Source organism: Romboutsia sp. D33t1_170424_H2, assembly GCF_015669105.1.
GTDB lineage: Bacteria > Bacillota > Clostridia > Peptostreptococcales > Peptostreptococcaceae > Romboutsia_C > Romboutsia_C hominis.
The window spans coordinates 1-82420 of record NZ_JADOZQ010000005.1; the positions used below are offsets into that span (position 1 = coordinate 1).

Consider the following 82420-nt stretch of genomic DNA (forward strand, 5'->3'; position numbering starts at 1 on the left):
AAAATTCTACGGAAATAAAATTAATATATTATATATAATTAATACTTAGTTAATTTTTTAATTATATATAATAAAATTTTAATATATGTCTATCTTACAGAAGTATATATATCAGAAAACTCTATATCTATATTCTCTACATATTTATTATATTTAAATGCATTCTGGCTTACATAGTTTTCTTCACATAACCTTATTGGTATAACTATCTTAAACTCACTTCCTACCTTTTCTTCACTATCTACTTTTATAGTACCTCCATGTAAATCCACTAAAGATTTAACTATTGATAAACCTATTCCACTTCCTTCGCTAGGTTTTGTTATTCTATTATTTACTTGCTTAAATAGAGTAAATACCTCTTCTAATTTATCTTTTGGTATACCTATTCCACTATCTTTAATACTCATATTTAAATTTTTATCATCTATATCTAATTTTACGTATATAATTCCATTTTCTGTATTATATTTTATTGCATTAGATAGTAAGTTTAATATAATCCTATCCATTTTTTCTAAGTCAAACGCCATTATTTTTTCTTCTACATTTGTATCAAAGATTAATTTTATCCCCTCTTCTTTTGCATAGCTTTGTACAGAGTCACATATATTTTCTATAAACTCTACTATATTATAATTTTGCGGATTATATTCTAAGCAGCCTGCATTTAGCCTTGTACTGTCAATTAAATTATTTACCATTTTTAATAACCTATAGCTATTTTGTCTTATTATATTTGTATATTTTTTATATTCTTCATCATGGTTATTTCGTTTTGTAATAGCTTCCATTAACTGTATAGAACTAAATATAAGATTTAATGGTGTCTTAAATTCATGAGATAAATTAGCAAAAAATTCCATTCTAAGGCTTTCAAATTCAAGCTCTGCCTCTTTTCTATGAGATATATCTCGAGATATTCCAAGCACCCCAGATACAACTTTATTGCTATCTAACATTGGTACCTTTACTGTTTCAAAATATCTAACTCTTCCATCATCTGATATAGATGAATTATTAGATATAAGCTTACTTTTAGTTTTCATTATATTTTTTTCTTCTATCTCATATTTCTTTATTTTATCATGAGGTGTATTTATATCTTTTTCAGTTTTTCCTATGATATCTTCTTTAGTCATATTTCTATTTTCTGCAAATACTTTGTTACAATGTCTAAATACTCCATGTTTATCTTTTAAAAATATACTATCTGGAATATTATCACTAATTAAATTTAACATTTTAATAGCAGATAATTGATTATTATATGCAAAATTTTCCATAACATCTAAGCATATTCCTATAGTTCCTAATATTTCATTATTTTCATCTTTTATAAGTTTTGCAAATCCATTATAAAATTTTCCATCATAAGAGATTAGCCCATGTTTAGATTCTTTACCTTCTTTAATAAGTTTTTTTTCTCCTTTTGAGAATAATTTTGCTATTTCCTCTGGATATATCTCTTCATTTGTTTTTCCTATCATATTTTTAATCGTTGTATATTTACCTTTTGTTATTTCTTTATTTGTATATACATACCTGCCATCTCTATCTTTTAGCCATATAACTCCACCTAATCCATTCATAAGTTCTTTTATATTTTTATCTATATCAATTTTTCTTTTAAACCATATTAAATATCTATTTTCTGATATTTTTATTATCTCTATTTCATAAAATGACTTTATATCTTTTATATATATTTTTTTAATTTTGTCTTCTATATGCCTATCTATTTCTAGAAAAGCTTCTTTGTATCCTATATTGTCAATACTATAAATATTTCCTTTAATTATCTTATCCCCTATTAATTCATTAAATCTTTTATTTATATCTACTACTTTAATTTTGTTTATTTCATCCATCTCTATATATACATATGGTATAGGGATGTAAGAAATCATTTTCAAGTATTCTTCTTTATTTAACATAATTTCCTCCCCCGTTAGACATTATCCTATGATAGATTATAGTATATTTTAAATTAAAATGGTATTTTTATATTTTTTTTGTTTAAAATTTCTAAATAGTGTGTATATATAAAATATAATAATTTCAAATTATTTTAATATAAATTAGGAGGATATAATTATGATAAGAGTTTGTTCAGCATGTTCTGGAATGAGTATAGATGATTTAAGAGAGGCTTTACTAGGTAGAGAAATAGAAAATGAATGTATAGGTGAATGTGGTGCTGAGTTTACAGCATACGTAGGAGATGAACTAATAACAGCATCTTCATTTGACGATTTTGTTAATCAAGCTAAAGAAGTAAAATAGTTTACAAAACCTCTAAAAAATAAATTTCCCTTTAATAAAAAAAGCTATCTTGTTTATAGATAGCTTTTTTGTAATTTAAAATAAATTTCTAAATAACTTTTATTATTTGAAGTAGCTTTCAAATACATCTTCTTTTTCTTTATCTTCTACATTTAAATTTATATATTTTATATTTTTCATTCCGCAAACTTCTAATGTTCCTTTTATTATTACTGTTTCTATTGGGTTATTTAATTTATCTTTTAAATAGCTTGTGTTTGATTCTGATGTAGTTATAACCATACCTGATTTTATATTGCTTAAAAGTCCCTTTGTTTTATTATCTTCTTCACTAAATGCAAAGTTTTTTATAAATACCTTATCAAAAAAACCTTTTAGTATTGCAGGTACATTGTTAAACCAAACTGGAAAAACTAGAATTATCTCATCACTATTTCTTATACTTTGTTGATATTTTTTAACTAATTCATCATCAGTCTTACCTTCATTATATAACTGTTCTTCTTTTTCAGTCATTACAGGATTGAAGTTATCTTTGTACAAATCTATTATTTCATATTCTGCTCTATTTTCAATCAGCTTTTTTGATAATTTTTCTACGATTTTTTTACTAAAAGATTTTTCACTTGGACTTGCTACTATTATTGTAGTTTTCATAAAATACATCCTTCCTTTCTTTCTTATATGTATTTAGTATAAATAATATTTTTATTTAATATTCATACAATATAGATATGTATATACTAAATACATAAAAAAATAGAGTGTAAGATATTTTACACTCTATTTTTTTATAATTTATTTTATTACATTTATACATTCATTAACTATAGACTTGTCTATACCGCCTACTTGTATAAGTTTTGTAGCATTTTTTATTACTGACTTATCACTATTGTTATGAACTAGTACAACAGGATAATTTTTAGCAAGTGGAGATACTGTTAGAGCATCTACTAATGTATATCCTTTTGATATATAAAACTCATTAGTATTAGGATAGAACTTTTCTATAACTAGCTTATTAGTAGCAAATCTATCACTTCCTCCAAGTCTAGTTGCATTTGTTTTATTTACTATATTATCACTCATTGATATACTAGATCCTATAACATAAGTACTTTTGTTATTAGTGTTAAATGGTATGTCTTTTCCATTTGTTAATATTATTGGTACTCCATCACGACTTGCAATTGGAGATACACTCATAGCATCTGGTTCTCCTTTATATCCATTTACTAAAAATACTTTATCTATATTTGGATTTATTTTTTTTATTTCATCTGCAACTTTATAACTTGTTTCTTCTCTGCTATTTCCAGAAAGTCTTATAACTTCTTTTCCTTGTGATTTTAAATCACTTTCTATTTTTGGTGATATAACACTTTTTCCACCTATTAAATATACTTTATTAACTCCATTTAATCTTTCTTTTGTTTCATTTGGTATAGAATCTACTTTTGTTAAAAGTATTGGTGATTTAGTTATTCCTGATAATCCACTTGCACTAAGTCCATCTGCTAATGTTTTATCTCCATTAACAAGTATTGCACTAGTATAGTTTTGGTTATCAGATATCATAGCAGCTGTCTCATATCTATCATTACCTATTATAGTATCTAATATTACCTTATCTTTTTGATTATTTATAATATTTACATCATTTTTATTTACATATCCTTTAAATGTATAGTCATAACTTCCTGGTATAGGATTAGCTACATTAGATGGAGTTATTCTATCAGGATTTATCTCAATATTTGAGTTTCTATCATCAGATATTAAAACTACTTCACCTTTATCTGATGTATATAATCTATTTCCACTTTTATCATTTATATTTGATGACTTATTAAGCATTCCTATTTTATATCTATTATAGTCATCTCCTAAACCTCTAGATGATAATTCTACATCCATTTCATTCATATAACTTGATGCTTTTTCTGACCAATATGGATCTGATGCATATCTAACATTACATCCAATTTCTTTATTTCCAAGATTATTACCATTATATTTCCAACTATTTGGATTTAAATATTCATTTGACATCCATTCTTTTGCAAACTCATTTATACAATTTTCTATGCTTTTAAAGTAATTTGCATTATTTGGATTGCTATCCTTTGCATTTATTCCAAATATATTATTTTTTTGTTTAGCTAAAGTAGACGTTCCCTTAGCTGATTCATTCATAGCTATTCCAACCATAACTGATGCATTTACTCCATATTTATTTTGAGCTTTTATAAAATATTTTCCTGTATTTCTAAGAACACTGTCACTTGGTGTTTTAGCTTTAAAATACTCATTTATATCATTAGCATCATATGAACTTTTACTTCTACCTGGTAAATATTGATAGTAGTTATAGTATGGTTCATTAGGATTTACTGCATTGTTATGATTATTTTCTTTTGCATCGCTTATAAGTTTGTTTATATCATCATAAAAATAATTTCCATCATAGCTATAATACTTTACTTCATTTTTCATAAATGAAGGTGCTTGTCCTATTGTTCTATAAGTTCCTGTATTTCCTTGTACATTCGAACTTATATAATGACTTAGTTTTCCATTTACATTTTTGTAGTAACTTAAGTTTTGAGCTTGATTTATAGGAAGTACTACTATATTTGTACCTTTATCATCTTGCTTTTTAATCCATCCGCTAAATCCAGCAACTTCTATCTTTGCCATAGTTTCAGTTTCTTCTATAACTGGAACATCCTCTATATATCCATGATTTATATATGTGTATTCATTAGTGTCGTTTGCATTTTTATACAACTTTGCAGTATAGTTTATAGAACTTTCAGATATTCCATCTCCTAATTTTACAATACGACCTATAGAGTTTGTACTATATACTATTAAACCTTCTTTATTTATAACTGATGGTACTATATTTTCATGACTATACTCATTTTGTATATTTTTTGCTATATTTACAGCTTCATCGTAAGTATTAGCTTCTTTATAAAATATATATTTTCCATCTTGGCTAGCTAGTGCTACTTCATAGTTTGAATTTGTTTTAGTTTTTAGATATTTGAAGTTATTAAGTTCTTCTATATCTTGTTTGACTTCTGTAGGCATTTCTGACATGTAATTAGATATGCTATGTGATTTAGGCATTGGTTTTGTATATGTTTCATATTCATTAGAATTAGCATAAGAAACATTTCCCAACATTAAGCCACTTATAGCTAATGATAAATATACACTTTTCTTTAATTTCATATATTTTCCCCCTATTTTTGTATATATATACTAAATTATAACATATATGTTTTATATTCTCAAAGTAAGTTAATAGTATTATAAAATAAAACACTTAGCATAATATTATGCTAAGTGTTTTTTCTATTTACCCTTATGATTTATTTCTTTTACTTGAATTAATTCAAATTCTTTATTTTTTATATTTATATCAAAAGCTTGCCCAAATCCTTTTACTAATCTTCCACTTTTTATATTTAACTTAAATATATCAAAGTCTAAAGTTTTTAATACCATCATCATAGATGAATCATGTACTTCATCAAACTTATTATATATAGCTTCATCTGCATTTTCTAATTTAGTAGCTTCACATTCAAATGACACTCTTTTTCTTGCAAATATAGTTTTTGAATCTTTTTCATCTTCTATTATCATAACTGAACAATTTTTATCATTTGTTAAATTATAGTAATGACTTGCTGCTTTACTTAAATATAAATATATATCTTTATCTATCATAACAAATGGTGCATAACTTATTTCTGGTAATTTATTTTCATTTAATGAACTTATCATTAAGCTTTTTTGATTGTTTATTATATTTTCCATATTAATTGTCTCCTGTCTATAACTTTACGTTAAGTATTCTTTCTATTATATATACACACCCTCTAAAACCTATATATGGAGTATATGGATATATATTTACTTTATTTAAGTTTGGATTACTTACTTGTAACTTCATCTTAGCGTTACTTTTCATGTCTAAACTTGGTCCATCACCAAATAATCCTAGAAGTTGTGTATTTTTTAGATATTTCATTCTATCCAATTCACTTCCTGTAGAAACTAAATTTTCTTCACTGTCTATTTTATGTAGCACTTCTTTTCTATCTACACATAAATTTAATTCACTAAGCATATCACTTATTCCTAGTACAGTATCATAATCTCCAAATAGTGCACATTTTTTACTTTCTTTGTAGAAGAAGAACTTACGCTTTACACTAAACATGTTATTTTTAACAAAGCTTATTTCTTTATTGTATAATTCTTTGTTTAACTCATACCCTTCTATTTCATTTACTGCTTCTATAAATTCCATAGTATTTTTAAGACCATATAAACTTTTATATACATATGGTATATTGTACTTTTCTTTCATATATTTAGCAGCTTTTAATCCTTCTTTTCTAACTACTACATTAAGAGATGCTTTCGCTGCGTTTTCTATGTCTTCTATAGAAGTATCACAAGTAAACATTGTATTTAAGTCTTTATTAAATAGCTCTTTCATAATTCTTTTTAATTCATAGCTATCACTTAAGAAGTTGTATTTATCTATGTTATATCCTATAATGTTGTACTTATTTATATCTTTAGTGTTGTCTTTAGTTATTTCTTTTACTAATAATTCTAATATATTTTCAACACCTATGTTGTAGTCGTCCTTAAGCCCACCTGTAGTTATAGGTATTAATTTTGCTTTTACTTTATCTTTAAGTACTCTACATACACTTTTAATATCTGCACCTATTATAGATGATATAGATGATGCCATTACAAATATGTATTTAGGCTTTATATTTTCATCTAATTCTATTATTGCATTTTCAATTCTATCGTACTTTCCAAATGTAACATCACTTTGATCCATATGAGTTGAATATATTTTTGCTCTTTCTTCTCCATTTAAGCTTCCTATTGCCTCTATTGAATAGTGTGTTGTTCCTGCTGGACCAAATTCTATAATACATGCATTATTTATTGATGACAGTGTCCATATTGTTCCCATTCTATCATTTGCTACGGGGAAATATTTACATACCTGCATACATCATTCCTCCCATTTTGCTAGTTTCTAATTCATATAGCTTTATTAAGTCTTTCATCATATCTATAGGTAGTTCATATCCTATTTTTTGTGCATGAGAGTCTAGTGTTATTTGCATTAACCCTTTTTCTCTAAGTATTATAGGGCTTTCGTGACCTATATATACATCTGCTCCTATTGTTTCATATAAATGTCTAAGTGGTGCTATATTTGCTATTCTACTTATGTATGGGTTATATCCTTTTTTAGATATATTTTCCTTGTACTTTATATCTTGTTCATATAACTCTCTAATTTGTACAAACACTGGTATCATACCTAAATCACTTAAAAAGTCTACAGTTTCAAAAGCCATCATAGGTGTATTTCCATATATAAGTTTTTTTCCTTTTAAAATATCACTACACTTTCTAAAAAGCTCATCATATTCATTTATCTTATCTTCTAATTTATTTAATAAATCTACATTTAATAATTCTTCTAATCTCTTGTAGTTTTTATATATTGTACTTTTATCCATATGCTTATCAAAGTATATATAGTCTATATCAAACTTTTTCTTCATAGCTTTAGCCAAATCTAGTGCTATCATATCTGTTACTATATTTACTTTTGATTTTGATGCATTTTTTATAGCATCTATATCGCACTTTGATGGTATCACAGTATTAATGCTAACTCCTTCGCTTTTAAGAAGTTTCACAAGTTCTGTAGATTCAACATTTTCTTGCCTATGTCCTAGTATGTTAATTCCTTCTTTTTCTTTTGATTTTTTCATACAAGTACTTAGTGCTTTTAAGCTTCTAGACATTCCTGGTATATGAGAGTTGCACTTAAAATGTTCTGTGTTTACTACAAATATAGGTATATCAACTTCACCATCTAAGCTATACTCTATTGAAGAATAATCTTCTCCTATAAGCTCTGGTACACAAGTTGTTACTATCATTATGGCATCAGGTTCTTCTATTTCTATTATTTGTTTTATAGCTTCTTCTACCTTCTTTTGCCCACCAAATACTATATCTTTGTCTTTTAAAACTACTGAATAGACACTATCATTTCCTTTTTGTCTATGATATGCAAAGTTTTTAGTGTAGTAAGTACATTCACTAGTTCCTATTACAACTAGTGGCATATTTTTTATATAACTTGCAGTAAGGGCTACCCCAAATAATGGACAATGTGTCCCTGGGAATATTGCATGAGATAAACTTTTTATATCTTTATCTTCATTTATTTCATCTAATCTATTTAAAATATCTAAAGTATACATACTTCTCCTCTTATTATGTAAATTTTGATTTTGACTCTTTCTTATATTTATTGACTTATTTAATCATTAGCTTTAAGACACTAGTCTTTGTGCCTTTATAGTTTTTATAGGGTGTATTCTAGGTTTATTACTTTGTGGATCATTATCTATATCACACTCTATTTTATAAACTTTTTTTATAACATCCTTATTTACAACATCATTTGGTCTACCATCACTTATAATTTGACCATCTTTCATAATTATAAGCCTATCGCTATACTTACTAGCTTGGTTTAACTCATGTAGTACCATTACTATTGTTATTTTAAACTTTTCATTTATTTCTCTAACTAACTCCATAAGCTCTAGTTGATATGATATATCTAAATATGTAGTAGGCTCATCAAGAAGTAATATGTCTGGCTTTTGACATAGTGCTTGTGCAATATATGCCCTTTGTCTTTCGCCTCCAGATAATGCCCCTATTGGAGTCTTTTTATATTTACTAAGCCCTGTATTTTCTATTGCCCAATCTACTATTTCTTTGTCATTATTTGTCTTAGTTTCAAACCATTTTTTGTGAGGGATTCTTCCAAAGTAAACAAGTTCTTCAACTGTTAAATCCATAGGTGCATTGTTGTGTTGAGATAATAAGCACACCTTTTGAGCTATTAATTTTCCCTTTAAGTCTTTTATTCTTTTTCCTTCTAAAAAAACTTCTCCACTTAAAGGTTTTATCATCCTAGATAAACTCTTTAATAAAGTTGATTTTCCACATCCATTTGGACCTATTATGGATACAACTTCTCCTTTATTTATTTCTAAGTTTAAATTCTCTATTATAACTTTATCTTCATATCCAACTTTTAAATTACTAGCACTTATCATTAATAATCTCCTCTCTTTCTTAGTAAGTATAAGAAAAACGGACCTCCAACTATAGACATAATGACTCCAACTGGTATTTCTATAGCTCCACCTATGGTTCTTCCTAAAGTATCTGCAACTAATAATACTATACTCCCTAGTACCATACTAAAAGGTATAGTATATTTATGATCACTTCCCATAATCATTCTAGATATATGAGGAACAATAAGTCCAACAAAGCTTATAACTCCTACAACTGATGTTGATATAGCAGCTAAAAATACTGCTACACCTGAAATTAATAGTCTAGTTAAGTTAACATTAAATCCAAGATTTGTTGCTGCTTCATCTCCAAGTTGTAAAACATTTGCACTTCTTATAAGAAGTAGTGATACTATAAGTGCTATTATAGAATATCCAAATAACATATTAACATCTACCCAAGTTTTAGTAGCTAAGCTTCCATTTAACCAAAGCATAGCACTTTGTATCCTATCACTATACATTGTTGATAAAAATGATATAACTCCTCCTAATATAGTATTTACAGCAACCCCTGCTAATACTATTCTTCCTGGCTTTATCCCATTTTTATAAGCCATTAAAAATACTAATATACATGCTATAGCACCACCTACAAATGCAACTATAGGTAGTATATTCGTATACTTTGGAGCTAATAAAAGTATTATAATAGCAGCTACACTAGCACCTGTTGATACTCCTGTTATACCAGGGTCTGCTAGTGGATTTTTCATAACTGATTGAAGTAATATTCCTGCTACTGCTAAGTTTGCTCCAACTAATGCTGCTAGTATATTTCTTGGTAGCCTCATCTTATAGACAATAGTAGTTACTACTTTATTATCATCATTTATAAGAGCTTTAATTATTTCATTAAAACTTAAATCTACACTACCTATAGTAGAAAGCAGTACTAAAAGTACTGCTAACATTATAAAACTTATACCTATAGTTAAATATTTTTTATTTAGCTTCATACCTAGTTACCGTAAAGTACATTCCCTAAAGTTTTTATAGCTTCTTTTACTTGTAGGTTTGCAGATACGTTAAATATAGCAGGGTCTAAATCTATCACTTTTCCATTTTTATATGCATCTAACTCTTTGTATGCTGGATTTTTATCAAAAGCATCATCAAAAGCTTTTTTAGTTTCTTCTATATTTCCATGTGCAAATCTAAGTATATAATCAGGATTTTCTTTTATTATTTGCTCTAAACTAAATTGAACATAAGGTGAACTCATATCTCCCTCTAATTTATTAGTTATATTTTCTGCTCCCACAGTTTTTGCTAAATCCCCTAAATAAGAAGTTTCTGTAGCTAACATGAAGTTTTCTCCTCCACCAAATATTATTGCTACTTTTGGTGCTTTTTCACTTTTATTAGCTGTAGCTTCTTTTTCAACTTCTTTTAATTCGTTTATTACTTTAGTTGCTTCTTCTTCTTTATTTATTTTTTTTCCTAACTCTTCAATACTTTTTACAAATTCTGTATATGTTCCTGTATTAAAGTAGAAAGTATTTAAATCATACTCTTTCATACTATCTTTTACATTTTCTTTAAACATACTATCCATTACAAATACATCAGGCTCTAGTGATGCTACTATTTCTAAATCAGGATTCATTGCTTGACCTACTTCTGGTAATCCTTTAAACTTTTCTGGTATTTCCATTTTAGTTGTAGGTATTCCTATAACATTTGCATCTAATTTATCTAATACTTGTGTAGCTGAAACTGTCGCAGCTACTACGTCTAATTCCTCAACTTGAGCACCTTTAACGGCTGTATCACTTTCTTTTTCACTTTGACTGCTATTATTAGTACACCCTGTTATAAATAATGCTGATACTAAAAATACTGATGCTAATTTTCTAAATTTCATAATATTTCCTCCATTTTGTTTTAATTTTATATTTAATGTATTTATTTTTATATAGTTTTTATAAGCTAAGTTACTATTTTGCAGGCTAGTTATTCACTAACTATTTTTCTAGCCAAATCCATATATATACTTGCCATCTCGCTCTCTTTGTCTTTTTCTATAACTGTTTTTCCATCATTTTCAGATATTTGAACTATTTGATTTCTAGGTATATAGTGAAAAACATTACTATTTATCTCATTACATAAATTTTCTACTAATTTAACTTCACCATCTACATTTTTAGCATTTAATATAATACCTTTTAATGATGCATATCCTCTACTTTTAAATTGATTAACTGCTGTAGATATATTACTCGCTGCATACATAGACATCATCTCACCAGATGTTACTATATAAACATCCTTAGCGTATCCATTTCTTATTGGCATTGAAAATCCTCCACATACAACATCTCCAAGTACGTCGTATATGACTATATCTGGCTTATAAACTTCAAAAGCCTCTAATTCTTCTAACTTTTCAAAAGCTGCTATTATACCTCTACCAGCACATCCAACACCAGGAGTTGGTCCTCCAGCTTCAACACAAAGCACTCCATTATATCCTTCAAATACAATATCTTTAAGGTCTATATCGTCACCTTTTTCATTCATTACATCTAATACTGTAGGTATAAACTTTCCTTTCATTAGATTTTTAGTTGAATCTGCTTTTGGGTCACACCCTATTTGCATTACCTTATATCCTAATTGTGAAAGAGCCGCTGATAAATTCGACGTCGTCGTAGATTTACCTATGCCTCCTTTACCATATATAGCTATTTTTCTCATTGACTTTCTCCTCGTTTTAATAGATAATATTGATGATATTGATTATCATTTACTCTTTAAGTATATTATAAAAATTTTTATAGTTCTTTAATTATATTTGCTATTTTTATAAATATTTTTAGTTTAAAATATTTCAATTCTAAATTTTAAAGTTAAAATAATTTGATTATATTAACTAGTTTTAATCAAGTTTTGGAGGAGATCATGAGTAATTTAGAAAGTATATTGAAAGATTTTTATGACTGTCTAGATATTCCAATACAGTTTGTAAACGAAAAGTTTATCCCTATTTATAAAATAGGATTTTCAAAGGATATTGATTTAATATTAGAAAAAATAAACATATATAATAATTTAAAGGAAAGTACTATTTCAAGTATAAACCTTACATATTTTGAAAATATACACTTTATAGTAACCCCTTTAACAAATACTAGATTTAATGGATACTTTATAGTTGGACCATTTAAATCAAAATATATATGTAGTGAGTTAAATATTCCATTTAAGCCTTATTCTTGTATTAGCTACATATTAACTATGCTAAAAAGCATTATAAAAGATAAAATTAATAAAGATAATAAATTTAATCCATACATTAAAGATAGTATTGATTACATACATAAAAATTACGCTTCTACTAATATGGATGATATTTGCAATTATCTAAGCATAAATAAAAGCTATTTTTGTTCTATATTTAAAAAAGAAACTGGATATACTTTTACTAATTTTTTAAATAAATTTAGAATAGAAAAAAGCAAAGAGTTTTTGAAAAATAAAAATTTTACAATATTAGATGTTGCTTTATCGGTTGGATATAATAACCATAACTACTATACAACACTTTTTAAAAAACTAAATGGTATAACACCTATTGAATATAGAAATAATCTTAAAGCTAGTTAATTAATTTTATTATCTAGCTTTTTATATTATTTAAATAATCAATATTTGTATTTAAAAATAAAAAATGAGTAGCTTGAGTGCTACTCATTTAATTTAATAAAAATTTTTCTAATTCATCATATAATTCTATATCTTCCTTAACTATAGCTATAACTTCTTCATTAGCTTTTAAGAAATAAACTCCTATTACTTCTTTATCTTCTTCTAGCTGAAATTCTATGTCATCTTTATATAAGCCTTCTTTTTCTTCTTTTAATTTTTCAGATAAGCAAAGTATATTTTGGTCATATACTACCTTTTCTATAATACTAGCACTAGATACTTTTGTAGATGTTATCATATATATTGCTAATTCCGTTATGTAAAGTATTAACAATTCTTTTGTAAAATTTTCTTTTATAAATTTTCTTATCTTATTATTCTTGTCATTTATTGGATAAAGCTCAGTGAGTAATTCTTCAAACTTCATAGATAATTCTCCTTATTAAGATATTAAAGTCTTAATAATATGTATGAATATTTAAAGGATAATATACTCTTAAGTATTATTTCATTTAATACATAATTATAGATGTAATATAATTATATTATTTATTTTCTATTAAATATTTTTTTTATAAATCCTACTTTTTTTCTATTTTTTGGCTCTATTTCTTTAAATGAAATATCTTCATCATTTATTATTTTTAATGGATTTTCTATTAGTAATGTTTTAGCTCTATCTTCACCATAGTATTTACTTATATATGTGAAAACTTCTTTGATATATGGTTTTCTTCTTTCTTTATCATGTGCATCACTAGCTATAAACTGTACTAAATTGCGATCTAATAAATATTTACAAACTTCAAATGACTTAGAACCTTTTTTTAATACACTTGAACTATTGATTTGAATAAGTGCCCCTTCATTTATAGCATCTTTTAAAATACTATAATTTTTTTGTATTTCTTTATATCTTTCTACATGTGCAAGTATAGGTATATATCCCCTTATTTTAAACTCAAATATAACATCACTTAGATTTTTAGGAAAATTGCTAGGAGAAAATTCAACTAATACATATTTACTATTGTTTATACTTTTAAATTCTTTTTTATCTATATATTCTAATATATTTTCATTGTAATATATTTCATTTCCAACTAGCACATTTACATCTATATTATTTTTTATTAATTCATTATTAAAATCTGCGGCTATATCTAAAAGTTTATCTCCCACTATATAATCTTCAAACGCTGGATGATAATGTGATGTGTTTATTATAGTTTTTATACCTTCAGCTTGAGCTATTTTTGCCATTTCTAAAGCTTCTTCAAGACTCTTAGCTCCATCATCCACTCCAGGTAATATATGACAATGTATATCTATCATTTTTTACTCCCCCAATATTTACTTATATATTTTAATATATATCAAAATATTTATATAATCTACATGTTTGTATCAATATTTTAAATTGTTTTTTACATTCATTTGCAAAAAAAAGAATTTGCAAAATAAATTGCAAATCCTTACTCTTTTGATGTTTCTTTTTCATATTTAATTCTATTTTGCTTAATCCTAGTTATTTTGTTCCATTTATTTTTATATTTTTTATATCCTATAAATCCAGTTAACCTATAAAAAGAACATAATTGCCTATACCCAAAGCTCTCAACTATTGAAAATAGTATTAATTTTAATAGTGTAGTTATACTTGGTATATGTCTAAATACATAATTTTCAAGCATTACAGATGTTACAGATATTATAACACTATATAATATATATACTAGTAAAAATGTTGCTAAAAACTTTATATTTAAATATCCTGCAAAATATGAAACTATTATTATTAATAATCCAAATATATCTATTACACAAGAAAATAGCTCATATACTACAAAGTACATAAAAGAAAATATACCTACAAACCCATATTTTGGATTTAGAAATATATACTTATGGTTAAATAAACTTGTCATAAGCCCTATGTGCCATCTTCTTCTTTGTCCTTTCAGGTCTTTAAATGTCTCTGGTACTTGTGACCAGCAAATAGCATCATAAGCATACTTTATGTTATATTTTATCTTATTTTTTCTATAAAAAGAATGAAGTTTAACAACAAGGTCCATATCTTCACCAATTGTATTAGTGTCATATCCTCCAACATTTATAGCACAACTTTTCTTAAAAAGCCCAAACGCACCAGATATTATAAGATTGCCATTAAAACTATTAAACCAAACTCTAGTTGTCAAAAATACACGATAATATTCTATAGTCTGAAATATTACTAGTAACTTTTTTGGTGGCAATATTTTTTTTACTCTACCATTTTCTAAAACAACTTGATTTGCAACCTTTATATTTCCGCCTACTGCTATAGTAGTATCATCTTCCATAAATGGTGCTACTATATTAGTTAATGAATCATATTGAAGTATAGAGTCTGCATCTAATGATACAAATAGTGGATATCTAGATACATTAATTCCCATATTGAGAGCATCTGCCTTCCCACCATTTTCTTTTCTAACTAAAGTTAATTTTATATTGTTTATAAATCTTTCATATACAAACTCTTCTTTTTTACATTTTACTAATCTTCTTATTGGCCTTGCTACTCTTTTTAGTTTAAATTTGTCTATAATTACCTTAGAAGTATCATCATTTGAACCATCGTCTATTACTATTATTTCAAATTCTTTGTAGTCCAAACTAAGTAGAGATTCTATACAATCATTGACTGTTTTCTCTTCATTGTATGCTGGTACTAATATAGATATAGGAATATAATTTTCCTTATTATCTATTGCTAAAGCTTCTGAAAATCCTCTTTTTCTTTTACTCTCATTAAGCTGTAATACAGAGTATACTGTGGATATAAAAAATACAACAGCATATATAAATATATAATACATAAAGAAAATGTTAATATATCCAATAATTATCTCTAACATGAGTACACAACATCTCCTATCTCTTCTAAATATTTTTCATAAGATATTTTATCTTTTACAAACATAGCATAAAAAAGTATATCTCTTGAATATTTGTCTTCTTGTTTTATTATTCTTTCTTCTATATAGTCTTTGTCAAATCCAAGAAGAGACATGGCTGAGTTGTACCTTACATACCAATTTTTATCGGTTATTGTTTTAAGTAGTATCTCTATACTTTCTTCGCTATTATAATTTCCAAGAGTGCTTGCACACACAGTTCTATACTCCCAATCTTTACTATTTATTATATCTATTATAATTTGCTTCGCTTCTTTGTATTTAACTACTGCAAAATATTTTATTATACTTATCTTAACTTCTTTATGAGTATTTTCGCTTTTTAGCATGTTAAGTAAATCTAATTTTACATAATCTATCTTATTGTTTTTAAAGTGCTCTATTATAACCTTTTGAACTTCATAGTTAAGCTCATTAAACATTTTAATTAAATTTTTATTTAGTAGATTTTTGTTTCCACAAAACATATTAATTATATCTATAAACATTTTATTATTTACATATTTTCCATTATCTGATATATACCTTATAAAATTTATTAAATAATCTAAGTTTCCTATTTTAGATACACTCTTTAGAGCTAATGTTCTTAATTGAGTTGAATTTGTATTTAGACAATTATATAAAAAGTCTTTTATCTCTATATTAGATAATTTATATTCACCAAGCAACATAACATAATAAGATTTTATAATATCATCCTTTCTCTTACATGCCTTTATTTCATTTATTATAATATCCTCAAAGTTTTTTGTGTAAATCTTTGTGTATTTATGATTATTGTAGTCTTTATTAAATTCAAATAATGCATTATGAAAGGAGTCTTTGTATCTTCTCTTTTTAATTTTATTTCTTACATACTCAATATTTATTTTTGTTATATTTTTTTTATTTTTTATATCTTCAAGCTGTTTTAATATTTCTTTTTTAAAAGTGTTATCTAAGTCTTGAACTTTCCTTTTGTGCCTTTTGTTATACATATCATTTACTATCATATAAATAACTGAACAAGAAATTATATATGTAAAAAAGGCTAACACTATATATATTATTGTTATATTTTTCATATCTCCCCCATTTAATTAGAGATTTTTGTTAATTCTTTTTGCAATATATAATAAGATTCTTTTAATCTTTCATGATAATTTGGCATTAACCAAGTATCTAGTTTAAAGCTTTCACTTTTTAGTCTAACTTTTTTATATTCACTATTTAAAGTCATACCTATTTTAATGTCTTTTATTTTTATTGGTTTAATCTTGTATACCTCATAAAAATCATCTTGTATTTGTCTAGTTGATGGATCCATAAAATTAATAATCCCCCAAGGTATTCTTATTTCTACATAATCCTTGCCAACATAAAAGTCAGAAGCTGAGTTATAATCTAAGCTATTTGGATTACTATTTCCATAAACTAATTTACCTGTTTCATGTATTATAGCTTCTTCTTCACCATTTGATGTGTTATACATTTTAGGCCTTACCTCTATATAGATTGGTGAAAAGACATCCATATCTTTTTTGTGATTTATAAGATCTGGTCTTTTTTGATTATCTTTTTTATTAAGATAAAAATTAAATCTATTATAATATTCATGTACATAAATAGCACTATTATCTATATCATTTATATGTATTATAAAATCAACATTATCTTCAAAATTCAGCATAAACTGTGAGCTTTTTTTAACACCTGATTTAGGAGTTGTATCTAAGTCTATATAAATATCATCTTTTGATAAGTCTATATCTTTTGATAATTTTGCCATAAGATATAAATACTTTTCATCACTTTTAGCATATAAACTCATATCTTTATTTTTGCTTACAATGTCTTTTTCACTCCACTCATCTATACTATCATCTACATAACTTACACTTTTACCACTTCCTGGGTCAAATGCCATAAGACCAAAACTTTGGCTATAAGTTTGTGCATCACTCCAATAAGCTGATCGGTCTAATATTTTACTATCTGCTGTATTTGCTGAAGATCTACTCCAACTATCTTGAAATTCAAATAAAAAGCTTCCTGCACATCCTGAACTTTTTATAGCCCTATATAAGGATACTAAAGCATTTCCTTGTTCTTTTTCATCTATATATTTAATTTTATCAGAGTTCATATTAAAATCTCCACCAGTTCTAGATGATGGTATCCCATATTCCCCTATAACAACTGGTATTTTATGATTATTATTTAACTTTTTAAAATAATAATCCATCTTATCTACATATTCTTTTACTTCGTTGTAAGACGGATATATATTATAAGTTGCAAATAATCCTGTTTTTAATTTGCTTTTAGATTTTATATTTTCAGGATTAAAATAATAATTTTGATTTTTTATTCTATCATCTTTTTCTATAAAAGTATTTTTTACAGGATTTTTTTGACCGCTGACTATATTATATGAAGATGAACCTATATAACTTATAAGACTTTGCTTTTTATAACTTTCTAGTTCATAGTCTAATAAATAATCTCCCATACTAGCCATATAAGATTCAAAAGATGATGCTTTATCATTTGTATATAAATATTTGCCATTATACTTTTCTTTCTCATTCATAATTTCATTATATATTATGTCATGCTTTGCAAACTCTATGCCTAGCGTATATCCTATAACATAATCTGAAACATCAGTATTGTAAAACTGTACTATATCTGGCTTATTATAGTTGTATGGATTACCATGTACTGAATCTACTATAAGCTTTATATTTGTTATAAATCCATCGTTTAAGTTACTACTTTGTGGATTTTCTCCATCCTTTAAATATTTTTCATCAAAGTATATTCCTTGCATTAAATATATTGGACTTTCTCTATTTTTATTGAATTTATCAAGTGCATTATAAAAATTATGACTCATAAGATTAGATACTTTTATGCAATTTGCTCCCATATTGTAGATATTACTTATCCATCTTAAATAATCATCTTCTGATACTAAATTATCACTTGGAAATGTTCCTGGTTTAGCTGAGTTTAAATTAACTCCTACTATATCTAGTTTTTCCCATTTTCCATTCTTTGCTATATATATTTCCTTTTCTTTAACTTTAGTGAAATATGTATCATTTTGTCCTACTAATTGATTAGTAGCTATTGAACTTATAAGATTATATATAAGTACAAATGCTATTATACAAATAAGTAAAAATTTCTTCATATCAATCTCCTACTAACTCGCCCATTTAGATAAGCTATCTATGTTTTCATCCATCCACTTGCCTCTATTTTTTATAAAATTTTTCATTAAATTTATTTCTTCTTCATAAGAATTTGCTTTTCCTGTAGTGTCTTCTAACAAATCTTTATTATTACCTAAGAATTTATTAAATGCATCTTCTCCATTACCATATTTTTGTATTATATTCCAATACATTCCAAAAACATCAGATTGATTACTTAGTTCAAATGACCATTTATCAAAGTTCCGTTTTACTGAAGTACCTAGGTAATTCTTAGTTTTATCTATAAGATTTATAAGATATTCATCACTAAGATAGTTTTTTCTTAATTCTTTATATCTACTTACAACTTTATTAGCAAATGCTCTATCCTCCATAAGTCTATCAAACCAATACCTTTGCAACATAAAAAATCCTTCATACTCAAAAGCTCTACTATCTTTATTTACTTCGTTATTTCCAAGTGATCTATTAAAATCCCATATAGGACCTGCTTTCATTTTTTCATTATAATCCTTATACATATATGTACTAAATATACCTGCATCAGTATTTAAGAAGAACTCATTAATAATATAAAAGTCTACAAAAGAATCTACATCTATATACTTTCTATATCCATTTTTAGGGTCATTAAATTTATCTGAATATAGTATTCTTTCAAACTCACTAATATATTTGTTGATATAATTATATTTGCCTGGTGTTAAATCTTTTTTAGGATATTCAATATTTAACGCATAGTCATATAAATGAGTTTCATATCCATAATTTCCAATTACAATATTATCTTCTTTATTTCTGTCCCTACTTATTATAAAACTAGTTTCATCGGTATTATCATGAGTTTTAACTATATCAACCCTGTCTTCTCCTCGTTTTATCTTTTCTATTAATAAATACACTCCCTTGTAGTGCTTTTTTTGTATAGTACTACTTCCATCATCTATAACAAAAACTTCACAAAACCTCACATCAGGTGCATACTCCATAATATTACTACCTACAGTATATGCTATATAATTTCTCATAAGAGACTTATCAGCAAAAGGACCATTTAATACCCAATCTGAATCCTTATCCATACCTAGCATTTTTTTATCTTTTTCATTTCCTTTTTTGTTTACAAGCTTTAGACTATACTGCTTTTTAGGAAAATATTTTGTTGTATTTCCTCTTATATTAATCATTGCACTACTTTCTAAACTTGGATTATCATTTAAATAATTATTTTCTTTATCTGAATTGTAAACTTGAATATTTGAAACTGTCTTTTCTTTATTAGATATGGATTTTCCATTAGTATCTATCACTATTAAAGGAAGGTTAAAACCATAATCCCCATAAGTATTTTGATATATTTTATCATATTCTTTTGATCTATTCTCTTTGTATTTATTACTTGCTACTTCTTTAGCTTCTTTTAGATATGATGCTCCAATTAGTGATATAAAAATAAAACTAAGTGCCATAAATGCTTTAAATATATCTTTTTTCATTCATATCACCTATCCTATTGTTTCTCCATTTTGAGCAACTAAATTAACTGCACTAACACCTTCTATCTTGTATAAATTGTCTAATATATTTTTGTCATTACTATTTTTAAACTTTATTTGATAAATTATCTCTATATTATTTCCTACAGAGTTTTTAGCTCTTAGTTGACTTCCTTTAAATGAGTCAAATACACATCTCATTATTTCTTCTTCTCTTTCTCTTTCACCTCTTATAATAAGAATGTATCTTTCTTCTTTACCAATTCCACTAAAGCTAAACATAGAAAGTACTATAAATAAAAATAGCGACCCCACTATAGCTATCATATAATTTTGGCTTCCTACGCTAAGGCCTATAGCTATACACCAAAATATATATCCTGTATCTCTTGGATCTTTTATAGCTGTTCTAAAACGAACTATAGATAATGCCCCTACCATACCAAGTGATAGTGCTATATCACTACCAATTACTATCATTACCATAGTAGTAACTAGTGTTAGCATTACAAGTGATACATTAAATTTTCTATTATACATTACTCCACTAAATGTTATTTTATATGTCCAAAATATAACCATTGAAAGTATAAATGCCATACTCATCATTTCAATAGCACTAAATAGCGTTATATTTCCACTAGGTGCTGTTAAATATTTATATAATGTTTCTTTCATATTTTTCTCCCTTATTACCTAAAATATATAATTTTCATAAAACCTTCTAGAACTACAATACTTACTTAAAGACTGATTTGTAGTATCTAAATTGGATAAAGCCTGTGATATCCAACAAAATAATTCTCCATCAAATTTAACTTCAAGTAGTGCATTATAATAGTTGACTATAGGATTCATAATAATGTCATCATCAAACATATCAAAATTAAATTCATTACTTCTTATATCACTATCTAATGTAACTCTTATATTATTTTCTTCATGTATATATGCTTTTCTATTATAATCAACTAAAACTACTGGTCTATATTGCCCTATTGTCATAATATTGTATGCTGATTTTGCGGTTTCATTATTATATTTTAATAAAACACTATAATCTTTATTAATAAGTCTAATAGCATCTTCTCTACTTATTGTAACAGTTTCTTTTCTTTGACTTATATTCATTTTTCTTTTTATCTCAAGTTTAACATTCTCTGTTTTAGTATCATATATCCTAAGTCTAATCTTTTTTCTAATTTCTTCTCCATTAATCTTAGAATAATAATCACAATTATCTATGCTATCAAAATAAAGACTTCTTATTTTATATCCAAAACCATTATTATTTTTATCTTCTTTAAGAACACCTTTAAATAAATTATCTACCTTATAATAATCCACTTCACTGATTGGATATTTTAGCTCTCTTCTATTTACTATCAAATTTTCACCTCCCGATTTTTATTTTATCTCCAAATGATTTTAGATTAAATTTTTTATCCAATTAATTTTATACCTTAATTATAATATTGTAAACTAATAAAAAAGGATATATAAAAATATATCCTTAAAAACATATATATTAAACTAATTTTTCTAAAACACTATCTACAAAAGCTTTTATACCGTCTACATTTTTAATAGCATCACTTTCAGCGTTGCCCTTAGTAGCTATATAAAACTTTAACTTAGGCTCCGTACCAGATGGTCTAATAGCAAGCCAAGATCCATCTTCTAAGAAGTACTTAATTACATTAGCACTTGGAAGATTATCTATTCCTTTTAAGTAATCTTTAAAATCAATAACCTTAGAGTTGTTTATTTCATTTATATCATTTTCTCTAAAGTATGTCATTATATCCTTAATTTTTGCTATACCTTCTATACCTTTTAAAGTTAAAGATATAGTTTCTTCTTTAAAGTATCCATACTTTTCATAAAGCTTAATTAATCCTTCATATAAGCTCATATTATTAGAAGCATAATAAACTGCCATTTCTGCTATTAAAAGTGATGTAACAACAGCATCCTTGTCTCTAGCATGAGTTCCTACTAAATATCCATAGCTTTCTTCATATCCAAATAAGTATGAATTAGCCTTAGTCTCTTCAAATGACTTTATCTTTTCTCCTATAAACTTAAATCCTGTAAGTACATTTAAAACATCTATATTGTTATCTTTAGCAATGTCTGCACCAAATTCTGATGTAACTATAGTCTTTATAAGTACTGGATTTTCTTCTAATCTATTAGCTTCTTTTCTTCCTTCTATTATGTAGTTTGTAAGCATTCCACCAATTTGATTTCCTGTAAGTATTTGATAATCACCACTTACAGTCTTAACAGCAACACCAACTCTATCACAATCAGGGTCAGTAGCTATTACTAAATCTGCTCCTACTTCTTTAGCTAAATTAATACCTCTAACTAATGCTTTTTTATCTTCTGGATTAGGATACTCTATACCAGAAAAATTAGGGTCTGGATTTTCTTCTTCACTAACTACCATTACATTTTCAAATCCTATTTCTTTTAAAGCTCTTCTTATAGGAACATTTCCTGTTCCACAAAGTGGAGTGTATACTATTTTAAAGTCTTTTCCAAACTTATCTATTAAATCTTTTCTTATAACTTGAGTTTTTACAGCTTCTATAAAATCAGTATCTTCTTTTTCATCAAGCTTAATAACTAAATCTTTATTTTCATCAGTAAGTGTTGGTATAGTACTATAATCTACTATAGAGTTTATTTCATCAGTTATAGCACTTGCAATATGAGGCATAACTTGTGCTCCATCTTCCCAGTATACTTTGTATCCATTATATTCTGGTGGGTTGTGGCTAGCAGTTATAACAACACCTGCTATGGCATTTAAATTTCTAACTGCAAAAGATAATTCTGGTGTAGTTCTTAAAGAATCAAATATATAAGCTTTTATACCACAAGCTGCTAGTGTGTTTGCAGTTTCTATACAAAACTCTCTAGACATATGTCTATTGTCATGTGCTATAACAACTCCTCTATCTTTTTCACTGTTTGCATTTTTTAATATGTAATTAGCAAGTCCAAAAGTAGCTCTTCTCACTGTATATATATTAATTCTGTTACTACCAGCAGCTATAACTCCTCTAAGCCCAGCAGTACCAAATTCTAAATCAGTATAAAATCTATCTTCTATTTCTTTTTCATCATTTATGCTTAGTAATTCTTGTCTAGTTTTTTCATCAAAATATGGATTGTTTATCCACTCATTGTATTTTTCCTTGTAACTCATAAATACTCCTCCATGCGTTTGTATTTTTTATGTGATTTAGTAATATATTACATAATCGCTGAAATAATTTTATCATAAATTTATCACAAAATTTGTAAATATATATATTTTTTATGAAAAATATTAAAAAAATAAAAAAGAGAGCTTATGCCCCCTTTTTATTTAATATATTTTATGCTCTATTTAATTTCTTCATAACCATCTTCTTAAGCATCTTAACTTCTCTAACTCTAAATTTACTAACAAGTACACCATAAACAATGGCACCTACTAATACAGATATACCTGTAGCTATAACGTCTTGTACAAATCCACTACCTAATATACCACTAGATAACTTGTACACAAAGTATGTCGCAACACCCATTACAGCAGAAGCTATTAAAGATTTTACAAATGTTCTTAATATTCTATCTTGTCCATAGTAACTTATCTTTTTCTTTAGTCCTCTAAATAATAATAATATACATATTATAGAAGATAAACTAGTAGCAAGTGCTAATCCACCAAGTCCAAATACTTGCATTAAAGTAACATCAAAGAATATGTTAGCAATAACTGCTATTATACCATTTATCATAGGAGTTTTAGTATCCTTTAATGAATAGTATACCTTACCTAATATATCTCTAAGTCCATAAGCAATCATACCAACAGAATAACACATAAGAGCAATAGCTGTCATTTGAGTTGATGTTTCATCAAAAGCTCCTCTTTGAAATAATATTCTAACTATAGGAGTAGCAAGTACTATTGCCCCAACAGTTATAGGTAATATTATTAAACTTACACAGTTTACACTAGTTGATACTGCTTCTGCGAACTTTTTCTGGTCATTAGTAGTAGATAGCTTTGCAAGTGTAGGATATATAACAGAACCTATAGTAGTTATAAATAATCCTAAAACAAAGAAATTAAGCTTGTTAGCACTATTTAAAGCTGCTATAACACCATCACCTAAACTTGAAGCTAAACTTCTATCTGCCATAGCATTTACTTGGTTGACTGCAACCCCTATTAAAACTGGAAGTATTAGCCATATCATCTTTTTAAGATATTTATCTTTAAAATTAACAATAGGCTTAAATCTATATCCATGCTTTATAGCAAAAGGTACTTGGAATAAAAACTGTGAAGCCATACCAATAAGTGCACCTATTGCTAATATATCAAAGTTATCAGTAACTGCACCTATTATCATAGATATAATTATTATAATATTATTTGGAAGTTGCACCATACCTGGTATAGTGAAGTTTCCTTGTATTTGTAAGTAAGCTGTCATTATATTACTAAGACCTATAAATAAAACACCAACTATTATTATTCTTACAAAATCTACAGTTAGTGCAAGCTTATCCCCAGTAAAACTAATAGCAAATAATTTTACTATAGGCTCTGCAAATATATAACCAAATATACTTAAAATTATACTTATTATACTAACTATACATAATATATTGTTTGCAAAATTTTGAGCTCTTTTTTCTCCACCATTTTCAAGTGCTTCTTGATATAGTGGTATAAATGTAGTAGAAAGGGCTACCCCAACAGCAGCAAACACCACAACAGGTATATTCATAGCTGTTATATATACATCGCTATAAGCACTCGTTCCATAAAAATACATTAGGACTATATCTCTTGTAAATCCTAGTATCTTTGATAGCATAGTAACTACCATAAGCCAAAATGCCGATTTTGCTAAATTATTACTCATAAAATCCTCCATGAAGCTTATATTGAAAATGATATTAAATCATTTTTCATCGTCAATATTCCTAGTATATCACTAGTTTAATGATTTGAAAATAATTTTATTATATTTATACAAATATTCCAATTTAACTAATCTTTAACTTAAAAATTATTTTTATAAAAATCATAATTTATGCACTTATGTATCCCATAATAATCTAAAGTTTTAATTACTATATAGATATAAGTAAAAGAAATTGCTAAAAAAATAGATAGTAGGAAATTAAAATGGCTGTAGAGTTATATGATAGTATATGGTATCAATTTCTTTTGGAAAATAAGTTTCCTAATGAGCTTATACGTATAAAATAAAAGACTATAATAATTTATAGCTTTTTTTATTAACAAATTTTATAATTATTACTAAAACACAAAGTCCAATAATAGCCCCTGTAGAATCTACTAAAACATCTCTAATCTCGCCACTTCTACCTGGTATAAATAATTGATGAACTTCATCAGTACAGGCATATATAAAAGTAAAAAATAAAGATGTAATAAATGTCTTTTTAATATATTTATTACTTTCATATATACTCATAAACCAAAGTATAGCAAGAATTGCATATGAAAACATATGGGCACTTTTTCTAATAACAAACTGAGCAATACCATTGACCATCATAATATCTATAGCATCGCCTATTACAGGTACATTACTAAGGACGTTTATAACACCACTAGACTGAGCTGATGATATGTGAGATGGTTGATTAGACATGTAAAAGATTACACACATCCATAATATAGCTAAGATTAAAAATATTTTCTTCCTCATAACCTCCTCCAATCTATAAAATAATAGTTATATGATAGCATATAAAAAGTATACTTAAAAGATTAAAAATAAAACTAATAATACTAATAAAAAAGAGTACTTTTTCAAGTACTCTTTTTTATTAGTATTTGTCTATTTCATCCATTAGCTCTTTTACTAAATCATTGCCTTTTATTTTTCTAACTATTTCACCTTTTTTAAATAATAGCCCTTCACCTTTTCCACCAGCTATTCCAATATCAGCTTCTCTTGCTTCTCCTGGACCATTTACTGCACATCCCATTATAGCTACTGTTATATCTTTATCCATTTTGCTTATTTTTTCTTCTACTTCATTTACCACGCTTATTAAGTCTATATTACATCTTCCACATGTTGGGCAAGATACTACTTTTATCTTGTCATTTAATAAGTCTAAGCTTCTTAGTATTTCTTTTCCAACTACTACTTCTTCACATGGATCTCCTGTTAGTGATATTCTAACAGTATCTCCTATACCTTTAAGAAGTAATGCTCCTACTCCTATTGATGATTTTATAGTTCCTTTTTTAACACTTCCTGATTCTGTTATACCTATGTGAAGTGGATAGTCTACTTTTTTAGATATTAATTCATATGCTTCTAGTGTTTTGTATATATCTGATGATTTTAATGATATTACTATATTTCTAAAATCTAAGTCTTCTAGTATTTTAACATGGCCCATTGCACTTTCAACTAGAGCCTGCGCTGTTGCACTACCATATTTTTGAAGTAGTTCTTTTTCAAGTGAACCACCATTTACGCCGATTCTTATTTTTAAGTTTTTCTCTTTACATTTATTTACTACTTCTTTTACTTTTTCTATGCTACCAATATTACCTGGGTTTATTCTAACTCCATCTACTCCTTGGTCTATTGCTTCTATAGCTAATCTATGGTCAAAGTGTATATCTGCTATTACTGGTATGTTTACATTTCTCTTTATTTCACCTATGTTTTTTGCTGCAATCATATCAGGTACTGCCACTCTTACTATATCGCATCCTACTTCTTCTAATCTTTTTATTTGTGCTATTGTGGCATTTGCATCTCTTGTATCACTGTTTGTCATTGATTGTATACTTATTGGGTTATTCCCACCTATTTTTACATTTCCAACGCTTACTTCTCTACATTGTCTTCTTTTATACATGTCTTCACCTCTTTAGTATTTTATGTATTATTTAGCCATATATAGTATTAAAGAGGTGGATTATAGATTTGTATCTATCCACCCACCTCCTATTTATTATACTATTTATTTTAGAATAATCTAAGTATGTCTTTGTATGTTACAAATAGCATAAGTCCCATTAATAACATAAAGCCTGCTGTATGTATCATAGCTTCTTTGTTTGGGTCTAGTTTTTTCCCACCTCTTAGACCTTCTATTCCTAGCATTACTAATCTTCCTCCATCTAGTGCTGGTATTGGAAGTAGATTAAGCACTCCTAAGTTTAGACTTATCATTGCTCCTATGTACATAAGATTTGGTATACCCATTTTTGCTGCATCTGAAACTATTCCTATTACTCCAACTGGTCCTGCTACAGCATTTGCAGCTCCTCCAGGTACTGAATTTGTTACTAATTGTCCTAAGAATAATACCATTTGCTTAAGCATTTCATATGTTCCTTTAAATGCACTTGGTATCGCATTTAGTATGCTTTTATCTCTTTCTGCTGCTATTCCTATTACATATCTTCCTTGTTCATTTTTTTGGGGTTGTACATTAAATTCTTTAGTCTTACCATCTCTATCTACTGTTATATTTATCTTTTTACCATCTGTAGTTTGAAGTGTATTTAATATGTCTTCCCATGAATTTATTTTTTTACCATTTATGTCTAATATTTTATCATTAGCCATAAGTCCTGCCCTTTGTGCTGGACTATTTTGAGATATTTCTCCTAATACATTTGAATTAGTTGGTGTCCCTATAAACATAAATACTGGTATTAATAATATTACTGTAAATATTATGTTAAAAAATGGCCCTGCAAATAATATACTTGCCCTTTGTAGTAATGTTTTTTTACCAAAGGCATTAGGGTCATTTGTTTCTCCATCTTCTCCTTCCATACTTACATATCCACCTAATGGAAGTAATCTTATTGAATACATTGTATTGTTTTTAGTTTTACTATATATTTTAGGCCCCATACCTATTGAAAATTCATGTATTGTTACCCCTGCTTTTTTAGCAAATAGGAAATGTCCTAATTCGTGTATAAATACTATTACACCAAATAATAGTATTGCTGCTATTATAGTCAATTTACCACCTCTTTTTTATATTTAATTAAAATTATTTGTTAAGCCTATTTTATTAAGCCGCTTACATATTCTCTAGCCCATTTATCTATATCTAATATTTGTTCTAGAGTTGGCTTTTCTATGCTAGTGTGTGCTTCTAGGGTCTTTTCTATGTATTTTGGTATATCGTAAAACCCTATTTTGTCTTCTAAAAATTCACTAACTAATATTTCATTAGCACTATTTAATACAGCTGAATATGTTCCACCCATTTTTAATGTTTCATATGCTAGTTTTAAGCATGGGAATGTATCCATATCTGGATTTTCAAATGTTAATGTAGCTATTTTTGCTAAATCTAATCTTTCAAAGTCACATTCTATTCTATTTGGATATGATAGTGCATATTGTATAGGTAGTCTCATATCAGGACATCCTAGTTGTGCTATTACTGAACTATCTATAAATTGTACCATTGAATGTATTATACTTTGAGGATGTACTACTACATCTATTTTGTCATGTTCTACACCAAATAGCCATTTTGCTTCTATTACTTCAAGTCCTTTATTCATTAGTGTTGATGAGTCTATACTTATTTTTCTACCCATTGACCAGTTTGGATGTTTTAGTGCTTGATTTTTAGTTACATTTATTAATTCTTCTTTAGTTTTTCCTCTAAATGGTCCACCTGATGCTGTTAATATTATTTTTTCTATTTCTTTGTTATTTTCTCCGTTTAAACATTGGAATATTGCACTGTGCTCGCTATCTACTGGAAGTATACTTACTCCCATTTTTTTAGCTTCACTCATTACTAAATCTCCTGCACATACTAATGTTTCTTTGTTAGCTAGTGCTATATCTTTTCCAGCTTTTATTGCTTCTAGTGTAGGAACTAGTCCTATCATTCCTACTATCGCAGTTAATAATACATCTATTTCAGGAAGTGATGATATAGTTTTTAGTCCTTCCATACCACATAATACTTCTATATTTATGTCTGATGGTATCATTGATTTTAATTTTATGTAAGAACTTTCGTTGTATACTGCTACGTATTTTGGTTTAAATTCTTTTATTTGTTCTAGTAATAAGTCTACACTACTATTTGCACTTATTGCTACTACTTCAAATTTATCTTTATGTTGTCTTACTACGTCTAGTGTTTGTTTACCTATTGATCCAGTTGACCCTAGTATTGATATTTTCTTCATTTTGCTTCCCTTTCTATAATTTACTTTATTCATTATTATATTATAACACTATTTATATAATTTTTATCTAATTTGAATATATTTTCAACTATAAAAAATAAGCCTTAGTATTTAACTAAGACTTATATTATAAAAAATTCGCTTTGCTAAAATTCATTATATTATAAAGAATGATATTGCATAGTATATAAATGGTGCTACTAGTATAACACTATCAAATCTATCTAATACTCCACCATGACCTGGTATTAGTTTACCATAGTCTTTTATTCCTACGTATCTTTTTATTGAAGATGCAAATAAATCTCCAAATTGTGCTACTATACTTCCTACACTCCCAATTATAACTAATGGTAATATATTTATATTAAATATATATCCAAATACTATACAACAAATTGTGCTTCCAAGTATTCCACCTATGCTTCCTTCTATGGTTTTTTTAGGACTTACTTTTGGTATAAGCTTGTGCTTACCAAATAAATATCCACTGAAGTATGCAAATGTATCTGTTGCAAATGATATTATAAATATTAACCATACATATAAATGTCCAAATTCAAAATCTTTAAATGTTAATACTATAAAATCTAAAAATATTGCTATGTATATAATACCCATAAAAGTTATAGCTATATCTATAATGTTATTTTTACATCTTAATAAACTAATTATTGATATTAAAAATAATATAAATGCTACTGCATATGTATACTCTAATCTTAAATTAAATATATTTTTAAATGTCAAGTATATAGAAAATATATATCCTATATAATAAATTGGATGTATTTCCTTTGATTTAAAAGCTTTATAAAATTCATTAAGTGCAATAGATACTACTAAAAGTTCTGCTAAATATAGTGGTATTCCCCCAATTATAATGAATATAAATAATGGTACTAATGCTAAACCTGCAATAATTCTTGTACGCATAAATTAATCTCCTTACTTTAGGCCACCAAATCTTCTGTCTCTTTTTTGGTACTCATATATGGCTTTTTGTAGTTGTTTTTCGTTAAAGTCTGGCCAGTGAACATCTGTAAAGTAAAATTCAGAATATGCTGCTTCCCATAATAAGAAGTTACTTAATCTCTCTTCTCCACTAGTTCTTATTATAAGATCTGGATCACTTATAGACTTTGTACTTAAATAACTAGATATTGTATCTTCTGTTATTTCATCTATACTTAGTTTACCACATTTTTCATCTTTTAGTATATTTACTAAAGCATCTTTTATATCATTTCTTGCACCATAATTAAGTGCTAAGTTTAGATTAACTCCAGTATTGTACTTAGTTAATTCATATGCTCTTTCTAATTCATCTATGCATGCCTTTGGAAGTTTAGATGTATCACCTATTGTTGTTATTTTAACATTATTTTTGTGAAGTTCCCTTACTTCATTTTTTAGATATGTTGAAAGTAGGGTCATTAAAGTATCAACTTCAAGCTTTGGTCTTTTCCAATTTTCAGTTGAAAATGCATATAATGTTAAAGTTTTTACCCCTAGTCTATTACATTCTTTTAGCACTTTTCTAATAGTTTCTACACCAGCTTTATGTCCTGCTGTTCTTGGTAGAAATCTAGCCTTTGCCCATCTTCCATTTCCATCCATTATTATAGCTATATGATTAGGTACTCTGTCTAAATCTATATCATAATGCATATTGTACCTCCTAAATACGAATCTGACTCCTATTTTAAGGAGTCAGAAAAGTATGTTACTAATATTTTTACACCTTCAGAAGTCTCAGATATTTTTATGACCTTAGGAACGATTAAAGCTTCTTGATCTTTTTTACCCTTTATCTCTTCTATGGTATATTTTATGTTTTTGTCTTTAAATGTGTCTAAAACATCATTTAAGTGAAGGCCTAATAGGTTATAATATTTTTCCAATATTATACCTCCATTATATCCTTTTCTTTAGCAGCTGCAACAACATCTACTTCTTTTATGAATTTATCTGTTATCTTTTGAACTTCATCTTGTGCTTTTTTAAGTTCATCAGCAGTTAATTCTCCATCTTTTTCCATTTTCTTTAAATTATCGTTAGCATCTCTTCTTTCATTTCTAAGTCTTACTTTGAAATCTTCAGCTGTTTTATGAGCTTTTTTAGCTAACTCTTTTCTTCTTTCTTCTGTTAATGCTGGTACTGATATTCTTATAACTTCACCATCATTTGTTGGGTTAAGTCCTAAATCAGAGTTTCTTATAGCTTTTTCTATTTCAGCCATAGAAGATTTGTCCCAAGCATTTATCATTAAAGTTCTAGCTTCTGGAACAGATACTGCTGCCATTTGGTTTATTGGAGTTGGTGTTCCATAGTAGTCAACTCTTATTTTATCTAACATTTGAGCATTAGCTCTTCCTGTTCTTATTGTAGTGTATTCATATTTTAATGCTTCTATTGTCTTAGCCATTTTAGCTTCTAAGTTCTTATGTATATCTAATTTCATATTTTTCCTCCTAAATATTTTTATCTATATAAACATTATATGCTAATTTTACATTATATAAAATACTTTAGCCATAATTTTAGTTTCTATTTTACTGTTGTACCTATATTTTCTCCCATAACTGCCTTCATTATGTTTTCTGTTGATAATTCAAATACTTTTATAGGTATTTGATTATCCATACATAAAGATGTAGCAGTTGAGTCCATTACTTTTAATTCTTTTTGAAGTACATCTAAGTAAGTTAATTCATCAAATTTAACTGCATCAGCATGAACCTTTGGATCTTTATCATATACTGCATCAACATTTTTAGCAAGTAATATTACTTCAGCTTCCATTTCTGCTGCTCTAAGTGCTGCTGCTGTGTCAGTTGAGAAATATGGATTTCCAGTTCCTGCACCAAATATTACTACTCTTTCTTTTTCTAAGTGTCTAACAGCTTTTCTTCTTATATATGGTTCTGCTATTTGTCTCATTTCTATAGCAGTTTGTACTCTAGTTTGTACATCCATATTTTCTAGTGCATCTTGAAGTGCCATAGAGTTCATAACTGTAGCTAACATTCCTATGTAATCTGCAGTAGTTCTATCCATTCCTTCAGAAGTTCTTCCTCTCCAGAAGTTTCCTCCACCTACAACTACAGATACCTCTACACCTATTTCTCTTATTTTCTTTATAGCAAGTGCTATATCATTTACTATATCGTTATTTATTCCAAATCCTCTATCACCAGATAATGCTTCTCCACTAAGTTTTAGTAGTACTCTTTTGTATTTTGGCTCGATCATTAGAAAATCCTCCCTAAATTTACATTTATCTTATTTTGCTATTGTTTTTGTATTTTTTAACATTATATAAAGCTTTTAGCTTAATATAATGTCTTTTCCTTAAAAAAAGGAGAACACTTAAGTGTTCTCCTTTGGTCATTACTTAAGTTGCTTAGCAACTTCTTCTGCAAAGTTTTCTTCTTTCTTCTCTATACCTTCTCCAACTTCGAATCTAACTACGTTTCCTAAAGCTATTTCAGTTCCTAACTTCTTAGCAGTTTCAGCAACTAATTGCTTTATAGTTAAATCTCCGTTTTTAACGAAAGGTTGCTCTAATAAGCAAACTTCTTTTAATTGCTTTTCAAGTCTTCCTTTTATCATCTTCTCAACTATGTTAGCTGGCTTTCCTTCGTTTAAAGCTTGTTGAGTTAATATTTCTGTTTCATGTGCTATGTATTCTGGATCTACGTCATCTCTTGAAACGTATTTTGGGTTCATAGCAGCAGCTTGCATTGCTATATCTCTTCCCATTGCTATAACTTCTGCATCTCTGCATGGAGTTATCATTTCAACTAAAACACCTATTTTTCCTCCACCGTGGATGTATCCAGCAACTTGTCCGTTAGTAGATATCTTAGCGAATCTTCTTACGTCTAATTTTTCTCCTATTGTAGCTATTCTGTTGTTTAATACTTCAGAAAGTACACCTTCAGCATGATTTTCAGCTAATAATTGTTCAACTTCTGTGTTTTCTGTAGCTAAAGCCATTAAAGCAACATCTTTAACGAAAGTTTTGAAATCTTCGTTTTTAGCAACGAAGTCAGTTTCTGAGTTTACTTCTACTATTGAAGCAACAGTGTTATCTTCATTTATTTCTATAGCAACTAAACCTTCAGCAGCTATTCTATCAGCTTTCTTAGCAGCTTTAGATAAACCTTTTTCTCTTAGTATATCTATAGCTCTTTCCATATTTCCTTCAGCTTCTTGTAAAGCTTTTTTACAGTCCATCATTCCTGCGCCTGTAGATTCTCTTAATTCTTTAACCATTTGTGCAGTTATAGCCATTTTGAGTTCCTCCTATATACTAGTAAAGGTAAGGGTGACCCTTACCTTTTAATTTTGTAGATTAGATTTAGATTATTCTTGATCTTGTGCTTCTTCTTCTACTTCTTCTTCAGCACCTTGTCTACCTTCTATTATAGCGTTAGCCATAGCTCCAGTTATTAATTTAACTGCTCTTATAGCATCATCGTTACCAGGTATAGCGTAATCTAATTCATCTGGATCACAGTTAGTATCTACTATACCGAATACTGGGATTCCTAATCTGTGAGCTTCTTGTATAGCTATGTTTTCTTTTCTTGGGTCTACTACGAACATAGCTCCTGGTAATTCAGGCATATCTTTCATACCGTTTAAGTATTTTTCAAGCTTTTCTTTTTCAGCTCTTAATTTTATAACTTCTTTTTTAGGTAAAACGTCGAATACACCTTCGTTTTCCATTTTTTCTAATTCTCTTAATTTGTTTATTCTTGTTTGTATAGTTTTGTGGTTTGTTAACATTCCACCTAACCATCTTTCGTTAACGTAGAACATTCCACATCTTTCAGCTTCTTCTTTTATAGCATCTTGAGCTTGCTTCTTAGTTCCTACGAATAAAACTGGCTTTCCGCTTTCAGCTATTTCTTTCATAGCTTTGTAAGCTTCTTCAGCTTTCTTTACAGTTTTTTGTAAGTCTATTATATATATTCCGTTTCTTTCTGTGAATATAAATTTAGACATTTTAGGGTTCCATCTTCTTGTTTGATGTCCGAAGTGAACACCAGCTTCAAGTAATTGTTTCATTGATATTACTGACATTTTTTTCCTCCTGGTTTTTAACCTCCGGCATGATCAACTCCCAAAAAAACCTATTAGGCACCTTTTTAGGATCCCATTGCCGTGTGTGATTTTATTTTTTTACCTTTAGTAGTATATCATATCAAATTTTAAAATACAATATATTTTATGATTGATTTTATGTTTATTTTTTTCATTTGTTTTTGTTTGAAAATTTCTATTTCTTCTATTATAAATTATTCTTTATTTTTATATATTCTATACATTTTATTAGTCAGCAAATATCATCTTTATTCTATTTTTAAAGCTTACTTTATCTATATCATTATCACTTACTATATTTACACTACCTAATACTTCACCACTATCTGTAAAATATTTTATAACCCCTAATACATCTCCCTTTTTAACTGGGTATTTTATTTCTTTAAAAGTTATTTGAGATTTTAACTTTTCTTCTTTAGATAATATTGTATATAATTCTTTGTTTGTTACTAATTTAATTTCTAGTTCATCTATACCTTTTATATACTTTTTACCTATTAATTTATTTTTGTCCATTACCTTTTGGGTGCTAAAATTTTCTTTTCCATAGTTTAGCATACTAAGAGCTGCTGATAATCTTTTTTGCTTATGATTTGCACCTAGTGTTACTCCTATTAGTCTATGCTCTTTTTCATTATTGTTATCTTCTTTTACCATCATAGAAAAAGATAAACAATATCCAGCATTTCCTGTATATCCTGTTTTAATTCCATCTACATTTGGTGATGTACTCATTAATGCTGAGTTTGTGTTATTTTTGCAAAAATCTCTTTCTGGATAACTATATGTTCTCATATTAGTTATACTTACAACTTGTTTTTCATAATTATCAAACATAAACTTTCCAAGCTTTGCAATGTCTCTTGCGCTTGATATATTTTCTTTTGGTGGCTTTGTTTTATCATTAAGATCATATATAGGAAGTCCATGTGGATTTACAAAGTGAGTATTTGTCATACCTAATTCTATACACTTTTCATTCATAGACTTTACAAATTCCTCTTCACTTCCTTTTATATGTTTTGCTATTGCCACTGCTGCATCATTTCCTGATACTATCATTAGACCTTTCATAAGTTCAATTAAAGGTATTTTTTCACCTTCTTTTAAATGATAACTAGATCCTCTTACTTTAGCTATAGATTTGTCTACAGTTATAATATCATCTTTTTTAACCTTTCCTTCTTCTATAGCTTCTATAGCTAGTAAAAAGGTCATCATCTTACTTAAACTTGCTAGTGGTCTTTTAGCATCTGCTTCTTTTTCATACAATACTCTTCCAGTTAACTGGTCTATAAGTATTGATGATTTTGAAAACTTATCTACTCTATTGTTGTCATCAGAATAACTAAAAGTAGGAGTTAAAAATGCACAGATGACAATACTTACAATTAATTTTTTTACTCCTTTTTTCAATAACTTCACCTTCTTATATTGATTAATAAGTCTATATTATTTTTTTCCTATTTTGAAAATAATATATCAGTTATTATTTTACATAATAAATTTTTCAAAAAAAAGCAAACAGAAAACTAAAAATTTTCTGTTTGCTTTTTTGTAGTATTTATTTTCCTAGTATTTGAATTTCAATTGTTCTTCTTCCCCAGTTATAACATTCACTTTTACTATTCATATATATATCTATTTTATTTCCTTTTATAGCTCCACCACAATTATTTGCTATAAATGTTTTATTAAAATAAGGTATATATACTTTTGTTCCATATGGTATTACTTTAGGATCAACTGCTATTGTTCCCCATACTGGTTTTTGACCTGTTGATGTTATTCCATACCCTGTATAAGCAGTTGCTACAACATTCATTTTTTTGCTTGTTGTTCCTGTTGATGAGTTGTTATTTTGATTATTATTTGATTGGTTTTGATTTGCTTTTATATAACGAGTACTTGACCACCCTATTTTTCCATCATGTAATTTTACTTTATACCATCCATTGCTATTTTGAAGTATTGTTACTTTTTCATTTCTTACTACTTTATCAACTACCCTATATTTTGTTGATGGACCACTTCTTACATTTAATCTTGAAGTTGTTACTACTCCTAGTGTATCTGCAAATGTATTAGTCATTCCTAGTGCAAATATACATATACTAAATAGAAAACCCAATATTATCTTTTTATTTTTCATAGAAGCATTCCCCCATTTATAAAATTAATTTGTAACTATTTTGTAACTTTATATTTATATAGTAGCTAACTATTATCCATTTGTAAACTATTTTTAGGAAATTATTTACAAATAAGTTACATTTTTAGAATTTTAAAAAGGTCTACTTAATAAAAAATTTTTATTTATAATAAATTAAAAGCTACCTAAAACTTAGGTAATATTAACTATTTTATAGTTTAAAACCTATTTTAGATAGCTTTATTTTTATCTATTTAAAAGTATAAAATAATGACTTTCCATATTTATCTTTTCCATACTCTTTTATAGATTTTTGTACATCTTCTGACTTATAATAATCAACTAATTTATCTGTTATTTCTTTCATATTTTCTTCTAACCCATTTATTGTAACTATACTATATACATTTTTTAAACTTTCATCAGCATCTTTTACTAAACTTAAATCTAAATTTTCCTTAGTTGCTAAGTAAGTTCCTATATCTGTTAATGTATATGCACCCATTTCACTAGCAGTTTGTAAAGTAGCCGCCATACCTTTACCTACTTCTTTGTAGTTATCAAATGAATTTTCTTGTCCTATATTTTCCCATATAGATAACTCTTTTGTATGTGTTCCTGATTTATCTCCTCTAGATACAAAGTTTAGATTATTTTCTTTAATATATTTAAAAGCATCTTCTACGCTCATTTTACTTATCTTTTCATTATGTTTCCCATCTTTTGGACCTACTACTACAAAGTAGTTATACATTATTTCATGTCTAGAATCTCCATAACCTTCCTTTATAAACTCTTCTTCTTTAGACTTAGCATGTACAAATAATACATCTGCATCTTTTCTCTTTCCTAATTCTAAAGCTTCTCCAGTTCCCTTTGCTACAACTTTAACATCTACATTATTTTCTTTTTCAAAATCTTTTAAAGTTTCTTCTAAAAACCCTGTATCATCTAAACTTGTTGTTGTAACTAATTTTATATCTTTTGGAGTTTCACTTTCTTTTGTGTCTGTAGATGAACATGCTACCATAGATAAACTAAGTATACCTACCATTAATAATTTGGTTATTTTTTTATTCATTTTTTCTCCCCTTAATCTTTAAAATTTCATTACCCCATTAAAAAATACATCCGATTCATAAGTGTCTATATGTTTTAAGTTTTCCATAAATACTATGTAATCACTTATTTTTTTTGCTTGCATAAAATCATGTGTTACTAATATTACAGTTTTTCCTTCTTCTTTTAGTTTAAGTATCTCTTTTTCTGCCTTTTTGATAGTGTTTAAATCCATGTTAGCCATAGGTTCATCTAGCAAATTGTACTCTTTATTCATTATTAAACTTCTTATAAACTGAGCTTTTGCTATTTCTCCACCAGATAACTTTTTTACATTGGTACTTAATTTTTTATTTAAGTCAAACTTATCTATCAATTTATAAAGATAGGATTTGTCTTTTATAAATTGTTCTTTACCATATTCATATATGTAATTAAAATTATCCATTAAGCTCCCACTTAAAAATCTACTTTCTTGTGGTGTATATGATAAATATTTATATATATTTTTATTATTCATACATTCATTATCTATATATTCATCATTTATAGTTATACTTCCATCTTGAAAATTTTCTATATTGTAGATTATTTTTATTAATGTACTTTTCCCACTTCCATTGTGTCCAACTATGGAATATATCTTACCTTTTTGAAAATTTATATTGTCTACAGTTAATACGCCTTGATTTTCTATTTGTTTTTTTAGTCCATAAATACTTATCATCTTTACTCCTTATATAACCGACTGCAAGTTCTTTATAATAATTGTAGATATTGTGGATATTGTTAATAGTATAAATGCTATTACCAAAGATTCATCAAAATCCCCCATAGAAGTTGAAAGTGCTATATATGTTGTCATAACCCTAGTTGAGCCCTTTATATTTCCGCCAACTAACATAACAGCGCCAACTTCTGAAATCCCTCTACTAAAGGTAGTTATACAAACTGTTAATAGATGATACTTTATTTCCTTTAAAAATATTTTTGGTATATTTTTATCTTCTATTTGAAGTACCTTGCACGTTGTTAAAATATCTCCTCCAAATTTATTTAGTAAATCTATTATTAAACTCATAGCCATAGGTATCAAAAGCATAGTTTGTGCTATTATCATAGCTACAGGTGTAAATAATAATTTAAATTCTCCTAAAGGTCCTTGTCTTGATAACATTAAAAACACTAAAAGCCCCATTATAACTGGCGGTGTACTCATTAGTGCATTTATAAATGTTATTATATATTTTTTAAATCTAGAGTTTTTTAAGTATATAACTATACTTAATACTATTGCAATTATCATAGCTATCATAGTTGCGGTTGTTGTTACTATTAATGATAAGCTAATTATTTGAATTATATCATTTACTTCCATATTATCTAAATTGTCTTAATCAACCATTAACATAACAGAACTTGATTTTATAACACTTGTTACTTCATCTCCAACTTTAATGCCTAGATCTTCAATAGCATCTATTGTAACAACAGATGTTAACATTTGACCATTTATATCTATTGTTACTTTGGCATTTATAGCGCCCATTTTTATTTCCTTTACTATTCCTTTTAATTGGTTACGTGCACTTAGTTTCATTTTTATTTGCCCCCTCATTTGCTACTTTATTATATTCACTTTGAAAGTATATCATCTACCTTTTTTTACAACAATATAGTTTCGTTCATCTTTTTCATCGTTTTTTCTGTTTTATTATTACTTTTTTTACTACAAATTAATTTTTTATAATTTTAATTTTTATATAATTTTATTTTTGCATTTAAACATATAAAAAAGACCACTTTTTGTGGTCTTATAATATACTAAGTATTGTTATAAATACTAAACTAATCATTGATACTGCTAATAATATTTTACGTTTTTTGATTTTTTTTGGTCTTTCTATTGTTTCTTCTATATCTTCATTAATTTCCTCAGTATCTATTATATCTGCTTTTTCATACATTACATTACTTAAATCTATTAATATATCTTGTAAATATTCATATTTTTCATTTCTACTTAATAATTTTTTTATAATATTTATAAATTTATCATTGCCATTGATCGCTATATTTTGGTTCCAATTAATACCTTTATCTATGTTTTTTAGCATTTCTTCCTCATTTTTACCTTCTTCAAAAGGAAGCTTTTTAAATATAGATTCAAATAGTATTATTCCTAAGGAAAATAAATCACTATCTAAGTCAGTGAAATTTATGCATAGCTGATGTGGACATAAATATCTAAACTCTCCCCCAGCTCTTATATTTATTCCATTATTAGCTTTTGTTGTTTGGAAGTTTAATAGGCGTATATTATAATCTTTATCTACAAGTATATTAGTTGGGTTTAAATTTCCATGATACACATTATTTTCGTGAAGTATTTCTAATGCTTTTACAATCTGAGTTGCTATATTTATTATAGCTTCTAGGTGTAAATAGTTCCCATTTATCATATTTACTAAGGTTATTCCATTATAATATTCACTTACCATATAATAAAGTGTTGTAAGTTCTGTACAGTGAACACCTACATCGATGGTTTTTGATATGTACTTTGAGTGTATGTTATTTATCATAGTAGTTTCGTCTATTAAGTTAGTTATAAAATTGCTTTCCATATACTCATTATGTTCAACTACCTTTATAAGTACTTTTTTATTGTCAAATACATCTCTTGCTTTATATATTTTATTTAATTCAAGTTGCCCATCGCAGTTTAAAAGTTCATATCTATTGCCTATAAAAGTCACATATTCCCCCCCTTTCTAAATTCTGCTATTAATATTATATGTTTAATTATATCAACATTTGTATCCTTTTTCCATATGTTATATATTCATATGATTTTTTATATTATTCGGAGGAATTTTGATATTTTTTAGTGTAACTTAAATTTTCTTATTATTTATTTTCTTTTAATACAATTATTTTAATAATGTTTTTATATTTTATATATAAATATTTAATAATTATAAAATCTACTTAAGTATTTTTTTGTATACATATTTAAAATTTATTTTACTTATTTATGTACTATTTCTTACAAATTATAAAGTATTTATATAATTAATTTTACTCTTTTATAATCTTTATCTTTACTTTGTTTTATATTTAGATATTTTTAGGTATATTTTAACATAATTTATAATAATTTACTGTTGAACTGTTATAAAAGGAATTTAAAATATAAAATTTAATACTTATATATACTCTTATAAAGTGTGGTGATTTTAATAAAAAAAATACTAATTCCTATAATTACCTTTTTTAGCTTTTTTGCTTTAGGCTTTAATAACTCAACTTCTTCTAATTACAAGTCTGATATAGTTGTCAAGGGAATAACACTTAAAGTATCTCTTATTCAAACAGCTTATGAGTTATATAATGTCAATGTAAAAAATCCAAAAGAGTTTAATGAAGATTTATATAAAAGTACTTCTTACGATGCTTATAAGCATTATATATGGTTAAAAGATACTTATAATGATATGGATGATGATTTGAAAAATTCTCTTTATGATATATTTACTACAAATGATTCATGGAGCTACTCTAATGCCGTTATAGGCTTAGATGATAATTCATCTTTAGAAGATATAATTAAAACTATATTAAATGATGATTATTTAAATTTATCTCCTTCTTTTTGTAAGGAGTTTGATAATTTTTTTACATCTTTTTATGAAGATTATTTTAAGTCTTATTTTTATAAAAACAAAGCTTCCTATGAAAAAAAAGCTAATGATATAAATAATCTTTTAGCATCTAAAGAAGTAGATATTATAAATTTTATAGAAAGTTCATCAGGATTAGATATTGATAATGGTTACTCATATACATTTTACTATTCTTTAAATCCTGTTGAATCACAAGGATTTAAAAGCAATAAAAAATTAATATCAACAATACCTAAAAATACGCCTTATAAAGATATAATAAGTATTCCTCTTCATGAGTTTTCTCATATAATATTTGAATACTTTGTTAATAGTGATGAGTTTTTAGATGCTTATGAAAAATTAAAAGATGATAAAAAGCTAACTAAAATGTATGATAAAGTAGGAAAATATGCTTATAATTATAAAGACTTTTGCTCAGAAAACTTAATAGAAGGTTTTTCTAAATTCTTAAACTATAGATACTTTCAAGGGGTTTATGAAGAAAACATATATGTTTATGATTTAGATTTTTATAGATATTTAAGAAAGTTAAATTTTAATCCGCAAGCTTCATCTTTAAAAGATGTTAGTATAAATTTTTTGGAAAAGACATTAAACTTATACCCTTAAGCATCAATTATATACCCTAATTTAATCCCCTCTATATTTATAGAGGGGTTATTTTTAGCCACCATATCATTTTAATGATAATAAAACCTTACACATTGTATTTATCTCTTCTTTAGATAAATCATCAAACTTAGATAACCTTTTTACAATATCTTTTATTAACTCATTTTTATAATTTTCTTTACTATATATTACATTATCAGTATAAATAATTTTAGATTTTCCAAGGCTTTTTTTAATCAATTTACTATTTTTTTTAATCATTTCTGCTTTTCTTTTTCTTACCTCTTTTTTTATAAAGTAAGTTGATAGTGTAGATGTAACAGAACCTATAAAACCAATTCCCATTATCATAAGTATAGATGCAGTTAATTTACCTAATGTACTTATTGGATATACATCTCCATATCCAACTGTTGTAAATGTAACTATACTCCACCAAAGGGCAGCTCCTAAACTCATATTTTCAACAGATGACATTACGGTTGCACTTATTAGCACAATAATTATTGCTATACCTATAGTGTAATTAAAGTTATTAGTTTTCATAAATTCTGATAGTTCATTATTAGTACGTTTTATTATAGCAAGTAGTCTTATAACTCGAGTTATCTCTGATACTCTTGTTACCCTTCCTACTTTTAGTATATCTAAAGCTCTAAAGACTTTAAATATAGAGTAAAGAGGTATTATAGATATTAAATCTATTAAGTTTTTCTTAAAGAATTTTTTCTTATTTTTACTTTTATAAAGTCTAGTAAAATAATCTATTACAAATATTGACCAAACTATGAAATCTATAATTTGAAATACTAATCTAATTTGATAACTTAAATCTAATGTAAGTTCTAATATTAATATTATAGCTATAACTATAGATAAAATAGCCATAGCCAGATTATATGCAATATATTTTCGTCTCATATATTATTAATAGTATAAATAACTTCCATTTTCAAAGTGCCAATTTCCCTTATAGCCTTTTTCATATGCTCCTATTTCAAAATGAAGCATTGATATTCCTAAATCCACATCTTCATAGTTATGATTTTTTTCTTTTATTACTGCTTTTACTTTTTTATTTTTTAGTTCATATCCTATTTCTTTTTTATTTAAAGCACTTGGAGATTTTTTAGAAAGATTTATACCATTTAAAACCCAATCCGGTAATTCTTCATCTTTTTCTATTATAATATCAGAATTTTTTCCTTTGCTTATAGATTTTACAACTTTCTCTTTTATAGAAAGTTCTTTAGGTGAATGACCTATAGCTATTATACACACTAGCTCTTCTTTATCATTAAATTTAATATGTTTTTCACATTCTTTTTTATCATATGTTCCCCCAATCCAACATGTTGAAAGTCCCATAGCTACAGCTTGAAGTACTATCATTTCTCCATAATATCCTATTTTTTGCTTATAATTTAAATTTTTACTATTTCCAACTAAGCCTATATAAGATTTAGCACCACTTATAAGTCCATAAGATGCCTTAAATCCATTTAAGCCTTCATCTCCATTTTTTATAAATTGTATATTAAGTGAAGATTCCTTATTTATTTCATCTATCAAATTAATTAATGTTAATATATCACTATCACTTATTTCTCTATCACTAAAAGTTCTTCTAGATATTCTTTTGTCTACAGCCTCTATCCAAGCTTTTCTAATTTCCATATAATATCTCCTTTCTATACAGACTTATTATATAGTTTGTATATTTTTTTCTTTTATATTTATGTCCTCAAAAAAGTCTTTATTATCACCTTTATGAAGTATTTTATCGCAAGTCATATTTATACCTATAGATCCTATTGGTGCAGTTATAAGTATACTTAAAATAGCAATAGCTTGCATAATATCACCACCTGCAACTCCCATTTCTAAAGGTATAGAGGCCTTTGCTGATTGAACAGTTGCTTTTGGAAGATATGCTATCATACAAAATACTTTTTCTTTTATTGTTAAATTAGTTCCTATTAAGGATATAAATACTCCTATTGAACGAACACTTAATGATATTGTAAGTATTATAACTCCTACTATAAAATATTTTCCTACCAATGTAGGATTTATAGCTATTCCCACAAATGTAAATAAATAAATCTTTCCTATTTTCCAAAGTCTATTCATTGTATCTAGGATTTCTTTAGAAATATCTTTCATATAGTTTCTTATTAAAAATCCGTATACCATAACAGCAAGTAGTGAGTTAAATACCCCTACATGTAAGTTTTTTTCTATAAACCTCATACCTATACATGTTGAAAATGCTATTATTACTTTTATATTTTTATTATCAACTTTAGATATTATAAGCTTAATTATTTTAAATATTAAAAAACTTAATACTAAGCTTATTATTATAGTAAGAGGTATTATCATAATTTGATTAAATATAGATACACTTTCTCCTGAATAACTTTTAGTATATAGTGTTAAAAGTGTAGTAAATAATGTTATAGCTACTGTATCATCACAGCTTGCTCCAACAAGTAACATCTGTGGTATAGCTTTATCTTGGCCTAACTTTCTCTCAATTAGTGATACCATAGCTGGAATAAGTACAGCAGGGCTTACCGCTGCTATTATAAATCCAAGTATAGCTCCTTGTATAAAAGTAAAATCTAAAAATATAGTACACAAAAATGCTATTGTAAATCCTTCTAGTGTTGCTGGTATTATACTAAGTAGTACTGCTGGTCTTCCTATTTGCTTTATTTGAGATACATTTATCCCAAGCCCACCTATAAATAATACTGTAACTAATGCTATATCTTTTATACCTGAAGATACTTCTAGTGTTTCTTTTGGAACTAAATTAAATATAGATGGACCTATCACCATCCCTAATACCATCATTCCTATTAAAGATGGTAGCTTTACCTTTTCTACTAGTTTTCCACTTATATTTGCTAATATCCCTATTATTACCAAACTAATTAATATAATCATAACTTCCTCCTTTATTTTGTAATTCGCAAAAAAATAGACTCCTACCCTTATAAAAAGAGTAGGAGTCATTAGCTTTCGCATTTAATGGCGAACTCCATCGCCTATTTAATTAATACTTATATATGATATCATACAATGTTTTTATAGTAAATTGTTTTTATAATACTTTATATTATCTTTAGTTTAAATGTTTAATATATTTTTTATATTAACTTGTTGTGATACTATATTTATATACTATTACTAGGGGAGGTTAGTTATGATTGAAATGACTATAAAGGAACTTTTTGATGTAGGAGTAAGTTTTGAAAGTGCTGTAGGGGAAGGTACTAAATCAGAAAGAGCTAGAATACCGAAAAATTATGCTAGAATAAATTTACCTAAAGAAATTGAATCAAAAATAATGAATATTGATTTAGAATTAAATTTTTTGATCTCAGGAGAAATATGGTGTCCTGATTTTCAAATAAATACAACAATACTTAAAAAGTTTTGTGATTTAAATCCAAACTTTAATATATCTGTTATAACTATGGCTCGTGGTAAAAAATTTCTATCTCCTATATTAAATATTGATAAAGAAAATTTTAAAGGTCCTACTATAGTAGTTTTAGATAAAAATTTTAATATTATAGGATACTTTGAAGAAAGACCAAAAGCTGTTAAAGATGTAAAAAACTTTGATGATATAAAACTTGATTACTATAAAGGAAAATATATACTAGATAGCGTTAATGATTTGCTTGATATAATATGTAATATATAATTTTTATTATATTTCCTAGCTAGTACTAATATATTTTAATAAATGGCTTATCTTTTAGCTATATTAGTACTATTTAGGGGGTGTTTTTTTATTATTATAGAATTAAATATTTTACAAACGTTAATATTAGCTATTTTTATGCTTTTAATTGGTAGTATTGTTAAAGAAAAGGTAAGTGTGTTAGATAGATTTTGTATACCTTCTCCTGTTATTGGGGGACTTTTATTTTGTGCATTAAACTTACTTTTAAAATTCTTTAATATATGCACTATAACTATGGATACTAGTTTGATGAGTTTTTTTATTTCTTTTTTCTTTACTATAGTTGGTCTTTCTCTAAGCTTTTCCTTAATAAAAAAAGGAGGCATGGACTTATTTAAATATTGGATACTCTGTGGTATATTATCATTTTGTCAAAACCTACTAGCAGTAGTTTTAGCTAAATTTACTGGTATTCATCCTCTACTTGGCCTTATGTGTGGGACTATATCAATGGAAGGTGGACATGGATATGCTGCATCATTTGGCTTTACTATAGAATCTCTAGGAGTAGCTAATGCATCTAGTGTTGGAATAGCATCAGCTACCTTTGGTCTAATATTTGCAGGGCTTTTAGGTGGTCCTGTAGGAAAATTTCTTATAGAAAAAAATAAATTAAAACCTAATAATATTAATACTTCTTTAATAAAAACATACACAAAAAACATATCCTTAACTAGAAATTCTTCTACTTTAAATTCTTCTTCATTCTTAGAACAAATTTTAGTAGTTTTTCTTTGTATAAATATTGGTGAGCTTATTTCTAATATAATATATACATCTACTAATATATTAATTCCTACTATAAGTGTATGCATATTTATTGCCGTAATATTTAGAAACTCTAATGATAAATTTAAAATTTTAAATCTTGATTTTGATATTTTAAATTTACTTAGTGATATTTCCTTGGGAATATTTTTGACCATGGCACTTATGAGTATTGATTTATTTAAGCTATCTAGTTTATTTGGCCCTATAATAATTATTGTTGTATCTCAAGCAATTTTTATAGTGTTATTTGCAATATTTGTAGTATATAAAGTTTTAGGTAAAAATTTAGATGCTGCTATTATGGTAAGTGGGCTTATAGGACATGGGCTTGGTGCTACTCCAAATGCATTAGCTAATATGAGTTCTGTATGTCAAATATATGGTGAGTCTAAAAAAGCATTTTTAATAGTTCCTTTAGTTGCTGCATTCTTACTTGATGTATTTACTATGCCTTGTATATTATTTTTTATAAATATCTTTTCTTAAATTTATTTAAATGATTAAAAATTTTTAAGTATTGCCATACTATAAATATAATTTGCTATAGGAGGTAATAATATGGAAACTAATTTACTATGTCTAGAAAAAGAATGTGCTTTCAATAAATCTGGTAGCTGCTATGCTTCTCATATAAAAGTAGAAGGATATGATGCTTACATAACACCTGAAACTTATTGTGATACATTTAGAGACTCTTCTTCTTTTAGTTTGTCAAATTATGGTGGAAATGTATCCTTAACAAGTACTCAAAATATTTCATGTAGTGCTAATAATTGCAAATATAATATAAGTGGTGGATGTAGTGCTTCGTTTGTTCAGATAAATCCACAAAATGCTAACTGCGAAACTTTTATTACAAAATAACAAAATTCGCTTCGCTCATGTCGCCAACGACTTTGTCCGTTGCTCAAAATATCATTTTTTACATTTTCAAACCTATTGATATATATTATTTTCATGAGTCATCAACAGTTTTATGCTTAATGTAATTTCCTTTAATGTAAAAAAAGGATAGATTTTATCAATCTACCCTTTTTTTATGCTACTTGTTTTAATTCTTCAACTTCTTCTAGTACCCCTAGTTTCTTAGCTACTAGTTTTGTTGTACTTGCTTGAACTATAAGAGTTACAAGTATTGTCATAAATACTACTGAAGATATTATTTCGTATCCAGGAAGTTTCATTGATACTATTATCCCTGATAATGCTGCTGGTATTACTCCTGTTTCTCTAACCCACATCATAAATAATCTTTCTTTAAATTTCCATTTAGCCTCTTTATCAAATGCTGTACATATTAAAACTACAAGTGGTCTTGCTATAAACATTAATACTAATACAACTATTAAAGATTCCTTCCAATAAGCAGAAAGTGATGTTAAATCAACTTGTGTTCCTAGTACTACAAATATCGCCATACGACATAATGCTCCTATACTCTCTCTAAATAAGTGCTCTGAATGGAAGTCATGTTCTGGTACCCAAAGTCCAAATATTTTTTTATTTCCTGCTATAAGACCTGCTATAAATACTGCCATATATCCACTACCATGTAATAATGTAGCTACTTCATAAGCTAATGCAACTTTAAGTACTGACATTATTGGTGCATATGAATGGAATATTCCCCATTTTTTGTCTGATATTAATAATGAGAATATATATCCAACTGCCACACCAACAACAACCCCACCTAATGCAGATATTAATAATTCACCTGCACTTTTGCCAAGAGAAAATTCTCCACTAGTTATTATTCCAAGTAAAGTTGAAACTATTATAGCTCCTACAGCATCATTAAATGCTGATTCACTAACTACAGTTTGCTTTATTTTATTTTTTATAGTAACTTGTTTAAATACTGGTATAAGTGCTGCTGGGTCTGTTGATGCTATAACTGCTCCCATTAAAAGAGCTGTCATAATTTCTATATTAAATATTTTTCCTGCAAATACTCCTACAACTACAGTAGATATTAAGACTCCAATAGTTGCAAGCATTCCTACACTTATCTTGACCTTGTTAAGTACTTTTAATTTAACTTCTCTACCACCTTCATATAATATAAATGCAGATCCAAATGTAAGTATTAAATTATTTTCAATAGGAAAAGATTCTATACTAATTAGGTTTAAGACTGCTGGTCCTATTATTATCCCTGCTATTAAGTATAATATAACATCAGGTACTTTTATTATTTCACTCACTTTTCCAAGTACAATACCTGTTATTGCAATTGCAGCAAATATTAGTAACAATCTATTAGTTGCAATTGCTTCTAATGTATTTTCCATAATACCATCTCCCTTTGTCGTTTTTGTAAGTTTTTTGTCGACAATTCTAATTATATTACCGCAAATTGACGTAGTCAACCTTTTTATATAAAAATTAATTTAATTTATTATATTAATATTTCTAACCTTTTATTTTATCAAAAGCTTATATATCTAAAGTCACTTTAGTTATTTTCAAAAAAAGTGTTAAGGTATTTATCTACCTTAACACTTTTTAATTATTTATATACTCTATTTTCATATACTTTTTTAATTAATTTCATATATATATCTTTTTCTTCTTCATCAAAATCATGAGTTACTTTATCAAACCATTCTTTAAATATACCACTTAATGAACCTAAAGCTTCCTCACCTTTTTTGCTTAGTGTCAGCCTATATACTCTAGTATCTATTTTATCTTGTTCTTTATTTACATAGCCAAGTTCTACAAGTTTTTTTATTCCTCTTGTTACCATAGCCTTATCTATATTAAGTTCTATAGCTATTTCATTTAAACTTATTCCACTACGTCTTTCTATTAAAAGTAAGTATCTTAAATTTGATATAGCAAAATCATAATCTTTTAACGCATTTTCTGCATACTTTCTAAAATCTTTATTTATTTCCATTTTATACTTATTTACTAACTCAATTTCCACCTTTTCACCTCTATAAAATTACTAGTTCACTCTATTATATATGATAGGATCTATAAATCCAAATGTTATTTTTGAGTTTTTGTAAAAAACTTCACTTACATATAATGTATCTTTTTCTATTCTCTCTTTTAACACAAATTTTACCTCTTTTGAAAAATAACTAACACTTTCTCCTTCAAATACTCCGTCTTTTTCAAAGTATACCATAGGTGTAAATTTGTTAGATTCTTCTAGAGTATTATAATCTAATTTTAAATCTAAGTTATCATTTCTAAAATCTTCTTTTGATATATTATTAGGTATTTCATATGATTTTAATACTACTTGATTATTTTCATTTAATTCAAATAAAAATAAATGAGGTAATATATTTTTTCTCTCTCCCATTTCATAATAGCTTTCTTCTATTATAAAATATCCTTTAAAGTCTTTTGGTAAATTTATTATTTTATCATTTGCTATACCATTTATATGCTTAGCTTTTGGGTGAGTTAAATTACCTTCTTGTTTTTGTTTATGTATTTGTTTATCATTATTAAATACTCCACATAAATTTTTTACAAACATTTCTAATACATTCATACATATTCCTCCTTTTTAGTTGATACAATCAATAATTTTTATTGATATTTATACCCCATTCTTATTTTTTCTACCAATTGAAAAATATTTTTTATTACTTTTATACTTATGTAATATATTGCTATTATTTATATTATCATTTTTTAGATAAAAAAGGCGAATTTATATTCACCTTTTTTATTTAGACAATTTAATTAATATATTTATTTAAAAAACATAATATTTATTAAAGTCGATACTACTGTCATACTAAACCCTACCATAATCTCATAAGGAAGTAATGCAAATCTCTCTTTTATACCCATATTTACACTCTTTGCACTTGTATGAAATAATGATCCATGAGGTAACTGCTCAAAAGCACTAGAACCTGCATTTACAATGCTTGCTCCATTTAAAGCTGAAAATCCTGAACTTATTATAGCTTCTTTAAAAGTTGATGATGCTATAGTTGCTCCTGCTGTTGATGATGCCGTTGCTAAAGACATTAGCATCCCAGATATTGGTGCTAATAAAAATTGTGGTACGCTTAATACTTCAAGTACAGTTATTGTACTATTTTGAAGATTAGACATTTGTATAATACCTGCAAGTGTTCCTGTTCCTATTAATAATATACATACTCCTTGCATTTGGCTAACTCCATAGGCTAAATAGTTATTTAACTTTTTAATATTTCCTGTTGCAATTACACAAACTATTCCTCCTAAAGGTAGTGCTATTAATGGATCTATGGAAACACTAGATATATTACCTAGAAATAATAACCCTATAGATACTAAAGGCCCTATCAAAGATCTAAATAAAGTAGGCATTTCCTTTTTTTCTTGTAATATATCACTTTGTTCAAACTTGCTACCTTTATCTATAATCAACTTAGTTAATATTACAGTTATAAATATTCCACATATAGCAGGCACTATATTTGATGCCATTACATTTGATAAAGTTACATTGAAATTTTCTGATACTGCTAAAGTGTTTGGATTTGGTGATATTATATTTCCAGCCTTCCCTCCTCCAGCTAAAGCTAAAAGTATAGATATTTTAGAATAAGATAACTTATTTCCTATGTACATACCTATAGGTGCAACAGTTATAATAGCTACATCTAAGTTAACCCCAACTCCTGCTAAAACCATAGTTGATATAGCTATTCCTAAAATGGCTTTATCTGTTCCTAATAACTTAATTATTTCTTCAGATATCTTATTTACTGATCCTGTTTTTATCAAACATCCTGCTAATACTCCTGATGCTAAAACTCTTAATATAGATGGTGATATATCTTTTGCTCCATTTATCATATACTCTACAGTTTGTGATAAATGACAACCTCCAATCAATCCTCCAACTAAAGCTCCTAACATTAAACTATACACAGGTTGAAATTTCTTAATTATAAGAATTATAGCTGTAAAAAGTCCAAATATTGCCCCAAAAGTTGTTATCTGCATACAAATCCCCCTGTTAAATTATATTAAACTAATTAAATTTTATTTAATATAATTTTATGTTTTTACTACCATTTTGTCAACTATATATTAATTAATTAAATTCTATTTAACATTTATTAATATGCATTTTATGCTATAATAAATATATCGTTTAAGTTTTATAAAAATTTTAACTAAGGTGATTAATTATGAATGATTTAAATATTGGTATTAAAATCTGTGAAATAAGAAAAAAACAAGATTTAAGTATAAGAGACTTAGCTAAACTAGCAGGTGTTACACCATCTTTACTAAGCCAAATAGAAAGAGGTCTTGCTAATCCATCAGTTAATTCATTAAAATCTATAGCCTCTGCTTTAAATGTTCCACTATTTACTTTCTTTATGTCTGAAGTTGATAAAAGAAATTTAATAGTCAGAAAAGATAATAGAAAAAAAGTTATTCTTCCTGGAAATAATGATGTAGTCTATGAAGTATTATCTCCAGAAATTAATGATAATTTTGAATTTGCTATAATGAACCTATCTCCTAACACTAGCTCTTGTAGTAATTTTATAGAACATAAAGGATATGAGATAGCTTATATATTAAGTGGTGAAGCTAACCTATACATAGATGAAGATAAATTTACTTTATATGAAGGTGATAGCGTTAAAGTTCCTATTGGTTCTAGACATCGTTGGGAAAATATAACAAATAATGATACTAAAGTAATATTTGCCGTTATATTATAAAAAGAGCCTAATGGCTCTTTTTATCTATGTTTTAAATATATACTATATTCTTTTATTGTTTCATTTATATTTATAGTTATTAAATACTCGTTATAGTGTGCATTATAAGGCTGTTTATATTTTAAGTTTATTACAAATTCACTATCTTCTAATTCTAATAATTCACTATCTTTTAAAAATTTTCTTTCTATCAATTCCAAAACTCTTTCCAAATAAATCTCCCCCTATAAGTATTTACCACTTATATACCCATTAATATATTTTACTATCACTGTTTATATATTTTTAAAGTTTATCCTTTTTCTTATACATTTTCCAAGTATATACGCTAATCCTACTTTTATAAAATCTACAATTAAAAATGGTACTACACAAGTTAGTAGACCTTTAAAAAAACTTACTCCTGCTATTAAGCTAAATTGAAAAGTACCTATTATATAGCTTATAAAAAGTGCTATTAACATTGAAAGTAAAAGTAATATATTATTTTTATATTTTTCAAAAAAATATCCAACAATATATGAAACTATAGGAAATGATATTAAGAAACCTCCTGTAGGTCCAACTAATACACCTATTCCTCCACCCATTTGAGAAAATACAGGTATACCTATTAGTCCAAGGCTTAAATATATAATTTGAGATAAAAAACCTAACCTAGAACCAAGTAATATTCCACAAATCATAACAGAAAACATCTGCATAGTAAGTGGTACAGTTGTAAAAGGTATTGGTATTGATATTTGAGCAAGTATAGCTGTTATACTTGCAAATATAGAACATATAACTAATTCTTTAGTTGATAATTTCATATTTTTCTCCTTAGTATTTATACTATAAAAGGATTATACCAAAATTAACTACATTTTAGTACAATCCTTTAAAACTATATATTACTAACTTTTCTTTATTATATCTTTATTTAACTATTTTTATAACTTTAAATAAAAACACCATAGCAATTTTGCTATGGTGTTTTTTTTATTATAAAACTCTCTTAGCTCCTACGTGAGCATTTTTCCAGTAACTATTGTTTATACTAGTCTTTTGAACTACATCTCCTGGTTTTGGAGCATGTATCATTTGTCCATTACCTATATATATACCAACATGAGTTATTCTTCCACTTCCATCAGTACTAGAGAACATTAAGTCTCCTGGTTGTAAGTTATTCCAACTTACAGATCTACCTACACTATATTGAGCTGTTGAAACTCTAGGTAATGTTATTCCAACTTGCTTATATACATAGTAAGTTAATCCTGAACAGTCAAAGCTATTAGGTCCTTCTGCTCCCCATACATATGGCTTTCCTAGTTGTGCCATAGCTGTGCTTAATACCTTTTGTACTTTGCTTTGAGATGTTTGTCCATTGTCTGAACTACTATTACTTCCTGAACCTGTATTTGAGTTAGATAAGCTTATGTAGCTTGAACTTCCCCATCCTACTTTTCCATTTGATAATTTTACTTTATACCATCCATTTGAGCTTTCTAATATATCTACTCTATCACCTTGATAAGCTTTAGTTATTACGCCATAGCTAGTACTTGGGCCACTTCTTATATTTAAAGCTGCTGTTGTTATTGTTCCTTTTTTGCCTGTAACAGGTGTAGAAATTTCTCCACCATTATTTGCATTATTTCCTGAACCTGCACTTGAGTCAGATAAGCTTATATAGCTTCCACTTCCCCATCCTATTTTTCCATTTGATAATTTTACTTTGTACCATCCATTTGAACTTTTTTCTAATATTTCTACCTTATTTCCTTCGTATACCTTAGTTATTATACCATAGCTAGTACTTGGGCCACTTCTTATATTTAAAGCTGCTGTTGTTATTGTTCCTGTTTTTCCTGTAACAGGTGTAGAAGTTTCTCCACCGTTATTTGCATTATTTCCTGAACCTGCATTTGAATCAGATAGGCTTATGTATCCACCATGACCCCATCCTGATTTTCCATTTGAAAGTTGCACTTTATGCCATCCATTTGAGCTATCTAATATCTTTACTTTGTCTCCTTGATAAGCTTTAGTTACTATAGAGTGAGATGTAGATGCACCGCTTCTTATATTTAAAGCTGCAGTTGTTATTGTACCCATCTTTCCTGTAACTTGGTTTGAACTATTGTTACTGCTAGATCCAGATACACTTATATAGTTTCCACTTCCCCATCCTATTTTTCCATTTGATAGTTTTACTTTATGCCATCCATTTGAGCTTTCTAATATTTCAAGTTTATCTCCTTGATGAACTTTTGTTACTATTGAGTAACTTGTACTAGGTCCACTTCTTATATTTAATGTACTAACTGTTACAGTTCCTGTTTTTCCATCTGCAAACGCACCTGTAGTCCCCATAGCTAGTCCTACTGTAGTAGCACAAACTGCTACTGCCACTTTTCTATCTAACATTTTAAACCTCCCATTTTTATTTCTTATACAATATATAATTTAAAGTTTTTATTCTCAAAATAATTCTTATATATATTATATACTTTATTTGTAAATTTGTTATGAATTTTTTTACATTTTTTATATTTTTTTATATTTTTTTCATTATTTTTAGTAAAAATGGGTATAATATTGTTTGATTTTTAATTTTAATTAATTCTTTTTACTATTTCGTATATATCCTTGTCGAATTATAGTATCATTTCTAACTTTTTTATTTATTATATTTATCTTTTTATTGCTATATTATTTTTTATAAAAAAATAAAACACTAAGAAATTCTTAGTGTTAATCTAATATTATTTTTATAATATCTCCATTCTTTCTTTCTAGGTGTGCAACTTCACCACTTATATTTTCATCTAATGCTCTTGTAACTAAGCTTATAAGTTTTTTACCATCGACTATATCATCTAAATCATTAAAAAAGTCTAGTGCATTATTTTGTATCATTTTTTTTACAAAGTTTACGGGTAATTTTATATGAATTTTATCTCCATTATGAGATAAGACTTTTACTCTTAAAAGCTTTTCATCATATACTCTTTTTATACTTTTCCCCATATAAATACTCCTTAATACTATATTTTCTTAAAATTTTTAATTACATATTTCCAAAATTATGTTTATTAAAATCCTTTAAGGGAATATAATTTTTATGTAATATAAAAACTTATACTTAATCTATATTTTATACATACTTTTTTTATTACTAATTGAACATTTTTTTATTTTGAGTTTATAATAATTTTATGCTAAAATCTTTAATTATAATATTTAAGGAGATGAAAGTTTTGTTTAATTATATAAAATTTGCAATTTATCAGTTAATTGGCTTTCTAGGAACTTTACCTAAATTGCTTAAATATAAAAATAATCCTGATAAATATACATCAAATGAACAATTTGATGTATTAAAATCACATGCTCTAAAATCACTAAAGTTAGTTGATATAGATGTAAATATTTTAGGAAAAGAAAAAATCCCTAATGAGCCAGTTTTATTTGTTGTAAATCATTCTAGTATGTTAGATAGTTTTATACTAATTTCTAGTGTAGATAGACCTATTGGGTGTGTTATAGCAGATGAGCCTATTTGGAGAAATATTCCTATTTTAAAAGATTGGACTAAACTTATAAAATGTGTATACATAAATAGAAAAAATAATAGAGAAGGCATAAAAAGTATTATACAAGCATCTAATAATATAACCTTAGGACACAGTATGGCAGTATTCCCAGAGGGTGATTTAACTTGGGTAAAAGAACCTAATTCTTTAGTATCAACTTTTAGAAGTGGTGCTTTAAAAATAGCTTATAAGGCAAATTGTCCTATAGTTCCTTTAGTTATAAAAAACTCTCAAGGTATTTATGATGGCTATGAACCTATCGGTAAAATTCACTCAAAATCTATAGAGGTTGAATTTTTAGACCCTATATATAAACATATAGAAAATACTAAGTTAAAATCTAGTATATTAGCTGACCATATAAAAAATAAAATGGAATATAAAATGTTAGAGTTTAACTATAAAGAAAAAAAGAGTATGGCTTAAACCATACTCTCTTTTAATACTTTTACTTCATCACCTATATTTATAGTTCCTTCACTTATAACTTTTACAAATATACCTTCTCTAGGCATAACACAATCACCTGTAGTTCTTTTTATTTCACATCCTCCATGGCACTTTTTGCCTATTTGAGTTACTTCTACTTCACATTCACCTAGAGTTAATCTAGTTCCTACAGGAAGTTTGTATACATTTATTCCTTCTGTTGTTATATTTTCTGCAAAATCACCAAATTTTAAATGATCAAATCCTCTTTCTCTCATTTTATCTATACTTTCTTTAGCTAGTAAAGATATTTGTCTATGCCAATTTCCTGCATGTGCATCATTAACTATCCCATGATTTATTTTTAAAATAGCTTTATCTACAGGTACTTTTACTACACCTTTTTTTTCACTTATATTTATAGATACGATCTTAGCCATATTCCCCATCCTTTTTTAAAATTTAAAATTTCCAGACTTACCGCCACTTTTTTCTAGTAGATGTACATCCTTTATTACCATTTTTTTATCTATAGCTTTGCACATATCATATATTGTAAGTGCTGCTATTGTTACTGCACTTAAAGCTTCCATTTCAACACCAGTTTTTCCAACTGATTTACATGTTGCATATATATTTATTATATTCTCTTTTTCATCTATATTAAAATCTAAATCACAACCTACTAAATTTATCTGATGACACATAGGAATATTCATTGGTGTATTTTTAGCACCCATTATTCCTGCAACTTGTGCTACTGATAATACATCACCTTTTTTAACTTGTCCATTTAATATCTTATCTATTATTTCTTCACTTACTAATATGCTAGCTTTTGCAGTTGCAGTTCTTTTTGTATTTTCTTTATCTCCTACATCAACCATTTTTGCATATCCCTTTTCATTTATATGAGTTAGCATATTATCCTCCTATTTGATACATACTCCTTTTAGTATCACTAACTTTATTTTCATTTAAGTAGTGTCTTTCTGGCTTGTCTAATATTATCTCTTTTAATACTTCTCTAAAAATTAATGGCTTATTTAGGTAGTATTTTATATCATACTCTTCTTCTGAATGAAGACATAATTTAATAGTTCCATTTTGAGTTATTCTTATCCTATTACACTCACTACAAAACGAACATGACATAGGAGTTATTATTCCAACTCTTCCCATTGAATCTTCTAATTTGTAGTATTTAGCAGTAGAATTTTCACTACTTTCTATTTTATATAATCCATCTATTTGACTTATCACATCTTGTATATTAACATATCCATTTCTATATATTTTACTAGCCTCTCCTAAAGGCATAAGTTCAATAAATCTTACATCAATATTATTAAATTTTGTCATAAGTATAAAATCTGTTATTTCATTTTCATTAAATCCATTTATAAGTACACAATTTATTTTAACTTTCATTCCAAGTTCTAAGCATCTAGATATGGATTTTAATACTTCTTTTATATCTCCATTTCTAGTAATACTTTTATATTTATATTCTTTTAATGAATCTAGACTTATATTTACAGTTCTAAGACCACTTTCATATAATTCATATGCCATATCATAAAGACCTATTCCATTAGTAGTTATAGCTACATCTTTTATATTACATTCTTCATAAGTGTATCTTATAATTTCTGATAAACCTTCATATAATAAAGGTTCTCCTCCTGTAAATCTAATTTTTGTTATTCCTATTTGTGATAATCCATTTATAATAAATTTATAATCATCTAAACTAAGTGTATTTTCGTATTCATTAAAGCTTACATCATCTGGCATACAATAAACACATCTTAGATTGCATTTTTCAGTTAAAGAAATACGTGCATAATTTATATTTCTTCCATATTTATCAATCATAACTAGCTACCCTCTTTTTTGCCTATTTTATATAACTAATTATATACTATTTTTAGTTGTAGTGGCACATTCTGTTGCCTCACCTTTTAATATTTCTATTCCATGGGGTAATACATCTAATACAAACCCTAAATTTTCTATTGCACCTTTAGGGCTTCCTGGTAAGTTAATTATAATAGAATTGTTTCTTATACCACTTATTCCTCTACTAAGTATTGCTTTTTTAGTTATTTCACTAGATTTTAATCTCATATATTCACTTATACCTGGAATTTCCCTTTCTAAAACTTCTTTTGTAGCTTCTGGTGTTGTATCCCTTTTAGAAAAACCAGTTCCCCCATTAGTAACCACTAAATCAGCTATATTATTATCACAAATATTTATAAGTTCTTCTTTTAACATGCCCTTATCATCTTTTAACAGATTATAATGTACTACTTTGTATTCATTACTTTCTTCTATATACTCCTTTAGCTTTTTTCCCGTTATATCTTCTCTTTCTCCTATATATCCTTTATCACTAAGTGTTACTATAGCTACTTTAAACATATTTACCTCCCAATTTTATATTATTTAGTATGTTTTCTATGTGATAATTCCCCTTTATTTTTTACTAATAATAATTCAGCCATTATACCAAAGGCTATTTCTGAAACATCATTTGACGATATATTAAGACCTACAGGTGCATATACCTTATCTAATAATTCTTTTTCTACACCTTCTTTTAAAAGTTCTCCTTTTAATGTATTCCACTTTTTCTTACTTCCTATCATGCCTATATAAGAAGGATTTTTCTTTATTATTTCTCTTAATGCCTCTAAATCTTTTTCATATCCTCTAGTTGCAATTATTACGTATGTATTTTCATCTATATTTATATCATTTAATATATTATCTATATTTCCAGAATATACTTCATCTGCACTTTCAAATCTTTCTTTATTTGCAAATTCTACTCTATCATCTACTATTATTTTATAAAAGTCTAATGTATTTGCAATTTTATATATATTATAACCTATATGACCTCCTCCGACTATTAAAAGTCTTGGTCTTGGTTTAAATACTTTTATAAAGCCGCAAACCCTTCCACCACACTGCATAGGAGTATCTTTAGAATTTTCATCTAAAGCATGTTTAAATGCTCTATCAAACCCACTATCTAATGCTTTTTTACATTCAATTATCACTTCGTGTTCTAATATTCCTCCGCCTACAGTTCCTAGTATACTTTTATCGTTAAAGTACGCTAGTGTAGCACCTACTTTTCCTGGACTAGAACCTTTTACTTCCGTTATAGTTGCAAAAGCTACCTTATTTCCACCTTTCACTTCTTTACTTATTCTGTCTAATATCATCTCATCCATAATTACTTCTCCTATCTAGCTTTTGACTATTTATTATAAAATCTTACAACTTCCTCTAAAACACTTCCAGCTATACATCTAGCTTTATCTGATATTGTATAACAATTATTAACTTCTTCAATTCTTGGGTCTATATCTAGTATTTTTAATCCTTTTACTATATTAGACTTATTTCTTATAATTCCTCTTAAAACTCCATCTATATTTGCTTTTACATCAATTTTTTCATTATCTTTGTTTATTATATAAGCTAGTACTTCTCCTTTTTTTACTACACTTCCTATACTAGCTATATTTTCTATAATACCACTTTCTTTTGCATACCCGACTCTTTCTTTTCCTATACCATTTATAACTCCTGGTGTAGATGTATTTTTTAGAGCATATCCACTATTTATGATTTTTCCTAAATTATGACCCCTCATAGTTTCAATTACTATATCTACATCTTTACCCGCACAAAATCCTGGACCTAATGCAATAGTAAGCTTAGCCATATCTTTATTTGTCCCTAAATTTTTTTTAGCTAGAATACAATCTATTACTATATCCGGTTTTAAATATTTTATATACTCTCCTTTTTCATCAACAACTAAAGCTACATTCTTATCTTTTATAGCTTTTTTTATCTCCTCTATATTATTACAAAGCTTTGCACAAACACCTTCAACACTAAATTCTCCTTCATAAACAGCTTCACTAAAACTTACATTTCGCCTTATTGCCAATGGTTTTTCAACTTCCAAACAAACCACATCAAACCCACATCTATTTAATCTATGTATTACTCCACTGGCTAAATCTCCTGCACCTCTTACTACTATCATATTTCGACCACCCTTCCAAACATTTATCAATATAAATATTTTTATTAATAGTATTATACAATACATTTATATTTTTTAATACATTATAATTCGTAAATATTTTATATAATAATGTTTATTAAAAGCTTTAATTTTTATATAAAATAAACTTTTATACAATAAAAAAGTATAGCTACACCTATTAGTATAGCTATACTTTCTAGTTTAATATTTATCATACTTATCAAAATCTTCATTTTTCTTTTCTTTTTTTCTTTCTATTATTTTAACTATAATAAGTACTATACTTCCAACTATAATAACAAAAGGTGTTCCTATAGCAAGTATTAAAGCTATTATGAGCCCTATATTACTCATCAATAACAACTCCAGTACCATATGCTAACATTTCAGCAGCTCCTTGCATAACTGCTGCTGATGTTAATCTAAACCCAATTATCGCATTAGCACCTTGTGCTTTAGCATCTTCTACCATTCTAGCTATTGCTATTTTTCTAGCTTCTGCTAACATCTCATCGTATCCTGTAAGTTCTCCACCAACTAATTGCTTAAAACTTGCACCTATATCTTTTCCTATATGCTTTGCTCTAATTGTACTTCCTTTTACTAATCCCTTAACTTCTATAATATTCTTACCTGGTATACACTCTGTAGTTAATATTAACATATATATCCTCCATCTTATTTTATACTAAAATATTTTCCTATTACTAATGAGTATATATTATTCACCTATTTTATTCTATAAACTTTACTATTTTAATATAAAAAAATACCGATAAAAATTATCGGTATTCTTTAAACTATTTCTAAATTATTTTCCCCTGATTTTATACTAGAGTTATTTTTGTTTTTAGTACTTTTTCCTATAAACTTTCCTAGCTTTATATTTCTAAATATAGTAGATACAAATATTATACCTAATGCTAATGCACCAGATATTGCTAATGTATTTACTCCATATTCTATAGCTTTCATATAATCTCCTACTATAAACTGATACATTGTATTATATACTCCATATCCTGGAACCAAAGGAATAAGGCAACATACACTTAATGTTGTAGCTGGTGTTTTATATATTCTTGCACATATTTCGCAGTATATACTAAAGCATATAGCAGATATAAAATATGATATTACATCTGATCCTATACAATGTAGAGAAAATTTGTATGAAAACCAAGCTATGCCTCCACCTATTCCTGCTACTATTAGTCGCTTTCCTTTTATATTAAATATAATTCCAAATCCTATTCCTATAAAAAAAGATGCTATTGATTCTATAATCATACTACATCCCTCCCATCTGAAGATACATACTTATTACAAATCCTGTGCCAACTGCAATAGATACACCTATTAATAAAGCTTCTGCGACCTTAGTAAGCCCTGATATTAATTCTCCTTGCATAATATCTCTTATAGAATTTGTAAGTGCAAGGCCTGGAACTAAAAGCATTATACTTCCAGCTATTATTTTATCTATCTCATGTATAAAACCAATGTCATACATTAATACAGAAAATATAGCTACTACTCCTCCACATAAACTATTTATAAAAAATTCATTTAATGATGATTTGCTTAATTTGTTATATATATATTTTATTATTATACCAATTATAAAAGATCCTAAAATAGCATTAAAATTACCACCAAACAATAATGTAAACATAGCTGTTGATATACCTGAAAATAATAATACTATATTATCCTTATACATATCATCCTTACATATTTTTTCTAGTTCTAGTTCACATTCATCTATGCTTAACTTATCATGATATATCTTTCTCGAAAGAGAATTTATATTATGAACTCTATTTAAATTTACACCTCTTGAGTTAATCCTTTTAACTACTGAATATATCTTACCATTAAGAAATATAGAAACCATTACCGCTGTAGGTGTTGCAAATACTTCTACTTCATCTACATCAAAAGACTGACAAATCCTTGATATAGTTTCCTCTACTCTATACGTTTCTCCTCCACTTTGAAGCATAAGTCTTCCTGCATTGGATGAAAAATCTAAAATTCTATCAATGTTCATAATACACCCCCCTTAAATTCACACAGATTCCATTATAACATAATATTTATTTTTTATATTATGTTTTTGTATATTTATAATAATTAAAATTTTAGATAAATTTAGAATTTTTAAATGTAAATACTAAAGCAATATACGTTAATTTATGTTTTTAAATAAAAAAATAAACTATAAAAATTAAATTATATAACTTTTATAGTTTATCTTCATTATTATATATCACAACATGCAATTCCAAGCACTCCAGGTCCTGTATGTGCACATATGCAGCTTCCTATATTTACAACAACAATGTCTTTTACATTTAAATTTTCACATAAATTATTTTTTAATATTTTTAAATCTCCTTCATTATCTCCATAACCAATTATTATAGTCTTATTAGTTAAATCTTCACCTTGTTGTTCTTTTATAATTTCTACTATATTGTTTATTACTTGTTTTTTACCTCTCGCTTGTGAAAAATGTTTAACTAATCCTTCATCTAAGCGAAGTATTGGCTTTATATTTAACATATTTCCTATTGTAGCCTTAGCTAAAGACATTCTACCACCCTTTTGCAAATACTCTAGCGTTTCTACTGTAAATAAAACAGATAAGTTATTTTTTAAATTTGTCAGATGTTTTATTATCTCTTCTATACTTTTGCCTTCTTTAGCTAACTTAGCTGCACTAAGTACTAAGCATGTACTTCCTATAGATAATGATAATGTATCAAATGTGTGTATATTTTTGTTTTCTATATCATTTTTAGCCATAACAGCACTTTGATATGTACCAGATGCGTTAGATGATCCTCCTATATACAAAATCTCTTCATATTTATCTATGTATTTTTCAAATGCATTTTTAAATGACATATACGTAACTTGAGATGTTTTTGGTAAACTTTCATTTTCCCTTAGCATTTTATAAAATTCATCTTCAGTTAGATCTACTCCATCTATATATTCTCTACCATTAAAAATTATGCTAAGTGGTACTACTTCTATATCATATTTATCAATAAATTCTTTAGGTATATCCGATAAGCTATCACATATTATTTTTATATTATTCATTTTTCCTCCAACTTTTTAACTCTTCTTTTATATCTAAGTTATTACTTTAAGTTTTAATACCAGGTATTAATATCTTAGCATAATAATATTTTTATTTCAATATTTTAAAGTTAATTTTTTACATATTTTAGATTATTTCCAAAATATTCATTAAGTTACATAAAATTTAATTTAACATAAAAAATAGCTTGATACTTTTTAGCATCAAGCTATTTTTTATTCAATATTTTATATATATTTTTCAAGTATTACAGCTCTGATATTTTCATACTTTATATAATCTGGTAGTAACTTTTTTATTACACTTATCTTATCTTCAGAAAACCTTTCACATGCATCTAATATCATTGCTTTATCTTTTTGTTCATACATACTCTCTAAATCTATATTAAAGTTTATGCAATTTCCTTCTTTTATATAATCATATATATATCCTAAAACTGTAGAAAGAGATGTTTCTATTTCTTCACATACATATTTTATATCATTCCCTTGATTCAATAAATCTAGGGCTATTTCATTATTTTTTCTATTTTCTCCATCTATTATAAGCTTAAGTCTTTTTTTATCTTCCCACTCTGGTCTTATATTTTTTTCATTTATATATGAATTTACTACATCTAATATACTTTCACCGTATCTATTTATTTTAACTGGACCCATACCACCTATATCTTTTAATTGTTCTTTAGTAGTTGGATACCTCCCACTTATTTCTTTTAAAGAATTTTTGCTAATTACCATATAAGGTATAGTCTTTTCCTTTTTTGCTATATCTTTTCTTAAATCATCTAAAATATTATATAGATCTTTATCTGTAGTAACTTCAAAATATTCATCTTTAATTTTTGTGTTGTCTTTTTTATTTGTATTATTATCTAATACTTTTTGTTTATCAATATTGTTTCTATTTATATAGGATTCTATTACATCTTTAAATCTAGAACCATACTTTTCATACTTTACTTCGCCTATACCAGATACACTAAGCATTTCTTCTTTTGATGTAGCATAAATACTTGCCATACCTTTAAGAGTTGCATCTCCAAATACCATATATGGAGCTATAGATTCTTCTCTTGCTATATTACTTCTTAAGCTTACTAATTCTTCGTATAATTCATTTTCTACATACTTAGACTTACTTGCTTTAGCTTCTTTTAATTCAACTTTTATTTCCTTTTTTATAACTCTCATTGATTGTTCATTTAATTTTATAGTTGGAAATGTTCCTCTATGTCCTAAATTTTCTACTATATCTAAAAATCCATGTGATACTAATGTATTTATAAAGTTTTTTAAATCTTCACTAGAGTACTTTTTCATAAGACCATAAGTTGATAATTTATCAAATTCTAATTCTAATACTTTTTTATTTTTAGAACCCCTAAGAACATCGACTATCATGGTTATTCCATAGCTTCTTTTCATTCTAGCAATACAAGATATTACCATCATAGCATCTAGTGTCTTATCTACTACCTCTCCATCATTTAAACAGTTGCTACAGTTATTGCATTCATCTTCCATAGTTTCTCCAAAATAATCTAGTATACATTTTCTATAGCAATCACTAGTATATATTAAATCTACCATTTGCTGAAGTTTAGTATATTTAGCTATCTTTCTTTGAGGATTTTCTATGGACGCTTCCACTAAATATTTTTGCGTATGAATATCTTGTGGAGCAAATAATAATATACACTCACTTTCTTCGCCATCTCTTCCTGCTCTACCTATTTCTTGATAGTAGTTTTCTATACTTTGTGGCATATTATAATGAATTACCCATCTTATATTTGGTTTATCTATTCCCATACCAAAAGCATTTGTTGCTACCATTATCTTAATATCATCATTTATAAACTTTTCTTGATTTTCTTTTCTTATTTCATTACTAAGACCTGCATGATATTTAGATACTAAATAACCTCTTTTTAAAAGTCCATCATGTATATTTTCTACTTCTTTTCTAGTTGATGCATATATTATCCCACATTCATTTTCATGATTTTTAACATAATCTAATAAGTATTTATTTTTAGCAGGGGATTTAATTATATTTATAGATAAATTTTCTCTATCAAACCCTGATATAAATACTTTTGGATTATTTAAATTAAGTACTTCTACTATATCTTTTCTAACTTCATCACTTGCTGTAGCTGTAAAAGCCGTTACTATTGGTCTATTTCTTAAGTTATTTATAAAATATGGTATTTTTTTATAACTTACTCTAAAATCATGTCCCCATTGTGATACACAGTGTGCCTCATCTATTGCAACTTGACATACAACTTTATCATATATTACTGTTAAAAAATCAGAACTATCTAACCTTTCTGGTGCTACATATAATATTTTGCATTTATCATTTTTTATATTGTTAAGTACTTTTTCATATTCACTATTTGAAAGAGAACTATTTATGTACTCAGCTTCTATTCCCATAACCTTTAGTGTATCTACTTGGTCTTTCATAAGTGATATAAGAGGAGATACAACTATAGTTATTCCCTCTAGTACCATGGCAGGTATTTGATAACATATGGATTTACCTCCTCCTGTTGGCATTATAGCAAGAACATCGTTATTATTAATTATAGAATTTATAATATCTTCTTGCCCTTTTCTAAAGTTTGTATATCCATAATACCTATTTAATATATCTAACGGTGTAATATTCATTTATAACCCTCCTAACTGCATAATATATCCTTTGGAGTATTTAGATCTTAATTAATTTTAATTCTATTAATTTACTTTATCTTACCACAAGATTTTAATTTTAACTATTTAGTAACTACAAAATTTATATATTTAATATCTATATATAATTTAACTTCATTATAGAAAAAGCTTATATTATGTATTTAAAATTTTCAATATTCATATTATTAAGTAGTAATAATATATTAAATTCTCTTAATACTGGAGGAATTTATGTTAAAAGAAACCGAATATCTTTCTAAAGAAAAATATAATCTACTAAAAAAATATAACCTTCAATTAAATGATGATTTATATTGGGAATCAAACCATAAGAAATACCCTAAAGTTAAATATTTTTCCAATAAGTTTGCTAAAAATCACTCAACTCTAGCTTTATTATTTTATATACACAAGTTATGTTATGCTAAAATAAAGTATTTTGAAAAAAATTTCAATAAATATATACCTTATAAATATGACTACAAAAAAGGATTTATAGAGTGTGAGCTATTTGATATGGAGTTTATGTTGCATATTCCTAGTAATGTAATTATTGATATTAGAAACTTACAAGAAATTAAAAATATAGATGAGTTTCATGATTTTTGTAGATACCTAGAAAGCTATGAATTCTAATTAAAATTAATGATTTTAACTAAAAAAGTGCCTCTTAATTAAAAGGCACTTAAATTTATTCAATATTACATACTCTTTGTTTTTCTTATTTCAGTATTGTTCCAACACTGAACATTTTCAAGTCCTTTTATATTTGATGCATCAAATACTGGACTTTTAATTCCATTTTTCTTTTGATTAGTATAATCTTCAAGTGCTATAAAAGCATATTTTCCTAAAAGAGCTATTGCTATTAAGTTTATTATAGCCATAAGGGCCATAAATACATCTGCTAAATTCCAAACTACATCTACTTGAACTACTGAACCAAATAAAACCATACATACAACTAACACTCTAAATATATTTAAAACAGTTTTATTGCTATTCATAAACTCTATATTTGATTCTCCATAGTAATAGTTACCTACTATTGAACTAAAAGCAAATAAGAATATACATAAAGCTATAAATATATGTGCAAAACTTCCTATATGAGAAGATAGTGCTGCTTGAGTTAACTCTATTCCACTTAATCCACTAGTTGAGTATCCTGGATATAAAAGTACTATAAATGCTGTACATGTACAAATTAAGATAGTATCTGTAAATACTCCAAGTGTTTGTATTAATCCTTGTTTAACAGGATGTGATGTATCTGCAGTTGCTGCTGCATTTGGTGCACTACCCATACCAGCTTCATTTGAGAATAGTCCTCTTTTTACTCCAGTAAGTATTATTCCTGCTGTCGTACCTACTGACATTTCTCTAAAATTAAAGGCATTTTCAACTATAAGCTTAAGTACATTTGGTATTTCACCTATATTTATTACAACTACAAATAACGCTACTAATATATAAAGTCCTGCAAATATTGGAACTATTATCTCAGATACTTTAGCTATTCTATGAACTCCTCCAAATATAACTATTGCTGTAAGTATTGTAATTATTATCCCTATAGTTAATCTATCAATTCCAAATGCTGAATTAAATGCAAGTGAAACTGTATTAGCTTGAACAGCATTAAATACAAATCCAAAACATATAGTTATTAGAATAGAGAATAATATTCCCATCCATTTTTTGTTTAGCCCTTGTTCTATATAATAAGCAGGTCCACCTCTAAATCCATCTTTGTCTTTTATCTTAAATATCTGTGCTAATGTACTTTCAACAAAACTTGATGCAGAACCTATTAATGCTGTTATCCACATCCAAAATATAGCACCAGGTCCTCCAACTACAACAGCCATAGCAATCCCTGCAATGTTACCTGTTCCAACTCTAGATGAAGTACTTATACAAAATGCTTGAAACGACGATACCTGTCCTTCTTTTTTATTTTCCTTAGATGCACCTTCTCCTAAAAGCTTAAACATTTCTTTAAAATATCTAAATTGTACAAACTTAGTCTTAACACTAAAGTAAATTCCAAGTGTTACTAACATAGCTATTAATATATATGTCCATATAAAATCGTTAATGCTTAATATTAAGCTATTTAAATTTTCCAATTTCAATCCCTCCTAAATTAATTATAAATACTTTTATATAATTGCCCTTTTTAAAAATATTATTATATATTTCAAAAATTACTGGCTAATAAATATTTTTGAATTAATATTTCTTTTTTATTCATTATAACTATATTTTCAATACTTTTCAAGTCATTTTTTGCATAATTAATTTTTCCATTTGCAAATTTCTAATTTTACAATAAATTCAATTTAACTTAAACCATTGATTTTAGTTATTTTACTAACTTTTCTAAGTGTCTTTTAATTTTATTTTATTATGTTAATTTATTTTATAGGTAAGTTATTAATATAATTATTAACTTATCTCTTTATTAATATTAGCTTGTATCATATCTACATTTATTGTAAAAGTATTTTTTATAACAGATGTATTGAAATATGGCATAAAAAAAGCACTTAGATTTTAATCTAAGTGCTTTTTTTATTAATTATTCTTTTTTTGTTCTATTTTTAATTTATCTAAATAAGCTACTGCATTTAATGCTGCTATTTGACCTTGACCAGCTGACTTTATATAAGAATATGGTTTACCAACACAGTCTCCTGCTGCAAAGCATCCATTTATACTTGTGTTCATATTAATATCAACCTTAATATGTGGTCCTTCTGTCTCTATTCCTGGCACTAATGATTTAGGCGAAGCACTATCTTTTATTACAAATACTCCATCTACGTCTATTTCTTGTTGTTTTAATTCTACTTTATTTACTAAATTTTCTCCATGGATTTGAACAGGTCTATCATTTATAACTTCTATAGAACTATCTAAACCATCTGAAGATCTCATAAGACCTTCTCTTTTATACATAGGTATAAAGTAAGTCTTTGATGCTATTTCACTTAAGAAGTTAGCTTCTTCTTCAGACTCTTTATTATAACCTATTATAGCTACTTTTTTATCTCTATATAAAGGAGCATCACATGTTGCACAATACCCTACACCTTTACCTAGAAATTCTTCTTCACCTTTTATTGGCTTACCATACTCTACACCTGTTGCAAGTATAACTGTAGTAGCTTCAAACATTTCATCCCCTGACATTAAAGCAAAGTAATCTCCCATAGCATATACGTTATTTATTTTTTTATCTACTATTTCAATATCCATGCTTTCTATATGTGCTTTAAATTTATCTCTTAAATCTTCTCCACTTATATCATAAAATCCTAGATAATTCTCTATTGATGGAGCTTTTACTAATTTATTACTTAAATTATCATTTCCAAATACTATTATATTTTTATTTCTTATTTTTGCATTTATTGCAGCAGAAAGTCCTGCTGGTCCACTTCCAATTATTGCCATATCATATCTCATATTAACCACCTATCATTTTATAAATGTGACTTAACTTTTGATTTAATTGCTTCTTTTGGCATAAATCCTACTAATGATTCTACTGGTTTTCCATCTTTAAATATCATCATTGTTGGTACAGTAGATATATTAAATTTTTGAGCTATTTCTAAGCTTTGATCTATATCAACTTTTATAAATTTTGCATCATCCATTTCATTTCCTAATGATTCAAATACTGGTGCTAACATTTTACAAGGTCCACACCAAGTTGCAAAGAAATCTACTACAACTACCCCTTTACTTTCTTCTACTTCCCCTTTAAATTGTGATGTTTTTATTATTTTAGCCATTTTCTTACCTCCTAAATACTCTCTTATCTATAATATGAATTATATTACAATATAGTTATTATTTGTAACATTAATTTATATTATTTATATACCCCCTATATATATCACTAAACAATTTGTTTATCTAGGGATCGTTAGTTTAAAATATGTATACTCATTTTCTTTAGAATCTACAGTTATTGTTATACCAAGATTTATAGCAATCATTTTTGCAATAGATAATCCTATTCCTGAGCCATCTATATCTTTATGTCTTATACTATTGCTTCTAAAAAATCTGTCAAATATATAATCGATATCTTCTTTTTTTATACCCATTCCAGTATCTTTTATATATATTATAATATCGTTATTTTGTTCATAAGCACTTATTGATATACTATCCCCACTTTTTGTGTATTTAAAAGAGTTATCTATAAATATTAATAATAACTGTCTTAACTTATTTTTATCTGTAAATATTTTTTTATTCTTTAATTTAATATTAGTATGAAATTCTTTTTCTTGAATCTCTGCTATATCTGCATAATTTTTACTTATCTCATCTATCATTATATTTATATCTACATTTTCTTTTATAATATCATTAGTACTATCTTCTTTACTTAATGATAATAAATCACTTATCATCTTCTTTATTCTTCTTGTTTCTTTCATAGCATCAGCTATAGATTCAACTTCATCAGATATAGTACTATCTGGATGCTTTAATAAGCTTTCTAACTTTGAAGATACTATGGCTATTGGAGTTCTAAGCTCATGAGATGCATCCTGAACAAATTTAGCTTGATTATTCCAAGCAGTTTCTATTGGTATTAGTGCTTTTTTAGTTAAATAAAGTGCTACAAAATATGTTATTATTACAGCTACTAATACTCCTATTATAAATACAAATATAAGTTGTTTTAACGAGTTTCTTTCCGAATCTATATTTCTTATTATTTGTATTTTATATTTACCAATATCAATGTTTAATTCTCTAAAAGTATATCCATTTTCAGTGTACGTAAAGAAAGTATCATTCTTATTATTTTTAGGTCTTGGTAATAGTTCATTAAAATAGCCATTTTCTGTGTAATATCTTATTCTATTTCCTTCATAAACATAGACCATATTACTTGGGTCTTTTAACACTATTGGATAAAATATAGATCTATTATTAAGTTGCATAGTTATATTTTCTAATTCAGCTTTAAGATTTTTGTCTATATTGCTATATGTAAGTCCTTTAAAGTAAGAATATATAAATATAGAAAATATTATAAGAAATGCTACTACTACAGCTATATTTATTTTTATTAAACGATTTTTAGTTTTACTAAATACATTTTTATTTATCATCAAATATATAACCTACTTTTCTTTTAGTTTTTATATAGTTATCATATCCGTACTTGCTAAGCTTCTTTCTTAAATTGCTAACATAAACTTCAACTATTTCTATAGTAGCATCTGAATCTATTCCCCAAATTCTATCATATATTTGTTCCTTTAAAAGTATTGTTCCTTTATTTATTATAAAATACTCAAGTAAATTAAACTGCTTATTTTGAAGATTTAAATCTTCACCATTTATAGATGCAGTTTTATTATTTGTATCTAAATATAAATCTTTAAATACAATTTTATTATTAGATTTTATTTTTCCATTAGTCCTTAACATTGCATATACTCTTGCTACTAATTCTTCCATATAAAATGGCTTTGTTAGATAATCATTTGCTCCTATCTCAAATGCTGATACCTTATCATTTAAACTTTCTTTAGCAGTTAAAATAAGTACTAATGTATCTATTCCATCTTTTCTTATAGACTTTAATATATCTAATCCTGATATATCAGGTAACATTAAGTCTAGTATAATTAAATCATATATATTTTGTTTAATATTGTATATGGCTTCTTCTCCAAAACTACATGAATCTACTTCAAAATGATTTTTTAGTTCCTCCTCTAGACTTTCTAAAAGTTTAGAATTATCCTCAACAATTAAAACCTTCATGCCAATCTCCTTAATTTTAATCTAAGTTTATTACTATTAATTTCCTATATAATATAAATAATTATACAATACATATATATATTTTTAAAACATTTACAGTCACTAAATAAAAAAACCTACTGTATAGCTTATAATATAAACTTAACAATAGGTTTTTCATCATTTTTAATCATAATTTTATTTTTCCTCATATTTAATGTATATAACTTTTACATCTTTAACACTGTCTAATATAGGAATGTCTATTTAAAGCCTTACTTATTAACTTTGAATATTATTTGAATTATAAGTATTTATTATGTTTACAAATTCATCAATAGAAACGACATTGTCTTTTACCATAAACTCATTGTAGTACCAATTTGCAAAATCAGGGTTAGCTAATGTTGAGTTTAATTTTTCAAAGTCTATCTCTTCTTTATTGTAATTATTTTCATTCATGTTTACCACCCCTTTTTATTTAACCTTATTATTAATCATATAAATACGATTTATTCACTTCAATCCCCTCTTTTTTATTTGTATACTTAACCCTTTATAGTAAATGTTTATTTTCCTTTAAAAAGTTTTTTAATGCTTGAGTTATTATTTCTTGTTTAGTAAAACTTGAATTACTACATAACCTTTCAAAATCTTCCCATATTTTTTTATCTACCCTTATGCTAGTTGATTTTAGTTCATCTATATTATTTTTTTCTATTACTATATCTTTTTTAGAAGTTTTTGTCTTAGGCTTTATTGCCTTAACATCCCTAACTTGTAAGTACCAATCATATACTTCACATAACTTGTCCATATCCTCAGGTGTTAAATTTACTTTCTTATCTCTTTTAGGTTTTTGTGTTTTTCTTTTAGTATTATTTTTTTTTACATTTTCCTTTTTTTCTACTTTAGTGTTTTTAATTTCATTAAATTCTATTTGTTTTTTCTCTTCTTTTATGTCATCTTTTAATTCGTACTTTCCATTTGTTAATTTGTACCCTTTTTTATTTAAGTAACTTCTTAATGTTTGTGGTTTTATCTCCATTTTATTTGCTATATCTTGAAACTTTAAGTTTTTATTTTGTAGTTGCAAAAATATTTTTATTCTTTCGTTTGCTGTCATTTTTTTCTCCTTGTAATTTAGTTAATTTATACCTACATATTATCATAAGAGTTTTATTTAGACAAAATTATGTGTTATAGTTCATATTATATATTTTTATTATATTTTAAAATAACAATTTATTTCTTTATTATATTTTCTGTACTCAATTCCCTTTAAAGTTAATATTTTTATTTTTTTAAATTTAATTAACATTTACTGTAAACTTTCTTATATATTTTAAAATAATAGTACATTTTTTTTTTAATTTTAGCATTTTTTTAACAAAACTATTTACAATTGTCGAAATGTGCTTTATAATCAAAATTGTCTTAAGATTTCTTTAATCAAATATGACATTAAGGAAAACAGTACCTTAAGAAAAAAAACATTACATTTATATATTTAGGAGGAAAATTAGCATGATGCAAATACTTACGAGTACAGCATTATTATTAGTTGTACTGGCATTATTCACATTATTTAGTTACAAAGCACCTCACGGAATGAAGGCAATGGGTGCATTAGCAAGTGCTGCTTGCGCAAGTTTCTTAGTTGAGGCATTCCACGCTTCTTTATTTGGACAACAATTTGGTATATCTTTCTTAGAGAAAGTTGGAGCTGCTAACGGTTCTTTAGGTGGTGTAGCTGCTGCTATATTAGTACCTTTAGCATTAGGTGTATCTCCAGTATACGCTGTATTAGTTGGTTTAACAGTTTCAGGATTTGGAATACTTCCAGGATTCGTTGCAGGATACTTAATATCATTCGTTGTTAAGTTCTTAGAAAAGAAAACTCCTGCTGGTCTTGATTTAATAGTTATAATATTAATTGCTGCTCCTTTAACAAGAGCAATAGCAGGATTTATGGATCCTATAGTTAATGATACATTAATGCAAATAGGACAAGCTTTAACAGCTGCTTCTACTACATCTCCAATATTAATGGGTATAATACTTGGTGGTTTAATAACAGTTGTTGCTACTGCTCCATTATCATCAATGGCTTTAACATCTATAATAGGATTAACAGGTCTTCCAATGGCAATAGGTGCATTAGCAGTATTTGGTTCTTCTTTCATGAACTTCGTATTCTTCTCAAAAATGAAATTTGGTTCAAAGAAAGACACAATAGCTGTTGCTATAGAACCTTTAACTCAATCAGATATAATAACTGCTAACCCAATACCAGTATTTGTTACTAACTTCATAGGTGGAGCATTATCAGGTGTTGTAGTTGCATTAGTAAGTTCTTATGTTGCACCACTTGCAATAAGTGTTCCTGGTATGGCAACTCCTATAGCTGGTTTCGCTGTTGCAGTTGGTCAAAACGGAACTCCTGCTTTAATAGCTGCTGTTGGATGTATAGTAGTTAGTATAATAGGTGCTTTAATAGGACATACATTATTCAAAAATACAAAAATACTTACTGCTGATGAGATACGTGGAACAGAAGAATCTTCTGCAGCATAATATATAAAAAAAAGAACGTAGATAATTCTACGTTCTTTTTATATATATTACTATCTTACAACTTTTCTCGTTAGAGTTCCTATACCTACTCCCATCATAATGATTCCTACAAGCATTTCAATATTTGCTACCATGTATGCTACTTCTGTGGGCTTTGAATTGTTAAACCCAACAGCTCCAAACATACCTACACTTAAATTTATAACCTCATTAAAATCTTTAATAAACTGTTTTAGGTTCCATGTACCAATATTACTTAAACTATATTTTATAACCTGTCCATCTAACTCAATACCTACTGCTAAAAATATAAATGCAAATATTATCATTATTACTAAAGATGATAATACACAAAGCCAAGGTCTTTCTCCATACCCACATGCTAACCAATATATATACGAATTTATTTTAGGTAAAAATTTAACACATTTTCTTTGTGTACATTTCCCTATATAATAATATTCTCCAAAATTATTATTCAAGTTATTTTCCTTAAATTTTTCGGACAAAGTTTTATATGTCATATATATACCTTCATATTCATTTTTATCCTTAACTCTAGGTTCAATTTTATCAAAAAATGTTTTAGCATCAAATTTAGTTGTAAATTTATCATCAAACATTATATCTTGTATATATGTATTTGAAATTTTAAAGCCTGAAAGATCACAATCTATAATCTCAAACATATCAATTTCACTATTTATTATAATTGAAGATTTTAAATATGTTAATTCAAAACTTGTGTTACTAATCTTACATTTTTCGAAAATACAATATGATAAGTCACTATTTAAAAATTTTGCATATATATCACAATTATAGAAACTACACCCTATATTGTCTTTTTTATTTAAAGAAGGTCGTTTTTCACTTCCTTCTTTTATGAATATACAATTTTCAAATACAACTCCTCCACCGCTAAAATTGCAATCATTAAAAGTACAACCTATAAATGTGCAGTCTTTGAATTTAATATTTTTAAAATCACATTTTCTAAATTTAGCACAAATTATATCTTGCTCTACTATTTCATAAAAATCTTGTTCGTCAAATATACCATCTTTGCCGATTAGTTTATCTTTTATTTTATTATAGCTATATTTTGAATTATTATCATAATCATTTAGTTCTATTTTTTTTGTAGTTGCATCTTTATAAAATGTTTCGTTATTTTTTTTTCTATTTGATAATTGTTCATTCACTACGGCCTTTTCTTCTTCAAAATTTATATATCCCATAGAATAACTCCTTGCTTTTAGATGAAAAGAAAACGTAAAATATATTTTACGTTTTCTTTTTTTACAATTATTATTATCTTATTTTATAATTATTATTCTATATAATACAAACTCTATTATTTTAAATAAAACTAATCCATAGTATAAATAATATTATCAACTTCTTCATACGTTTTCTTACCTAATACATGTATACCTATAAATGTAGCTAATAAAGCTATTGGTAATACTATATAAACAGGTATACCAAGTCCTGCCGGTATATATCCAAATAATACTGTTATTACGGCTGTAAATAATGCATAAGGCATCTGTGTATTAACATGATCTATATGATTACATCCAGCTCCCATTGATGACATTATTGTAGTGTCAGATATTGGTGAGCAGTGATCTCCAAATATAGCGCCTGTTAGTACTGCACTAGTACTAACTACTATAAACGACATTTCTGGGTTTATAGAATGAGCTAGTGGTATTGCAAGAGGCATAAGTATTCCCATTGTTCCATAAGCTGTTCCTGTAGCAAATGATATTATGGCTCCAAGTATAAATACTACACTTGGTAATAAAAAATTTGGTAGTGTTCCAGATAATAATGTTACTAAGTATTTAGCTGTTCCTAGTTCTTTTATAACAGAACTTAATGACCATGCAAGTATTAATATAACCCCAGTCATAATAAGTCCCTTCATTCCATCTATCCAAGCATCTATAGCTTCAGAGATTGTAAGTATATTTTTACTAACTCCAAGAACTATACCTACAATACTTGCAAATAAAGCTGACTGGAATAATGCAACCGAAGCATCTGCTCCACTAAACGCCTCTCTTATAGCATCAAATGAATATGGAGAATTAGTAAATAATTGTATTAGATTTTGGTTATCTGAGTTCATAGCTGCTGTGTATCCGCTATAATAAAAAGAAATTAACGCAGCTATTATTAATGTTCCTATAGGTATTATTGCATTCCATGAACTTAATTTTATACCTTCTTTTGGCTCTAAATCAGAATTATCATTACTAACATTGTTTGAATTGTTATTATTTTTATTAACACTTCGGGCTTTAATTTGAGCTTCTCTCATTGGTCCAAAATCCTTAGCTAGAACTGCTGATATAACTATAAATGCTAATATTAATATATTATAAAATCTATATGGTATGGTATTTAAAAATACTCCAAATGCATCAGCTTCTACTCCTATACCGTTAAATGCATCATTTATAAGTCCAACTTCAAGACCTATCCATGTAGATATTATAGCAAGCCCAGCTATAGGTGCAGCTGTAGCATCTATTATAAACGCTAGTTTTTCTCTTGATAGTTTCATTTTGTCTGCTACTGGTCTAACTATAGGACCAACTATTAATGAATTTGCATAATCATCAAAGAATACTAATAATCCTAAAAACCATGCTATAAGTTGAGTCCCTCTAGCGGTCTTTGATCTTTTGGCTAGGCTCTCTGCTATAGCTTTTGCACCACCCATTCTAGCTACTAGGCTTATAACCCCACCTATAGCTAAAACTTGAAGTATTATACCTGCATTCCATGGATCTGCTAATGAATTTAATGCCCTATTTACTATATCTAAAAATGCATTAACAAAAGCAACTATAACATTTCCAGATGACATGTTTATTATAAAGCTTCCTGAAAATATACCTACAAATAACGATATTACTACATTCTTAGTTATAAATGCTAAAACTATAGCAACTAATGGTGGTATTAAAGTTATCATCTTAAGTCTTTCTGAATTTATAGTTGATATATCATCCCCCCCTGCAAATACTAATGGCATAGACATCATAAAAATTATAATAGTCATTAATAATACCCTAAAATTTCTCTTGCTTCTCATAAAACTTCCCCCTTAAAATTGTTTAGTCTCTAGTGAATATAAGGGTATAAAAAATTCGCTTCGCTCATGTCGCCAACGACTTCGTCCGTTGCTCAAAATGTCTTTTTTACGCTCTGCAAACTGATTGGTATTACTCAACTTCAATAATTATCCACATTCTTTAAAGTATCATATTTTCCTAAAGCGTAAAAAAGTCTTGAGTATACACTCAAGACTTATAAATTTTTACATAAAGTTATACATTAACTTTTTAGATACAGCAATATAACTATACCTATGTATAAATTTTTCTCAAATGTAGCTCTTCACAAAATAAATTGTGACAGTGATACATATATTTTATGTATCCCCAGGCATATAACCTTAAAGCATCAGCTATACCCTTCGGCAATAGTTCCTTTCCTAATGATTCTACGCGCTTAACTCCTCATTAGTACTTTTAAATATTGCGACCTCTACCCTTTTTATTTTATTCACTTTTATTATTAATAGTATATATACCTTTATTTTTATTTTCAAGTATAAAAGATTTTTTTTATATCATTTATAAATAATATATAATAATTTTGTTATTTATATTTAAATTTATAAATTATTATACCTTTTGTAAATTTTTTTATAAATAGTAAACATACTAATTATGAGGTGATTTTATGAAAAAATTTTTATTTATAACTTTATTATTAACTATATTTTTTAATCCACAAAATATTTTCTCTTTATCTCCAATATATACCCCCAAAGAACCTATGCCTCTACCTTATTCTTATGATTCTCTTGAACCTTATATAGACAAAGAGACTATGATCTTACATTATGATAAACATTATAAATCTTACTTAGATAAATTAAATAATGCCATAAAAGGATACCCTGACCTTTATGCTTGTAGTATTTCTGATTTATTAACTTGTCTAGATTGTTTGCCTAGTGAAATAGCTAAAACTATAAAAGATAATGGTGGAGGAGTATATAATCATGAATTTTTCTTTGAAATAATGTCTCCTAATAGGAAAAAATTACATGGAAAATTAAAAAGTGCCATAAACAGAGACTTTAAATCTTTTGATAATTTTAAAAATGAATTTAATAAAGCTTCACTAAGTGTATTTGGATCTGGATGGGCATGGCTTGTATCTGATGACTCTGGAAATCTATCGATTATAACTACTCAAAATCAAAATACTCCTATTACATTAAACTTAAAACCTATAATTGGAATCGATGTATGGGAACATGCTTACTATCTAAAGTATCAAAATAAAAGGGCCGAATATATAAATAATTGGTTTAATATTATAAATTGGAGTAAAGCGGAAGAAAACTATATTCAAAATCTAAAATAAAAATTTATAATAATTTGTAGATTTTAAGTATATTCAATCCTTTTAAAATTATATTTTAAAAATAGTTTTTGAAAATTTTTACAATTTACTATATAATTAATACAAATATAATTATCAATAATATTATACTATCACCTAGGAGGTTTAATGGTAAAAGAAACTCATACTAAGGGAGGCTATATATTTGCACTTTTAGCGCTCCCTTATTTATATAAAACATTTTTAAATAATTATAGTGTATTTTATAAAGCTATTTTGCTTTTAATATACACATATTTTGCATATATAGGTTCATTATATCCTGATATCGATATGAGAGGTTCTTATATAAGTAAAAGATATCCTATTATATATAAATATTTTGGTTCTAGATTTAGGCATAGGAGCTTTACACATAGTCTAATTTTTATATCTTTACTTGCTTATGGTTTCAATTTTTTAATAAAATCTACAGATAGTAATATAGTATTTATATGTGTATCTTGCGGCTTTTTAGTAGGATATGTATCTCATCTAGTTTTAGATCTGCTAACTAAGGAAGGTATAGAGATTTTTTACCCTATAACCATTAATTTTTCATTCCTTCCTATAAAAACTAATTCTAAGACAGAAAAGTTAATATGCAAAGCTTTAAACTTTATAGTTATATTTTTACTAGGATATAGATTTTATATATTACTTTAATAACCCACCTAATATTAGATGGGTTATTTTATATATTCTATACATTTTCAGTTTCATTATCTTTTTCATGATTCTCTAAACTTTTCTTAACTTTATTACCTATAGTCCATGATAAAAATACTAATAAACAAAATATTAATATTTTAACAGGACTGTTTATAAAACCTTTTATGTCACTCATTGGATAACTTATAAATAAAAACATTATAAACTTTCCTGATAGCATTGCAGGTATAAAACATTTAGGATCCACTTTACAAAATGCAGATGCTATTGTTACTAAAAAACTTGGTACAAAGGGACAAGAATAAGCAAAAAATAGTAACTTAAATCCTTTTTTGTCCATCCATTTTATTGCTTTATCTACTTTTTTATTTCTAAATTTATTAAATAACTTATTATCGTTAAATCTACTAATAATTAAAAATAGCAATGCAGTACCTAAACCAGATCCTATCCAAGATAGTACAAGACCTCCAAATAGCCCAAGTAAAAGTGCATTAGCTCCTACTATAGCCATAAGAGGAAGTATAGGTAAAAAGCTTTCAATAAAGCTTGCTAGTAATCCTATTATCATGGTTAAAATCCAATAGTTTTGTGCAAAATGATTTAATTCTTGAATATATTCCATAATCTATTTCTCCTTATGTCTATTATATATTATAGTATACACTATTTTCACTTAAATTCACCATATTTTGACTAAAACTTCATATAACAATTGCTGCCATTTAACCTTTAAATAGCTCCTTCTAATATATTAATTAAAATAAATAAAAGCTAATACAGATAAACTTCCGTATTAGCTTTTATTTATAGACCTAAATCTTCCTTTTTCACATGTAAATCCATTTGTGGATAAGGTATGCTTATATTTTCTTCATCAAATCTTAATTTGACCTTCTCTAATAGGCTAAAATGTATATCCCAATAATGTTCCGATTTACACCATACTTTAACTATAAAGTCAACAGAACTTGGACTATGAGCACTAACACCTATAAATGGTTTAGGATTATCTAAAACAAACTCTTGTTTTTTTACGATATCCGTTAATACTTCCTTAACATGGAGTATATTATTTTCATATCCTACACTAAATGTTAAATCAACTCTTCTTTCTTCCTTTGCTGAATAGTTTATTAAACTACCATTTGACAATGTTCCATTTGGTATTAATATTAACTTATTGTCTATAGTTGTCAATTTAGTATAGAATAACCCTATTTCTTCAACTGTACCTTCATAAACTCCAGTTTGTATATAATCCCCTACTTTAAATGGTCTAAGTAATAATATTATAAAACCACCTGCAAAGTTAGATAAACTGCCTTGAAGGGCTAAACCTATGGCAACCCCACCAGAAGCTACAATCGCTGCAAGACCTGTCAATTTAACATCCCAATAGCCAAGAATTCCTATAAATAATATAACTTTTAACACACCTGCTGTTAATGACTGTATGAATCTTCTTAATGTTATATCAACATCTCTTTTTTCTAAAAATACTCCAAATTGTTTTACTACCTTTTTTATAATCTTTAATCCTATAGATATAACTATAAGACCTATTATAAGCTTTATTCCATATTCAGTAACCCATCCTATAAATTTTTCAATAAGTGTATCAAGTGGCATTTTACTCATTTGTTGTACCTTACTCGACACTTCTTTTGCTATTGCATCTGGATTTGTCATTTATAACCACCTCTTTTAAAACTTTCGACTTTTTACTCATACATATTACCTTATTTTTTGCAATATGTCTATATAATACAATTATTTCAAAAATATAACTATTTAAAATTATAGAGTCCTTTTAATTAGCTATTGTAACTTTAACTCATATATTACCTAACTACAATATTTATCCATATTTTTAAAGTATCATAATTTCCTTAAGCGTAAAAAAAGGTTGCCTAAGTTTAGACAACCTTTAAATATATTATAAATTATTTAGCATCAAAATGTCTTTCTAATAAACCTAAGAATGCTTTACCATGTCTTGCTTCATCTTTACACATTTCATGTACTG

The 82420-nt window shown here is 26.7% G+C and carries 84 protein-coding genes and 2 riboswitches; of the genes, 12 read left to right on the plus strand and 72 right to left on the minus strand.

Annotated elements, in window-relative coordinates; genetic code table 11:
• Positions 1 to 89 precede the first annotated feature (89 nt).
• On the minus strand, positions 90 to 1937 hold the full coding sequence (locus tag I4U66_RS07300) for a sensor histidine kinase (protein WP_195928662.1): 1848 nt from the start codon (positions 1935 to 1937) through the stop codon (positions 90 to 92).
• 160 nt (positions 1938 to 2097) lie between these two features.
• On the opposite strand from I4U66_RS07300, the gene I4U66_RS07305 reads away from it, so the two are divergent.
• Entirely contained in the window at positions 2098 to 2286 is a 189-nt protein-coding gene (locus I4U66_RS07305; protein ID WP_092925122.1) for a hypothetical protein, read from the plus strand.
• 102 nt (positions 2287 to 2388) lie between these two features.
• On the opposite strand, the gene I4U66_RS07310 is transcribed toward I4U66_RS07305, so the two are convergent.
• The 9 genes from I4U66_RS07310 to I4U66_RS07350 form a co-directional block, all read right to left on the minus strand.
• A complete protein-coding gene (locus tag I4U66_RS07310; RefSeq protein WP_195581193.1) occupies positions 2389 to 2943 on the minus strand; it encodes an NAD(P)H-dependent oxidoreductase in 555 nt (184 codons plus the stop codon).
• A gap of 141 nt (positions 2944 to 3084) precedes the next feature.
• The gene (locus I4U66_RS07315) at positions 3085 to 5532 is read right to left on the minus strand and encodes a cell wall-binding repeat-containing protein (protein WP_195928663.1); all 2448 of its coding nucleotides are present in this window, start codon (positions 5530 to 5532) and stop codon (positions 3085 to 3087) included.
• Positions 5533 to 5655: 123 nt separating this feature from the next.
• Entirely contained in the window at positions 5656 to 6123 is a 468-nt protein-coding gene (locus I4U66_RS07320; protein ID WP_195928664.1) for a HugZ family pyridoxamine 5'-phosphate oxidase, read from the minus strand.
• A gap of 16 nt (positions 6124 to 6139) precedes the next feature.
• Positions 6140 to 7348, minus strand: a complete 1209-nt coding sequence (locus I4U66_RS07325) for a nitrogenase component 1 (protein WP_195928665.1) — start codon at positions 7346 to 7348, stop codon at positions 6140 to 6142.
• Positions 7335 to 8624, minus strand: coding sequence for a nitrogenase component 1 (locus tag I4U66_RS07330; RefSeq protein WP_195928666.1), 1290 nt, complete (start codon positions 8622 to 8624; stop codon positions 7335 to 7337). Before I4U66_RS07330 ends, I4U66_RS07325 begins: the two co-directional genes overlap by 14 nt.
• 72 nt (positions 8625 to 8696) lie before the next feature.
• Positions 8697 to 9494, minus strand: coding sequence for an ABC transporter ATP-binding protein (locus I4U66_RS07335; RefSeq protein WP_195928667.1), 798 nt, complete (start codon positions 9492 to 9494; stop codon positions 8697 to 8699).
• Positions 9494 to 10477 carry a FecCD family ABC transporter permease gene (locus I4U66_RS07340; protein WP_092925110.1) on the minus strand — a complete coding sequence of 328 codons (984 nt, stop codon included), beginning with the start codon at positions 10475 to 10477 and terminating at the stop codon, positions 9494 to 9496. Before I4U66_RS07340 ends, I4U66_RS07335 begins: the two co-directional genes overlap by 1 nt.
• Positions 10478 to 10479: 2 nt before the next feature.
• On the minus strand, positions 10480 to 11385 hold the full coding sequence (locus I4U66_RS07345) for an ABC transporter substrate-binding protein (protein ID WP_195928668.1): 906 nt from the start codon (positions 11383 to 11385) through the stop codon (positions 10480 to 10482).
• Between the two features lie 89 nt (positions 11386 to 11474).
• On the minus strand, positions 11475 to 12221 hold the full coding sequence (locus tag I4U66_RS07350; protein WP_195928669.1) for a nucleotide-binding protein: 747 nt from the start codon (positions 12219 to 12221) through the stop codon (positions 11475 to 11477).
• Between the two features lie 204 nt (positions 12222 to 12425).
• Between I4U66_RS07350 and I4U66_RS07355 the strand changes: the two genes are divergently transcribed.
• The gene (locus I4U66_RS07355) at positions 12426 to 13130 is read left to right on the plus strand and encodes a helix-turn-helix domain-containing protein (RefSeq protein WP_195928670.1); all 705 of its coding nucleotides are present in this window, start codon (positions 12426 to 12428) and stop codon (positions 13128 to 13130) included.
• Between the two features lie 88 nt (positions 13131 to 13218).
• Here the strand turns inward: I4U66_RS07355 and I4U66_RS07360 are convergent, their stop codons facing one another.
• The 28 genes from I4U66_RS07360 to I4U66_RS07495 all read right to left on the minus strand — a co-directional run bounded on the left by I4U66_RS07360 (position 13219) and on the right by I4U66_RS07495 (position 41178).
• Positions 13219 to 13599 carry a hypothetical protein gene (locus I4U66_RS07360; protein WP_092925098.1) on the minus strand — a complete coding sequence of 127 codons (381 nt, stop codon included), beginning with the start codon at positions 13597 to 13599 and terminating at the stop codon, positions 13219 to 13221.
• A 122-nt stretch (positions 13600 to 13721) separates the two neighbouring features.
• Positions 13722 to 14507: a tyrosine-protein phosphatase gene (locus tag I4U66_RS07365; protein ID WP_195928671.1), complete on the minus strand. Its 786-nt coding sequence runs from the start codon at positions 14505 to 14507 to the stop codon at positions 13722 to 13724.
• Positions 14508 to 14647: 140 nt separating this feature from the next.
• The gene (locus I4U66_RS07370) at positions 14648 to 16078 is read right to left on the minus strand and encodes a glycosyltransferase family 2 protein (RefSeq protein ID WP_092925094.1); all 1431 of its coding nucleotides are present in this window, start codon (positions 16076 to 16078) and stop codon (positions 14648 to 14650) included.
• Positions 16072 to 17205 (minus strand): HEAT repeat domain-containing protein, encoded by a 1134-nt coding sequence (locus I4U66_RS07375; RefSeq protein ID WP_195928672.1) that lies wholly within the window; start codon positions 17203 to 17205, stop codon positions 16072 to 16074. The genes I4U66_RS07370 and I4U66_RS07375 overlap by 7 nt, the downstream gene beginning before the upstream one ends.
• Before the next feature lie 11 nt (positions 17206 to 17216).
• Positions 17217 to 19319 carry a hypothetical protein gene (locus I4U66_RS07380; RefSeq protein ID WP_092925090.1) on the minus strand — a complete coding sequence of 701 codons (2103 nt, stop codon included), beginning with the start codon at positions 19317 to 19319 and terminating at the stop codon, positions 17217 to 17219.
• A gap of 12 nt (positions 19320 to 19331) precedes the next feature.
• Positions 19332 to 20840, minus strand: a complete 1509-nt coding sequence (locus I4U66_RS07385) for a CotH kinase family protein (RefSeq protein WP_207743621.1) — start codon at positions 20838 to 20840, stop codon at positions 19332 to 19334.
• A 9-nt stretch (positions 20841 to 20849) separates the two neighbouring features.
• Entirely contained in the window at positions 20850 to 21518 is a 669-nt protein-coding gene (locus I4U66_RS07390; RefSeq protein ID WP_195237496.1) for a DUF4956 domain-containing protein, read from the minus strand.
• A gap of 18 nt (positions 21519 to 21536) precedes the next feature.
• Positions 21537 to 22229 (minus strand): polyphosphate polymerase domain-containing protein, encoded by a 693-nt coding sequence (locus tag I4U66_RS07395; RefSeq protein ID WP_195928673.1) that lies wholly within the window; start codon positions 22227 to 22229, stop codon positions 21537 to 21539.
• A gap of 139 nt (positions 22230 to 22368) precedes the next feature.
• Positions 22369 to 24060 carry a phospho-sugar mutase gene (locus tag I4U66_RS07400; protein WP_195928674.1) on the minus strand — a complete coding sequence of 564 codons (1692 nt, stop codon included), beginning with the start codon at positions 24058 to 24060 and terminating at the stop codon, positions 22369 to 22371.
• A gap of 172 nt (positions 24061 to 24232) precedes the next feature.
• Entirely contained in the window at positions 24233 to 25780 is a 1548-nt protein-coding gene (gene murJ / locus I4U66_RS07405) for a murein biosynthesis integral membrane protein MurJ (protein WP_195928675.1), read from the minus strand.
• A gap of 354 nt (positions 25781 to 26134) precedes the next feature.
• Complete coding sequence (locus I4U66_RS07410) at positions 26135 to 26596, minus strand: VanZ family protein (protein ID WP_195928676.1); 462 nt, start codon at positions 26594 to 26596, stop codon at positions 26135 to 26137.
• Positions 26597 to 26717: 121 nt separating this feature from the next.
• Positions 26718 to 27770 carry a flavodoxin-dependent (E)-4-hydroxy-3-methylbut-2-enyl-diphosphate synthase gene (gene ispG, locus I4U66_RS07415; protein WP_195928677.1) on the minus strand — a complete coding sequence of 351 codons (1053 nt, stop codon included), beginning with the start codon at positions 27768 to 27770 and terminating at the stop codon, positions 26718 to 26720.
• Between the two features lie 110 nt (positions 27771 to 27880).
• Positions 27881 to 28894, minus strand: coding sequence for an RIP metalloprotease RseP (gene rseP, locus I4U66_RS07420; protein ID WP_195928678.1), 1014 nt, complete (start codon positions 28892 to 28894; stop codon positions 27881 to 27883).
• A 44-nt stretch (positions 28895 to 28938) separates the two neighbouring features.
• On the minus strand, positions 28939 to 30090 hold the full coding sequence (locus I4U66_RS07425) for a 1-deoxy-D-xylulose-5-phosphate reductoisomerase (protein WP_195928746.1): 1152 nt from the start codon (positions 30088 to 30090) through the stop codon (positions 28939 to 28941).
• A gap of 156 nt (positions 30091 to 30246) precedes the next feature.
• Positions 30247 to 31026, minus strand: a complete 780-nt coding sequence (locus tag I4U66_RS07430) for a phosphatidate cytidylyltransferase (RefSeq protein ID WP_092925072.1) — start codon at positions 31024 to 31026, stop codon at positions 30247 to 30249.
• A gap of 12 nt (positions 31027 to 31038) precedes the next feature.
• Positions 31039 to 31761, minus strand: coding sequence for an isoprenyl transferase (locus I4U66_RS07435; protein ID WP_092925070.1), 723 nt, complete (start codon positions 31759 to 31761; stop codon positions 31039 to 31041).
• Positions 31762 to 31790: 29 nt separating this feature from the next.
• The gene (locus tag I4U66_RS07440) at positions 31791 to 31994 is read right to left on the minus strand and encodes a hypothetical protein (RefSeq protein WP_092925068.1); all 204 of its coding nucleotides are present in this window, start codon (positions 31992 to 31994) and stop codon (positions 31791 to 31793) included.
• Between the two features lie 2 nt (positions 31995 to 31996).
• Complete coding sequence (gene frr / locus I4U66_RS07445) at positions 31997 to 32554, minus strand: ribosome recycling factor (protein WP_092925066.1); 558 nt, start codon at positions 32552 to 32554, stop codon at positions 31997 to 31999.
• Between the two features lie 86 nt (positions 32555 to 32640).
• Positions 32641 to 33345, minus strand: a complete 705-nt coding sequence (gene pyrH, locus I4U66_RS07450) for a UMP kinase (RefSeq protein WP_092925064.1) — start codon at positions 33343 to 33345, stop codon at positions 32641 to 32643.
• Positions 33346 to 33483: 138 nt separating this feature from the next.
• Positions 33484 to 34389: a translation elongation factor Ts gene (tsf, locus tag I4U66_RS07455; protein ID WP_195928679.1), complete on the minus strand. Its 906-nt coding sequence runs from the start codon at positions 34387 to 34389 to the stop codon at positions 33484 to 33486.
• 72 nt (positions 34390 to 34461) lie between these two features.
• Complete coding sequence (rpsB, locus tag I4U66_RS07460) at positions 34462 to 35184, minus strand: 30S ribosomal protein S2 (protein ID WP_092925060.1); 723 nt, start codon at positions 35182 to 35184, stop codon at positions 34462 to 34464.
• A 249-nt stretch (positions 35185 to 35433) separates the two neighbouring features.
• Complete coding sequence (locus I4U66_RS07465; protein WP_240275693.1) at positions 35434 to 36633, minus strand: D-alanyl-D-alanine carboxypeptidase family protein; 1200 nt, start codon at positions 36631 to 36633, stop codon at positions 35434 to 35436.
• Positions 36634 to 36772: 139 nt separating this feature from the next.
• Entirely contained in the window at positions 36773 to 37360 is a 588-nt protein-coding gene (locus tag I4U66_RS07470) for a 3D domain-containing protein (RefSeq protein WP_166505699.1), read from the minus strand.
• Positions 37361 to 37610: 250 nt separating this feature from the next.
• Positions 37611 to 38441, minus strand: coding sequence for a substrate-binding domain-containing protein (locus I4U66_RS07475; RefSeq protein ID WP_243278797.1), 831 nt, complete (start codon positions 38439 to 38441; stop codon positions 37611 to 37613).
• An 18-nt stretch (positions 38442 to 38459) separates the two neighbouring features.
• Positions 38460 to 39146: an ATP-binding cassette domain-containing protein gene (locus tag I4U66_RS07480; protein WP_166505700.1), complete on the minus strand. Its 687-nt coding sequence runs from the start codon at positions 39144 to 39146 to the stop codon at positions 38460 to 38462.
• Positions 39147 to 39155: 9 nt separating this feature from the next.
• On the minus strand, positions 39156 to 39797 hold the full coding sequence (locus I4U66_RS07485; RefSeq protein WP_195928681.1) for an ABC transporter permease: 642 nt from the start codon (positions 39795 to 39797) through the stop codon (positions 39156 to 39158).
• A 15-nt stretch (positions 39798 to 39812) separates the two neighbouring features.
• Positions 39813 to 40019, minus strand: coding sequence for a TOBE domain-containing protein (locus tag I4U66_RS07490; RefSeq protein ID WP_092925050.1), 207 nt, complete (start codon positions 40017 to 40019; stop codon positions 39813 to 39815).
• Between the two features lie 214 nt (positions 40020 to 40233).
• Positions 40234 to 41178, minus strand: a complete 945-nt coding sequence (locus I4U66_RS07495; RefSeq protein ID WP_092925048.1) for a protein kinase domain-containing protein — start codon at positions 41176 to 41178, stop codon at positions 40234 to 40236.
• Positions 41179 to 41652: 474 nt separating this feature from the next.
• Between I4U66_RS07495 and I4U66_RS07500 the strand changes: the two genes are divergently transcribed.
• Positions 41653 to 42717 (plus strand): hypothetical protein, encoded by a 1065-nt coding sequence (locus I4U66_RS07500; RefSeq protein ID WP_195928682.1) that lies wholly within the window; start codon positions 41653 to 41655, stop codon positions 42715 to 42717.
• 66 nt (positions 42718 to 42783) lie between these two features.
• Here the strand turns inward: I4U66_RS07500 and I4U66_RS07505 are convergent, their stop codons facing one another.
• From I4U66_RS07505 to I4U66_RS07515, 3 genes are read right to left on the minus strand one after another with little or no spacing between them, the layout of a single operon-like run.
• On the minus strand, positions 42784 to 43641 hold the full coding sequence (locus I4U66_RS07505; RefSeq protein WP_092925044.1) for a potassium channel family protein: 858 nt from the start codon (positions 43639 to 43641) through the stop codon (positions 42784 to 42786).
• 6 nt (positions 43642 to 43647) lie between these two features.
• Complete coding sequence (locus tag I4U66_RS07510; protein WP_166505702.1) at positions 43648 to 44397, minus strand: nitroreductase family protein; 750 nt, start codon at positions 44395 to 44397, stop codon at positions 43648 to 43650.
• Positions 44398 to 44424: 27 nt separating this feature from the next.
• Positions 44425 to 45675 carry a cation:proton antiporter domain-containing protein gene (locus tag I4U66_RS07515; RefSeq protein WP_195928683.1) on the minus strand — a complete coding sequence of 417 codons (1251 nt, stop codon included), beginning with the start codon at positions 45673 to 45675 and terminating at the stop codon, positions 44425 to 44427.
• A 52-nt stretch (positions 45676 to 45727) separates the two neighbouring features.
• Positions 45728 to 45786: riboswitch (Fluoride riboswitch) on the minus strand.
• A 148-nt stretch (positions 45787 to 45934) separates the two neighbouring features.
• On the opposite strand from I4U66_RS07515, the gene I4U66_RS07520 reads away from it, so the two are divergent.
• From I4U66_RS07520 to I4U66_RS07530, 3 genes are all read left to right on the plus strand, one after another.
• Positions 45935 to 46441, plus strand: a complete 507-nt coding sequence (locus tag I4U66_RS07520; RefSeq protein WP_195237459.1) for a thioredoxin family protein — start codon at positions 45935 to 45937, stop codon at positions 46439 to 46441.
• A gap of 42 nt (positions 46442 to 46483) precedes the next feature.
• Positions 46484 to 47740 (plus strand): sodium/glutamate symporter, encoded by a 1257-nt coding sequence (gene gltS / locus I4U66_RS07525; RefSeq protein ID WP_195928684.1) that lies wholly within the window; start codon positions 46484 to 46486, stop codon positions 47738 to 47740.
• 72 nt (positions 47741 to 47812) lie between these two features.
• Positions 47813 to 48118: a DUF1540 domain-containing protein gene (locus I4U66_RS07530; RefSeq protein WP_195581228.1), complete on the plus strand. Its 306-nt coding sequence runs from the start codon at positions 47813 to 47815 to the stop codon at positions 48116 to 48118.
• A gap of 173 nt (positions 48119 to 48291) precedes the next feature.
• Here the strand turns inward: I4U66_RS07530 and I4U66_RS07535 are convergent, their stop codons facing one another.
• The 4 genes from I4U66_RS07535 to I4U66_RS07550 form a co-directional block, all read right to left on the minus strand.
• Positions 48292 to 49548, minus strand: a complete 1257-nt coding sequence (locus I4U66_RS07535; protein WP_092925034.1) for a cation:proton antiporter — start codon at positions 49546 to 49548, stop codon at positions 48292 to 48294.
• A gap of 218 nt (positions 49549 to 49766) precedes the next feature.
• Positions 49767 to 50189: a MarR family winged helix-turn-helix transcriptional regulator gene (locus I4U66_RS07540; protein WP_092925032.1), complete on the minus strand. Its 423-nt coding sequence runs from the start codon at positions 50187 to 50189 to the stop codon at positions 49767 to 49769.
• A gap of 21 nt (positions 50190 to 50210) precedes the next feature.
• Entirely contained in the window at positions 50211 to 50771 is a 561-nt protein-coding gene (locus tag I4U66_RS07545; RefSeq protein WP_092925030.1) for a hypothetical protein, read from the minus strand.
• A gap of 203 nt (positions 50772 to 50974) precedes the next feature.
• Positions 50975 to 52228 (minus strand): GntP family permease, encoded by a 1254-nt coding sequence (locus I4U66_RS07550; protein WP_195928686.1) that lies wholly within the window; start codon positions 52226 to 52228, stop codon positions 50975 to 50977.
• A 188-nt stretch (positions 52229 to 52416) separates the two neighbouring features.
• Between I4U66_RS07550 and I4U66_RS07555 the strand changes: the two genes are divergently transcribed.
• Positions 52417 to 52962: a helix-turn-helix domain-containing protein gene (locus I4U66_RS07555; protein WP_195928687.1), complete on the plus strand. Its 546-nt coding sequence runs from the start codon at positions 52417 to 52419 to the stop codon at positions 52960 to 52962.
• Between the two features lie 20 nt (positions 52963 to 52982).
• On the opposite strand, the gene I4U66_RS07560 is transcribed toward I4U66_RS07555, so the two are convergent.
• The 4 genes from I4U66_RS07560 to I4U66_RS07575 all read right to left on the minus strand — a co-directional run bounded on the left by I4U66_RS07560 (position 52983) and on the right by I4U66_RS07575 (position 55980).
• A complete protein-coding gene (locus tag I4U66_RS07560) occupies positions 52983 to 53174 on the minus strand; it encodes a hypothetical protein (protein WP_195928688.1) in 192 nt (63 codons plus the stop codon).
• Positions 53175 to 53237: 63 nt separating this feature from the next.
• Entirely contained in the window at positions 53238 to 53774 is a 537-nt protein-coding gene (locus tag I4U66_RS07565; RefSeq protein WP_195928689.1) for a biotin transporter BioY, read from the minus strand.
• 172 nt (positions 53775 to 53946) lie between these two features.
• Entirely contained in the window at positions 53947 to 55377 is a 1431-nt protein-coding gene (locus tag I4U66_RS07570; protein ID WP_166505709.1) for an SH3 domain-containing protein, read from the minus strand.
• 327 nt (positions 55378 to 55704) lie between these two features.
• A complete protein-coding gene (locus tag I4U66_RS07575) occupies positions 55705 to 55980 on the minus strand; it encodes a hypothetical protein (RefSeq protein WP_166505710.1) in 276 nt (91 codons plus the stop codon).
• A 230-nt stretch (positions 55981 to 56210) separates the two neighbouring features.
• Here I4U66_RS07575 and I4U66_RS07580 point away from each other — a divergent pair, with 230 nt between their 5' ends.
• Entirely contained in the window at positions 56211 to 56972 is a 762-nt protein-coding gene (locus I4U66_RS07580) for a lysophospholipid acyltransferase family protein (RefSeq protein WP_195581233.1), read from the plus strand.
• On the opposite strand, the gene I4U66_RS07585 is transcribed toward I4U66_RS07580, so the two are convergent.
• The 12 genes from I4U66_RS07585 to recQ all read right to left on the minus strand — a co-directional run bounded on the left by I4U66_RS07585 (position 56969) and on the right by recQ (position 66855).
• The gene (locus I4U66_RS07585) at positions 56969 to 57415 is read right to left on the minus strand and encodes an MOSC domain-containing protein (RefSeq protein ID WP_092925014.1); all 447 of its coding nucleotides are present in this window, start codon (positions 57413 to 57415) and stop codon (positions 56969 to 56971) included. The two genes, I4U66_RS07580 and I4U66_RS07585, sit on opposite strands and share 4 nt — an antisense overlap.
• 15 nt (positions 57416 to 57430) lie before the next feature.
• Positions 57431 to 57898 (minus strand): cyclic pyranopterin monophosphate synthase MoaC, encoded by a 468-nt coding sequence (moaC, locus tag I4U66_RS07590; protein WP_092925012.1) that lies wholly within the window; start codon positions 57896 to 57898, stop codon positions 57431 to 57433.
• A gap of 1 nt (position 57899) precedes the next feature.
• Entirely contained in the window at positions 57900 to 58853 is a 954-nt protein-coding gene (moaA, locus tag I4U66_RS07595) for a GTP 3',8-cyclase MoaA (protein ID WP_195581234.1), read from the minus strand.
• 39 nt (positions 58854 to 58892) lie between these two features.
• Complete coding sequence (locus tag I4U66_RS07600) at positions 58893 to 59402, minus strand: MogA/MoaB family molybdenum cofactor biosynthesis protein (RefSeq protein ID WP_195581235.1); 510 nt, start codon at positions 59400 to 59402, stop codon at positions 58893 to 58895.
• Positions 59403 to 59422: 20 nt separating this feature from the next.
• The gene (locus I4U66_RS07605; protein ID WP_195581237.1) at positions 59423 to 60223 is read right to left on the minus strand and encodes an XdhC family protein; all 801 of its coding nucleotides are present in this window, start codon (positions 60221 to 60223) and stop codon (positions 59423 to 59425) included.
• A 26-nt stretch (positions 60224 to 60249) separates the two neighbouring features.
• The gene (gene yqeB, locus I4U66_RS07610; protein ID WP_240275685.1) at positions 60250 to 61050 is read right to left on the minus strand and encodes a selenium-dependent molybdenum cofactor biosynthesis protein YqeB; all 801 of its coding nucleotides are present in this window, start codon (positions 61048 to 61050) and stop codon (positions 60250 to 60252) included.
• Positions 61051 to 61254: 204 nt separating this feature from the next.
• Positions 61255 to 61407, minus strand: a complete 153-nt coding sequence (locus I4U66_RS07615; protein ID WP_176698662.1) for a hypothetical protein — start codon at positions 61405 to 61407, stop codon at positions 61255 to 61257.
• Positions 61400 to 61717: a heavy metal-binding domain-containing protein gene (locus tag I4U66_RS07620; protein ID WP_092925002.1), complete on the minus strand. Its 318-nt coding sequence runs from the start codon at positions 61715 to 61717 to the stop codon at positions 61400 to 61402. Before I4U66_RS07620 ends, I4U66_RS07615 begins: the two co-directional genes overlap by 8 nt.
• Positions 61718 to 61848: 131 nt before the next feature.
• Positions 61849 to 62343 (minus strand): threonine/serine exporter family protein, encoded by a 495-nt coding sequence (locus I4U66_RS07625; RefSeq protein WP_092925000.1) that lies wholly within the window; start codon positions 62341 to 62343, stop codon positions 61849 to 61851.
• Position 62344: 1 nt separating this feature from the next.
• Entirely contained in the window at positions 62345 to 63106 is a 762-nt protein-coding gene (locus I4U66_RS07630) for a threonine/serine ThrE exporter family protein (RefSeq protein ID WP_092924998.1), read from the minus strand.
• Between the two features lie 212 nt (positions 63107 to 63318).
• Positions 63319 to 64167 carry a DegV family protein gene (locus I4U66_RS07635; protein WP_092924996.1) on the minus strand — a complete coding sequence of 283 codons (849 nt, stop codon included), beginning with the start codon at positions 64165 to 64167 and terminating at the stop codon, positions 63319 to 63321.
• 228 nt (positions 64168 to 64395) lie between these two features.
• On the minus strand, positions 64396 to 66855 hold the full coding sequence (gene recQ, locus I4U66_RS07640) for a DNA helicase RecQ (RefSeq protein WP_195928690.1): 2460 nt from the start codon (positions 66853 to 66855) through the stop codon (positions 64396 to 64398).
• Positions 66856 to 67110: 255 nt separating this feature from the next.
• Here recQ and I4U66_RS07645 point away from each other — a divergent pair, with 255 nt between their 5' ends.
• Entirely contained in the window at positions 67111 to 67515 is a 405-nt protein-coding gene (locus I4U66_RS07645) for a hypothetical protein (protein ID WP_243278799.1), read from the plus strand.
• Positions 67516 to 67580: 65 nt separating this feature from the next.
• On the opposite strand, the gene I4U66_RS07650 is transcribed toward I4U66_RS07645, so the two are convergent.
• The 7 genes from I4U66_RS07650 to I4U66_RS07680 form a co-directional block, all read right to left on the minus strand.
• Positions 67581 to 69011 carry an alanine/glycine:cation symporter family protein gene (locus I4U66_RS07650; protein ID WP_092924990.1) on the minus strand — a complete coding sequence of 477 codons (1431 nt, stop codon included), beginning with the start codon at positions 69009 to 69011 and terminating at the stop codon, positions 67581 to 67583.
• 448 nt (positions 69012 to 69459) lie between these two features.
• A complete protein-coding gene (locus I4U66_RS07655; RefSeq protein ID WP_166505718.1) occupies positions 69460 to 70353 on the minus strand; it encodes an NAD(P)/FAD-dependent oxidoreductase in 894 nt (297 codons plus the stop codon).
• 17 nt (positions 70354 to 70370) lie between these two features.
• Positions 70371 to 70685 (minus strand): thioredoxin, encoded by a 315-nt coding sequence (gene trxA / locus I4U66_RS07660; protein WP_092924986.1) that lies wholly within the window; start codon positions 70683 to 70685, stop codon positions 70371 to 70373.
• 120 nt (positions 70686 to 70805) lie between these two features.
• Positions 70806 to 72026, minus strand: coding sequence for a sensor histidine kinase (locus I4U66_RS07665; protein WP_092924984.1), 1221 nt, complete (start codon positions 72024 to 72026; stop codon positions 70806 to 70808).
• On the minus strand, positions 72016 to 72687 hold the full coding sequence (locus I4U66_RS07670) for a response regulator transcription factor (protein ID WP_195928691.1): 672 nt from the start codon (positions 72685 to 72687) through the stop codon (positions 72016 to 72018). The genes I4U66_RS07665 and I4U66_RS07670 overlap by 11 nt, the downstream gene beginning before the upstream one ends.
• Before the next feature lie 261 nt (positions 72688 to 72948).
• Positions 72949 to 73128: a hypothetical protein gene (locus tag I4U66_RS07675; RefSeq protein ID WP_092924980.1), complete on the minus strand. Its 180-nt coding sequence runs from the start codon at positions 73126 to 73128 to the stop codon at positions 72949 to 72951.
• 94 nt (positions 73129 to 73222) lie between these two features.
• On the minus strand, positions 73223 to 73792 hold the full coding sequence (locus tag I4U66_RS07680) for a DNA-binding protein (RefSeq protein ID WP_195928692.1): 570 nt from the start codon (positions 73790 to 73792) through the stop codon (positions 73223 to 73225).
• 401 nt (positions 73793 to 74193) lie between these two features.
• Here I4U66_RS07680 and I4U66_RS07685 point away from each other — a divergent pair, with 401 nt between their 5' ends.
• Complete coding sequence (locus I4U66_RS07685; protein WP_330383720.1) at positions 74194 to 75243, plus strand: PTS sugar transporter subunit IIC; 1050 nt, start codon at positions 74194 to 74196, stop codon at positions 75241 to 75243.
• 50 nt (positions 75244 to 75293) lie between these two features.
• Here I4U66_RS07685 and I4U66_RS07690 read toward each other — a convergent pair whose 3' ends face one another.
• Positions 75294 to 76484, minus strand: coding sequence for a pentapeptide repeat-containing protein (locus I4U66_RS07690; protein WP_092924976.1), 1191 nt, complete (start codon positions 76482 to 76484; stop codon positions 75294 to 75296).
• 131 nt (positions 76485 to 76615) lie between these two features.
• Positions 76616 to 78355, minus strand: a complete 1740-nt coding sequence (locus I4U66_RS07695) for a Na+/H+ antiporter NhaC family protein (RefSeq protein ID WP_195581240.1) — start codon at positions 78353 to 78355, stop codon at positions 76616 to 76618.
• 290 nt (positions 78356 to 78645) lie between these two features.
• Positions 78646 to 78821, minus strand: a riboswitch (Lysine riboswitch).
• Between the two features lie 187 nt (positions 78822 to 79008).
• Here I4U66_RS07695 and I4U66_RS07700 point away from each other — a divergent pair.
• Positions 79009 to 79701 (plus strand): superoxide dismutase, encoded by a 693-nt coding sequence (locus I4U66_RS07700; protein ID WP_092924972.1) that lies wholly within the window; start codon positions 79009 to 79011, stop codon positions 79699 to 79701.
• A 147-nt stretch (positions 79702 to 79848) separates the two neighbouring features.
• Positions 79849 to 80385 (plus strand): metal-dependent hydrolase, encoded by a 537-nt coding sequence (locus tag I4U66_RS07705; protein ID WP_092924970.1) that lies wholly within the window; start codon positions 79849 to 79851, stop codon positions 80383 to 80385.
• Positions 80386 to 80422: 37 nt separating this feature from the next.
• On the opposite strand, the gene I4U66_RS07710 is transcribed toward I4U66_RS07705, so the two are convergent.
• Positions 80423 to 81016: a TVP38/TMEM64 family protein gene (locus tag I4U66_RS07710; RefSeq protein ID WP_195928693.1), complete on the minus strand. Its 594-nt coding sequence runs from the start codon at positions 81014 to 81016 to the stop codon at positions 80423 to 80425.
• A 182-nt stretch (positions 81017 to 81198) separates the two neighbouring features.
• Positions 81199 to 82083 (minus strand): mechanosensitive ion channel family protein, encoded by an 885-nt coding sequence (locus I4U66_RS07715; RefSeq protein ID WP_330383719.1) that lies wholly within the window; start codon positions 82081 to 82083, stop codon positions 81199 to 81201.
• Positions 82084 to 82420 lie beyond the last annotated feature (337 nt).

What these genes read in the sequence shown, in the direction of transcription:
- I4U66_RS07425 (WP_195928746.1), bottom strand. Translation starts at nt 30,090, where the DNA reads ATGAAGAAAATATCAATACTAGGGTCAACTGGATCAATAGGTAAACAA.
- I4U66_RS07475 (WP_243278797.1), bottom strand. Translation starts at nt 38,441, where the DNA reads ATGAATAAAAAAATAACCAAATTATTAATGGTAGGTATACTTAGTTTA.
- I4U66_RS07335 (WP_195928667.1), bottom strand. Translation starts at nt 9,494, where the DNA reads ATGATAAGTGCTAGTAATTTAAAAGTTGGATATGAAGATAAAGTTATA.
- I4U66_RS07345 (WP_195928668.1), bottom strand. Translation starts at nt 11,385, where the DNA reads ATGAAATTTAGAAAATTAGCATCAGTATTTTTAGTATCAGCATTATTT.
- gltS (WP_195928684.1), top strand. Translation starts at nt 46,484, where the DNA reads ATGGCTTATCTTTTAGCTATATTAGTACTATTTAGGGGGTGTTTTTTT.
- I4U66_RS07375 (WP_195928672.1), bottom strand. Translation starts at nt 17,205, where the DNA reads ATGAAAAATATAACAATAATATATATAGTGTTAGCCTTTTTTACATAT.
- I4U66_RS07355 (WP_195928670.1), top strand. Translation starts at nt 12,426, where the DNA reads ATGAGTAATTTAGAAAGTATATTGAAAGATTTTTATGACTGTCTAGAT.
- I4U66_RS07625 (WP_092925000.1), bottom strand. Translation starts at nt 62,343, where the DNA reads ATGATTATAGAATCAATAGCATCTTTTTTTATAGGAATAGGATTTGGA.
- I4U66_RS07435 (WP_092925070.1), bottom strand. Translation starts at nt 31,761, where the DNA reads ATGCATTATGATATAGATTTAGACAGAGTACCTAATCATATAGCTATA.
- I4U66_RS07515 (WP_195928683.1), bottom strand. Translation starts at nt 45,675, where the DNA reads ATGATTATATTAATTAGTTTGGTAATAATAGGGATATTAGCAAATATA.
- I4U66_RS07490 (WP_092925050.1), bottom strand. Translation starts at nt 40,019, where the DNA reads ATGAAACTAAGTGCACGTAACCAATTAAAAGGAATAGTAAAGGAAATA.
- I4U66_RS07635 (WP_092924996.1), bottom strand. Translation starts at nt 64,167, where the DNA reads ATGAATAATATAAAAATAATATGTGATAGCTTATCGGATATACCTAAA.
- moaA (WP_195581234.1), bottom strand. Translation starts at nt 58,853, where the DNA reads ATGATTGATAAATATGGAAGAAATATAAATTATGCACGTATTTCTTTA.
- I4U66_RS07555 (WP_195928687.1), top strand. Translation starts at nt 52,417, where the DNA reads ATGAATGATTTAAATATTGGTATTAAAATCTGTGAAATAAGAAAAAAA.
- I4U66_RS07350 (WP_195928669.1), bottom strand. Translation starts at nt 12,221, where the DNA reads ATGAGAAAAATAGCTATATATGGTAAAGGAGGCATAGGTAAATCTACG.
- moaC (WP_092925012.1), bottom strand. Translation starts at nt 57,898, where the DNA reads ATGCTAACTCATATAAATGAAAAGGGATATGCAAAAATGGTTGATGTA.
- pyrH (WP_092925064.1), bottom strand. Translation starts at nt 33,345, where the DNA reads ATGATCGAGCCAAAATACAAAAGAGTACTACTAAAACTTAGTGGAGAA.
- I4U66_RS07570 (WP_166505709.1), bottom strand. Translation starts at nt 55,377, where the DNA reads ATGTTAGATAGAAAAGTGGCAGTAGCAGTTTGTGCTACTACAGTAGGA.
- I4U66_RS07535 (WP_092925034.1), bottom strand. Translation starts at nt 49,548, where the DNA reads ATGGAAAATACATTAGAAGCAATTGCAACTAATAGATTGTTACTAATA.
- I4U66_RS07680 (WP_195928692.1), bottom strand. Translation starts at nt 73,792, where the DNA reads ATGACAGCAAACGAAAGAATAAAAATATTTTTGCAACTACAAAATAAA.
- I4U66_RS07360 (WP_092925098.1), bottom strand. Translation starts at nt 13,599, where the DNA reads ATGAAGTTTGAAGAATTACTCACTGAGCTTTATCCAATAAATGACAAG.
- I4U66_RS07400 (WP_195928674.1), bottom strand. Translation starts at nt 24,060, where the DNA reads ATGAGTTACAAGGAAAAATACAATGAGTGGATAAACAATCCATATTTT.
- I4U66_RS07545 (WP_092925030.1), bottom strand. Translation starts at nt 50,771, where the DNA reads ATGAATGTATTAGAAATGTTTGTAAAAAATTTATGTGGAGTATTTAAT.
- ispG (WP_195928677.1), bottom strand. Translation starts at nt 27,770, where the DNA reads ATGTATAAAAGAAGACAATGTAGAGAAGTAAGCGTTGGAAATGTAAAA.
- I4U66_RS07300 (WP_195928662.1), bottom strand. Translation starts at nt 1,937, where the DNA reads ATGTTAAATAAAGAAGAATACTTGAAAATGATTTCTTACATCCCTATA.
- rpsB (WP_092925060.1), bottom strand. Translation starts at nt 35,184, where the DNA reads ATGTCAGTAATATCAATGAAACAATTACTTGAAGCTGGTGTTCACTTC.
- I4U66_RS07390 (WP_195237496.1), bottom strand. Translation starts at nt 21,518, where the DNA reads ATGAAAGAAACATTATATAAATATTTAACAGCACCTAGTGGAAATATA.
- I4U66_RS07340 (WP_092925110.1), bottom strand. Translation starts at nt 10,477, where the DNA reads ATGAAGCTAAATAAAAAATATTTAACTATAGGTATAAGTTTTATAATG.
- I4U66_RS07330 (WP_195928666.1), bottom strand. Translation starts at nt 8,624, where the DNA reads ATGTATACTTTAGATATTTTAAATAGATTAGATGAAATAAATGAAGAT.
- recQ (WP_195928690.1), bottom strand. Translation starts at nt 66,855, where the DNA reads ATGAATATTACACCGTTAGATATATTAAATAGGTATTATGGATATACA.
- I4U66_RS07380 (WP_092925090.1), bottom strand. Translation starts at nt 19,319, where the DNA reads ATGAAGAAATTTTTACTTATTTGTATAATAGCATTTGTACTTATATAT.
- frr (WP_092925066.1), bottom strand. Translation starts at nt 32,554, where the DNA reads ATGAAATTAGATATACATAAGAACTTAGAAGCTAAAATGGCTAAGACA.
- I4U66_RS07700 (WP_092924972.1), top strand. Translation starts at nt 79,009, where the DNA reads ATGAAAAAATTTTTATTTATAACTTTATTATTAACTATATTTTTTAAT.
- I4U66_RS07370 (WP_092925094.1), bottom strand. Translation starts at nt 16,078, where the DNA reads ATGTTAGAGATAATTATTGGATATATTAACATTTTCTTTATGTATTAT.
- I4U66_RS07655 (WP_166505718.1), bottom strand. Translation starts at nt 70,353, where the DNA reads ATGAGATATGATATGGCAATAATTGGAAGTGGACCAGCAGGACTTTCT.
- I4U66_RS07565 (WP_195928689.1), bottom strand. Translation starts at nt 53,774, where the DNA reads ATGAAATTATCAACTAAAGAATTAGTTATATGTTCTATATTTGCAAGT.
- I4U66_RS07575 (WP_166505710.1), bottom strand. Translation starts at nt 55,980, where the DNA reads ATGGGGAAAAGTATAAAAAGAGTATATGATGAAAAGCTTTTAAGAGTA.
- I4U66_RS07675 (WP_092924980.1), bottom strand. Translation starts at nt 73,128, where the DNA reads ATGAATGAAAATAATTACAATAAAGAAGAGATAGACTTTGAAAAATTA.
- I4U66_RS07670 (WP_195928691.1), bottom strand. Translation starts at nt 72,687, where the DNA reads ATGAAGGTTTTAATTGTTGAGGATAATTCTAAACTTTTAGAAAGTCTA.
- I4U66_RS07365 (WP_195928671.1), bottom strand. Translation starts at nt 14,507, where the DNA reads ATGATAGATATACATTGTCATATATTACCTGGAGTGGATGATGGAGCT.
- I4U66_RS07520 (WP_195237459.1), top strand. Translation starts at nt 45,935, where the DNA reads ATGATTGAAATGACTATAAAGGAACTTTTTGATGTAGGAGTAAGTTTT.
- I4U66_RS07320 (WP_195928664.1), bottom strand. Translation starts at nt 6,123, where the DNA reads ATGGAAAATATAATAAACAATCAAAAAAGCTTAATGATAAGTTCATTA.
- I4U66_RS07620 (WP_092925002.1), bottom strand. Translation starts at nt 61,717, where the DNA reads ATGTTAATATTAACTACAGAGTGTATACCAGGTAAGAATATTATAGAA.
- I4U66_RS07665 (WP_092924984.1), bottom strand. Translation starts at nt 72,026, where the DNA reads ATGATAAATAAAAATGTATTTAGTAAAACTAAAAATCGTTTAATAAAA.
- I4U66_RS07410 (WP_195928676.1), bottom strand. Translation starts at nt 26,596, where the DNA reads ATGAGGAAGAAAATATTTTTAATCTTAGCTATATTATGGATGTGTGTA.
- I4U66_RS07690 (WP_092924976.1), bottom strand. Translation starts at nt 76,484, where the DNA reads ATGGGATATATAAATTTTGAAGAAGAAAAGGCCGTAGTGAATGAACAA.
- I4U66_RS07305 (WP_092925122.1), top strand. Translation starts at nt 2,098, where the DNA reads ATGATAAGAGTTTGTTCAGCATGTTCTGGAATGAGTATAGATGATTTA.
- I4U66_RS07530 (WP_195581228.1), top strand. Translation starts at nt 47,813, where the DNA reads ATGGAAACTAATTTACTATGTCTAGAAAAAGAATGTGCTTTCAATAAA.
- I4U66_RS07325 (WP_195928665.1), bottom strand. Translation starts at nt 7,348, where the DNA reads ATGCAGGTATGTAAATATTTCCCCGTAGCAAATGATAGAATGGGAACA.
- yqeB (WP_240275685.1), bottom strand. Translation starts at nt 61,050, where the DNA reads ATGATAGTAGTAAGAGGTGCAGGAGATTTAGCCAGTGGAGTAATACAT.
- I4U66_RS07480 (WP_166505700.1), bottom strand. Translation starts at nt 39,146, where the DNA reads ATGATAAGTATTTATGGACTAAAAAAACAAATAGAAAATCAAGGCGTA.
- I4U66_RS07550 (WP_195928686.1), bottom strand. Translation starts at nt 52,228, where the DNA reads ATGCAGATAACAACTTTTGGGGCAATATTTGGACTTTTTACAGCTATA.
- I4U66_RS07430 (WP_092925072.1), bottom strand. Translation starts at nt 31,026, where the DNA reads ATGCGTACAAGAATTATTGCAGGTTTAGCATTAGTACCATTATTTATA.
- trxA (WP_092924986.1), bottom strand. Translation starts at nt 70,685, where the DNA reads ATGGCTAAAATAATAAAAACATCACAATTTAAAGGGGAAGTAGAAGAA.
- I4U66_RS07315 (WP_195928663.1), bottom strand. Translation starts at nt 5,532, where the DNA reads ATGAAATTAAAGAAAAGTGTATATTTATCATTAGCTATAAGTGGCTTA.
- I4U66_RS07710 (WP_195928693.1), bottom strand. Translation starts at nt 81,016, where the DNA reads ATGGAATATATTCAAGAATTAAATCATTTTGCACAAAACTATTGGATT.
- tsf (WP_195928679.1), bottom strand. Translation starts at nt 34,389, where the DNA reads ATGGCTATAACTGCACAAATGGTTAAAGAATTAAGAGAATCTACAGGC.
- I4U66_RS07605 (WP_195581237.1), bottom strand. Translation starts at nt 60,223, where the DNA reads ATGGATGAGATGATATTAGACAGAATAAGTAAAGAAGTGAAAGGTGGA.
- I4U66_RS07685 (WP_330383720.1), top strand. Translation starts at nt 74,194, where the DNA reads ATGATGCAAATACTTACGAGTACAGCATTATTATTAGTTGTACTGGCA.
- I4U66_RS07630 (WP_092924998.1), bottom strand. Translation starts at nt 63,106, where the DNA reads ATGAACATTGATAGAATTTTAGATTTTTCATCCAATGCAGGAAGACTT.
- I4U66_RS07505 (WP_092925044.1), bottom strand. Translation starts at nt 43,641, where the DNA reads ATGAGACGAAAATATATTGCATATAATCTGGCTATGGCTATTTTATCT.
- I4U66_RS07310 (WP_195581193.1), bottom strand. Translation starts at nt 2,943, where the DNA reads ATGAAAACTACAATAATAGTAGCAAGTCCAAGTGAAAAATCTTTTAGT.
- I4U66_RS07695 (WP_195581240.1), bottom strand. Translation starts at nt 78,355, where the DNA reads ATGAGAAGCAAGAGAAATTTTAGGGTATTATTAATGACTATTATAATT.
- murJ (WP_195928675.1), bottom strand. Translation starts at nt 25,780, where the DNA reads ATGAGTAATAATTTAGCAAAATCGGCATTTTGGCTTATGGTAGTTACT.
- I4U66_RS07600 (WP_195581235.1), bottom strand. Translation starts at nt 59,402, where the DNA reads ATGTTTAAAGTAGCTATAGTAACACTTAGTGATAAAGGATATATAGGA.
- I4U66_RS07645 (WP_243278799.1), top strand. Translation starts at nt 67,111, where the DNA reads ATGTTAAAAGAAACCGAATATCTTTCTAAAGAAAAATATAATCTACTA.
- I4U66_RS07615 (WP_176698662.1), bottom strand. Translation starts at nt 61,407, where the DNA reads ATGAGTAATATAGGGCTCATAATAGCTTTAATACTTGCTATAGGAACA.
- I4U66_RS07510 (WP_166505702.1), bottom strand. Translation starts at nt 44,397, where the DNA reads ATGGAAATTAGAAAAGCTTGGATAGAGGCTGTAGACAAAAGAATATCT.
- I4U66_RS07715 (WP_330383719.1), bottom strand. Translation starts at nt 82,083, where the DNA reads ATGACAAATCCAGATGCAATAGCAAAAGAAGTGTCGAGTAAGGTACAA.
- I4U66_RS07705 (WP_092924970.1), top strand. Translation starts at nt 79,849, where the DNA reads ATGGTAAAAGAAACTCATACTAAGGGAGGCTATATATTTGCACTTTTA.
- I4U66_RS07470 (WP_166505699.1), bottom strand. Translation starts at nt 37,360, where the DNA reads ATGAAAAATAAAAAGATAATATTGGGTTTTCTATTTAGTATATGTATA.
- I4U66_RS07485 (WP_195928681.1), bottom strand. Translation starts at nt 39,797, where the DNA reads ATGGAAGTAAATGATATAATTCAAATAATTAGCTTATCATTAATAGTA.
- I4U66_RS07585 (WP_092925014.1), bottom strand. Translation starts at nt 57,415, where the DNA reads ATGGCTAAGATCGTATCTATAAATATAAGTGAAAAAAAAGGTGTAGTA.
- I4U66_RS07385 (WP_207743621.1), bottom strand. Translation starts at nt 20,840, where the DNA reads ATGAAAAAAGATATATTTAAAGCATTTATGGCACTTAGTTTTATTTTT.